A 104,538-nucleotide genomic window follows, 5' to 3' on the forward strand; every position below is an offset into this window, starting at 1 on the left:
CCCTCGCCGGGAATGGTCTCGATGGGCACAGGCGTGGGGGAGTTGGACACCACGTCCCAGTGCGACGGCGCAGTGACGGTGAACGTAAAGCTCGCCTTGAGGTCGGGCTGCTCGAACACGGCGAACATCCGGCGTGAGTCAGGGACCTCGAACTGCGTGTACAGGTAGACCTCGTTGTCCACCGGATCCACGAACCGGTGCAGTCCTTCGCCGGTGTTCATGTACGGAGCCTCGGCCACCACCAGCAGGTTGTTCTCCGCGGCGAGGTCCGGAAGCTGGATGCGGATGCCGTCGGACACCTCGGCGGGATCCAGCTCGATGCCGTTGAGCATAACGCTGTGGACCTTGTGGGTGACCGCATCGATAAAGGTGGAGGAGCCGGGGCGTGCGCTGAACGTCACGGCGGTGGTGGATCCGAAGACTTTGTCGCCCCGGGTCAGGTCCAGGCTGACGTCGTAGGACTCAACGGAGATGAGGTCGGCGCGTTCACGGGCTTCGGCGCGCGTCAGGTTCATACCTGGCAATGTGGGGCCTCCAGAAAGGGTTGCGGTTGCCGGCCGGCAACAGTGATCACCGGCACTGTGAAGTTATTCTTTCACTTCATTGCCCGTTGGCAAGTTAGGTGAATCACACGGTGCCGGCGCGGAGTAGCGTTGGGGTATGGGAAAGATCAGGGATTCGGTGGACGCCAAGGCGCTGCGGTTCGCGGTGGGGTTCCCTGTGCTGCTGGCCGCCGCATTCGTCGTGTGTGCACTGTTGCTCGGGCCGGACGTGCCGGACCCCATGGCAGTGCGCTGGTCCGAGGCCGGGCCGGCCGGTTTTGCGCCGTTCTCATCCTTTGTGACGTTCGGCGGCCTGATCATCGCGGCGGTGGGCTGGCTGGCCCTGGGGCAGGCGGTGCCTTTGAGTCGGCCCGCTGTGATGCGGCGCATTATGATGGGCGCCGGCCTGGGCATCAGCCTCTTTGTCACCACGGCACTGGCTGCTGTGCTGGTGGGGCAGGCGGGCATCGCCGACGTCCGCGAGGCACGGGTCGACATGTCGGTGCTCGCCCTCGGGAGCGGGGCCGCCTTGGCGCTCGGCGTCATCATCGGGTTTGTGTTCAAAGCCGACGAACAGTGGTCGGTGGACGATGACCGGGCCCTGCAGGAGGCACTGGAACGCGAACTCGACCCGGAACTGGCGACGGATTCCGTACGGCTGTGGGTTCATGCCCGCAGTTCGGTGTTCGTGATGCTCGGCGTCGCGTCGCTCTTCCCGGCGGCACTGGTCTCCATCGCCGTCCCCTGGCTGGGCGCCCTGCTGGTGGTGCTGGCGGTGCTGGCGGCGGCCTTCCTTTTCGCCCGGGTCATCGTCGACCGGAGCGGGCTGCGGGTCTTCGTCGCAGGATTCGTCCGCGTGATGGAGGTTCCGGCCGCGGCCATTGCCTCGGCTGCACCCGCGGACGTCCGTGCCGCGGACTACGGCGGATGGGGCTACCGGCACCACGGCGGAACCACAGCCATGCTGGTCAGCAGCGGCCCCGCCGTCGTCGTCAACCGTGCGGACGGCAAGAAGGTGGCCGTCAGCGGCGGCAGCACCGACTCCGCCGAACGGGTGGCCGCCGTCCTGTCCCGGGTGGCTGCCCGGGCCCGCGGGGAGAAGCGCCCGCCCCAGCCCTGACGTCCGCAGAGTGTTCATGGCGGGCACCCACCGCCTGCGTCCTAGTACGCTTGGAGCCGACCCCCGAAGCAGCCCGGAAGCCTACCGGTGCTAACGACTGAACGGACACTGCCGTGACCACCTCTTCCGACTTTCCGCGCGTCCACATCGCCACCGACCACGCCGGGATGGAGCTCAGCGCCCACCTGGTAGCCCACCTCACAGCGAAGGGCTACGACGTGGTGGACCACGGGCCCAAGGCTTACGACGCCTTGGACGACTACCCGTCCTTCTGCATCAACGCAGCGCTCGCTGTCGTGGCCGACCAGGCTGCAGGAGTGCACGCCCTGGGCATCGTGCTCGGCGGCTCCGGGAACGGCGAGCAGATCGCCGCCAACAAGGTCAAGGGCGTCCGTGCGGCGCTCGCCTGGAACCTGTCCACGGCAACACTTGCCCGCGAGCACAATGACGCCAACGTCGTTGCAGTCGGCGGCCGCCAGCACAGCGTGGACGAAGCAACGGAAATCATCGAGGCATTCCTGCAGGAACCGTTCAGCAACGATGAACGCCATGTCCGCCGCATCGGCAAGATCGCTGCCTACGAGAACACCGGCAAGGTTATCGCCTAGTGCCGGAGGGGCATTCGGTCCACCGGCTGGCCCGCCAGTTTTCGGACGTATTTTCCGGGCAGCGCCTCGCCGTCTCCAGTCCGCAGGGGCGGTTCACTGACGGCGCGGCGCTGCTGAACGACCGCACCCTGGTTGCCTCCGTGGCCCACGGCAAGCACCTGTTCCTGCATTTCGACCACGGGCTCGTCCTGCACGTGCACCTGGGCCTCTACGGCGCCTGGGACTTCGGCGGTGACGCCACGTTCCGCGGCGCTTCCAGCATCGGCGCGCCCCGGAAGGTGGGGGAGCGGGAAATGTTCGACGACGGCGCGGCAGCCGACGCTGCTTTTGAATCCGCTGGCGGCAGTTCCGGGTACGAGGGCCCTCCCGCGCCGGTCGGTGCCGTCCGTGTCCGGCTGGCCGGCGCGCACGGCTGGGCGGACCTCAGGGGCGCCACTACGTGCCACGCCATCACCGAGGCAGAAGCCGACGCCGTCCTGGCCCGGCTGGGTCCGGACCCGCTGCGGAACCTTGCCGGGGACAAGGAAGGCTTCGTCGCGGGCGTACGGGCACGCAGGACGCCCCTCGCTGCGCTGCTGATGGACCAGAAGGTGATCGCCGGCGTCGGGAACGTCTACCGGGCCGAACTCCTCTTCCGCCAGGGCCTTGATCCCTGGCTGCCCGGCCGCTCGCTGGACGCGGAGGCGGCGGGAGGACTGTGGGAGGATACAGTCGCAATGATGTCCGACGGCGTCCGCGACGGCAGGATCATCACCACGCCGCCGACCTACTGGACGGACCCCGCCGCCGGACTGCCGGCGCCGGACGAGTCGCATTTCGTGTACCGGCGGCACGGCCTCGAGTGCCGCAACTGCGGAACCGCGGTGGCGCTGACGGACCTTGCTGCGCGCAAGCTCTATTGGTGCCCCGTGTGCCAGCAGGGGACGTAATGCCCGGAAACCCGGGCAAAGGTGCCGGGCGAACAGGAAAGCCCCTCCGGAGAGGGGCTTTCCTGTTGTCCTGCTTGTGTCCTTGCGGGACTGTCCTGGAGGGGACGACGGGAATCGAACCCGCGTAATCAGTTTGGAAGACTGAGGCTTTACCATTAAGCTACGTCCCCGTGGGAATGCTTCCGGCCGCTGCTGGTGATCACTGCGGCTGATGCATTACTTCCGGTCGGCTGCTCGAGCCGGATATAACTAAACCTAATTCAGGGCCCCAGTGTCAAATGTGCATATCCGGCCGTTATCACCGTAGACTGTTCTGTGCACTTACGGGGTGTAGCTCAGCTTGGCTAGAGCGCCTGCTTTGGGAGCAGGAAGTCGCAGGTTCAAATCCTGTCACCCCGACTCTGCAGCTTGTCAGATCATTGCGTTTGCAGAAACCCATCCCACAAAAACCAGGAGTACTTAGACTGTGAAGAGCGCTGTCGAGAACCTCACCCCCACGCGGGTCAAGCTCAATGTTGAGGTCCCCTTTGAGGAATTGAAGCCCAGCATCGAAGAGGCATACAAGACTGTTGCTTCGCAGATCCAGGTACCTGGCTTCCGCAAGGGCAAGGTCCCCGCAAAGCTGATCGACCAGCGCGTTGGCCGCGGCTACGTGCTGGAGACGGCCATCAACGAAGGCCTCAACGGCTGGTACCAGGAGGCTGTCCAGGAGACTGGAATCCGCCCGCTGAGCCGTCCCGAGGTTGAAATCACCGAAGTTCCGGACCCCTCCGCGACCGACGGCGAACTCAAGTTCCACGCTGAAGTCGACATCCGTCCCGAGATCGAGCTGCCGGACTACGCCGGCATCAAGGTTGAGGTTGCCGCTGCCGAGTCCTCCGAAGCAGACGTTGACAAGGCACTCGACGAACTCCGCGGCCGCTTCGGCACGCTGAAGTCCGTGGAGCGTCCGGCCGCCGACGGCGACTTCCTGACGATCGACATCACCGCCTCGATCGACGGCGCCGAAGTTGACTCCGCCTCCGGCCTGTCCTACCAGGTTGGCGCCGGCACCATGCTCGAAGGCCTTGACGAAGCCGTCACCGGCCTCAGCGCCGACGAGGACGCCATTTTCGAAACCACCCTCGTAGGCGGCGACCACGCCGGCGAAGGTGCCCAGGTCAAGGTAGTGGTCAAGTCCGTCAAGGAGCGCGAGCTTCCCGAGGCTGACGACGACTTCGCCCAGCTGGCATCCGAGTTCGACACGCTGACCGAACTCCGTGCGGACCTCGCCAAGCAGGCTTCCGAAGCCAAGGTTGTCGAGCAGGGTGTCGAGGCACGCGACAAGGTCCTGGACAAGCTCGTTGAGCTCGTTGAGGTTCCCGTTCCCGCCTCGGTTGTCGAAGAGCAGCTGGAGCAGCACTTCAAGGCTGAGAACTCCCACGGTGAAGGCGAGCACGACACCGAGGAGCACCGCGCCGAGGTCAAGGCCAACACCGAGCGTGCCTTCCAGAACGAGATCATCCTTGACGCCATCGCGGACAAGGAAGAGGTCGGCGTCAGCCAGAACGAGCTGATCGACTACATCGTGACCACGGCCAGCCAGTACGGCATGGACCCGAACCAGTTCGCCCAGATCATCGATCAGTCCGGCCAGGTTCCCATGATGGTTTCCGAGGTCCGCCGCCGCAAGGCCCTGGCCGTGGTGCTGGGCCAGGCCGAGGTTACCGACTCCGAGGGCAACAAGGTTGACCTGAGCGACTTCGTCCGCCCCGGCGGCGAAGAAGCTCCTGCCGCTGAGGCTGAAGAGGCTCCCGCCGTTGACAGCGAAGCCGCCGCCGAGGAAGTCGCCCCCAGCGACGACCCCGCAGCAGTGAAGTTCTAACACACGTTGCACGGAAGCCCCCGGATCCCTGATCCGGGGGCTTCCCCCGTTTAACCCCGGAACGGCGGCTTAACTCCGGAACGCTGGCGGGGTTGCGGCAATCGTGCGCCGTCAGCGAACAGTGCGATCTGCGAGAACAAAACGGCCGCGAAACCGGTTAGTGTCCAAGTAGTGATTTTCAGTGACGTCGTACCGTGACGTCACCGTCGCCAGCGAGAGGTAAGTACATATGTCACAGCAAGCAGGGGCACCCCGGATGGCAACTGTCGATCCGGCAGCCCAGGACAACTACATCTATAACCGCCTGCTGAAAGAGCGCATCATCTGGCTTGGCTCCGAGGTTCGCGATGAGAACGCCAACGCGATCTGCTCGCAGTTGCTGCTGCTGTCAGCGGAGAACCCCGATAAGGACATCTACCTTTACATCAACTCGCCCGGCGGCTCTGTAACCGCCGGCATGGCCATCTACGACACCATGCAGTTCATCCCGAACGACGTCGTAACGGTCGCCACCGGTCTTGCGGCGTCGATGGGGCAGTTCCTGCTTTCCTCGGGCACCAAGGGCAAGCGCTACGCCACCCCGAACGCCCGCATCCTGATGCACCAGCCGTCCGGCGGCATCGGCGGCACGGCCTCGGACATCAAGATCCAGGCCGAGCTCATCCTGCACATGAAGAAGGTCATGGCGGAACTCACCGCCGACCAGACCGGGCAGACGGTCGATACCATCCTCAAGGACAACGACCGCGACAAGTGGTTTACGGCTCCCGAAGCCCTCGAGTACGGCTTCTTCGACAAGATCGCCGCACACGCGGGATCTGTAGCCGGCGGCGGCGGAACACAAAACGCCAGCGGCTCGGAATAGTAACCGGCACAAAGACAGAAATGATTCCAGGAGAAATGAACATGAACTACAATTTCGGATCGTCTGCCGGGAACCTGCCCACCAGCCGTTATGTGCTGCCGCAGTTCGAGGAGCGCACCCCCTACGGCTTCAAGCGCCAGGACCCGTACACCAAGCTCTTCGAGGACCGGATCATCTTCCTCGGTGTCCAGGTGGACGACGCCTCCGCTGACGACGTGATGGCACAGCTGCTGGTGCTTGAGTCCACCGACCCGGACCGCGACATCACGCTGTACATAAACTCCCCGGGCGGCTCCTTCACCGCCATGACGGCCATCTACGACACCATGCAGTACATCCGTCCCGAGATCCAGACTGTGTGCCTGGGCCAGGCGGCAAGTGCCGCAGCGGTCCTGCTCGCAGCCGGTACGCCGGGCAAACGGCTGGCACTGCCCAACGCACGCGTCCTGATCCACCAGCCGGCCTTGTCCGGTGGCCAGGGCGGCCAGGCGTCGGACCTCGAGATCCAGGCCGCGGAAGTCATGCGCATGCGCGCCTGGCTCGAAGACACCCTGGCGCACCACTCCGGCCGTACCTCGGAGCAGGTCAACAACGACATCGAGCGTGACAAGATCCTGACCGCGGCAGAAGCACAGTCCTACGGCCTGATCGACCAGGTCCTTGATTCCCGCAAGATCAAGCCGCAGGCGATCACCAGGTAGCAGCACGACACGCGGAGCCGGTGCGGTTCATGGAAAATGGACCGCACCGGCTTTCGTTTTCAACGCGTAAGGTTCCACCCCTCAGGCCGAATGTGACCTAGAGTGGAACATGTCACGGCCGGACCTTCCGGACCCACCGTGATTCCAGCAACCGGTGCAGTGCTGCGGTAGCAGCAGGATACTAAGGGGTTCACATATGGCTCGGATTGGCGAGAGCACGGATCTGCTGAAGTGCTCTTTCTGCGGAAAGAGCCAAAAGCAGGTGCGCAAGCTCATTGCCGGGCCCGGCGTCTATATCTGCGACGAGTGCATTGAGCTCTGCAACGAGATCATCGAGGAGGAGCTCGCGGAAGTAGCGGACCTCGGCAGTTTTGAACTGCCCAAGCCGCGTGAGATCTTCGACTTCCTGCAGGAATACGTCATCGGCCAGGAGCCTGCCAAGCGCTCCCTCGCCGTCGCCGTGTACAACCACTACAAGCGCATCCAGGCCGGCCACGCCCCCAAGAGCGGTAGCCTCGCCGAAGGCGTCCATCACGACGACGTCGAAATCGCCAAGTCGAACATCCTCCTGATCGGCCCCACCGGCTGCGGCAAGACCTACCTGGCACAGACGCTGGCACGGCGGCTCAACGTCCCGTTCGCCGTCGCGGATGCCACGGCACTGACCGAGGCCGGGTACGTTGGCGAGGACGTCGAAAACATTCTCCTGAAGCTCATCCAGGCCGCTGACTATGACGTCAAGAAGGCCGAACAGGGCATCATCTACATCGACGAGATTGACAAGATCTCCCGGAAGAGCGAAAACCCTTCCATCACCCGGGACGTCTCCGGTGAGGGCGTGCAGCAGGCGCTCCTGAAGATCCTGGAAGGCACGGTGGCCTCGGTTCCCCCGCAAGGCGGCCGCAAGCACCCGCACCAGGAGTTCATCCAGATCGACACCACCAACGTGCTGTTCATCGTCGCCGGAGCCTTCGCCGGCCTCGAGGACATCATTGGCTCCCGGTCCGGCCGCAAGGGCATCGGCTTCGGCGCCCCGCTCAACGAGGTCAAGAACAACTCCGACTCGTACGGCGAGGTCATGCCGGAGGACTTGCTGAAGTTCGGGCTTATCCCGGAATTCATCGGCAGGCTTCCCGTTATCACCACGGTCTCGAACCTGGACCGGCCCGCGTTGATCCAGATTCTGTCCACACCGAAGAACGCCCTAGTGAAGCAATACCAGAAGATGTTCCAGCTCGATGGCGTTGAGCTGTTGTTCGACGAGGCAGCGCTGGACATGATCGCCGACCAGGCACTGGAGCGGGGCACCGGCGCCCGCGGACTCCGCGCCATCATGGAGGAAGTGCTTCTGCCGGTGATGTTCGACCTCCCCAGCCGGGACGACATCGCCAGTGTAGTCATCACTGCCGACGTGGTGGCGAAGAAGGCCCAGCCCACCATGATCGCCCACGACGTAGTGGCGAAGCGTCGGAATAAATCCGCTTAGTTCTTCGCTCTTGGTAGATGTGCGCCTGATGCGCGCCATGCCCTGATGACTTTACGAGGAGATTTCCGTGCCTGAAACCACCGCGAGCAAAGCCGACTTCTGGTTCGACCCCCTGTGCCCCTTCGCCTGGATCACATCCCGCTGGGTGGGCGAAGTGGAGGAAGTCCGCGACATCGAGACCGAATGGCACGTGATGAGCCTTGCCGTCCTGAATGAGGGACGCGAGCTGGACCCGGGCTACCGCGAAGCGATGGACAAGGCCTGGGGGCCCGTCCGCGTCATCATCGCCGCCCGCGAGCAGCATGGCGACCACGTCATCAAGCCCCTGTATGACGCCATGGGCAGCCTGATCCACGACGCCGGCGAAAAGGACTTCGGCGTTGTGATCAGCAAAGCGCTGGCGGAGTGCGGGCTTCCCGCCGGGCTCGCAGCCGAGGCGTCCTCGGACGCCTTCGACACGCAGCTTCGCGCCAGCCACGAAGAGGGCATCTCCCTCGTGGGGCAGGACGTGGGAACCCCGGTGGTGGCCTTCAACGGCACGGCGTTCTTTGGTCCGGTGCTGACCCGCATTCCCCGGGGCGAGGAAGCCGGCCGCCTGTGGGACGCCGCGGTGACCCTGGCCGCATACCCGCACTTCTTCGAGATCAAGCGCAGCCGCACCGAGCGGCCTGAATTCAACTGACGGCATCGCCTGGACGGACGCTCGGGCCCGGGAGAATTACTGCCATGTAGTTCTTCCGGGCCTATTGCGGTTCGCCGTAGGTGGGACAACAATAGTTCTTACCCACTTCGAAAGAAGAGGGACACGGAAACCAAAGATTCAGTGACACGCATCTGACGCAGCCTTCGGCAAAGTCAGAAGCTGGCTACCAGTGACGAGGTAGGAAGACCTGAACTTCCGAGGATTCCGCCAGGTTGTCATAGACGTCACGAGACAATCGAAAGTCGAAGCCCCACCAACGGCAATACGCTGATGGGGCTTCCCCTTTGCCCAAAAACAGGCGGAGCTCCAAAGCCGGGGCGCAGCTAAAACAGAAGCCCCACCAGCAGGACGCTGATGGGGCTTCATGTTTGCCCGTACAGGTTTTGTCGGGCGGGCCGGGGGCTAGGCGCTTGGCGCTTCCTCCGGCTGGGCCAGCACAACATCGCTGACGGTGAGTTCGCCTTCGCCTGCCACGAGGGTCAGTTCGCGTGCGTTGGAGGCTGCCTTCAGGTCTGCAAGGCCGGCCTTCAGCTGCGTGGTGAGTGACTCCGTGGCGGTGATCGTGGCGGACAGGACCTCAGTGCGCTGCTTGACCTTCGCCTCGGACTTGGCCTTGCGGATGCCGCTCAGCGCGACCCCGACAGTTGCGAGCATGGTGGTGTCGCCGTCGGACACATCCAGGGGCGCCGGCCACTCGGCGCGGTGCACGGACCCGGTGCGCCACCAGCTCCAGACCTCTTCGGTGGCGAAGGGCAGGAAGGGTGCGAACAGCCTCAGCAAGGTATCCAGGGAGGTGGCCAGGGCCGCCAGCACGGACGCCTGCTCGGCTTCGCCGGCGGCACCGTAGGCGCGGTCCTTGATGAGCTCCACATAGTCGTCGGTGAACTGCCAGAAGAAGCTTTCGCTGATCTGGAGGGCACGGGCGTAGTCGTAGTTTTCGAATGCCTTGGTGGCCTGTGCCACGACATCCGAGAGCTGCGCCAGTACCGCGCGGTCCAAGGGGTTGGTCAGCACGGACAGATCCGTGGAAACCACCGAGTTTTCCGTGGCACCGAGGTTCAGGACGAACTTCGAGGCGTTGAGGAGCTTGATGGCCAGGCGGCGGCCGATCTTCATCTGGGCGATCTCGTAGGCGGTGTCCGCGCCGAGTTTGGCCGATGCCGCCCAGTAGCGGACCGCGTCCGAGCCGTACTCGTTGAGGACGTCGGTCGGGACGATCACGTTGCCCTTGGACTTGGACATCTTCTTGCGGTCCGGATCCAGGATCCAGCCCGAGATGGCCGCGTGCTTCCACGGTGCGGTGTCCTGCAGCGCGTCGGCGCGGACGGCGGAGGAGAAGAGCCACGTCCGGATGATGTCGTGCCCCTGCGGGCGCACGTCGAAGGGGTAGACCTTGGCAAAGAGTGCCTCGTCCGTGCTCCATCCGCCCACGATCTGCGGTGTCAGCGAGGACGTGGCCCAGGTGTCCAGGACGTCAGCGTCGCCGGTGAAACCGCCCGGCACATCGCGCTGGGCTTCTTCGTAGCCGGGGGCGGCGTCGGCGGCCGGGTCCACGGGGAGTTGCGCGTCGGACGGGACGATCGGCGCATCGTATTCGGGGTTGCCGTCGGCATCCAGGGGGTACCAGACCGGCACCGGCACGCCGAAGAAGCGCTGGCGGGACACGAGCCAGTCGCCGTTAAGCCCGGAGATCCAGTTCTCGTAGCGTGAGCGCATGAATGCCGGGTGGAATTCGATTTCTTTGCCCCGGCCGATCAGGCGTTCGCGGCGGTCCTCGTCGCGGCCGCCGTTGCGGATGTACCACTGGCGGGACGTCACCACTTCGAGGGGCTTGTCGCCCTTCTCGAAGAAGTTGACCGGGTGCATGATCTTCTTGGGCTCGCCGTCGAGGAGCCCGGCGGCGGACAGCTGCTCGACAACGGCTTCCTTGGCGCTGAAGACCGTCTTGCCGGCGATTGACTCGAAGGCCGAGAGGCCTTCGCCGGTGGTGATCCAGTCCGGGGTGTCACCGATGATCCGGCCGTCGCGGCCCACGATGGCGCGGGTGGGCAGCTGCAGTTCGCGCCACCAGGTGACGTCGGTGAGGTCGCCGAAGGTGCAGACCATGGCGATGCCCGAGCCCTTGTCCGCCTTGGCGAGATGGTGCGCCTTGACCTCCACCTCAACGCCGAACAGGGGGGAGGTGACCTTCTTGCCGAACAGCGGCTGGTACCGCTCGTCGTCGGGGTTCGCTACGAGGGCGGCACAGGCGGCCAGCAGCTCCGGGCGGGTCGTCTCGACGTAGATCTTGTCGCCGTCCTCGGTGAAGAACGGGTAGCGGTAGTATGCGCCGGCGACTTCGCGGTCCTCGAGTTCGGCCTGGGCCACGGCGGTGCGGAACGTGACATCCCACAGGGTGGGTGCCTCGGCCATGTACGCGTCGCCGGCGGCCAGGTTGGCCAGGAAGGCGCGCTGGGAGATGGCGCGGGACTTGTCGTCAATGGTGCGGTAGGTCAGGTCCCAGTCAACGGAGAGGCCCAGGGTCTGGAAGAGGTTCTCGAAGACCTTCTCGTCCTCGACGGCGAGCTCCTCGCACAGCTCGATGAAGTTCCGGCGCGAAACGACGTCGAAGTCGCGCTGGTTCTTGGCCGGCTCTGCCGGCGGGCGGTAGGCGGCGTCGTAGGAAATTGCCGGATCGCAGCGAACGCCGTAATAGTTCTGGACGCGGCGCTCGGTAGGCAGGCCGTTGTCGTCCCAGCCCATCGGGTAGAAGACGTTTTTGCCGGTCATGCGCTGGTAGCGCGCCAGGACGTCGGTCTGGGTGTAGGAGAACATGTGCCCCACGTGCAGGGACCCCGACGCCGTGGGCGGGGGAGTGTCGATCGAGTAGACCTGCTCCCTGGTGGTTTCCCGATTGAACTTGTAGGTCCCTTCGTCAAGCCAGCGCTGCGTCAGGGCAGCTTCCAACCCCTCAAGGGCGGGCTTGTCCGGAACATTGATAGGGGCAGTGGTGGGCGTGTCTGTACCCTGTTTGTCTTCAGCCATGGAGCAATTGTTTCATGATCTCTTCCATCGCCTGCGCGTCTCCCTGCACTAGCATCCCGGTATGGACTACGAAGACCGCCAGTTGGTGACCAAACGCATCTACGATGAACCGGCCGACGACGACGGTTTCCGTGTCCAGTATGAGGCCGAACTCGAAAACAACCCGGCCGTGGCCGCCCTGCAGGAACTGGCGGGGAAGCACCGCCGCATCACTCTGCTGTACGGCGCCAGGGACCCGGAGGTCAACCACGCCCGTGTGCTGCTGGAGTTCCTCCGGCGCTAGGGTGGTGCCATGACTGAGGAAAAGCGCACGAAGGCAGCAGTAGTTACGGGAGCAAGCACAGGAATCGGCGAAGCCACGGTCCGTGCGTTGACGGCTGAGGGGTGGAGGGTCTTTGCAGTCGCCCGCCGCGCGGACCGGCTCGCCGCACTGGCAGCGGAAACGGGAGCCACGGCCGTCCCTGCGGACATCACCGAAGACTCTGACGTGGAGCGGCTCCTGGCCGAAGTGACGCAGGCAGGCGGCATTGACACCCTCATCAACATCGCCGGCGGTGCGCGCGGAGCGGACAGGATCGCGGATGCCAAGACGGAAGACTGGGAGTGGATGTTCGGGGTGAACGTCCTGGGCACCATGAAACTGACGCGTGCCTTCCTGCCGATGCTGCGGGCCGGCGGCGAGGGAACAGTCCTGAACCTGACGTCGACGGCGGGACTGACCGCCTATGAGGGCGGCGGCGGTTACAACGCGGCCAAGTTCGCCCAGCACGCCATGAACGATGCGCTGCGGCTCGAAGAGGTGGAACACAACCTCCGGGTCATCGAGGTTGCCCCGGGGCTGGTGCACACCGAGGAGTTCGCACTCAACAGGCTGGGCGATCAGGAGGCTGCCGGCAAGGTTTACCAGGGCGTCGAGAAGCCGCTCACGGCCGCAGACGTCGCCGATGTGGTCCGCTACGCTGTCACGGCGCCGCACCACGTTAACCTGGACCAGATCGTGATCCGGCCCGTGGCGCAGGCCGCCACCCACAAGCTCATCCGCAAGCAGGCCTGAGCAAGCGGGCCCCGAGTTCTAACCGGCAGCCGGGACGCTCAGCGTCGCCACGACCGCTGCATGGTCCGTTCCGGGCACGCGATGGACTGCGTACCCGGAACCGGTGATGCCGGGGCTGGTAACGAGATGGTCAATGGCAATACCGGGCAGCCGGGGCCCTCCCATCGGCCAGGTGGGGACCAGGCGCATTCCGGCGGCCGTCCCAACATCCACCATTTTCCGACCACCGTGGCCGCCGTCGAGGAGCGCGCGGAACTCGGTGTGGTCGTACGTGGCGTTGAAGTCGCCGATGAGCAGCCGGTTGCCGGGCCGCGCGGCCAGGCGGGCCACGGCTGCGAGGTCGCTGCGCCACTGGCCAATGCGGACGTCCACCGGCGGCAGCGCATGGACGTTCGCTATTTCGAGGACCGCCGGCGCTCCCGTGCCTTCAACGGTGACCCTGATGATCGGCATCTGGAACGGCGTATCCGGCACGATGCCAACCGCTTCCATGCGGTGCGCCGAGTAGGTGGCGCTACCGGCGGCGTCGTCCGTTGGGTCGCTGATCCTGTTCGGCAGCAAAGCGGACAGCCCAGCGGCCGCGAGCCTGTCCTCAAGGGCCTGCGAATGTTCCTGGACGGTCAGCAGCGTAACGCCGTTCTCCCGGACCAGCCGCACAATTTCCGCCGCATCCGCCTGGCCATATTCCGAATTGATGTTCATGGCCGTCACCTGCACCGTCGGCGCACCGGTCTCGGGAATGCTCCGGCCGTGGTCCAGCGGGAACAGCCAAAAGAGCTGGATCGCCATCAGGACGGCAGTCACCCAGGCCAGCCACCGACGTCGGCCAAGAACGGCGAGGAGCAACCCGGCGCCGGCCGGGATCACCAGCCACGGTGTGAAGGACAACAGCTGGACGACGGGAGTAGGCCATTCCGCCGGAATGGCGCGGAAGACGGACAGGACCGCCACCGGCACCGAGGCCAGCACGGCGAGCAGCGGCCATGCGACGGACCGGCGGCGCTGTGGCCGGCTGGTTGCGGCGGAAACCGGTGTGGAGATGGTCATGCGCCCGAGTCTATGCATTCCAGATGCCCGCGTATGCCCCGGATCACCTCGTCGATACAGCAAATTGGGGTAATCTGAGGCAACTCTGGGTAGAATCGGGTATCAGCTTTGACCCGGCCATCACCGGTGAGCTTCCGGAAGAACCTTCGGGCCCTGCGGCGCAGGACCCGAAGCAGTAGAACCGGACGGGTAAGCCCGTCACAGCAGCAATGAGCGGCCGACGCCGGTGCTCTCCATTACGGGGGTCCGGCGACGGTAAGTGAGGTGGTACCGCGGTGCCGGTGCTGTTGAAAGACAGCGTACGGGCCGTCCTCGCATCCTGAATGATCCACTTGTTCACTAGCTCAACCCAGGATGTCGAGATGACCTATTACCCCAAGGCCTCAGCCGCACCGTCAGGCTCCGGTTCCATCGCCTCTGGCGTGTCTGCCTCCGTGAAGTTTCCGGAGATCGAAGAACGGATCCTCAAGTACTGGGACCAGGACGGCACCTTCCAGGCAAGCATCGACCAGCGCAGCGCAGACGCACCCGGTGGGGCTCCCGGCAGCAACGAATTCGTCTTCTACGACGGCCCTCCCTTCGCCAACGGCCTGCCGCACTACGGCCACCTGCTGACCGGTTACGCCAAGGACCTGGTGGGCCGCTACCAGACGCAGCGCGGCCGCCGCGTCGAGCGCCGCTTCGGCTGGGACACCCACGGCCTTCCCGCCGAGCTGGAGGCAATGAAGCAGCTGGGCATGACGGACAAAACCCAGATCGAGGCCATGGGCATCGACAAGTTCAACGACGCCTGCCGCGCGTCCGTGATGAAGTACGCGGACGAGTGGAAGAGCTACGTCACCCGCCAGGCCCGCTGGGTGGACTTCGACAACGACTACAAGACGCTCAACGTCGAATACATGGAGTCCGTGCTCTGGGCCTTCAAGCAGCTGCATGAAAAGGGCCTGACCTACAACGGCTATCGGGTCCTGCCGTACTGCTGGAAGGACGAAACGCCGCTGTCCAACCACGAACTTCGCATGGACGACGACGTCTACAAGAACCGCCAGGACCAGACCGTCACCGTCACGTTCCCCATCACGGCAGGGGAGTCGGAACTGTCCAGGCAGCTCGCCGGCGTGCAGGCGCTCGCCTGGACCACCACGCCATGGACGCTGCCCACCAACCTGGCGCTCGCCGTCGGGCCCGCCATCACCTATACCGTGCTGCCGGCCGGTCCCAACGGCATCAAGGCGGCGTCCCCCGAGGCCCCCGTCTCGGGGAGCTTCCTGCTCGCCGCCGACCTGCTGGGCGCCTACGCCAAGGACCTGGGCTACGGCGACGGCACCGCAGGCGTTGAGGCCGCCGAGGCCGCGGTCACCGCCACGTACACCGGCGCCCAGCTCGCCGGCCTGCAGTACCAGCCGCTCTGGACCGACTTCAGCGACACCGAGAAGTTCGGCACGGAGAACGCCTGGCGCTTCCTCGTGGCCGATTACGTCACCACCACCGACGGCACCGGCATCGTCCACCAGGCGCCCGCCTACGGTGAAGACGACCAGAAGGTCTGTGAAGAGGCCGGTATCCCCGTGGTCCTCTCCGTGGACGAGGGCGCCAAGTTCCTGCCGCTGTTCTCGCACGGCGACCTGCACGACATCGTCGGACTGCAGGTGTTCGAGGCCAACAAGCCCATCACGCAGGTGTTGCGCGCCCAGGGCCGCCTGGTCCGGCAGGCCAGCTACGAGCACAGCTACCCGCACTGCTGGCGCTGCCGCAATCCGCTGATCTACCGCGCAGTGTCCTCCTGGTACGTGGAAGTCACCAAGTTCAAGGACCGCATGTCCGAGCTGAACCAGGAGATCAACTGGATCCCCGGCAACGTCAAGGACGGCCAGTTCGGCAAGTGGCTGGCCAACGCCCGCGACTGGTCCATCAGCCGCAATCGCTACTGGGGCAGCCCCATCCCGGTGTGGCAGTCCAGCGACCCCGAATTCCCGCGCACCGACGTCTACGGTTCGCTCGCCGAGATCGAGGCTGACTTCGGCCGGCTCCCGCTGAACAAAGCCGGGCAGGTTGACCTGCACCGGCCGTTCATCGACGAACTGACCCGCCCGAACCCCGACGACCCGCGCACCCCCGAAGAGGGCCAGTCCGTGATGCGCCGCGTCGAGGATGTACTGGACGTGTGGTTCGACTCCGGCTCCATGCCCTACGGCCAGGTCCACTACCCGTTCCAGAACGAGGAGTGGTTCGACACCCACAACCCGGCAGATTTTATCGTCGAGTACATCGGGCAGACCCGCGGCTGGTTCTACATGCTGCACATCCTGTCCACGGCGCTGTTCGACCGGCCGGCCTTCCGCAACGTCATCAGCCACGGCATCGTGCTCGGTTCGGACGGGCAGAAGATGTCCAAGAGCCTGCGCAACTACCCGGACGTCTCCGAGGTCCTGGACCGCGACGGCTCCGACGCCATGCGCTGGTTCCTGATGTCCAGCCCCATCCTGCGCGGCGGCAACCTTGTGGTCACCGAGCAGGGAATCCGCGACGGCGTCCGCCAGGTCATCCTGCCGCTGTGGAACGTGTACAGCTTCTTCACGCTGTACACGAACGCCGCGAACGCTGCTGCAGGACAAGCGAAGGGCTACGACGCGAAGCTGCGCTACGACGGCTACGCGGACACGCTGGACCAGTACCTCATGGCCAACACCGGGGACCTGGTCCGCAACATGACCGCCCAGCTGGACGGCTACGACATCTCCGGCGCCTGCGACGAACTGCGCAGCTACCTGGACATGCTCACCAACTGGTACGTGCGCCGCAGCCGCCAGCGCTTCTTCGACGAGAGCGTCGACGCCTTCGACGCGCTCTACACCGCGCTGGAGACCGTTTCCCGGGTGGCGGCGTCCCTGCTGCCGCTGGTCTCCGAAGAGATCTGGCGCGGCCTCACCGGCGGGCGCTCCGTCCACCTGGCCGACTGGCCGGACGCCGGGCTCTTCCCGGCCAACCCGGGACTCGTCGAGGCGATGGACCGGGTCCAGCAGATCTGTTCCACCGGATCCTCGCTCCGCAAGGCTGCAAACCTCCGGGTCCGCCTGCCGCTGCAGGAGCTCACCGTCGTGGCACCCGGCGCGGATGCGCTGGGAGGCTTTGCCGCCGTCGTCGCCGATGAACTGAACCTGCGTTCCGTCCGACTGCTGGACGCCGACAGCGCCTCCCCGGAGGAGTTCGGCATCGAGCAGAAGCTCGTCGTCAATGCACGGGCCGCCGGGCCGCGCCTGGGCAAGAACGTCCAGCAGGCCATTAAGGGCTCCAAGTCCGGTGACTGGTCCGTGGACGACGCCGGAGTGGTCACCGCGGGCGGACTCGTCCTCGAGCCGCAGGAATACACGCTGGAAACGGTCGTGGCGGAGGCCGCCGAGGGAGCCGGTTCGCGTGCCGCTGCGGTGCTGCCTGGCGGCGGCTTCGTGGTCCTCAACACCGAGGTCACGCCGGAACTCGAAGCCGAAGGCCTGGCCCGGGACATGGTCCGTGCCATCCAGCAGGCCCGCAAGGATGCCGGACTCAACGTGAGCGACCGCATCCGCACCACCGTGACCGCCGCGCAGAACGTCATCGACGCGCTGGAGGCCAATGCCGGACTCATCAGGACCGAAACCCTGACTGTGGACCTTGGAACCGTTGCGGCAGACTCCGCAGAACCGCAGATCAGCGTTGAAAAAGTAGAGGCCTAAGCAATGACAGACGAATTTTCCGTAGAGAGCGTCTACGCCGAACTGCTGGGCCGCGCGCCCGAAAACAAGATGGAACCCCGCCTTGCGCCGCTGTTCCGGGCCATGGATGTACTGGGGGAGCCCAACAAGGCGTTCCCGATCATCCACGTCACCGGCACCAACGGCAAGACATCCACGGCCCGCATGATCGAGGCCGGGCTCCGGGCCCACGGACTGAGCACCGGGCGGTACACGAGCCCGCACCTGTCCAAGGTGACCGAGCGGATCAGCATCGACGGTGCACCGGTATCGGATGTGACCTTCGTCCGGATCTGGGACGAGATCCGGCCGTACCTGCAGATCGTGGACGGCGAGCTCGAGGCCGAGGGTCAGCCCCGGCTGACGTACTTCGAGTGCCTCACCATCCTGGCCTTCGCCGTTTTTGCCGACCAGCCGGTCAACGTGGCTGTTATGGAGGTGGGCCTGGGCGGCATTACCGATGCCACGAACGTCGGTGACGGCCAGGTGGCAGTGGTGACTCCCATCTCGCTGGACCACACGGACCTGCTCGGCGACACCACCGAAGACATTGCCCGCGAAAAGGCGGGCATCATCAAGCCGGGAGGCTTCCTGGTCAGCGCCGCGCAGCCCGTCGGCGCCGCCCAGGTGCTGCTGGAAAAGGCCCGGGAGGTCCAAGCCCCGTACCGCTTCGAAGGCGTGGAGTTCGGCGTCGAGTCGCGGACCGTTGCCGTCGGCGGCCAGATGGTCACCATCCAGGGCCTGGCCGGACGGTACGAGGAACTGCTCGTTCCGCTGCACGGAGCGCACCAGGCGGAGAACGCCGCCGTCGCCATTGCCGCGCTTGAGGCGTTCTTCGGCGGCGAAAAGGCCCTTGACGCCGAAATCCTCCAGGAGGCGTTTGCTTCGGTCACCTCTCCGGGCCGCCTGGAAGTCCTCCGCACTGCGCCGACCATCATCGTGGATGCCGCCCACAACCCCGAGGGCATCCGGGTTTCGGCCGAAACCATCCACGAAGCCTTCAGCTTCACCAAACTGGTGCTGGTTGTGGGCGTCCTGAAGGAGAAGGACGCCGAGGAGATCCTCCGCCAGCTCAAGGAGTCCCTGGGCGACCTCTCCGCGGAATACTGCTTCACCCAGTCCAACTCGCCCCGGGCAGTAACGGCCGAGGACCTGGCGGAACTGGCGCTGGACCTGGGCTTCGGCGAAGACAACATCCATGTGGCCGAAAAGCTCGACGACGCCCTGGAATGGGCCGTGGAGCACGCCGAAGCCAACGAGGACCTCGCCGGCGGCGTCCTGGTGACGGGTTCCATCACGCTCGTGGCGGAAGCCCGGATCCTGCTCGGAAAGGCGGACGCCTGACAATGGCTCGACTCACAAAGGCGCAGCGCGAGTGGCGGCCGGGCATGCCCAAGAAGCGGCGCTCCACCAAGGTCATGTTCGCCTCCACGGTCCTGGTGCTCGAGGGGTTCGTTGCGTTCTTCGCCACACTGGCGGTCTTCGGCCTGCGGCGCGACGAGTTCCCGCCGGCAGTGATTCTCTCGGTGGGCATCGTGCTGAGCCTGGTGCTCGTGCTCACCTGTGCCGTGCTGTCCAAGCCGTGGGGTGTGGCCCTGGGGTGGATTCTGCAGCTGGTCCTGATCTTCACCGGATTCCTTGAGCCCATGATGTTCGTCGTGGGTATCCTGTTTGCCGTGGCCTGGTGGTACGGCATCCGGACCGGCATCCGGATCGACCGCGAGGCCGCGCAGCGCGAACGTGAGCAGGCCGAGTGGGACGCCGCCCACCCCGACGGCGAAACCAACTAGACTATTTTCAAACCCCACCAACCACATTGGAGCAGCTGTGAGCATTGAGCGCACCCTCGTCCTGATCAAGCCCGACGGCGTGACCCGCAACCTGACCGGAGCCATCCTCGGCCGGATTGAAGCCAAGGGCTACAGCCTGGCCGAGCTCAAGAAGGTCGACGCCAGCCGCGAACTGCTGGAGCAGCACTACGAGGAGCACGTAGGCAAGCCGTTCTACGAGCCGCTGGTTGAGTTCATGCTCAGTGGGCCCGTTGTCGCGGCGATCTTCGAAGGCCACCGCGTCATCGAGGGTTTCCGTTCCCTCGCAGGCACCACGGACCCGACGACGGCGGCGCCCGGCACCATCCGCGGCGACTTCGGCCGCGACTGGGGCCTGAAGGTCCAGCAGAACCTCGTCCACGGTTCGGATTCGGTGGAGTCCGCCGAACGCGAGATCAAGATCTGGTTCCAGGACTAACAGCCACCAGCGCGAACGGACACTTGAGCCACCTGTCTTAGGCGCGAACGTACAGTTGAGGCCCCCTTTCCGAAGAAACGGGGGCCTCAACTGTACGTTCGCGCTTTTTCTTTGGCTTAGTAGCCGGAGGTTCCGATGAACACCTGGATGAAGGCGAAGAAGATGGTGGCGATGACGGCCACGTAAAGCAGGGCCGTGACGATCCAGCCGGCGTCGCCCACGATCTTGGCGGGTCCGGCGGGAACCTTGATCACCCCGTGCATGATGTTCCGGACCGTGACCCACACAAAGAGCGGGATCATCGCGGCCCAGACCACCATGCAGAACGGGCAGAGGATGTGGATGGAATACAGGGCCTGCGACCACAGCCACACCACGAAGGCAAAGCCGAGCGTCACACCGGCCTGGAAGCCAAGCCAGTACCAGCGGGCAAACTTTGCGCCGGAAAGAACAGCCATGCCCGTGGTGATAATGACGGCGAACGCCACGATGCCAATGAACATGTTGGGGAAACCGAAGACGGAACTCTGCCAGGTCTGCATGACAGCGCCGCACGAGACCCAGGGATTGATGTCGCAGGCCGTTACATGGTTCGGATCCTTGAGGACCTCGAGCTTTTCCAGGACGAGGGCGCCCGACGCGAGCCAGCCGACGATGCCGGTGATCACCAGGAGCCATCCGAAGCGCTTGTCCCTGGTCATGGGAGGCAGGCTTTCCTGGGCCGCTGCACGCTCGCGGAGGCCACCGTCCAGCCTGTTGTCCTGCGTGGAATTGGAGATGCTGGGCATGGGATGTTGCGTCCTTTTTCTCGAGGGCTCCTCGCCCTGATTGTAACGCCGGAGGCTGGAAGGGACGCACAGACTGCAGCCGGGCCGCGCCCTGATTGTAAGTTGCCCGGCACTGCATCCGCCGCGATGGACTGAGCGTATGAGAGAATGAAGCTGGCTGGAATACGATCCACATTCGGATTCCGGTCCGGTGGCTCGTTTGTAAGACCGCCAATGATGAGCAGGGCACGGTCCGGATCCACGATAGATCCCGGCTTTCCCGCAATGCCATTGGACGGCACCTGGTTGTGGCTTGAGGAACAACGGGTTTCAGAACGACGTCGCCGGCCCTCCAGGGCTGCCGCACCCCACTGCCGGTGCGAACCTGAGGGTATCCAATTGACTTCTGTCAACGCCTGCGGGTTTTGACAAATATGTGCCCCAATGGGTGCCGGATGTGGCGGTACGTCAGGGGCAGGAGTGTCGCCACATATGGATAATGACCAGGTTCTAGCCGTTAATGAAGAAACCGCTGCCAGCGAAGAAGCAGTAGCTCCGGAAGCGCCGAAGAAGGCGACCCGGACAAGGCGCAAGGCCGCCCCCAAGGTGGAGGCCGTCGACGCCGTCGAATCGGAGTCAGTTCCGGCGGAGGCCCCGGCGTTGGACACCGCCGCAGAGGAGAAGCCCCCGGCGCGCCGCAGCCGTTCCCGCAGGAAAGTCGAGCCTGCCGAGCCGCTCCCGGTCTTCGCCGAGGACGCCGCAGCTGCTCCGGTAGACGCAGCTCCGGCTGATGCGGCACCCGTGGAAGACGTTCCGGTTGAAGCCGCCGTCGTTGAAAAGCCCGTCCGCCGCCGCGCCTCGCGCGCCAAGGCCCCCGCTAAAGCGGCCGCCGCCGAACCCGCTGCTGAGCCGGCCCCTGCCGAGGAACCTGCGCCGGTCGTCGAGCCTGCGCCGGTCGCGGAGACCGCACCCGCTGCTGGAACAGCAGCACCGGAGGAAGCAGCAGCTGCCGAGCCTGAAGAGCCCGCCACCGCGGAGGCCGGCCCGGTGGGCGCGCTCTTCCTTGAGCCCGGCTCGGTCACTTCCATGATTTTCCAGGCACCCGACCTGAGCACCGTGGTCCGCCCGGCCACGCCCCCCGCGGTCACCCCCGCTGCGGCCGAGGAAACTGACGAGGAAGAAACCGGCGACGACGGCGATGCTGACGCCGGCGGCGCCCGTCGCCGGCGCAGCCGCGGACGCCGCGGCCGCAGCCGCGTGACCGACCGCGAAGCAACCGGCGAGGCCGAAGACGCCGAGGGCGCCGCTGACGAGGACGCCGAGGAGGAGTCCACCCGGACCGCGGAGGACGGCGTGACATCCCGCCGCCGTCGCCGCCGCCGCCGCGGCGACCAGGATCTTGAGCTCACCGGAGGGGAAGGCGACGACCCGCCCAACACCGTGACCCGTGTCCGTGCCCCGCGCGCCGTCAGCGAGGCGCCGGTCAACAACCGCGTCACATCCGTCAAGGGCTCCACCCGGCTGGAGGCCAAGAAGCAGCGCCGCCGCGAATCCCGCGACACCGGCCGCCGCCGCACGGTCATCACCGAGGCCGAGTTCCTGGCCCGCCGCGAATCCGTGGACCGCCAGATGATCGTCCGCCAGCGCGACGACAGAATCCAGATCGGCGTCCTCGAAGACGGCGTCCTGGCAGAACACTTCGTGTCCAAGACCCAGCAGGACTCCCTGATCGGCAACGTCTACCTGGGCAAGGTCCAGAACGTGCTGCCGTCGATGGAAGCCGCCTTCGTGGACATCGGACGCGGCCGGAACGCCGTGCTGTACGCCGGTGAAGTCAACTGGGACGTGGTCAACCTCGAAGGCAAGCAGCGCCGGATCGAGAACGCGCTGAAGTCCGGCGACTCCGTGCTGGTCCAGGTCACCAAGGACCCGGTCGGCCACAAGGGCGCCCGCCTGACGAGCCAGATTTCGCTGCCCGGCCGCTACCTCGTATACGTTCCCGGCGGTTCCATGACCGGAATCTCCCGCAAGCTGCCCGACGTCGAACGCAACCGCCTCAAGCGGATCCTCAAGGACCGCCTGCCGGAAGATGCCGGCGTCATCGTCCGCACTGCGGCCGAGGGCGCGTCCGAGGAAGAGCTCACACACGACATCAACCGCCTGCGCGCCCAGTGGGAAGGGATCGAAGGCCAGGCAACGTCCACAAAGATCCTCGCTCCGGAACTGCTCTACGGCGAACCTGACCTGACCATCAAGGTGGTCCGTGACGTTTTCAACGAGGACTTCTCCAAGCTGATCGTCTCCGGCGAGGAAGCCTGGGACACTATCGAGGCCTATGTCACCTACGTGGCTCCGGACCTCGTGGGCCGGCTCGAGAAGTGGACCAAGGACACGGACATCTTCGCGGCCTGGCGGATCGACGAGCAGATCCACAAGGCACTCGACCGCAAGGTCTTCCTGCCGTCCGGCGGTTCCCTGGTCATCGACCGCACCGAAGCCATGACGGTGGTGGACGTCAACACCGGCAAGTTCACCGGCAGCGGCGGCAACCTCGAGGAAACCGTCACCAAGAACAACCTGGAAGCGGCCGAGGAAGTCGTCCGGCAGCTCCGGCTCCGCGACATCGGCGGCATCATCGTCATCGACTTCATCGACATGGTGCTCGAATCCAACCGCGACCTCGTGCTTCGCCGCATGGTGGAGTGCCTCGGCCGCGACCGGACCAAGCACCAGGTGGCCGAAGTGACCTCGCTGGGACTCGTGCAGATGACCCGCAAGCGGATGGGCACCGGGCTACTTGAAGTCTTCGGCGAGCAGTGTGAAGCCTGCGCCGGCCGCGGCATCGTCACCCACGACGAGCCCGTGGAACACCGCCGCGCCAACGTTGTGGCCGCCGAGCATCACATACCGCGGACGGAGAGCCAGCCGGCCCCGCGGACGGAGCGCAAGAGCCGCCGCCGCGGCAAGGGCGGTCAAGCTCCCGAGGCCGCTCCGCTGACGCCGGCCGCGGTACATCACGAGCCCACCGATGCCGAGCGCCACGCCAAGGCCGAAGCTACCCGCGCGGCGCTGGCCAACATCGCCGCCGCGGCGCACGCCGCCCACCTGCACGACGCCGAGACCGGCCATGCCCCCCCGGCGGCTGCCGCTGCCCAAGCGGCAGGGCAGGCACACGCTGCCCAGTCAACGCCGGCGCAGTCCGCTCCCGCGACGGCACGGCCGGCCAAGGTGTCCGACGCCGAGGCGGCTGCCGCAGGGCGGCCGGCTGCGGTCCTGACCTTCGGCGGCGAAAAGGTTGCGCTTCCGTTCGTTGAGCACGCAGGGGAATCGCCGGCCACCGGTGCGGCCCTGACCCTCGACCGCCTGGCCGAGGCGTTCGCGCACCTTGGCGAGCCTGCAGCGGCTGAGCGCCCGGCGGCACCGGCTGAGCAGCCGGTTCAGGCGGTCCAGGCCCCGGCAGCCCGGGTTCCGGCTACGCGGGCCCCGGCAGCCCAGGCTGCTGAAGCCGACTACACCGACCACACTGCGGTGCAGGGCCGGGCGCGCCGTCCGCGCCGCAACCGGAGTGCGAGCCGTGCCCAGGGCGCGGCGAACGAAACATCCGTGGAACACCACGAGAGCGCTCCGGTGGCCGCGGCAGGGCACACCCACGAGGCGAAGGCACCGGAACCGGCAAAGAAGGATGCGCAGGCAAAGGCTCCGGCCAGCGAACCGATCATCCTCGGCGTGGGAGTCCCGGCCTCCGAGCTCTGATCCACCAGCCGACTGACACCGCGGGTGCGGTCCGAACCGGGCGTAGTAATACGCCGGATTCGGGCCGTACCCGCGAGTCCGTTAAAGGAAAACAGCTAGGCTAGGGGACTGACACGGGGTGCCGCGCACAGGGCCGGCTGAGATCCACACCCGTTGAACCTGTCCGGCTAGCACCGGCGAAGGGATGTCTCCTTTGTCTTCATCATTCCTGCCCACCCCCGCCTCAACCACGGGGGCCGGGTCCACCCTGGACGCCGCCCTGCGCGCAACCCCGCGGGTGGTGGCCATCGCCGGATCGGATCCGTCCGGAGGGGCGGGGATCCAGGCGGACCTCAAGAGCATTGCCGCCAACGGCGGCTACGGCATGGCCGCCATTACCGCCCTGACGGCACAGAACACCCACGGCGTCCGGGCCGTCCACGTTCCCCCGGCGGACTTCCTGACCGCCCAGCTTGAGGCCATCAGCGACGACATCAGCATCGACGCCGTCAAGATCGGCATGCTGGGTGACTCCGCGGTGATTGCCGCCGTCCGCAGCTGGCTGGTAAAGGCCCGTCCCGCCGTCGTGGTCCTGGACCCTGTCATGGTGGCCACCAGCGGGGACCGTCTCCTGCAGGAGGCCGCCGAAGCGGAACTGCGTGAACTCCTGCCACTGGCCGACCTGATCACGCCGAACCTCGCAGAACTCGCGATGCTCCTCAACGAGCCCCTCGCGGGCGACTGGGAGGCCGCACTGGCCCAGGGCAAAAGGCTTGCCGCCCAGGCCGGCACCACCGTGCTGGTTAAAGGCGGACACCTCGACGGCGGGGAATGCCCCGACGCGCTCGTCAACACCGAAGGGCTGCTGGCCCAGGATGTTGTGGTGGTCGACGGCGGCCGGATCGCCACCCGGAACAGCCACGGGACCGGGTGCTCCCTGTCGTCGGCCATGGCCACCGTGCAGGCAAGCCTGGGGGACTGGGAGGCGTCCTTGCGGGCAGTGAAGCCGTGGCTGGAGGGGGCGCTCCGGGAGTCCGGAGTGCTGGACGTGGGAACGGGCAACGGCCCGGTCCACCACTTCCACCATCTGGCGCCCAGGGGCCAGGACGTGCCGGCGGAGGGCCAGTTCGCTGCAGTACTCCGGCAGGACGCAGGACCGGACCTCGACGCCATCTACGGGCTGGACTTCATCCGCGCACTGGCCGACGGTTCCCTCACGGAACGCCACTTTGCCTATTACCTTGCCCAGGACGCCATCTACCTGAACGGCTACTCCAGGGTGCTGTCCCGTGCTGCCGCGATCGCCCCCACCGAGGCCGAGCAACTGTTCTGGGCACGGTCGGCACAGCAATGCCTGGAAGTCGAGTCCGAACTGCACCGGACGTGGCTGAGCACCCGGACTGTGGACTCCGGACTGGGGCCGGTGACCAAGTCCTACGTGGACCACCTGCTGGCCTCGTCTGTTTCCGGCAGCTACGGAGTGCTCGTGGCAGCGGTACTCCCGTGCTTCTGGCTGTATGCCGAAGTGGGGGCCACGCTGCACGGGCAGTTCCTGGCCGCCGGATCGCCGTCCGGCCACCCGTATGCCGACTGGCTGCGGACGTACGCGGACGAGGAGTTCGCCGCCGCCACCCGGCAGGCGGTGCGGATCACCGACGACGCCGCCCGGGCCGCCTCGGAAACGGAACGGCAGGCCATGCGGCTGGCTTTCCGGCAGTCCTGCCGGTACGAGGTGGAGTTCTTCGACGCGCCGCGCCTGCACGCTGAACCGGAAAGCCTTCCAAAGCCGGTAGGATAGTGGGGCACGGTTCCGGAAGTCGTTGCAGTGGCAGGCCGTAATACACGGAGTGTCGCCTATCACGTACTACCACCGGAGCCAGCCTCATTTGCGGCCGAAGGCAAAATTAGCGTATTCTAGATCTTCGGTGCTTACGCCAACACTTGGGTTATGACCCCGGATCAGACTGTTTGGAATTACAAACGGAATTGTTCGTGGGATAACTCATGGGTTCCCCCGGGGAATCCACCGGCGTTGAGGCACAGCGTGAGCCAGGCCAAACAATTGGACCCAGGTTCCGCACGCAAATCTAGTAATAAACGTCGAGAGAAGTGAGTTCCCCAGTGGTGTACGCGATTGTCCGCGCAGGCGGCCGCCAAGAGAAGGTTTCCGTTGGAGACTTCGTTACCCTGAACCGCGTCCCCGGTGGAGCCGGCAGCACCATTGAGTTGCCCGCACTGCTCCTGGTAGACGGTGACAAAGTCACGTCTGCCGCTGCGGACCTGGCCAAGGTAACGGTTACGGCTGAGATCCTTCAGGACCTTCGTGGTCCGAAGATCGTCATCCAGAAGTTCAAGAACAAGACCGGGTACAAGAAGCGCCAGGGTCACCGTCAGGAACTGACCAAGGTCAAGATCACCGGTATCAAGTAACCTTCCGTTACTTTTCAGGTTTTCAGCAGATTCCCCAGAATTTTTAAGGCAGGCATTTCAAATGGCACATAAAAAAGGCGCGAGTTCCACTCGCAACGGTCGTGACTCCAACGCCCAGTACCTCGGCGTCAAGCGCTTCGGCGGCCAGGTAGTTTCCGCGGGCGAGATCATCGTCCGCCAGCGTGGCACCCACTTCCACCCGGGTGCAGGCGTTGGCCGTGGCGGCGACGACACCCTGTTCGCACTGACGCCCGGCGCTGTCGAATTCGGCACCCGCCGCGGACGTCGAGTAGTGAACATCGTTGCTGCTGCAGCTGCAGAGTAACAACAAGATCTGAACCGGTGGAGCGGGCCATGATGGCCCGCTCCACTGTTCTTTTAACCGCATTACAATCAATTTGGGCGTCTAAGACGGTCAGGTTATGCACAGAGGAGATTCACGTGGCGAGCTTTGTAGACCGGGTAGTACTGCACGTATCCGGCGGTACCGGCGGTCACGGCTGTGTCTCCGTCCACCGCGAAAAGTTCAAGCCCCTGGGCGGTCCCGACGGCGGTAACGGCGGCGACGGCGGCGACGTCATCCTGCGCGTTGACGCCCAGACCACCACACTGCTGGACTACCACCACGCACCCCACCGCCACGCCACCAACGGCGGTCCCGGCATGGGCGACTGGCGCGGCGGCAAAAACGGCGAAACGCTGATCCTTCCCGTTCCGGAAGGAACCGTAGTCAAGACCAAGGACGGCCGTGTGCTGGCCGACCTCGTCGGCGAAGGCACCGAGTTCATCGCGGCCGCCGGCGGCCCGGGCGGTTTGGGCAACGCCGCGCTTTCCTCGCAGAAGCGCCGCGCCCCGGGCTTCGCCCTGCTCGGCATCGAAGGCGAATCCAGCGACATCGTCCTGGAACTGAAGTCCATTGCGGACATCGCGCTCGTGGGCTTCCCGTCCGCGGGCAAATCGAGCCTCATCGCCGCCATGTCCGCGGCACGCCCCAAAATTGCCGACTACCCCTTCACTACCCTGATCCCCAACCTGGGCGTGGTGCAGGCCGGGGACATCCGCTTCACCATCGCCGACGTCCCCGGACTTATCGAAGGGGCCAGCGAAGGCAAGGGCCTGGGCCACCACTTCCTGCGACACGTAGAACGCTGCGCAGCTTTGGTCCACGTTTTGGACTGCGGTACGTTGGAATCCGAGCGCGATCCGCTTTCAGACCTCGCCATCATCGAAGCCGAACTCGAGAAATACGCGGTTGACATGAGCTTCGCCGGCTCCGACGGCGAGGTTGTCCCGCTGAACCACCGTCCCCGGCTGGTGGCGCTGAACAAGGTCGACCTGCCTGACGGCAAGGACATGGCCGAGTTCGTCCGGCCCGAGCTTGAATCCCGCGGCTACCGTGTGTTCGAGATTTCCGCGACGAGCCACGAGGGCCTGCGGCAACTGGGCTTCGCCATGGCAGAGATCGTCAAGGCCGCCCGGGACGCCGTGGCTGCCACGCCGCCCAAGGTGCACGCACCCGTACTGCGCCCCAGGGCAGTCAACGAATCCGGCTTCAAGATCCGCCGCGAAGAGAAGAACCTCGAACCGCTGTTCCGCGTGTTGGGCGACAAGCCCGTGCGCTGGGTCAAGCAGACCGACTTCACCAACGAGGAAGCCATTGGCTACCTCGCCGACCGCCTGGCCAAACTGGGCGTCGAAAACGAGCTGTTCAAGCAGGGCGCCGTCCCCGGCGACACCGTAGTGATCGGTGAAGACGACGGCGTGGTGTTCGACTGGGAGCCAACCATGATGGCCGGCGCCGAGCTGCTCGCCTCTCCGCGTGGCACCGACGTCCGCTTTGCCGACATCGGCGACCGCCCCACCCGCGGGCAAAAGCGCGACGAACAGCAGGAGCGCCGCGACGCCAAGGCTGCGGCCCGGGCTGAACTTGAAGCCGAGCGCAAAGCCGGCATCTGGACTGAATCAGTCAGCGGGCGCCGCGCCGCACGGCCGCTTAAGGAAAGCGGACTGACCACCGAGAATGAGGAGTGAACCCCCACACGTGACCGATAATTCCGCAATTGTCATCGAGGAACCCAGGACCGACGACCGTAGCGTGCTCGCGAGGGCCCGCCGCATCGTAGTCAAGGTCGGATCATCGTCGCTCACCAGCATCAAGGGTGGGATCTCAGAAGAGGCGCTGATCGAGCTGTCGGATGCGCTGGCCGCGAAGAGCAACGCAGGCACGGAGATCATCCTTGTTTCCTCCGGCGCCATCTCTGCCGGCCTGGCACCGCTGGGCCTCGTGAAGCGCCCGCGGGACCTTGCCACCCAGCAGGCGGCCGCAAGCGTCGGGCAGGGGCTGCTGATGGCCCGCTACACGCATGCCTTCGCAGCGCACGGCGTGACGGTGAGCCAGGTGCTGCTGACCGCGGATGACCTCATGCGGCGCAGCCACCATATGAACGCCTTCCGCGCCCTGAACCGGCTCCTGAACCTGGGCGTTGTGCCCGTGGTCAACGAGAACGACACGGTGGCCACGCACAAGATCCGCTTTGGCGACAATGACCGGCTCTCCGCCCTGGTGGCGCACCTGGTCCGCGCGGATGCCCTGCTGCTGCTCTCCGACGTCGACTCCCTGTATGACGGCCCGCCGTCGAAGGGAGCCAAGCGGATTCCGCAGGTCGATGGCCCGCAGGACCTTGAAGGCGTCAACATCGGCAAGCCCGGCAAGGCCGGAGTCGGAACCGGCGGAATGCAGACAAAGGTCGAGGCCGCGACCATGGCCGCCGATTCGGGAATCCCCGCCCTGGTCACTTCCACCGCCAATGCCGCGGCCGCCCTAAGGGGCGACGACGTCGGAACCTGGTTCACCGTCAACAGCGGACGCAAGTCGGTGCGCATGATGTGGCTCGCCCACCTTGCCCATGTGCAGGGCCGGCTGATCCTCGACGACGGTGCTGTCACGGCCGTACAGGACAATCACACCTCGCTGCTGCCTGCTGGTATTACGGCCGTTGAAGGGACCTTTGAATCCGGCGACGCCGTGGAAATGCTCTCACCCGACGGTACCGTTATCGCCCGGGGCCTGGTCAACTACTCCTCCGACGAACTGCCGCAAATGCTGGGCCGTTCCACAGTGGAGCTGGGGGAGTCCCTGGGCCGGGGCTTCGACCGTGAAGTTGTTCACGTTGATGACCTGGTTCTGGTCTAACGGGCTGACTCCCTTAGACTTGAATGATGACTGAGGCACTGATTCACCAAGCCGCTGAGAAATCCAACGACTCCACGGAGGTATCTCCCACGCCGGAAAATGCCCAGCTGTCGCCGGCTGACGTCGAGGCTGCCGTACATTCCATCGCCGACCGGTCCCGCCACGCTGCCCGCAGCATGGCGCGCGCAAACCGTGCCTGGAAGGACAAGGGCCTCCGCGCCATCGGCAAGGCCCTGCTCGACAGCAGGGCCCAAATCCTCGCCGCCAACGCCAAGGATGTAGAGGCCGGCCGTGCCAACGGAACCACCGCCGCGCTGCTTGACCGCCTGACCCTGAGTGACACGCGGATCGAGGCCCTGTCCGCCGCACTGGAGAACCTTGCCGGCCTGCCGGACCCGGTCGGAAACGTGGTCCGCGGCCAGACGCTGCCCAACGGCCTGCGCCTGCGCCAGGTCAACGTTCCCATGGGCGTGGTTGCCGCCATTTACGAGGCACGTCCCAACGTGACAGTGGACATCGCCGGGCTGGCGCTGAAGAGCGGCAACGCGGTGATCCTGCGGGGCGGCACCGCCGCGGCAGCCACCAACGAGGCTCTCATCAGGGTCCTCCGCGACGCACTCGCTTCGGTTGGCCTGCCGGCAGACGCCGTCCAGACCGTTGACCAGTTCGGCCGTGAAGGCGCCAACGTCCTGATGCGGGCACGCGGCCGGGTGGACGTCCTGATTCCCCGCGGCGGCAGGGACCTGATCCAGACTGTCGTCAACAACTCGTCCGTACCGGTCATCGAGACCGGCGAGGGCAACGTCCATATCTTCATAGACGAATCTGCCAGTGAAGAAATGGCGGTGGACATCCTCCTCAACGCCAAGACCCAGCGGCCCAGCGTCTGCAACACGGTGGAGACCCTCCTGGTGCACTCCAGGTCTACCGTGCTTCCCGCCGTCGCCGCAGCACTTCGGAAGGCCGGAGTGACCCTGCATGCCGACGCCCGCGTACGCGCCGCGTTGCCCGCGTCCGTGGAAACCGTTCCCGCCACCGATGAGGACTGGGCCACCGAGTACATGGACCTGGACCTTGCCGTTGCCATGGTGGACAACCTCGACGAGGCAGTGAAGCACATCCGCAGCTGGTCGACCGGCCACACTGAGGCCATCATCACCAACGACCTGGCAAACGCGGAACGTTTCATTTCCGAAATCGACTCAGCGGCGGTCATCGTCAACGCCTCCACCAGGTTCACGGACGGCGGCGAACTGGGGCTGGGCGCCGAGGTGGGCATTTCCACCCAGAAGCTCCACGCGCGCGGCCCCATGGGGCTGACCGAACTGACTACCACCAAGTGGATAGTCCAGGGCGAGGGCCAGATCCGCAGCTAGCAACGCTGTAACATGGAACAGAAGTCCGGAACGGCGGGAAGTACCGCCGTCGTCATTGTGTGAACTCTTTAGGGGAGAAAATGCTGCTGCAGCAGGTTGGCGCGTCCGTCGCCGAACATGAAGAACTGGCTCCGCTGTGGGCCGAACCGTGGGTCTTCGGTGTATCGATCTTTACGATCATGCTCATCCTGATGTTCGTGACGCTGTCCTACAGCAACCTGGGTAACCGGCACGAAGCCGTCGAGGAGCACTCGGACCCGCACCGCCAGCACCCGAACAAGCACGATCACGGCCAAGGCCACTAACATCACTACCGTCCTGAAGCGGCGCGGCGCCAAGCGCCGCCTGCGTTTGGGTGTGATGGGTGGCACATTTGATCCCATTCATCACGGCCACCTTGTCGCGGCCAGCGAAGTTGCGGCGAAGTTCGGCCTCGACGAGGTGGTATTTGTCCCCACCGGCCAGCCGTGGCAAAAAACGCACAAGCAGGTCAGCGAGCCCGAGCACCGTTATCTCATGACGGTGATCGCCACAGCCTCCAATCCGCGTTTTACGGTCAGCCGTGTGGATGTGGACCGTCCCGGTCCGACGTACACCATCGACACCCTGAGGGACCTGCGGACACAACGGCCGGATGCGGACCTTTTCTTCATCACCGGCGCGGATGCCATGGCGCAGATCCTGTCCTGGAAGAACATCGACGAACTGTGGTCGCTGGCGCATTTTGTCGGTGTGACCCGTCCGGGGCACGTCCTTGACGGGATGGGCCGGAAGGACGTCAGCCTGTTGGAAGTGCCCGCCATGGCGATCTCTTCCACGGATTGCAGGGCCCGGGTCGCGGCAGGCAACCCTGTCTGGTACCTCGTGCCCGACGGGGTGGTCCAGTATATTGCGAAATACGGCCTGTACGCCGGGCAGCCCGACCCGGACAGCAGTGCTGCACTTACCGAGTTACACGAACCAGCCAGTACCGAGTGAGTTTTAGATGAGCCAGGAACAGCCTCCCCTCCGCAGCCGTCGTGAATTGCGACAGGCCAGAGATGAGCGCGCGGAATCACGCCAGGATGCGGGGCCTTCGGCTCCCCGTCCGGTTCCCCCTGCCTCAAAAGTGCCCGGCAACGTGACACCGGCTCCTGCTCGTGGCGATGCCCCGAACAAACCCGGTCCGGCGACGCCCCCCGCGCCGCTGACGCAGTCCGCACCAGGGGCACGGCCCGGCGAAAACGGTTCGGATGCCGGAACCGGCCGAATCCGGCGCGTGGCACCCGGCCCGGTGGATTCGGTCCGGCCTTCGACCGGATCCGAGCGGTCGTCACAGAGCAGGGCACGCGACCGTGCAGCCCTGCGCACCATCAAGGAACTGGCAGAGAAGGAAGAACGGCTGTCCGGCGGCGGTCCGCCCACGCGCCGCCAGCTTCGCCTCCAGCAGCTTCAAGCCGAGGCGGCACCGGCCACGGCTGCCAACCCCATCGTTCCGCCTGCCCGCACGGCCGCCCAGCGGACCGTTCAGCCGGCCCGGCCGGCGCAGGCATCGCCGCAAGCCGAAACCCCTCAGGCCGGACAGCAACAGTCCGGTCCGCCGCAGGTCAACGCGCCGCAGGTCAACGCGCCGCAGGCCAACGCGCCGCTGGCCAAAGCTTCACAGGCCAACCCGGACAGCCGGCTTCCTGATGGAATGACCGTTGAGCAGGCTCTCGCGGCACGTTCCCTCCTCGCCGAACAGGCCAGGAACCAGATCGCCAAGATGGAGCACATCGCGGCGAACGATCCTGAAGCGGTGGACCCGGATATCCTCGCCGAACAGATCGCCTTGGCCGAGCGCGCCGCCGTCCTGAACAAACGGGCCATGGCCAAGCAGAAGCTGGCCGAGCAGGCCAGCCAGCCCGCGCATCCGAAGACCGAGCCGTCAGCTGTCAGCAACCTTGCGATGGTGACGCCCCTGGAGTTCGAGAAGGTCCCGGGGATTGACCGGCCGGTGATGAAAAAGCCCGCCACCTCTTATGTGCCGGTAGTCACCAACCCCGGCCCCAGGTTGCAGCCGCCAAGTACCAAGGGATCACGCAAATCCGGACCGTCGAGGCAGCGGAATGCCAGGCCGGTAGCGGGCCGGGCCGGCGTGCTTGCGCGCGCCGAGGCGGCAGCGCAGGCAGCCACTGATCCTGCGGCAACGCAGATTGCAGCATCGGCGTCCGGCGAGCCCTGGGCCGCCGAATCCGGCGAGAATTTCGTGGACAGGCCACGTGTGCCCGCCAACGCTGCCTACGGCCTTGAGCCCCTGGACGCCGTCACTGCCGGCCTGGGCAGGGCGCACCGTGTCCGTCTGCTGCAGTTGGGCGTCCTCGCTTTGGGGATTGTTGCGCTGATTGCCGGCGTCACCATGATCATCAGCGGCCTGGCGCCCTGATCCAAACGTCCCGGCGCGTCGCCAACGCTGCTGTTCTCCCGTCATCCGGGGTAGACACCACTGGCGTCGGAACATACATAGCTTTAAACCACTACAAGGAGTCCCGTGACTGCAACCCAAACATCCATCGCCACAGCCCGCGTAGCAGCGCGCGCTGCTGCGGACAAGATAGCCCAGGACATAGTTGCCCTGGACGTAAGCGAGCGGCTTGCCCTTGCCGACGTTTTCCTGATCGCCTCGGCGCCCAGTGAGCGCCAGGTCAACGCCATCGTTGACGGGATCGAAGAGGAACTGGGCAAGCAGGACCTGCGTCCTGTTCGCCGCGAGGGCCGCTCCGGCGGGCGCTGGGTCCTGCTGGACTACTCCGACGTCGTCATCCACGTCCAGCATGAGGAAGACCGCGTTTTCTACGCCCTTGAGCGCCTGTGGAAGGATTGCCCCGTCGTGGACCTCCAGCTCGGCGACGACACGTCGGCCAAGGCTGCTGTCTCCTCAGACAGCGAATAAGCGGAACCCGCCGCCCGAATATGCCCGATTTGGAATTTTCGGAACGGCTGTTCTAAGATATTTGAGTTGCTTCGGAGAGATCCGGACGAAGAGCCGGGCCCGGCAGTGAAAGCTGAAGGTGCCGGAGCAATGAAAATTCGGGGCTGTGGCGCAGCTGGTAGCGCACCTGCATGGCATGCAGGGGGTCAGGGGTTCGAGTCCCCTCAGCTCCACCGAAGGGTCCGCCGGAATCGAAAGATTCCGGCGGACTTTTTTTGTTTTCACTAGCCACTCGTGCCGGTACGGATGGTGAGCCGGGGTGCCGCTCACCAAACGCCTCCGCCGAATTGGCGTCTTACACGATTGTGGTTTAAGATAATCAAGTTGCTTACGGAGATCGATCCGAAAGTAACAAGAGTTTGGGGCTGTGGCGCAGCTGGTAGCGCACCTGCATGGCATGCAGGGGGTCAGGGGTTCGAGTCCCCTCAGCTCCACCCGATTCACACAGCAGAAGCCGCCCGATCGGGCGGCTTCTGCTGTTTAAGCAGCCCGGCCTTTGGCCGGAGCACGCTCGACTAAAATGGGACCGTGAACGACACCCTTCCCCCTTGCCCTGCATGCTCCAGCGAGTACACATATGAAATGGGCGCGCTGCTGGTCTGCCCCGAGTGCGCCCACGAGTGGTCCGCCGTGGCCGCGGAACATGAAGCTCTTGCGGAAGCGGTGATCAAGGACGCGGTAGGCAATGTGCTCGCCGACGGTGACACGGTGACCGTGATCAAAGACCTCAAGATCAAGGGAAGCTCCACCGTTATCAAAGTGGGGACGAAAGTGCGCGGCATCCGGCTGATGGACGGCGTCGGAGACCACGACATCGACTGCAAAGTGGATGGCGTCGGACCAATGCAGCTCAAGTCCAGTGTGGTCAAGAAGGTCTAGGGCGGGGATCGGAAATCACTGACGCCCGGGCAACGGAACTGCGGACCGCGGATGTAGTGGTGATCGGTGCCGGCCAGGCCGGCCTATCAGCTGCCTATCACTTGCAGCGGCGTGGCTTTCTGCCGGCTCCCGCCCCGGAGGAAGCGCCCCGTTCGTATGTTGTGCTGGACGCCGAAGCCGGGCCAGGCGGAGCATGGCGCCACCGCTGGCAGAGCCTGCGGATGGCCACCGTGAACGGGATCAGCGACCTGCCAGGCATTCCCAAGCCGGAGGTTGACCCGGCCGAACCCAGTTCAGGCTTTCTCTCACGCTATTTCGGGGACTACGAGGACGGACTCGGCCTGAATATCGTGCGGCCGGTGAAAGTCCGCTCCGTATCCCGCGAGGACAACCACTCTTCGGGGCGGCTAAGGATCGAAACTTCGGCCGGAAGTTGGTCGGCGCGCGCGGTCATCAACGCCACCGGCACCTGGACGAGGCCGTTTTGGCCCATCTACCCCGGGCAGTCCACGTTCCGGGGCAGGCAGCTGCACGTGGCCGACTACGTGGCTGCCGAGGAGTTCCGCGGGCAGCACGTGATTGTGGTGGGCGGCGGTATTTCCGCCGTCGGCCTGCTTGACGAAATATCCCAGGTGACTTCCACAAGCTGGTTCACCCGCCGGGAGCCGGTATGGCGCGACGCCGAATTTGACCAGAAAGCGGGCCATGACGCCGTCGCCCTCGTTGAAGAGCGTGTACGGCAGGGACTGCCTCCACAGAGTGTGGTTTCCGTAACCGGACTGATCTGGACCCCCTCCCTGCGGGCCGCCGAAGCGCGGGGCGCCCTGGACCGGCGCCCGATGTTTACGGAAATCGAACCCCGTGGAGTCCGGCTGGCTGACGGGGGCTTCCTGGCGGCGGATGTCATTCTTTGGGCCACCGGATTCCGGGCCGAGCTGGAACACTTGGCCCCGCTGCACCTCCGCGGCTCCGGCGGCGGAATCGCCATGAACGGAACCCAGGTGGCAGCAGAGGAACGCGTTCACCTTGTCGGCTACGGGCCGTCGTCGTCCACCATCGGCGCCAACCGCGCCGGCCGGGCGGCTGTGGCCGGCATCCTGGGGATGCTTGGCAGCCGCGACGGGGGAGGGGTGCCGCCGGCCGCGGACGGGGCCGTTTCACGGTAGGTTTACTGGGTAGCTTTTCGCCCGGTGAATCTTCCCCGTGAGCGGATCGACGACGGACAGAGAAGGCGGCAGCTTGCACGTGGCGGAAAACAGCTTGGACTCAGTCCTCTCGGGCCTGCGCCGGTTCCCCGATGTTGAAGCCCCGAACCTGCAGGCCTGGGACGCAACCGACAGGCTCCTGCTCGAAACAGCGTCGGAACTGCTGACCCCGGACAGTCGCGTAGCGGTGGTCGGAGACCGCTACGGAGCCCTCACCTTGGGGGCGCTGGCCACCTGCGGCGTCAGGAACGTCCGGGTCCACCAGGACCTCATCACGGGGGAGCGGGCCCTGCGGAATAATGCCGCGGCCCTCAACATCGACGCCGGGGTTGACCAGCGACCGCTCGATGCGGCCCTGTTCGACGGTGCCGACGTCGTGTTGCTGCAGCTGCCCAAAACGCTCGCGGAGCTGGAGGAAGTGGCCGACGCCGTAGCCCGCTACGCGGCACCACACACGGTCCTGCTGGCGGGCGGCCGGATCAAGCACATGAGCCTGGGCATGAACACCGTCCTGCTACGCCACTTCAACGACGTCCAGCCGCAGCTGGCCCGGCAGAAATCAAGGGTCCTCATCGCCCGGGACCCCAGGCCTGTGACCGGTCCGCCGCCGTTTCCGGTCGCTGACCCCAACAGCGAGCTGGGCCTCACGGTCTGCGCGCGCGGTGCGGTGTTCGCCGGCACCAAGCTCGATATCGGGACACGGTTCCTGCTGAGGTTCCTGCCCGACATGCCGTCGGCTGAGAGCGTGGTGGATTTGGGGTGCGGGACCGGCATATTGGCCGCCATGTATGCCAGAAGCCATCCGGGCTCCAAAGTCACTGCCACAGACCAGTCGGCGGCCGCCGTCGACTCTGCCCGGGCAACTTCGGAGGCCAACGGACTGGAGGGCCGGATCACTGTCCTCCAGGACGACGCCATGGATTCGCTGCCGGACGGAAGTGCCGGGCTCATTCTGTTGAATCCGCCCTTTCACCTGGGCGCCAGCGTCCATGCCGGAGCGGGGATCAAGATGTTCCGTGCCGCCGGAAGGGTACTGGCACCGGGCGGGGAACTCTGGACCGTGTATAACAGCCACCTGCAGTATTTGCCGGCCCTGGAACGGTTCGTCGGCCCCACCCGCGTCGCGGGCCGGAACGCCAAGTTCACGGTTGCGGTCAGCACCGCGCGCATCCCGCTCCCATAACGCTGCCGGTGCGCGGATGCGGGTCGGCAGAAGGTCGGCCACAGCGCGGAAACCGCGGTGCCGGAAGTCAGCGTGTGAGCGTACCGCCACGACCGCAGGTAACGTACGATTCAAGCATCAGTAGTGCATAACCGAAGAAGTTTAGGGGAATCCGTGACTGAGATCCGCACGCCATCGCCGAGGCGCGGAACAAATTTGCCCCGCATGGGGGACTTCAATCTCACGGTGATTCTGGACGCCATCCGGCGGTCCTCCGGCGGCCTCAGCCGGGTGGAACTCGCCCAGATCGTTGGCCTATCCCCCCAGACGATTTCCAATATCTCCCGGCGCCTGCTCGACCAGAACCTGATCGTCGAAGCCGGCAAGGAAGGGAGCGGGCCCGGCAAGCCGCGCACCATCCTCAGGCTGAACCCTGCGGGAATGTACGCCGTTGGCGTGCACCTCGATCCTGCCGTCACCACCTTCGTGGTGCTCGACCTTGTGGGGGCCGTTGTCAGGCACTCACGGATCAATACCCCCGGCGCCAGCGACCCCGACGGGATCATCGCCACCATTGCCGCCGAGATCAAGGACCTTGTGGCCGCCTCCGGTGTCGATAGGGACAAGATTGCCGGTCTCGGCGTCGCAGCTCCGGGCCCTATCAACCTGGAAGAGGGCACGGTTGTGGATCCGCCGCTGTTGCTCGGCTGGGACCGCGTGCCGTTGCGCGACGCCCTGGCGGAGGCCACCGGCCTGTCCACCCTGGTGGACAAGGACGTCACCAGCGCCGCGGTCGCCGAAACCTGGGCGGGCGGTCCCAGCGGCTCGGGCAGTTTCGTTTTTATGTACATGGGCACAGGCATCGGTTGTGGCATCGTCCTGAACGACGAAGTGGTGCGCGGCACCTCGGGGAATGCCGGCGAAATAGGGCACATCATTGTGGACCCGGACGGCGCGCCCTGCGACTGCGGACTGAGGGGATGCGTGAAGTCGTCGTGCATTCCGCAGGTCCTGGTGGCGCAGGCTGAAGCGGCCGGCGTCCTGGAAGTTGAGCGACACCCCTCCGGTGCCCCGGCGGTCCAGGAGAGCTTCGCGAAACTGTGTGAGGCAGCCGACGCCGGCAACAGCAAGGCCGGGGAAATTATTGACCAGTCCGCCGTCCTCGTGGCCCGTGCCGTCGCCGTCGTCACCAACACCCTTGACGTCGAACGGGTGGTGTTCGGAGGCCCGTTCTGGACTCTTCTCTCGCAGAGGTACCTGGACCGCATTCCGCAGCTGCTGGCGGAGAACAGCGCGGCCCGCCAGATCCATGGGGTCGAAGTTGTCGGCACGGGCGTGGGAGAGGACGTAGGTGCCGTCGGCGCGGCCTGCCTGGTGCTTGAGCATACGCTGGCCCCGCGGGCACAGCGGCTTCTGCTGGAAGGCTGAGGCTGGCCCGAGTTGCGGTGTCAGTGGACAGCACTAACCTGAAATTGCATATCGGCTAAAGGCTGGGGCCAGCTGGAGGTTATTGGGGGCTGCAGCCGCTCGAAGATTGGAGCGTCATGCACCGCCCTGCCAAAATAGATCCTGCCAAAAAAGGCCCCGCCAAAGCGGGTGCTGCCAAATTAGTGGTCGCGCTGTTGTCAGCGGGCGCCCTGCTGGCAACGGCGGCGTGTTCCGCGCAACAGCCGGCCGCCGAAAACCGGACCCTGAAAATCGTCTACCAAAAAACCGATTCGTTTTCCGCCCTCGACACCTTGTTCAAGGACGCCAAGAAGGACTTCGAAGCGGCCAACCAGGGGACCACCGTTGAGCTGCAGCCCATCGAGGCCAATGACGACGACTACGGCACCAAGCTTGCGCTGGCCCTGAGGTCGGCAGAGACCGCCCCGGACGTCTTTTACGAGGACACGTTCAAAGTGAGGTCCGACGTCGACGCCGGATACCTCCTGAAACTGGACAGCTACCTCGAGAAGTGGGACGACTGGAAGACCTTCAACGAAGCCGCCAAAGCTGCCGGCACCGGAGACGACGGCGGTATCTACGCCGTGCCCCTCGGAACCGACACCCGGGCCATCTGGTACAACAAGAAGGTCCTGCAGAAGGCCGGCATTGCCGTTCCATGGCAGCCGCGGTCCTGGGACGACATCCTCGATGCTGCACGCAAAATGAAGGCTGCGGACCCGGAAGTCGTCCCGTTCAACATGTACGCCGGCAAAGCAACCGGTGAAGGCACTGTGATGCAGAGCTTCTACGAGCTGCTCTACGGTACGGACGCCGAACTGTACGACCAGCAGGAGAAGAAATGGGTGGTCGGCTCGCAGGGATTCACGGATTCGCTGGCGTTCCTGAAAACCCTCTACGACGAGAAACTGGCTGTCGCGCCGGCCGAGGCGCTTGATGCCAACGTCTGGAAGAAGGTCTTCGGTGAATGGCTGCCGCAGGGCAAGATGGGGGCCACGGTGGAAGGGTCCTACACGCCGTCGTTCTGGCAGAAGGGCGGCAGCTACGAGTGGGCCGGCTACACGGAGGACATGGGCGTTGCCAGGTTCCCCACGCAGCGGGGCCAGGAGCCGGGCGGCGTCAGCATGTCCGGCGGCTGGACCCTGGCCGTCGGGGCGGACTCCAAGAATCCGGACCTGGCGTTCAAGTTCCTCACCGAGGCCATGAACAAGAAGAACTCGCTGTCGTTCACCGTGGCCAGTTCCCAGATCGCGGTCCGCACGGACGTGGCCTCCGAACCCGACTACCTGGCGGCCAATCCGTTCGTGAAGGACGTGTCCGAACTGGTCTCCGTCACCCACTACCGGCCCGCCACCGCCGACTATCCGCGGATCTCGGCCGCGGTGCAGGTAGCAACCGAAGCCGTGATCACCGGCACCCTCTCGCCGCAGGAGGCGGCCGAGCAGTACGACAAGACAGTCAGGGACCAGGTGGGTGAAGCCAAGGTCCTGCAGAAGTAGCGCATGCCTGCACGAAAATCCGTCCGGCGGCACCTCCGGCTGCTGCCGGTTGTGCCATCCGTCCTGCTGATCCTCCTTTTCCTGGCGGCGCCCGTCCTGTGGTCCTTCCACGCGTCCTTCACCAACGCGGCCCTGACCGGGCGCAATGCCAGGAATCCGGCCTGGACCGGCCTCGAGAATTACACGCGCCTGCTCAGCGACGCCGCGTTCCCGGCCTCGGTGGTCCTGACGATGGTTTTCGTCGTGGCGTCTGCGATTGTGGGCCAGAACCTGCTGGGGCTCCTCATTGCCGGGCTGATGACGCGTGCCCGGAAAACCGTGTCCGCCGTGGTGGGAACGGCCGTGGTGGCGGCCTGGGTGCTTCCGGAGATTGTTGCGGCCTTCGCCGCCTACGCCTATTTCAGCAGGGACGGGACCCTGAACCAGCTGCTGGGCGGTGCGGGCCTGGCCGGTGCCGACTGGCTGTATGCCTTCCCCATGGTGGCCGTGGTGCTGGCCAACATCTGGCGGGGCACCGCGTTCTCCATGCTGGTGTACCGGGCGGCCCTCGCCGACGTGCCCCGGGACATCTCGGAGGCCGCCCTGATGGACGGGGCGGCAGGCTGGCAGCGCCTGGTGTTCATCACGCTGCCGCTGATCAGGTCCAGCATCGCCACCAACCTGATGCTCGTCACGCTGCAGACCCTGGCCGTCTTCACCCTGATCTGGGTGATGACGGCCGGCGGACCGTCCAACGCCAGCACCACCCTGCCGGTCCTGGCCTACCAGGAAGCGTTCAAGTTCGGCGACATCGGCTACGGCACCGCCATCGCCTCGGTGCTCATTGTCCTTGGCCTGGTGTTCGGGATCGCCTACGTCCGGATGCTCAAGGGGGACAGGCGATGACGACGGCGGAACGGGCCGCCCGGCGGGCAACGCGCGGCGGCGTGCCCTCGCCGGGGCAGCGCTCCGCCCGCACGCCTGCAGACGCTGCCCTGCTGCTGATCGGTGCCTGCTTCGTGCTGCCGTTGCTGTGGCTGGTTTTCGCCTCGCTGGACACCAAAGCCGGGTACGAGACACAGCTGCCGGCCAGTGCGTCGCTCACCAACTTTGCGGCCGTGCTCACTCCGGAGCTTCTGATCAGGCCCCTCTGGAACAGCCTGCTGCTCTCCGGCGGGACGGCAACGGTTACCCTGGTGGCGGCCGTGCTGGCGGCGTACCCGCTTTCCCGGTTCGAGTCCAGGTTCAACCGGCCGTTCCTGTATTCAATCCTGTGCGGCACCTGCCTGCCGGTGACGGCCATCATGGTGCCGGTCTATGGCCTGTTCGTCCAGCTGCGGCTGCTGGATTCCATGCCGGCCACGGTTTTCTTCATGGCGGCAACCGCCCTGCCCATGGCCATCTGGATGACCAAGAATTTCATGGATACGGTGCCTGTTTCGCTGGAGGAAGCCGCCTGGGTGGACGGCGCGTCCGGGCTCACGGCGCTGCGCACAGTGGTGCTGCCGCTCATGCGCCAGGGCCTGGGGGTGGTGTTCATCTTTGTTTTCATCCAGACCTGGGGCAACTTCTTTGTGCCCTTCGTGCTGCTGCTGTCCCCGTCGAAGCAACCCGCGTCCGTTTCGATCTTCAGCTTCTTCGGACAGCACGGCGCGATCGCCTACGGCCAGCTGGCCGCATTTTCCATCCTCTATTCGGTACCCGTCCTGGTCCTCTACGTACTGGTGGCTCGCGGGGCCAGCGGATCGTTTGCGCTGTCCGGGGCGATGAAGGGCTGAGCCTGCCCGTCAGTCGATGTCTTCGATCACGGTCCCGTACGGTACCGTGTCGTCCAGATGAGCCTGGTGGCCGTGGGGGAGGTTGAGGACCCGGACGCCGTGCGACTTTTCCGCTGCGGATTGCATGAGGATCGGCCGGACGGTGTTGATGAAACTCTCGCTCTTGCCGGCGAGATACTCCTGGTAACTGGCTGGAAGCTGGATCATCCCATCAGGATAGTACCGCCGGGCCCGCATGGGGAGGGCTCCCCATTGTGGAAACTGGATGCCACGGCTTGGATAGTATGGCCGGTGGCGGGCGATTGCGACCGCCGGCAACCTGGCAGCAGCAGCCGCCGGTCATGAACAGCAACCAGGGGGACTCTTCAGTGCTTCAGACTACGGCCGCCGTCCGGATCGAAGCGGCGGAACTGGCCCGGGCACAGCAGGTCATGGCCAACATCTCGCGCAGCTTTGACGCGAAGGTCGTGGGGCAGGCCAGGCTCCGTGAATCACTGCTGGTGGGGCTCATGACGGGCGGCCATATCCTGCTGGAAAGCGTCCCCGGGCTGGCGAAGACCACCGCCGCGCAGACCGTGGCGGACGCCGTCAGCGCAGAGTTCCGCAGGATCCAATGCACCCCGGACCTGTTGCCCAGCGACATCGTCGGCACGCAGATCTACGACGCGGCCAAGGGGACATTCGTCACCCAGCTGGGTCCGGTCCATGCCAACATCGTGCTCCTGGACGAGATCAACCGCTCCAGCGCCAAAACGCAGAGCGCCATGCTCGAAGCGATGCAGGAGCGGCAGACGTCCATCGGGGGAGTTGTGCACCGCCTGCCGACGCCGTTCCTGGTGCTGGCCACCCAGAACCCCATCGAGCAGGAGGGAACCTACCTGCTTCCCGAGGCCCAGATGGACCGCTTTATGCTCAAAGACGTCCTGGACTACCCCACACCGGCCGAAGAGGCCGAAATTATCCGCAGGATCGATTCCGGCGTCTTCACCGACGAACAGCGCCCTGCCGCCGCCGCGTCGCTTGACGCGGTCTCGGAAGTGCAGGAACTGGTCAAACGCGTCTACATCGACCCGGCGATTGTCAGGTACATCGTGGGGCTCGTGTTCGTCACCCGCAACGCCGCCCAGTACATCGACGCCCGCCTGGCTGGTTTCATCGAATTCGGTGCCAGCCCCCGCGCCAGTATTGCCTTCAGCCAGGCCGCCCGCGCAGTCGCCCTCCTGAACGGGCGCGACCACGTGATCCCCGAGGACGTGAAGTCACTGGCCCACCGCGTGCTCCGGCACAGGATCATCCTTGGCTTCGAGGCGGTGGCGGAGCAGGTTCCCGTCGAGACCGTCATCGATGCCATCGTGGCGTCCGTCCAGACCCCCTGAGCGCGCCCCTATGTCCAGCCTCCTGACCCGGGTGAAATCGAAGATGTCGATTTTCGCCCACCGCAAGGCCCGGGGAATGCTCGACGGCGAATACGGTTCCGTCTTCAAAGGCCGCAGCCTGGACTTTGACGACCTCCGGGCCTACATCCCCGGAGACGAAGTCCGCGACATCGACTGGAAAGCGTCAGCCCGGCACGGCTCCCCGCTCATCAAGCGTTATGTTGCCGTGCGGCGGCAGACCCTGCTGCTGGTCACGGATACCGGCCGCAACATGGCCGCCTCCGCGCTCGGCGGCGAGGAGAAGAAGGACATTGCCGTGATGGCCCTGGGCGTGGTGGGCTACCTTGCCCAGCGCCACGGCGACGTCGTGGGCCTGGTCTGCGGTGACGCTGAGGGCTCCCGGTCCTTGCCCGCAAAGGCCGGCGAAGCCCACCTCGAAAGGCTACTGCGCGCCGTCGACGGCGACACGGGGCTGGCATCGCCCCGCAGCAGCATCGGCGAACAGCTGTCCTATGTGGCACGCAACTACGGGCAGCGCATGCTGCTCTTTGTTGTGGCCGACGAAATGGTTCCCGATGCCGCCATGGAGCGGCTGCTTCGCCGGCTCCGGGCCCAACACGAGGTCCTTTGGCTGACGGTGCGGGACGCGCAGCTGGCCGCAGCCGGCCCGGGCAGGTTACAGGCCGGCGGGATACAGGCGGCCGCCACCCAACCCGCCGACCGCTACGACGTGGCGGACTCCCGCCTCCTCCCCGGCAGGCTGGCGGCCGGGGAGGCTGTCATCCGTGCGTACACGGCGGCGCAGGAACGGCGCGATGCGGCCCGGGAAGCCGTGCTGCGCCGGCTGGGCATTGCCCACGTCCACGCGGGCAGCAGCCATGATGTGATGCCAGCCGTGTTCACCTTGCTGGAACGGCACCGCCGTGGAAAATGATTCCGGTTTCTATGCCCCGCTGATGTACAGCGCGTGGTTGACGTGGGCCGGCCTGGGCCTGCTGTTCCTCGTAGCAGCCTGGGTTGCCTTCGTCGTCCTGAGCACCCGGCAACGGTCGGGTACGGTGCCCGCCCCACCCTCCGGGCCGCCGTCGGATCCGTCCGGCCTCAAGCGCGACTACCTGCGCCGCATCGATGCCGTGGCCGTTGACGCGGCAGCCGGCCGGGTGTCCGCGCGCGCCTCCCACCAGGAGCTGAGCCTGCTCATCCGGAGCTTTGTCCGCGACATTGCCGGGATCGACGCTCCGCGGATGACCCTGGCGGAACTCAACCGGCAGGGCATTCCGGCAGCCGCGGTGGCCATCGGCAGCCTTTATCCGGCGGAATTCGGCCCAGAGCCCCGGGATACTCAACCCCGCGACTCTGAACCCCGCGACTCTGTCGCGGCAGCGGCGGAAACGGCCCGGGAGGTTGTCCGGACATGGAACTGATTTTCTGGTGGATGATCCCGGCGGCCCTCATCATTGCCGTGGGGACGTACTGGATGGCCCGGAAACGGGACCGCAGCCACGGTTCCCTCCGGCTGCCCGTGGCCCACAGCCACCGGCTCACAGAACTGCCGGAGTACCAGGCCGCTTTGCGGCGCCACCGACGCTGGCTCACTGTTGCCGCAGTCGCCGGGGGAGTGCTGATGGCAGCGGCAGTGGTTTCAGCGGCACGGCCGGCCGAGCGAAGCACGGTCAGCCCCGAGCAGCGCAACCGCGACATCATCCTGTGCCTGGACGCGTCGGGATCCATGAGCAGCGCCGACGCGGCAGTGGTGGAAGTCTTCGCCCGGCTGGCACAGGGATTCGACGGCGAACGGCTGGGCCTGACCGTCTTCGACAGCAGCGCGGTGCAGGTGTTCCCACTGACTGATGACTATGACTTCGTGCAGGAACAGCTTCAGGTTGCCAAGGAAGCGTTCGACGGGGCACCCGGAAGCGCCGGTTTCCTGGACGGCACCTGGAACGGCGCGGGGTCCTCGCTGATCGGTGACGGGCTGGCTTCGTGCGTGCAGGGCTTCCCGGCGGCCGATGAGGGTGGGCAGGCCGGAGCCGGCGGGGCACAGGAACGGTCGCGTTCGGTCATCCTGGCCACCGACAACTTCGTCTCGGGTGATCCCATCTTCACCCTCGAGGAAGCGGCGGCGCTGGCCAAGAAGAAGGACGTCCGCATGTACGCCCTCAACCCCGGAGACTTTGACTATGGGACGGACCCGGCCCAGCCCGGCGCCCAGTTGCGGACGGCAGCGGAAGGGACGGGCGGGGCGTACTACCCGCTGGACAGCCCGGAAGCGGTCCAGGACATCATCCGCAAGGTCCAGGCGACGGAGGCCACCGCGTTCAAGGGCGCCCCGCAGGCCGCCGTGGCGGACCGCGCCGAGATCCCGCTGGGAATCGCCTTGGTGTCCGGCCTGGTGCTGGCCGGCGCGTCCTGGAGGCTGAGGCCATGACCTTTCAGCCAATCTGGCCCTGGTGGGTCATGGTTCCGGTGATTCTCGCCGCCGTCGTTGTCCTGGCATGGACGGCCGTCCGAAGCCGGCCCGGCCGCGCGGGACTCCGCGGTGCGTTGCTGCCGGCGGGACTCGTGGTTCTGCTTTTGTTGGCCGCCCTCCGGCCCGGTGTACCCGGCGGGAGTGTCCGGGCTGCCGCAACCGACTTAAATGTCTTTTTTGTCGTGGACACCACCAGCAGCATCGCAGCCGAGGACTACGGAAACGGCAGCCCCAGGCTCGACGGCGTCCGGAAGGACATCATGGCCATAGCCGGTGAGCTCGCCGGAGCCAGGTTCTCCATGATCACGTTCGACTCCCGGGCCGTCGTCCGGATGCCGCTCACCACGGACGCCTCCGCCCTCGACACCCTGACCGGTGTCCTGGAGCCCCAGGTCACCGTATATTCCACGGGCAGCAGCGTGACGGTTGCCCGGACTCTGCTCAACGAACGGCTGCAGGCAGCACGGGACAGCCACCCTGAGCGGGCCCGGATCGTGTACTACCTTGGCGACGGCGAGCAGACCAGCGGCAAGGCACCGGAGCCGATGCGCGTGGATGCCTCGCTGGTGAACGGCGGCGCGGTACTCGGTTACGGTACCGCGGAGGGCGGCCGGATGAAGGAGAAGGCCAACTATTCATCGACCGCGGGCACCGACTACATCCAGGACCGCAGCGGCGGAAGCTCCGGGGACGCCGTCTCCCGAATCGACGAGGACATGCTGAGGGGGATCGCAGCGCAGCTCGGTGTGCCGTACGTGCACCGCGCGGCAGGGGATGCAGTGGCCCCGATGATGCAGGCGGCCAGGCCCGGGGCACTGAAGGAAACGTCGGAGTCCCTCGAGGGCCGGGTGGAACTCTACTGGGCGCCGGCGCTGGCCGCGTTCGTCCTTGCCCTGTGGGAGAGCCTTAGGGTGCTTCGCCAGCTGAGGCAGCTCAGGCCGGCGGAAAAGGAGGTCCGCCCATGAACAGCGATCAGTTCCCGCCAACCACACCAATTCCACGAACGCCAGATCAGGGAAGACACATCCGGCGCCGCCTGCTGCTTGCATCCGCTGTGCCCGTGCTGCTTGCCGCGGCGCTCGCCGTCAAGCTGCTGAGCGTCGGCTACCTGGGCGGCCAGGCTGCGGGGGCATTCGGCAGCGGCGACCAGGCTTCCGTTGCTTCGGCGGCCTCCGGGCTGGGAATCGCGAATTTCGTGGAACGGCACAAGGCGCCCTTTGCCGCCGGCGATGCCCTGGTGCTGAGCGGGGACTATGCCGGCGCCCGCACCCTTTTCGAGGCATCGCTCGCCGACGCCACACCGGCCGACGAGTGCAAGGTGCGCGTCAACCTGGTCCTCAGCATCGAACGGCTGGCGGACCGTACCGCGAAGGCAGCCGGGCCGGCCGATGCCGGCGCGGAAGCCGCGAAACTTTATGACGACGGCCTGGCCGTGGTCAAGGCAGCCCCGCCCGGGTGCTTTAGCCCGGAAGGAAGCCAGGGCAACGCCAACGGTGCTGACGGGGAAGGCGACCGCCTGCGGGAAGCCGAAGAGCGGCTGCAGGCCAAAGCGGACAAGCTCGGAAGCCCGGCGGCGAAACCCGGGGACGGTGCCGATGAGCAGCCGCAACCCGACCCCGAGCCGCAGCAGAGCCAGCTGGACAAGCTCGGGGAGTCCGCCAAGTCCGCGCAGCGGGAGCGGAACGACGGCAGGCAAAGGGACGAATACCTGAACGGCGCCGACTCCGACACCGGTGCCGAAAAACCCTGGTAGCAGGGAACGCGGCGGGCCCGGAGCCGTGGGCAGTCCGCCGGTGGATTCCGGGCGCCGGTCGATTCGGGGCTTTTGAGCGAACAATGTTCTGTGCCGTGACGCAACAGGGCGTAAAGGTGCGTCTTAATTCGGCGGCCAGCTTGAACGCTCCGGAGGCGGGCCTTAGAGTCATATACAAGTTACCGACGTAACGTGTCAGCGATCCTCCGCATTGGATGCGCCGCCCAGCGGCCGCCAGGAGGGTGTGGGTGCCCCCATGTGGGCCTGACATTTGCTCACGGAGAACTTCTTATCAGGCGTAACAGTCGCGGCTGCGCCCTGCCGAAGTTCATCCCGTGTTCCCCAAACTCAAATTCATTGACGGTTCGGCAATTCCGAGGTCCCATGGACTGAGGCGCAGCTGCCGCCAATGGCTCAAAGCCAAGGACGCAAATGTCTCCACCTAGCCTTATTGACACACACCCGAATCTCTCCGACACTGCTCCGGTGGCGCTCTCCTATGAGCTGTTCCCGCCGCGTTCCCCGGCTGCCGCCGAGTCGCTCTGGACCACCATCCGCGAGCTGGAATCCACGGATCCGGACTATGTATCCGTGACCTACGGCGCCAGCGGCTCCAACCGGGACACCGCCGTCGAACTCATCAACCGGCTCCTGCTGGAGACGACGCTCCGCCCGCTGGCACACCTGACCTGCGTGGGCAACACGCCCCAGGAGCTGTCCGAAATCATCGGTGAACTGCTCGACGTCGGCGTCCGGGGCATCCTGGCGCTTCGCGGTGACCAGCCCAAGGACGGCGGGACCCCGGTCGTCGGCTCCCTGCGCTACGCCCAGGACCTCATCGAACTGATCCGCCGCGTGGAGCAGCGCCGTTCGGCCCTGCTGTGCGCCGGCAAAGTGGCGGTTGGCGTGGCGGCGTACCCCACCCGGCATCCGGAATCACCCACTGAGGCCCACGACGTCGAGGTGCTGCTGGCCAAGCAGCGCTCCGGTGCCGACTTCGCCATCACCCAGGTGTTTTTCCAGACCGAGCAGTACGCCGACCTCATCACGAGGGCACGCCGGGCGGGGGTCACGATTCCCATCATCCCGGGCGTCATGCCACTGACCAGCGTGCGCCGGCTGACCCGTCTGGGTGAGCTCACCGGCGTCGAACCCGCGCCGGAACTGATGGCACGGCTGGCCGCCGCGGACAGCGACGCCGAACGCCGGCTGATCGGCGTCCGCGCCACGGTGGACCTGGCCAACGCCGCCCTTGACGCCGGAGCACCGGGAATCCACCTGTACACCTTCAACGAACATGCGTGCGCGCTGGAAGTCCTGGACAAACTGGCACTGCCGCGGCCCGCCCGTCCGGCGAGCAGGCTCAGTGCCATTGCCCGCCGCCACCAGGAAATGGCGAGCTGAGCGCCACCCCCGCCCGACCCCTAAGCACCACGCAGGTAGCACCAAGCAGGCAGCACCTGCAGCACCGAACACCCCTGATTTTCACCAACACATCCAAGGAATTTCACATGACTGAGCAGAACACCCCGGCCGTGGCCACTCCGTTCCCGTCCGCCTCGATCCTGGGCTACCCGCGCATCGGCCGCCGCCGCGAACTGAAGAAGGCCGTCGAAGCCTACTGGGCCGGCAAGATCGACGCCGCCGCCCTTGACGCCGCCGCCAAGGAAATCCAGCTGGGCACCGCCAAGCGCCTGCAGGGCCTGGGCCTCACCGAAGCCGCAGCCGTACCCGGCACCTTCTCCTTCTACGACCAGGTGCTCGACGCCGCCGCCCACCTCGGCGCCGTGCCGGCCCGTTTCGGCAACCTCCTCAACGCTGAGGGACAGCTGGACATCGACGGCTACTTCACCCTGGCCCGCGGCAACAAGGACCAGCAGCCGCTGGAAATGACCAAGTGGTTCGACACCAACTACCACTACCTGGTGCCGGAAATCGGCCCGGAAACCAAGTTCACGCTGGCGTCCAACCGCATCGTTGAAGAATTCGAATACGCCCTCGCCAACGGTGTGGAGACCCGCCCGTACATCGTCGGCCCGGTCACCTTCCTGCTCCTGAGCAAGGCTTCCGACGACGCCCCGGCCGGCTTCAGCCCGCTGTCCCGCCTCGAGGACGTCCTGCCGGTCTACACCGCGCTGCTGGAAAAGCTCGCCGCCGCCGGTGCCAGCTGGGTCCAGCTGGACGAGCCCGCCCTGGTGGTTGACCAGGACACCTCCGCCGAAGAGATCCAGGCCGCAGTGGCACGCTCCTACGAGGTACTGTCCTCGGCAGCGCAGCGCCCGCAGCTGTTCGTTTCCACCCCGTACGGCGCACTGAACGGCCAGCTCGGCACCCTTGCGGCCACCAACATCGACGCCCTGCACATCGACGTCTTCAAAGGCGCCGTCCCCTCCGCTGCGGCACTCGCCGCACTGGGCAGCAAGACCCTGGTTGCCGGCGTCGTGGACGGCCACAACATCTGGCGCAACGACCTGCAGGCCTCGACGGACAAGATCGCCGAACTGAAGAAGTCCGTGGCCAAGCTGGCCATCAGCACTTCCACCTCCACCCAGCACGTCCCGCACGACGTCGCGGAAGAGGCGCAGCTGTCCGAGCAGCTCCGCAGCTGGCTGGCCTTCGCCGACCAGAAGGCCGTTGAGGTTGTCACCCTCGCCGGCCTGCTCACCGACGCTGCCGCCGTACAGCCGGCCATCGATGAAGCCACCCGCATCATCGCCAACCGGGCCGCAGCCGAGGGCGTCCAGCGCGCCGACGTGCGTGCCCGCACCGCGGCCCTGACCCCGGCCGACTTCAACCGCTCCGATTACTCGGTCCGCGAAGCCGCCCAGGAAGAGGCCCTGCACCTGCCGCCGCTGCCCACCACCACCATCGGCTCCTTCCCGCAGACCTCCGAAATCCGTTCGGCCCGTGCCCGCAACAACAAGGGCGACCTCACCAACGAGCAGTACGAGCAGCTTATGAAGGACGAGATCAAGCGCGTTGTGGAGCTGCAGGAAGAGCTCGGCTACGACGTCCTGGTGCACGGCGAGCCCGAGCGCAACGACATGGTCCAGTACTTCGCCGAGAACCTCGAAGGCTTCGACGTCACGGTCCACGGGTGGGTCCAGTCCTACGGCTCACGCTGCACCCGCCCGTCCATCCTCTGGGGCGACGTCACCCGCAGCGCCCCCATCACGGTGGCCTGGGCCGAATACGCCCAGTCGCTGACCAGCAAGCCGATGAAGGGCATGCTCACCGGTCCGGTCACCATCCTGGCCTGGTCCTTCGTCCGCGACGACCAGCCGCTGGGCGAGACCGCCAACCAGGTGGGCCTGGCCCTCCGCGACGAAATCGCCGACCTCGAAGCCGCCGGCATCAAGGTCATCCAGGTGGACGAGCCCGCCCTGCGCGAACTCCTTCCCCTGCGCAAGGCCGACCAGGCCTCCTACCTGGACTGGTCCGTGAACTCGTTCCGCCTGGCCACCGCCGGTGCTGCCGACGCCACCCAGATCCACACCCACCTGTGCTACTCCGAGTTCGGCGCCATCATCGACGCCATCGACGGTCTGGACGCGGACGTCACCTCCATCGAGGCCGCACGTTCACGCATGGAGGTTGTCCACGACCTCGAGTCCCACGGCTTCGGCCGCGGCGTTGGCCCGGGCGTCTACGACATCCACTCGCCGCGCGTCCCGGGTGAGCAGGAAGTCACCGAGCTGCTCAGCACCGCTGTGAAGCACGTTCCGTCCCGCCAGCTCTGGGTCAACCCGGACTGCGGCCTGAAGACCCGCGGCTACGCCGAGACCGAAGAGTCCCTGCGTAACCTCGTCGCGGCCACCAAGACGGTCCGCGCCGAACTGCTCGAAGCAGCCAAGTAACAGCACCGCACAAAAGTACGACGGCGGCCGGTCACCTCAGGTGACCGGCCGCCGTCGGGCTTTAACAAACGATTGCTGAGAAAACGCCGTTTTCAGCGGTCATAAGGGCCGTTACGGAGCAGTCGATTCAGGACTCCCAGACGATTTCGTCGTCCACCACGCCGTCCTCGTCGGCGGACGCCACCAGCACCTCGTCGGTGAAGTGCTCGCCCAGAGTGAAGTCCAGGACGAAATAGCGTTCGGGCTGGCCGGGGTAGATTCCCACGTGGCCAAGCTTCAGGGCCTTCAGGAACACGGCATTCGTCAGCTGGCTCCTGTCCTCCACGCCGAATACCTTCTTGAGGTGCTCGTCCTTGATGGCATTGCAGTGGAAGTGGCGGTACTCCTGGGGGCTGGTGCCCTCCTGGTCCAGCTCCTCGGCAATCATGTCCCGCACCTGGTCCACGAGCTCTGGCAGGTACCGCAACCTGTAGTCCACCTTGTGCATTGCCGCCTCGTCGAAGTGGTCATGCGCGTTGATGTTCAGGTCCAGTTCAACCGGCCGGCCCGCCAGTTCATGTTTGGCGGCGATGTTATGGTCCCGGCCGTGGTTGAGCTCGATCTCTCCAAAGTGGCGGCTGAGTACCTTGTTCATATCTTCAACATAGTCCTCTCGGGCAGTCCATTCCAGCATCGGGGATTTTTTATCTGGGACGGGACCCGGGCCGGTCCCCGCGCAGGTACATTGATCGGATGCACACTGCTGCCGCCGCCGTCGCCCGATCCCGCGAGCTTTTCGACAGCGGGGCGACCCGTCCGCTGGCTTGGCGCCTCGAACAGCTGGGCAATCTGCGCAGGATGCTGACCGAGCGCGGTGGGGATTTTGCCGGCGCCCTGCTCAGCGACCTGGGCAAGCACCGGAGCGAATCGCAGCTGACCGAAATTGGATTCGTCACCGCCGAGGCGGCCCACCTGGAACGGCACCTGGCGGCGTGGCTGCGGCCCCGCCGGGTCGGCGTGCCGCTCGCCGTGCGGCCGGCCAGGGCCTGGACCGAGCTGACTCCGCTCGGGGTGGTGCTGGTGATCGGACCCTGGAACTATCCGGTGCAGCTGGCCCTCGCACCGCTCGCCGGAGCCATTGCCGCCGGCAACACCGTGGTCCTGAAGCCGAGCGAGCATGCCCCGGCCACGTCGGACGCCCTGGCCCGGTGGGTGCCCGAGTACCTGGGCGGCGCCGCAGCGGTGGTGACCGGCGGCATCCCTGAAACCACGGCCCTGCTGGCGGAACGTTTCGACCACATTTTCTTCACGGGCGGGCAAAACGCCGCCCGCGTGGTCATGCGGGCTGCGGCCGAACACCTGACGCCGGTGACCCTGGAACTGGGAGGCCGGTGCCCGGCCTACGTCGACGGCACTGCTGACCTGGCGACCACGGCCAGGCGCATCGCCTGGGGCCGGTTCGTGAACGCAGGGCAGACGTGTGTGGCGCCCGACTATGTGCTGGCCACTCCCGGGGTGCTGGACGCCCTCGAGCCGCAGCTGGTCCGGGCCATCACCGCAATGTTCGGAACGGACCCGTCGGCCAGCTCCTCTTATGGCCGGATCATCGACGACCGGCACTTCGCACGGCTCGCGGAGCTGGCTGACGGAAGTACGGTGGTCCACGGCGGCCAGCGGGACCGGGGCGGCCGGTACTTTGCGCCGACCCTGCTGCGGCCCGAACCCGGCGATGCTGTCCTGGGCGAGGAAATCTTCGGCCCGCTGCTGCCGTTGGTTCCCGTCACCGGAAGGGACGAGGCCATACGCATGATCAACGCCGGTCCCAAGCCGCTCGCGGTGTACGTCTTCAGCCCCGATGACAAGGTCCGCGGGTCCTTCGCGGAGAATACGTCGTCCGGTGCCCTTGCCTACGGGGCGCCGGCGGCGCACGCCGCGGTCCCGGGGCTCCCGTTCGGCGGGGTCGGCGGCAGCGGCATGGGCGCATACCACGGTGAGCATTCCGTGCGGACGTTCTCGCACGAGCGGGCCAGCCTGGACAAACCGATGTGGCCCGACACCATCGGGCTGGCCTATCCACCGTACGGCACGGCAAAGGACCGGCTGGTTACCGCCCTGCTGTCCTCTGCCGGCCGCTCCCGGCGCCGCTAATCCTTTCGGCTGGCACCCAGGCCGTGCAGGGTATCGGCCAGGAGTTCGACGAAGAGCTGGACCCTGGCCGTCTGCTTGTCATTGATCAGCAGGGCAAAGACGTTCCTGGCCAGCCTGATCTCCGGAACGTCAAGGACCACCACTCCGGCGGGCCGGTGCCGCAGGGCAAGTTCAGGGACGAGCGCGGCGCCAAGGCCCGCGGCGGTCATTTCGAGGCTCGCGTGGAAGTCATCACTGTAGGCGACGACCCGGGGGTGCAGGTTGCAGCTGGCGAACAGCCGTTCAATCACCGTCGCGTCGCTGGTGCCCGGGTGGTGGACAATCCAGGGCATGTCGGACAGATGGTCCGCCGCCACCTTGGCGTCGGTGCGGAAACCCCAGGCCGCGGGAAGCACCACGCGGAAGTCGTCGTCGCCGATCCACTGCCGGTTCAGCGTATGCGGCCACGCCAGGCCGGACTGGCCCACCTGGTAGACCAGGGCTACATCGAGTTCGCCGCCGGTGCGCAGCCCCTGGATGGTTTGCGCGGGCTCGGCCACGGAAACCCGGAGGTCGATGCCGAGCTTCTTCCATGCCGGGTTCCGCAGGATCAGCGGCAGGACGTAGGTGGCGAGGCTGGGGAAGATGCCCAGCCTGAGTTCCTGGCTGGTGGCGTCGTGGGTCCTGGCGGCAGCCGCCATGAGGGCCTCGATGTCCGTCAGGACCTTGGCGGCATGCCGGGTCATCACCAGGGCGGCTTCTGTGGGGTGAATGCTTCTGGCCGAGCGCTGGAAGAGATCCACGCCGGTGTCCCGCTCCAGGGCGGACATCTGCTGGGAGACGGCGGAGGCCGTGTAGCCGAGCCGGTTGGCTGCGGCCGCGAATGAACCCAGCCGGGTGACCTCCACCAGCGTCCGCAAATGAACAGGGTTAATCAATGGTTGCCCTTCGCCTTCGGAAATCCCGCTTCATTGTGGCATACCGGCCCGCGGCCCCGGAATGTCGCCGTCCGGGGGGGGGGGGCTGCATCCGTGGCTGAGAACCGCGTCAAAGCACCCGGCTGGAATTAATAGTCATCCGGGCACCTGTCGGTGACGAATTGCCCATAAGACGATCCATCATCGGGATGATTCAGGCCAAGCCCACAGGAGCAGATCAGTGTCGCATGCAGCAACGATTCCGGACGGCCGGCGGGTAGCCGTGATTGGCAGCGGCGTGGCGGGACTGACCGCAGCCTATGTCCTGAACCAGCGGGACGACGTGACCCTTTTCGAGGCGGAGTCCCGGCTGGGCGGACATGCCCATACCCACGAGGTGATGCAGGCGGACGGACCGGCCCTCGGCGTGGACACCGGCTTCATCGTGCACAATGAACGCACGTACCCCACGCTGCTGCGGCTCTTCGCGGAGCTGGGGGTCGAGACGCAGGACTCCGAGATGAGCATGTCCGTCCGCTGTGACGGGTGCGGGCTTGAATACGCCGGGGCCCGTGCCAAAGGGCGCGGCATCATCCCCGGGCCCTCCACCCTGCTGCGCGGACGGTACCTGCTGATGCTGCTGGAGGTGACGCGGTTCCACCGCCGTGCCCGCGCCCTGCTGGCCGGGGAACAATCAGCCGCCGCGGATGCCGGCCAGGACGGCATGACATTGGCAGACTTCCTGGCCCGGGAGAAGTTCAGCCGCTACTTCGTTTCGCACTTCATGACCCCCGTGGTCAGCGCCGTGTGGTCGTGCGATCCTGCCACCGCACTGGCCTACCCGGCACGCTATCTCTTCACCTTCCTGGCCCACCACGGCCTCCTGGGTGTCACGGGCTCGCCGCAATGGCGGACCGTGACCGGCGGATCCCGTACCTACGTGGACAAGGTGGCCGCCATCTTGCCGGACGTCCGGCTCGCCAGCCCGGTCACCTCCGTGCGCCGCCACGCGGAGGGGATCGAACTCACCACCCCGCAGGGCAGGGAAAGCTTCGACGCCGTCGTGATCGCCACGCATCCCGGGCAGGCGCTGCGCTTGCTCACCGACGCGTCGCCGGCGGAGAAGGACGCCCTGGGCAACATGCCCTACTCGGTCAACCAGACGGTCTTCCACCGCGACGAGGCCGTCCTGCCGTCCAGCAGCAATGCCAGGGCCTCCTGGAACTACCGGCTGCCGTCCTGTGACGCGCGGCCGGACAAGGTCCTGGTCAGCTACGACATGACGCGCCTGCAGCGGCTCGCACCTGCCGACGGCGGCCGCTACATCGTGAGCCTGGGGGAGTCCGAACTCATCTCCGACGACGCGGTCCTGGACAGGATGGTCTACGAACATCCGCAGTACACGCCCGATTCCCTGCGGGCCCAGCAGCGGATCCTGGCGCTGGGGGACGGGCGCCTGGCCTTCGCCGGCGCCTACCACGGCTGGGGTTTCCATGAGGACGGCGCACTGTCCGGCGTCAAAGCTGCCGCCCGGCTTGGCCGGAATTGGGAGCAGCAGTCCGCACTGTCCGGTCCCGGCTTGCCCCATTCCTCCCTGCAGGGCGCTGCCGCGGAAGGGGCCCGATGAATACCCAGGCAGCCATCTACCGCACGTCCATCGCCCATGTGCGCCGCACACCGCTGCACAACGCGTTCACGTACCGCAGCTATAGCTGGTACGTCGACGTCGACCGGCTCCCGTCCGTGCCCTGGCCGCTCAGGCCACTCGTGGATTTCCGCGTCGCGGACCACCTGGGAGACCCGGACGGCTCGCTCCGCGGCAACGTGGAACGGTTCCTGCGGACCCGGGGGATAGAGCCCGACGGCGGCAGGATCACCATGCTGGCCAGCGCCAGGGTGTTCGGCCACGTCTTCAACCCCCTCAGCCTGTTCTGGTGCCATGACGCCGCCGGGGACCTGCGCTGCGTCGTCGCCGAAGTGCACAACACCTACGGTGAGCGGCACTGCTACCTGCTCGAAACAGACGCCGCCGGCCGGGCCAGCGTTCCCAAGGCGTTTTACGTTTCCCCGTTCAACGACGTCGAAGGCCAGTACCGGATGAAGCTGCCGGTACCGGGGGAGCGGCTCGCAGTATCCATCGTGCTGGAGCGCGAAGGACACAAGCCTTTTGTGGCCACCGTTGACGGCGAACGCCATGAGGCCTCCGTCCCGAACATCCTCGCCGCCGCGCTCGCCGTTCCCCTGGCGCCGCTGCGCGTAGCCGCGCAGATCCGGTGGCAGGGCATCAAGCTCTGGGCGCGCCGGCTGCCCCTCATCAGACGACCGCACCACCCCTCACAGGAGGCAGTTCAGTGACAATGACCGAAACGACCGGATCCGCCGCGGGACAGCCTGCGAACCAGGGTTCCACCCCGGCCCGGACCGGCCTCGCCCCCGACCGCGCAGCTCCTTACACCGTCCCGCAGCCGCCCGCGGTGATCGACGCCGACGTGTGGCCCAGCATCGCCACGGTACCCACGAGCCTCAAGGCGCTGGTGGCCGGCCGCGCCGCCGATGCCATCTTCAAGGCCGCCGTACGGAGGCTTCCCCTCGAAGTCCGCTACCCGGACGGGAGAGTCCTTGGCAGGGCAGCCGTCCCGGGCCGGAGCTACCCGGTGATGACCATGAACCGTCCGGAAGCCTTTGCTGCCCGGCTCGGCGACGGCGGGCTGATCGGCCTGGGGGAGTCCTACATGGCAGGAGACTGGGACGCCGATGACCTCACTGCGGTAATGGAAGTCTTCGCCGCCCGCGTCGGGACGCTCGTGCCTGAACCGTTGCAGAAACTGCGGGCACTTTACCTCCCGCGCCAGCCGCGCAGGGAACGCAACACCGAGCAGAACACCCGCTCGAACATCTCGCGGCACTATGACCTCTCCAACGAGCTGTTTGCCTCGTTCCTGGACAGCACCATGACGTACTCCAGCGCACTCTTTCCGGAGAGCGGCGACGCCCTGCGGACCGTTGCCTGGGACGGTTTCGCCGCCGCCCAGCAGGCGAAGATCGACCGGCTGCTGGACAAAGCCGGCGTCGGGCAGGGGACACGGGTCCTGGAAATCGGCACCGGCTGGGGAGAACTCGCCCTCCGGGCGGCTGCACGCGGAGCCACCGTCTACTCCGTCACGCTGTCCAGCGAACAGCAGGAGCTGGCCCGCCAGCGCGTGGCGGAGGCCGGCTACGCGGACTCCGTCTCCATCGAGCTCAAGGACTACCGGGCGGTGGAAGGCGAGTACGACGCCGTCGTGTCTGTCGAAATGATCGAGGCCGTCGGCTACGAGTACTGGGCCACGTACTTCCAGACGATCGAGCGCGTCCTTGCTCCGGGCGGCAAGGTGGCCATCCAGGCCATCACCATCGCCCACGACCGCCTGATCGCCACCCGGACCAGCTACACCTGGGTGCACAAGTACATCTTCCCCGGCGGCGTCATCCCGTCCGTCCGGGCGATCGAGGAAATCACCGAGAAGCAGACCGGGCTCCGGGTCCGCGAACGCCTGGCCATGGGCGAGCACTACGCACAGACCCTGCGCCTCTGGGAGGAACGGTTCATGTCCCGCGCCGGCGAGGTGGCGGCCATGGGGTTCGACGCGATTTTCCAGCGGATGTGGCTGTTCTACCTGTGCTACTCCAGGGCCGGCTTCGAGACGGGCTACCTTGACGTCCAGCAGATTGTCCTGGACCACGCAGCATCCAAGCGCGCGGCCGGCGGTCCCGGCTCCCATCCGCGCATGTAGTTCCGTTCATCACATCGGGGGTCCTGACCAAGCGTTCAGGACCCCATTTGTGTGCCCCGCGACACGCGTCCGGCACCGCCGCGACACGCCGTCCACCACGCGACACGCAGGGGATTAAATGTGGCTAAGTACTCCACAGGGTGTGGATTTCGTCCTTGAAAACAGCAGAAACACGGACATTTTTCACCCCATGGCCTGTGGATTAACGGTGCATTAAATGACATACTTGTAATACATCATCTTGGGGTTCGTCCGAGGCGCTTGCACTACATGTAGTATCGACATACAGATTGACCGGGGCATCTGCGTCAGACATCAACATGCATATAGGCTGCCTGGGCAGCCGCCGGCGAGACCAGTATTCGGACATGGATTCCAGTTCGGGCAGGGCTCGCGGATTACGAAGAGCAATGACTTCAACAAAGGGGACAGGGACCATGACTGTAACGGTTTACACAAAGCCGGCGTGTGTTCAGTGCAACGCGACCTACCGTGCGCTGGACAAGAAGGGCATCACCTACCAGAGCGTCGACATCTCGCAGGACGCGGATGCACTCGAGCGCCTGAAGGCCCTGGGCTACATGCAGGCTCCCGTTGTGGTTACCGAGCAGGACCACTGGTCCGGATTCCGTCCGGACAAGATCGAGGAACTGGCGCTGGCTGCCGCATCCTCCGTCGCGTAGGGGCAAATTTCCCACCAACAACACAGGCGAGGTGACTCCCGTGGCAGCACTGGCATTGGCCGATGCTCCCCTTGGGGCTCAGGCCGTCAACACGACCCAAAGCCAACTCATCTATTTTTCCTCGGCATCCGAGAACACCCGGCGCTTCGTTGAGAAGCTCGGCCGGGATGTAGCCCGGATTCCCCTGTATCAGCGTGAAGCTGAGCTCGTCGCCACCGAGCCCTTCGTCCTGGTGGTTCCCACCTACGGGGGAACCGGCGGCGAAGGCTCCGTGCCGAAACAGGTGATCCGGTTCCTCAACAACCCGCAGAACAGAAAACTGATCCGCGGGGTGATCGGCGCAGGAAACACAAATTTTGGGGACAACTTCTGCATGGCCGGCGACATCATCGCCTTCAAATGCCAGATACCGCACCTCTACCGCTTCGAACTCATGGGGACGCCTGACGACGTCCGCCTGGTAAATCAAGGATTGGACAAGTTTTGGACACTACTGTCGCAGACACAGAAGTAACCATGCCTGAGGGTCAGGGCTCCCGCGCGGGAGCCGCCGTCGAGAAGACCGCAGAGAAGCCCGCGCTGCCTGCCGCCTACAAGGGCCTGGGCTACCACGAGCTGAATGCCATGCTGAACCTGTACGGGCCGAACGGCGAGATCCAGTTCGAGGCGGACCGCGAGGCTGCCCACCAGTACTTCCTGCAGCACGTCAACAACAACACCGTGTTCTTCCACGACCTGGAAGAGAAGCTCGACTACCTCGTGAAGAACCAGTACTACGAGCGGGAGACGCTCGACCAGTACACGATGAACTTCATCCGCGAGCTCTACAAGCGCGCGTACAAGAAGAAGTTCCGCTTCGAGACCTTCCTCGGCGCCTTCAAGTTCTACACGTCCTACACGCTGAAGACGTTCGACGGCAATCGCTTCCTGGAGCGCTACGAGGACCGCGTCTGCATGGTGGCCCTGCACCTGGCCCGCGGCGACGAGCAGCTCGCCCTGCAGATGGTGGACGAGATCATCGAGGGCCGCTTCCAGCCGGCCACGCCCACGTTCCTGAACGCCGGCAAGCGCCAGCGCGGCGAGCTGGTCTCCTGCTTCCTGCTCCGCATCGAAGACAACATGGAGTCGATCGGCCGCTCCATCAACTCCGCCCTGCAGCTGTCCAAGCGCGGCGGCGGCGTGGCGTTCGCGCTGACCAACATCCGCGAAGTCGGCGCCCCGATCAAGCAGATCGAAAACCAGTCCTCCGGCGTCATCCCCGTGATGAAGCTCCTCGAGGACAGCTTCTCCTACGCCAACCAGCTCGGTGCCCGCCAGGGTGCCGGCGCCGTGTACCTGCACGCCCACCACCCGGACATCTACCGGTTCCTGGACACCAAGCGGGAAAACGCGGACGAGAAGATCCGCATCAAGACCCTCTCGCTCGGCGTCGTGATCCCGGACATCACCTTCGAGCTGGCCAAGCGCGACGAGGACATGTACCTGTTCTCCCCGTACGACGTCGAACGCGTCTACGGCATGCCGTTCTCCGACGTCTCGGTCACCGAGAAGTACTACGAGATGGTGGACGACTCCCGGATCAAGAAGACCAAGATCAAGGCCCGCGAGTTCTTCCAGACCCTCGCCGAGATCCAGTTCGAATCCGGCTACCCGTACATCATGTTCGAGGACACCGTGAACCGGGAAAACCCGATCGACGGCAAGATCATCATGTCCAACCTGTGCTCGGAGATCCTCCAGGTCTCCCAGCCCACCACGTACCACGATGACCTGTCCTACGACCAGACCGGCAAGGACATCTCCTGCAACCTGGGCTCGCTGAACATCGCGAAGACCATGGACTCGCCGGACTTCGGCCTGACCATCGAGACGGCCATCCGGTCCCTCTCGGCTGTGTCGGACATGTCCAACATCACCTCGGTGCCGTCGATTGCCCGCGGCAATGACCAGAGCCACGCCATCGGGCTGGGCCAGATGAACCTGCACGGTTACCTGGCTCGCGAGCGGGTCCACTACGGTTCCGAAGAGGGCCTGGACTTCACCAACATCTACTTCTACTCGGTCGTGTACCACGCGGTCCGCGCCTCCAACCTGCTGTCCATCCAGACCGGGCAGACCTTCGGCGGCTTCGAGAAGTCCAAGTACGCTTCGGGCGAGTTCTTCGACAAGTACACGGAGCAGGAGTGGGTGCCGCAGACCGAGAAGGTTGCGGAGCTGTTCAAGAACATCCACATCCCCACGCAGGATGACTGGCGCGAGCTGAAGGCTTCCGTCATGGAGCACGGCATCTACAACCAGAACCTGCAGGCAGTCCCGCCGACGGGCTCGATCTCCTACATCAACAACTCCACCTCCTCGATCCACCCGGTGGCGTCCAAGATCGAGATCCGCAAGGAAGGCAAGCTGGGCCGCGTGTACTACCCGGCGCCCTACCTGACGAACGACAACCTGGAGTACTACCAGGACGCGTACGAGCTGGGCTACGAGAAGGTCATCGACACCTACGCCGCTGCCACCCAGCACGTGGACCAGGGCCTGTCCCTGACTCTGTTCTTCAAGGACACCGCCACCACGCGCGATATCAACAAGGCCCAGATCTACGCCTGGAAAAAGGGCATCAAGACCATCTACTACATCCGTCTCCGCCAGCTCGCGCTGGAAGGGACAGAGGTGGACAACTGCGTCAGCTGCATGCTGTAGCAACCGCCACCGGTTGAGTACGACGGCGGGCGCCCGCCCGCCGTCGTACGCTCAAGTTAACGAAGAACCCAACTTTTTAGGGGATGACATGACCGAAAAGGTCAAGCTGCTCAGCCACGTTGAAGCCATCAACTGGAACCGCATCCAGGATGAGAAGGACGTGGATGTCTGGAACCGCCTGGTCAACAACTTCTGGCTGCCGGAGAAGATCCCGCTGTCCAACGACGTCCAGTCCTGGGCGACGCTGACGCCGGACGAGCAGCAGCTCACCATGCGCGTGTTCACCGGCCTGACCCTGCTGGACACCATCCAGGGCACCGTCGGCGCCGTTTCGTTGATTCCGGACGCGATCACCCCGCACGAAGAAGCTGTGTACACGAACATCGCCTTCATGGAGTCCGTGCACGCCAAGAGCTATTCCTCCATCTTCTCCACGCTGGCCTCCACCAAGGAGATCGACGAGGCGTTCCGCTGGTCCACTGAGAACGCGAACCTTCAGAAGAAGGCCCAGATCGTCATGGACTACTACCAGGGCGACGATCCCCTGAAGCGCAAGGTGGCCTCGACGCTGCTGGAGAGCTTCCTGTTCTACTCTGGCTTCTACCTGCCCATGTACTGGTCCTCACGGGCCAAGCTGACGAACACGGCCGACCTGATCCGCCTGATCATCCGCGACGAGGCCGTGCACGGCTACTACATCGGCTACAAGTTCCAGAAGGGTCTGGAGAAGGTCTCCGAGGAGAAGCGCCAGGAGATCAAGGACTACACCTTCGAGCTGCTCTTCGAGCTGTACGAAAACGAAGTCCAGTACACGCACGACCTCTACGACTCCGTCGGCCTGGCCGAGGACGTCAAGAAGTTCCTGCACTACAACGCCAACAAGGCGCTGATGAACCTGGGCTACGAGGCCATGTTCCCGGCTTCCGTCACCGACGTGAACCCGGCCATCCTGTCGGCCCTGTCCCCGAACGCGGACGAGAACCACGACTTCTTCTCGGGCTCGGGTTCGTCTTATGTCATTGGCAAGGCTGTCAATACTGAGGACGACGACTGGGACTTCTAGTCCTCCCTCCTCCTTCTTACGGCCAGGACCCTATGCGTGCGCATGGGGGTCCTGCGTGTGGGATGAAAAACTAGATGGCCTTTTGACAAAATTGGTGGCACCGCGACAAGCAACTTGGCGCGGTGCCACTTTTTTTCCCGTTCTGGAGGCCATACATAGGCAGGACTTGCGCCCTGATGACGTCAGGGCCGGACTAGTCCTGCACTGCTCGGCCGGCGATGGCGAGGGAGATGTGTCGGGGGAGGCGCTGGGCCATTCCGGCAAGCATGCGATTCCCCCAGCCGGAGACGACGCTTACGGGTGTTGAGCGGCGGTCGAGGGCGCGAAGGGCAGTGTCGATGACCTGGCTGGCGCTCTGCAGCCGGCCGACTGCTGCGGCCTGGCTTCCGAGTACGTCGAAGAACTCGGTGCGGGTAGCCCCCGGGCAGAGTGCGAGCACCCGAAGGCCCGAGTCCTTTGTCTCGTGTGCCAGCGCTTCCGTGAAGCTCAGGACAAAGGCCTTGGTTGATCCGTAAACCGCCATCCCAGGCACCGGCTGAAATGCTGCAGTGCTGGCCACGTTGATGAGTGCGCCCCTTCCCGTGGAGAGCATCTCCGGGAGGAATGCCCGCGTGGTGTCCACGAGCGAAGCCACGTTGAGGGAGATCTCAGAGGCGATGATCGCGGGGTCTTCCTCCACCAACGGGCCGCGCGTGCCGAAGCCCGCGTTGTTGATCAGGGTGTCGATGCGGATACCGCGGCTGGTGAGCTCGTCATGGACCTCCGTTCCGGCTCCCGGGCGGCTCAGGTCCTTCGACAGCGTTGTTACGGAAACGCCGTGGGCGTCGCGGAGCTTCCGGGCGAGATCCTCAAGCCTGTCGGTGCGCCGTGCAACCAGGACAAGATTGGCCCCGCGCGCCGCAAACCGCGTGGCGAACTCGGAACCGAGCCCGGAGCTCGCTCCAGTGATGAGTGCCGTCGTTCCGGTGAAGGTCATGGTCATGTCGAATCCGATCTATGTCATGGCTGCTTATGTAGCCAATGCCAACATAGTAGGCAGTGACACCATTGTTGTCAATGACTACATCTTGGTTATACTGAAGCATGATCGATCAGCCCTACCATCACGGCAACCTCCGCGAGGCGTTGCTCGCACGTGCAACGGAAATCATCGAGGAAGCAGGCGTCGAGGGACTTTCCCTGCGGCAACTCGCACGTGACCTGGGTGTTAGCCACGCGGCGCCCGGAAAGCACTTCCGTGACAAACAGGCGCTTCTCGATGGTCTAGCCCTCGACGGTTTCCGTGAAATGAACGCCCGGATAAAGGGAGCCTCGGAAGCGGCCGGAGGCCACCATTCACGCTTTGTCCTGATCGCAAGAGCCTACGTGGACTTCGCAGTCACCCACCCGGTCCAGCTGGCCGTGATGCACTCCACCAAGCACCACCCTGATGCCAGCGAAGAACTTCGCAACATCGGCGAAGACGGCATGCGGATCGCCAGAGCACTCATCGCAGAAGCCCAGGACGCCGGAGATTTGGCCTCAGGCGACGCCGAGAGGCTTGCGCTCGTCTGCTTCGTGAGCCTCCATGGAGCCGCGCTGCTAGCGGCCGGAAACCTCCTCGACGGAGCATCCGTGGACGACCTGACCCTTGCGACAACCGACCTGCTGTGGGCGGGAATGGTCGCAGGCATGCCCGCGCCCCACGGCAGCTTGCCCGATCGCGCCTGAGTTGCCCCCACGCGAGCCTCCTATTCAGGCGTCTCTCTTGACAGGCCTACGATCAGGGGACTCTTATCGATTACGTACATGAAATATGAGAGGGGTGGTGGCTATTGCCTGCCATCCAAACTACCCCGGGAACCAGGCCCGCCTCCGGACGGGAGCCGCCACAAGCTCTATCTCGAAACCGTCGGAGTTGGCCAGGTATGCCGCATAGTGGTCCCGACCACCTGCGTGCGGGTATTTGTCGGCAAACAACTGGCTCCAACCGTGGTGTGAACTCTCCCGCGCTAACGTGTCCACACGCTGCCGGTTTCCGGCCTTGAACGCCAAGTGATTCAGCCCGGCCGAGGTGCGCTGGTGCTCGCGGCGGCTCAGGTCCGGGGATTCTTCCACGACGATGTAAAGACCGCCCCGTCGCCAACTGATTCCGTTCGTCCAGGTTTGATAGGTCTCGTACGCCAGGCTGGAAAGAATCCAGCCCCATTCATCCCTGGCTCTTTCGAAGTCGGGCACCCACAGTTCGATATGGTGCATGGCACCTTCGGAATCATCGTCCACTTCGCGAGTCTCTCACACACGCCATGGCTATGTGGCCGCGTCGCCCGATGGTCGATGGAGCATGCCTTATCTGGGCGGGTCGCGCAACACCGCGGATTACGTCAGGTCGTCGAGTGCTCCCGCACGCGCGTGAGCCATTCGGCAACAAGGGCTTGGACGAGGCCGGGTTGCTCGTGCATCAGAGCGTGGCCGGCGCGATCAAGTACGGCAAAGGTGGCGCGCGGGTAGTGCTCGATCAACTCCCCAGGGCCGGTGTACCCTGCCGTGGAATCCTGCCGCCCGGCAAGGACCAGCACTGGATGAGGATAGGCTTTCGCGGCTTCCGGCCGATTCCGCAGCTCCCAGTTCGAAAAGATTCGCATCAGGCCCAACTCGTCAACGAGCGAGCCCGAGGGAGCCACACACTCCTGGAACCGGCGCAGCGTTTCAGCCGTCTGAACCACGAAGTAGCTGCGGTACGTAGCCTCGAGATCCGGGTCCAAATCGCCGGTCAGATCAGCCGACGAAACAAGGACCTCGTGCGTGGGTACGTCACGTGTATGCGCGCCAACCGGGCAGATTAGCGCCAGCCCGACGGCCTGATCAGGTCTCAGATTGGCAATTGCCCGGGCTAAGTAGCCACCGTAAGAGTGGCCAATGACAAGAAACGGTTCATCACCAACGATGCTGTCGATAAGGCCAAGCAGGAGATCAAGTACGTCATCGTTGCCCGTGATCGTCTCGGGCGCCGGGGTGCGGCCCATCCCGGGCAGGTCCGGATACAGGCGCCGAAAGCCTGGAAAGTTGGAGAATATCGGTTCAAGGGCGCCGGCGATTTCGCGGTGATCCACGCCAGCCCCGTGCAGAGCGAGAACCGGCGTACCGCTGCCGTACTCGGCGTAATGCACAGGCACTTCGCTGACCGTGACTTCCATCCAGACAGTGTAGAGCGCATGCGACGGCGGAGGTGCGGCACCCGAGCGCCTATCTTTCCTCCGGCCGGGAATAGGACGAGCCCGAGGCGGTCCGTTCCAATAGTCCGAAGTCGATCATGTAGCGGCGCAGCATCACGACGTCATCGGTATAGCTGAGGAGCCGTTCATTGACCCGTTTTTCCGTCAGACGTTCGCCCGGCTCAACGGCTTCGCTGACAATCCACGCCAGGAGCTCCCGCCGTTCCGCCATGTTGGCCGGATACCTCTCGATCCGGCCCAGGCGCATGAAGCGAGCCAATCCGGTCTGCGCCTGTCGCCGGGGTTGTTGCGTGAGAAGGTCCCGGAAGATCGCCTCCGGCGCCGCCAGTTCGCTGGCAGCATTCCGTTCGACGAGCCCGGACTCAAGCAGGGCGGCGATGGCCCGGTTTCGCCGTTGGTCATTCAGCCCGGATATCTCCTCGGGGAGCTTGGCGCCGAGCACTATGTGGGCGTAGGCGGTCCGCGTGTCGTGGTTGGCGAGGGCCGCCATCACCCGCCGCCAGTGCGGCCCGCTCATCCTCGTCCCTCCAGTCACAGCCTCTCCTCCCTCTGCGTCCTAGCTGGTCACCGTCTGTGCTCTGCAGTCCGGCTCAGCCCGCCTGCCAGCTGACAGGGAGCTCCGTGAGTCCATAGACGATGGTGCTGTCCATCCGCTCCAGCTGCGACCCTGCGGTGAGTGTCAGTCCGGGCATGCGGGACAGCACAGCCTGCAGGGCGATCATGGCCTCCAGTCTGGCTAGCGGGGCTCCGAGACAGAAGTGGATGCCCTGGCCGAAGGCGAGATGCCGGGAAGGCCCGCGGTCGATATCGAACTGGTCAGGCCGCTCGAAGTGCCGCTCATCGCGGTTTGCTGAGCCGATCCACGCCACCAGCGGGACGCCGGCCGGCACCTGGACGCCGCCCAACGTGGTGTCAGCAGCCGTCACCCGGTACATGGACTGGACCGGGGAACGATAGCGCAGCACTTCTTCTATTGCCTGCGGTAGCAGCGACGGCTCGGCGCGGAGCCGTTCGATTGTTCCTGGCACTTCGGCGAAACACAGGACAGCATTGCCTATCAGGTTGGTGGTCGTCTCATTCCCGGCTACGAGCAGCAGGCTGCAGAAGCCCAGCAGTTCGGCCACGCTCAGTTTCTGCCCGTCAATCTCGGCGGAGAGCAGGCTGCTGATCAGGTCATTCCCGGGCCGGCTTCGGCGCTGTTCTATCAGGTCCAGGAAGTACCCGGTCATCTCAACGTTGGTGGCGTGGTGGTCGGCATTCTCTGCACCCGTCCGCGTTTGGCTGACGATGACATCAGACCACTGCTTGAAACGGTCACGGTCAGCGGCGGGAACGCCCATGAGTTCTGCTATCACGATCACTGGCAGCGGGTACGCCAACCCCGCGATAAGGTCCGCTGTTCCAGTGGAAGCGATCCCGTCCAGCAATTCGTCCGTTAGTTGTGAGATGCGGGGAGCAAGGGCATCCACTGCCTTCGGCGTGAATGCCTGGTTCACCAGGGAGCGCAGCTGCCGGTGCCGGGGCGGATCGGTGGTGACTAGACTCGCGGCGAACAGCTGGCCTGTCTCCGACGGTTCGTCACCGCCCATCCTCGAGGAGAACCTGGCATGTTCGGAAAGCACGCGCTGCACGTCGTCATACCGGAAGGCATGCCAACTCCCGGATTGCTCGTCATGGAAGACAGGAGAGGTCTCCCTCATCCTCCGGTAATGGGGGAACGGGTCAAGGGATCGCGCTCTATCCGATAAGAAGTCCATGGCTGGCCTCTCTGCTCAGCCCGGCGATCTTTCGGCCCTGGCCGAAGTGTCGGGGCGGTTGGGCCGGAGGCCCGTCAGAACCTGAGCTTATCCAAGAAGGTCCGGCACGTCAGTAGGTAAGAGGTGAGCCGTCGGCTCACGGTGTCAGCGGACCACGCAGGACGCGAAGGGCAAGGGAAGCGTCACCACCAATGACGGCAGTGTCTTCGAGGTTTGACCGGCCCCAGAGGCCGAGGTACATGTCGGGCAGTTGCGCGGTGATGGATGCCGCAGCGGGTCCCGGACCCACCGTCCAGCTACCGGCCCCGGGCACGTGGAATGACACGGCCTTCTCCTCCTGCTGCATCCGCCCGAGCCGCAGCTGCCGCGGGGTGAACATGGCCAGGACCTCGTCGACGCCGTCGAGCATGAAGTCCGCTCCAAGGTCCGGCGCCTCCCGGCCGGAAGCCTGGCTGGCATCGATGAGGTGGATGGCGTGTTCGTGCGCCTGACGGCGAAGCCAGAAACCGGCCGCGCGCGGCGGCGGTCCGAAGTTCCAGCACGGTGCCTCCGGGTCAAGTGCCGCCATTGTCTCGAGGAACGGTCCCGTGCCATCGAGAAACCACGAGGAGGCACCCACGGCCGGGGGCGCCGGCTCCTCGACGTATTTGCCGCCCAGAACCACGGCGGCCGCCCAGCGTTCAATGGAGCCGAGATGCCCGAACAGCTGATCGAGTGACCACAAAGGGCACGCCGGTACGGAACGGGACAGCACGTCGTCGGACTGGCGGGCGAGCGAGGTTAGGGTGTCAAGGGAGCTGGCCAGCGCGGCAAGATAGCGTTCGGGCGACATGGGATGAGCCTAACGCGCAGCTTCGCTCCCAGCCCGGATCGGACTACGAACGGGAACGGGCTGCCTCTGAGTCGCGGTCAATCCTCACGTCAAAGTCCAGGCCGATGCCGTTGCCCGCGAGGCGGCGGAGGAGGTATGCGCGGAGTGCATCGTTGGTGGCAGTGTGCGCGCTGTGGATGGCTTCCCCGCTGAGGAGGGCAAACGAGTCGCCGACGTGGAAGACCGTCAGGAAGCAGTCCTCCAGCTGGTCCGTCCGCAGGTTGCGGACGATTTCCCGGAAGCTGCCCTCTGAGCCGCTCCTGGGCATGGTTGTCACCGAAAAGGTCACTGTGCTTGGCATTCTCGCTGGTCCTCTGTAGCCTCCGGCCGGGGACCTCCCCCCGGCCTCTATGACAGGCTAGCCGCTGGAGACTGGAGGCAGAACCCTTACCGGCAAGTAAGTTGCAGATTTCATGAATTTGGCAATTGGTGGGGTCGCAGGGGCTCGGCAATCCGGCGCTGCGGATCTCTAGGCCGTGCGCGATTCGATGAATTCCCTCAGCTCCAACGGGTCCAGCAGGAGCCCGTGGCTGGTTGCCCAATGGACGTTGAGGCCTCCAACCTCGTCGTGAATGGAGACGCGGGCAAGGTTTACTCCCGGCGTGGACCAGGCATAGGCATCGCGCACCGCATCGTAGAGAGCGCGCTGCTTCCACCGGGACGAGCCCTTGTCGCTAAACACTCCCGGCGCGTCGGAGCCGCCGAACATGGCGTCCGATGACGGGCTGGCCCACCTGCCGCCGGACTTCCCGTCCTTCAGGCACATTCCTTCCATGTTCCCGCTGTAGCTGCGGTACTGCTGCGCCCAGGGGAGTTCAGATGACCACGTAGTTGAAGGGTCAACGGCCGGTAGCGGTTGAAGTGCAGGGCCTCGTCGAACTCGACGAACAACCCGTCCGAACACGCAAAGTCCCACACCCCGGCCGTGAACTCGGCGTCGTCCCTGACACCGCCCAGTGCGCGGTAGACGTCGACGATGGAGGCCCGCATTTCGTCGGAAAGCTGCTTGGTGGTCGCCGCCACCACGCCGTGCTCGCGTGGTGTGTCCAGAACGTTGTACCCGGCTGCCGCTAACGAGGCCTTGAACGCGCTGGCCCGCTTCCCGTGCTTTCCCATGGTCGAATCCTAGCGAGCCGGGGCGGGGAACCATCAGTCCCGCACATTCTCATCCTGTATTCGCCAAAGGCAGATGTTGCTATCGTCGGTAGTGGATTGCCGGCCTGCGGTATTGCTGGCAAGCCTCTTCCGGCTACAGGACGAAGGTTCATCATGAAGCGCACACGTCTTTCCGCTATCGGCCTCATTGCAGCGGCAGCACTCGCCCTGGCCGGCTGCGGGTCCGGCTCTACAACTCCGACCGGTTCGGCCCCGGCGGGAGGCGCGGACACGTCGCTGAGCGACGTCAAGAGCGCAGGCGAGCTCAAGGTCGGCACGGAAGGCACCTATAAGCCCTTCTCGTTCCATGCCGACGGAAGCGGCGACCTGACCGGCTATGACGTCGAGATCATCACGGCCGTCGCCGGGAAGCTCGGCGTTAAACCGTCCTTCCAGGAAACACAGTTCGACGCGATCTTCGCCGGCCTTGAGGCTAAGAGGTTCGACGTCGTCGCCAACCAGGTCTCGGTCACCGACGAACGCAAGGCGAAATACGAGTTTTCGGAGCCGTACACGGTGAGCACCGGCGTCATTGTCACCAAGGCAGATGACAGCAGCGTCAGTTCCTTCGACAGCCTCAAGGGCAAGACCACCGCTCAGTCCCTGACCAGCAACTGGTACAAGCTGGCGCAGGAGAGCGGCGCCAACGTGGAAGCCGTGGAGGGATGGGCGCAGGCGGTAACACTGCTGAAGCAGGGGCGCGTTGACGCCACCATCAACGACAAACTGACCTACCTGGACTATCAAAAGACCGCGAAGGACGGTGAGATCAAAATCGCCGCCGAAACCACGGACAAGTCGCTCAGCGCTTTCGCATTCCGCAAGGGATCAACGAGCCTGGCCGAAGCAGTGAACACCGCCCTCGGTGAACTGCAGACCGACGGGACGCTTGCCAAGATTTCGCAGAAATACTTCGACGCTGACGTCACGAAGTAGCGGCATGGAGGCCGACGGAGAACGCAGCGTCAGAGCATGACTATCAACTGGGACCTCGTGTGGAGCTCACTCGGGCCAATCCTGATGGGCGCCGTCACGGGCACGATTCCGCTGGCCCTGGCGTCGTTCGGCCTGGGACTGCTGCTGGCCCTGCTCATCGCCCTGATGCGGCTGAGCAGGAACCCCGTGTTCGCTGCCATTGCGCGGATCTACATCTCGGTCATCCGCGGCACACCACTCCTGGTCCAGTTGTTCGTCATTTTCTACGGGCTGCCTTCAATCGGCGTCACCATCAGCCCCTGGCCCAGCGCCATCATCGCCTTCTCCCTGAACGTGGGCGGATACGCAGCGGAGGTGATCCGGGCGGCCATCCTTTCCGTTCCCAAGGGGCAGTGGGAGGCCGGGCACACGATCGGAATGTCCCGCCGTCAGTCGCTGGTGCGGATCATCCTGCCGCAGGCCGCCCGGGTGTCGGTCCCGCCCCTTTCCAACACCTTCATCAGCCTGGTCAAGGACACGTCACTGGCATCCCTGATCCTCGTCACCGAGCTGTTCCGCCAGGCACAGCAGGTGGCGGCCTTCAGCCAGGAGTTCATGCTGCTGTATCTGGAGGCAGCCGTCATCTACTGGGTGGTCTGCCTGGTCCTTGCCGGCGGCCAATCCGTCCTGGAGAAGAGATTGGACCGCTATGTCGCCCACTGAATCCACGCACGCTGAGCCAAAGAGCCAGGACTCGGCGCTGCTGGCCGTCAGGGAACTGCGGAAGGCCTTCGGCACTCATGAAGTGCTGAAATCCGTCGACATCGACGTCCGCCGCGGCGAAGTGGTCGCCCTGATCGGGCCGTCGGGGTCCGGGAAAACGACGGTCCTGCGGTGCCTCAACGGACTGGAAATACCCGACGACGGCGTTGTGGACTTTGTCGGGCAGCTCGCCGTCGACTTTTCCGCACCGGTGTCCAAGAAGCAGCTGGCCGCCTTACGGGACCGCAGCGCCATGGTGTTCCAGCACTACAACCTCTTCCCGCACAAAACCGTCCTGGAGAACATCATCGAGGGGCCCGTGCAGGTGCAAAAACGCCCCAAAGCCGAGGCGATCGCTGCGGCCAGGGAGCTTCTGGCCCGGGTCGGGCTGGAAGGCAAGGAAAAGAGCTACCCGTTCGAGCTCTCCGGCGGGCAGCAGCAGCGCGTGGGCATCGTGCGTGCACTGGCCCTGCGCCCGCAGCTCCTGCTTTTTGACGAGCCCACGTCGGCCCTGGATCCGGAGCTGGTGGGGGACGTCCTGACGGTCATCAAGGAGCTGGCCGATGAGGGCTGGACCATGGTGGTGGTCACCCACGAGCTGGCGTTCGCCCGCCAGGTCGCAGACGAAGTCATCTTCATGGACGGTGGCGTCGTCGTCGAACGCGGGCACCCTGACACGGTCCTGCGTGACCCGCGGGAGGAACGCACGCGGCAGTTCGTGGACCGGCTGCTGAACCCCTTCTAGCGCCGTAGCACCGGACCCCTTGCCCCGTGATGGACGGGCGGAGGAGGATATTTGGTAACCGGTAGGAGGCGCTCCATGACCCAGCTTGGCAGGTTCGAGAAGTACCTGATCGAGGAATTCTTCGACGATTACCGTGCCGGTGCCATGAGCCAATACACGTTTACGCGCCGGGTGGCGTTCATTACCGGCAGCATGGCCGCCGCCGCGGGCGCCATGGCCCTGGTTGGCTGCACCCCGCAGGAACTTCCACGAAGCACCGACCCGATGCCCACCCCGTCCTCGCCTTCGCCGGGCGGCGGCACCGCTTCCGCCGGCACCGTGCCCGGCGCCAAGAGCCCGCTCTCCGTTCCCGAAGGAGCGGCCGGTCTGGTGACCGCGACGGTGCGGTTCCCCTCCGGCGGCACCGACATCAGCGCCTACCTTGCCCGGCCGGAGGGCGACGAAGCGGGACCGGCCGTGCTGGTCTGCCATGAGAACCGCGGCCTGACCCCGCATATCCAGGACGTGGCGCGCCGCTTCGCCAAGGCTGGTTACGCGGCCCTGGCCCCCGACCTGCTGAGCAGGGAGGGCGGAACGGCGAGCCTGGACCGGGACGCCGTCCCCGGAGCGCTGACGCAGGCCGGTGCATCCCGGCACGTGGCTGACTTCTCGGCGGCGTTCGATTACCTGAACGCGCAGCCCTTCGTCGATTCCGGGCGGATTGCCATGACGGGCTACTGCTTCGGCGGAGGCATCACGTGGCAGGCGGCGACGGAGCTGACCGGACTGAAGGCGACGTCGGCGTTCTACGGACCCGCCCCCGACCTGGACAAGCTCTCCGCGATCAAGCCGGCGGTCCTCGGGGTCTACGCCGAACTTGACGACCGGATCACCGGCGCGTTGCCTGCCTTCCGTGACGCCCTGGCGGTCACAGACGTCCGCCATGAGCTCAAGGTGTATCCCGGCGTCGACCATGCGTTCCACAACGACACCGGCGAACGCTACAACGAGGCGCAGGCCACCGCTGCCTGGAACGACACCCTTGCCTGGTTCGGCAAGTATGTCTAACCGTGCGCTCGCAGGCGGAATCAGGATCCGCAGCGGCATCTCGCTGAAGCTGCTTCCCTCGGCGCTTGTGTCGCTCTCCGGCTTCGTCTTGTTCGTTCTGGAACAAAGGATTGCCGGGTATGGCCTTTTGGCGTTGGGGCTTGTACTGGCAGGATTCATCGACAGGGCGCTCCTGCGCGATCTGGCCCTGATCACGGCAGGGCTCGTGGCTATCAGCCTTGTTCCGATCACCACTGATATCAGCACCGGGCACATGGTCGTTATGGGTACGGCGATGATCCTCGCCGTGGGAATCCCGTACTTTGCTTCGCGGTTCGCCTTCAAGGACCATGCCGTCAGGTTTCCCGTGATGACCGGGCACCCCTGGACGCTCACCGAGAAGTGGTACCTGGCCGCCGTCGTTGCCATGGGCTACGCGCTGCTGCCGGCGTACATGGTCAATACCGGGGTCTACACCAACTGGCCCGCGGTCTCGGACCCGGAAGGGATCTTCCGCCTCTTCCTGGGCACGAATGTGCTGGGGATCTGGGACGAGCTGTTCTTTATCTGCACCGTCTTTGTGCTTCTGCGCCGGCACCTGCCCCTGGCGCAGGCAAACGTCCTGCAGGCTGTCCTGTTCACGTCCTTTCTGTGGGAACTGGGCTTCCATGCCTGGGCGCCGGTCTTCATCTTTCCGTTCGCCCTGCTCCAGGCGCTCATTTTCACGAAGACAAAGTCACTGTCCTACATCGTGGCCGTCCACCTGCTCTTCGACTTCGTCCTGTTCCTGGTCCTGCTTCATGCCCACAACCGCGCCTGGATCGACATCTTCATCTACTGACGACGGCGGGACGGCGCCGGCCAACAGGCCATTCCGCTGCCGCTTGGGCAGGGGGATCCTGTCCAGATCCTCTGCCGCGACGACGGCGGCCCGCCCAGCGCGGGCAGCGGCCTGTCCGGCCAGGACGCGAACATCGGTGTACCGCGACGAAAAATGGGTGAGGACCAGTGTCCCGGCTCCGGCGGTGGACGCCAGCGCGCCTGCCTGCCCGGCGGTGAGGTGCAGGTACTGGGCGGCCAGCCCGGCGTCGTCATTGCTGAACGTTGATTCCGCCACCAGGAGGTCCACCCCGTCGGCGAGCTCTTCGGCGCCGTCGCACTCGGCTGTATCCATGACGAAGGCGAAGCTCTGGCCGGGACGCGGAACGCTCACGTCCTCCAGCCGGAGCCCGTCCACGTTCCCTTGCTGCTGGAGCCGTGCGATGTCCGGCCCGGAGATCCCTGCCCTGGCGAGTTGATCCGGCAGGATGGTGCGTCCGTCCGGCTCTACCAGCCGATAGCCGAATGTGTCGATGCGGTGCCGCAGCGGCCGCACCTCCAGGCCCGGTGCCACGGGCCCCGGCCCCGAGTGCGGGTGCAGCCGCAGGTCCAGGCCCGGGGAGGCCAGGGACACGAGCGCGCGGACCACCTCCTCGCCCGCGGCTGGGTAATGCAGGTGCACCGGGTGCGTCACTCCGTCGAGGACCATGCGCGACAGGATGCCCGGAAGCCCGAAGCAGTGGTCCCCGTGAACGTGCGTGAGGCAGATCCGCGTGAGCTGGCTGGCCGAGACGCCGGCGTGGATCATCTGCCGCTGGGTGCCTTCGCCCGGATCGAACAGCAAGCCCTCGCCGTCCCACCGCAGCAGGTAGCCGTTGTGGTTGCGGGTCCGCGTGGGAACCTGCGAGGCAGTACCGAGGACGACCAGTTCACGCATGGGACTGAGTGTCTCACGCTCCCGCGCGGGGCGCTCGCCGGGTATGCGACAGAATGGTCGGGTGACTGACGCCTGTGACTTCGTGGATGCCTCGCTGCAGCGTGAAAGCTCCTGGCTCCGGGCGGAAGAGGCCCAGGCCCGGCTGGGCGACGGGCTTGAGTACTACGGCGCGTCCGTGGGTGCGGTGCGGGGAACCATCCGCGACATGCTGCGCCGCCACCGTGACCTGGTTCACGATGACATCACGGCCCTCAGCACTGAGCTGTGGTCGGTCCCCGTCTTCGAGCGCCGCCAGGCGGCGGTTGTGCTGCTGCAATCCCGGGTGGCTCTGCTGAACAACTCCGATCTCACCCGGATTGAGGGTTTTGTACGGGAGGCGCAGTTGGGTGAGCTGGTGGACCCGCTGGCCGCCGACGTCGTCCGTCCCCTGATAGCCGGGCTGGAAGGACAGGCGAGAGAGCGGGCGGACGTTGTGCTGGACCGGTGGGCGCGTGATCCGGACCCCTGGCTGCGGCGCGCAGCCGGGCTCTCGCGGGCGGACGGTCCTCAGCCGCCGGCCCGCCGCTCCACCACCGCGTAGGCCTTTTCTTCCAGGAACTCCCAGTCGGTGACCACCATGAACCCGAGGGCGCTGACGCGGTCGTTGAGGACCAGGATGTCGAAGCCGCCGTCCCGGGGCTCGGCGTCCCACGTCGCAACATGGAGTTCCTTGCCCTCAAGGACCAGGAGCTCCATGTTGACGTCGAAGTCCTCCTGCGGCTGATCGCTCAGCTGGCAGATGGCCACACAATAGTTTCTCATTTACGGATTCTGCGCCATGACTGCTGTTACGCCGGGAAGGCGGTGTTGTAGCGGTAGAGGAAGGCAGCCACCTGGTCCCGGTTGACCGGCAATCCTGGCCGGAAGGTCCTTGTGCCGTCGGGTTCCGCCCAGCCGTTGGAGATTCCGTTTGACGCCAGCCATGCGATCTCTGCGTAGAAGGCGTTTTGCTGGGAGATGTCGACAAAGGGAGGTGCTGTGGGTGTGTAGGCAGGGCTGCCGGCGAAACGGTACACAAATGCGGCGACCTGGTCCCGGTTGACAGCCACTGTCGGGCGGAAAGTCCTGGTTCCGTTGGCTTCAGCCCAGCCGTTGGTGATTCCCCGGGACGCGAGCCACAGGATCTCCTTGTAGAACGGGGTCTCCGGCGTGACATCCGCAAAGGGGGAACCCGTCGGCGTATAGGCCGGGCTCCCGGCCATCCGATAGAAGAACGCGGCCATCATGTCCCTGCTGGCGGCCACGCCGGGACGGAATGTACGGGTACCGTCACTTTCGTACCAACCGCCGGCAATTCCCTGGTTCGCCATCCAGCTGACCTCTGTGTGGAGTGCCGAGCTCGGCGGGACGTCAACGAACGAGATAGACGGCGTCGGCGACGGAGAGGGCGAGGGAGACGGGGACGGTGAGGGAGACGGCGACGTTGGGGGAGCGGAGGACTGGCCCAATGCCTGCGCCACGGTCCGGACCGACGTCGTCCCGTTAGCCGTCCGCGCGGCCAGCCACGTGACGAAGGATTCGAACAGTGCGGGCGTGATGGAAAGTGACGGGTCCGTACCCACAGCGATTTCGTGGAAGGTCAGCTGCACCCAGCCGCCGGTGGTCTCTGCGTCGGTGACCCGTGCCTGCAGATCCGCGAGGGTCCACGAGCTGGCCACCTGGTCCGGAGCCTTGACGACCATGGGATTGCCCGGCGGCAGCGACTCCGCGACGGGGCAGGTGGCACAGCTGGCCGGCGAGCGCAGGTCACCCAGGCCCCGTGAACTGGCGAAGCCGCAGTCGCGGACTGCCGACTGGGCGGTCGCATTCTCTGCGGCGAAGGGATACGCGAAGTTTCTGACAGTGAAACCCCAGCCTTCAAGCGTCGTCTTGCTGTTGCAGACTTCGGCGCGGGCGGCCGCGGCGCTGAGGGTGGTCAGGTCCGGATGGGTCACGCTGTGGCCGCCGATCTCGTTGCCGTCGGCAGCCAGGGTGTTCAGGTTCGCCTGGGTGAGAAAGCCGGAGGAACCGATGAAGGAGGTGGTGATGTAGAAGGTGCCCACCAGCCCGTGCGCCTTGAGCACCTGGGCGGCTGCGAGCTGGCTGCCGTTGCCGTCGTCAAACGTGAGGCTGATGATCGTTGGCTCGGCAGCCTTCGATGAGCTGGCTATGCCAACTACGGTGCTCACCGTGAGCAGCAAAACACCTACGATCGCAGTCCACCGACGACCGTGCCGGTCCTTGGCGGAAGTGTCCTCCGGAGGGTCCGCCAAGTGCCGTGCTTGACTGCGGACGGGGTGGGTCATCCAGCGCATGATTCCTCCAAGCGTGTGAGTCCCCCCGCAAGAACATGCACGTAGACTACGCCTCGCGGCGTGAAGGCAAAACACTCCATTTGACAAACGGCGAAACCAAGTATAAGAAGGCCCGCTACTCGCATCTGAGCTGCCGCGGCGCTCGCCGTGCCGTTACTGAATCCGGGCCAGCACTCGGGCCTGGACTAGAAGCCCGGTGGCAAACATCACCGCCAGCCCCAGGATGATTCCGGCGCTGGTGAGCGCCGTGAACGTCTTCCCGGTGCGGTCCTTGAGCATGGGCAGCAGCTTGACGGCCACCTGGGAAACGGCCCCACGCCCGCACCCAGCAGGATGCTGGCCGTTCGACGCCGACGCCTGCAGGGCTTTTTTCGGAATACCGATCTCGGTCTATCCAAGACTCCAACAATATTGTTCGATACGCCTAACATTTGCCCGTGGCTTGCTACCATGGATGGCATGCCGGTCTCCGATTTGTCCCCAGCCGCCCAAGACTACCTGAAGCTGATCTGGTCAGCCACGGAGTGGTCTCCCACACCCGTAACCGTCGGTGTTATGGCCGAACGGCTGGGGGTCAGGCCGTCCACCGTCTCAGATGGCATCAAGAAGCTGGCACGCCAGGGACTGGTTGCCCATGCCCCGTACGGAAGCATCGAGCTGACCGACGCCGGCCGGGAGCACGCCGTCGCCATGGTCCGCCGGCATCGGCTCCTGGAGACGTTCCTGGTGGACGTACTGGGCTACGGCTGGGACGAAGTCCACGATGAGGCCGAAGTCCTGGAACACGCGGTGTCGGACAAACTGATTGGACGCCTGGACCGAAAACTTGGTCATCCCACCCGGGACCCGCACGGTGATCCCATACCCACCCCGGACGGAAAGCCACACCTCCCGGAGGGAACGCAGCTCTCCGCCGCGGCCGCCGGCGGCACAGTGGCCATCACCCGGATCTCAGACGCGGATCCGCAGATGCTGCGCTACTTCACCCAGCTTGGGCTCGCCCCGGACACCAGGCTCACCGTCAGGGAGCACCGGCCCTATGCGGACGTGACCACGATCCGGCTGCATGGACCCGACCGGGACATCGACCTCGGAGCGTCGGCCTCGGATGCCATCTGGGTGGTGGCTGTCTAGACCGGGGCCGCCGGCTGTTCAGGGACCGGCTGTTCAGGGCGGCGAGATGGACAGCTGTGCTGTGGCCTCGCCCTGCGCGAACCTGATGCGCAGCAGGGCGCCGCGGGTGTCCGCCGGTACCGTGAAGCGGACGTCGCCCGACTTGCTCGCATCGCCCGCCACGAGATCGTTCAGGCCGGAATCGGGCGAATGGTTGATGCCGCCCGCGTTCAGCCTGAACGTTGAGTCCCAGAAGTTCACGTCATACCGACCGTGGTTGGTGCAACGGACAGTGAACGTCAGCGCCACCTTCCCGGCGACGTCGGGGCGCACCCGCGCATCGAGAATTTCATATTCGACGTCGGCGGACCTGTACTTTCGCTCGGCCGGCACGGCCACCGTCCACCCCGCACTCTCACCGGCGCCGGTCATGGTTCCGCTTGGTTGGGGCTGGACGCCGGGCTGTGAAGCGCCGGCTGCGGGGGAGCTGCCCGCCGTGGCGGCGGGACGGCCGCCGTCGAACACCCCGAGTTGCCCCAGCCCCAGCAGCAGCCCCGTCACCGCGGTGATCACCGCAGCGGCGGCCGTCAGCAGACCGGGCAGCGTGGCCCACCAGCTGGTGGGCTTTTCATCCGCCATAGCCGTTCCCCCTCGGTCCCGAGCCAAGGTCAAAGATCAGTGATATCCCCATACTCCTGCCATGCGGCCCCGAGCGCCAGATGCCGGCCCTGTTGCAGGCGCCCCGACACTCGTACTCTGGTTCTTGGAGGTGATTGCCATGAAGGCAGCCCAGGGAGACCGGATCACGATCCGGGGCAAGACGGTCGAATCGTCGGACCGGCACGGCCAGATTGTTGAGGTCCACGGCGCTGACGGAGCGCCGCCGTATGTGGTGCGTTTCGACGACGGCCATGAAACCACTGTCATTCCCGGCGGTGATTTCATCGTTGACAGGATCCAGCCGCCGCACTGACACGGTCCGGCAGCAGTCAAAAGCTGGACGAACTCCCTGACCCGGAGAAGCTACCGCCGCTGCTGCCGTACCCCGTTGTGCTGCCGTCTCCGCCACGGGCGCTGCCGACGCTGCTCACACCTGTGTTGAAGCCGGTGTTGAACGTGGGAACCGAGAAGAAGTAGTAGGACGGATAGACCGTGCCGAGGATGCTGGGCTCGTAGGCGCGGCCGTACTTGGCTTTGCTTCCGGCCTGCGCGCTTTCCATTTCGTTGCGCATGAGGTCGGCTTCGCGCTCGTTTTTGGCGAAGCCGGCGATAACCGTGTCGGCGTGGTCCTTCAGCAGTTCGGACAGGTGAGTCCGCGCGTCCCGCAGCCGGTCCAGTGCTGTTTCCGGAGGGATTGAGCCGTCGGCGAGTTCGGCCGACCACCGTTCGATCTCCCGGTGGCTCTGGTCGCGGAAGGACCGGAGCGCTGCGGCCGTCGCGGAATCGCCCTCGGCGTGCCGTTTGCCGAGCATCTGTTCCAGGGCAGCCAGGTCACTGCGGAAGGGCGCCAGCTGCCGGTCCCACGCGGATGCCCACGCGGACCCCCGGTTCAGGAGCGCGTTGGTGTCCGAAATGACGTCGTCCAGCGCGTCGAGCTCAGCGGCGGCGTCGGCAAAGCTTTGAATCAGCTTAAGGTTTGGCCGCCGGCTCATGGCGCGCGGAGTCAACTCGTGCGCCCGGTTGGATAGCGCGGTGGCAGCGTTGTACTTGTTCAGGAACGTGCGGTGCTTCTCCAGCACGGTGCTGCCGTACCGCGAAGACTCCGGTATGGTCTCGGCATTGAGCTCGGTGACCTGCAGATCCATGCTGACGTTGGCGTAGCTCGCATCACCGCGGGCCAGCTCCTTGCGGCTGTCCGCCCGGGTCCGCCAGCGCACAATCAGCCACGTTGCGGCGCCGAGTACGGCGGCGGTACCGGCGCTCCAGGCCGTGGCGAGGAAGGCGATGGAACGGTACCACGGCTGGTTGATCAGCTCGGCGCCGTGCCGGATGCCCGCGATGGTGCCGTCGGTCCACTGGGCGTCACGGAGCAGATCCTTGGATGCGTCCTGGATGTCCTCGCGCTGTTCAACGGAAACCTTGCGGTCCTCGCCCATATACGTGCCCACATGCCGCCCCACCGGGTCCAGGGCGAAGATGAAGAGGCCGTCCGCCCATTTCTGGCCGTCCCCGCTGATCCACTCCGGTTGTTCAGCACGGGCAAAGCGAAGCACCTCCTCGTTGAGGTTGTCCTCCGCCGAACCCCTGTACGTGAAAATGGCAACCCTGGTGGGTTCGTAGAAGTCCAACGACTCCACCGCCGGAACCAGCCGGTTGCGGTCCAGCACTCCGGCGCCGTCTTCCACCACGATCTCCGCCGGCGGCTCCGCACGGGCGGCAGCCGTCCCGCACAGCGGGCCGAGAAGTACCAGCAACCCGGCAGCTAATGCCCTTCGAATGTTTCCTTTTCCCATGAAGCAACGATTGTCTCCGGCGGCGCTGATGGCAACCCCCGCCGGGAGGACCGAAGGCACCGTAGCTAGAGGGTGGGGAGTGGGCCATACTGACCACATGGACGCAGCGGCGGGAAAACCGAACAGGATCCTCGTGATTATCGTGGCGATTATTGCCGTCCTGGTGGTGGCGGCCCTTGCAGTGGTTTTCTCGCGGGGAGAGCCGGCCCTGCTGGACGAGTCAACGCCGCAGGGCGTGGTGCAGCGTTACTCGGCCGCCGTCATCGGTGGGGACGAGACCGCTGCCATGGCGTACCTCACGGAGGCCGCCCGGACCCAGTGCGTCGATTTCCAACGGGCTTCCACGGACAACCTGCGGGTCACGCTGGTTTCCACCACGGAGCGGGCCGCGTCCGCGGACGTGCGCGTACTGATAGTGGTGTCGAACGGGAGCGGCCCCTTCGGCAATTCGGAGTACCAGGCCGAGGACGTTTTCGACCTCGTCAAAACGAACAGCAAGTGGCTGATCGATTCCTCACCTTGGCAACTCAGGGTCTGCGCGAACCGGGCGGTGAAGCCGTGAGCGCCGCCCGGACGGTGCCGGCGCCGGCGGCCGGGTCCGCCCAGCCCACTGTCCGCCGCCTCATCGTCTATACGCTGCTGTTCGCCTTGGTGGTGGTGGCCGCAATAGGCCTTAGCGGCCTGATGGGACGGCTGCTGGGTGCCGGCACCGTGGTCGTTGGGGGTGACGTGGCGGGCCTGGCCCGTTCGCTCGCATTCACCCTGATCGGCGGTCCCATGGCAGGCGCCCTGTGGTGGTTCGTCTGGCGCCGGCTCGAGGACCCGATGGAGCGGCAGTCCGTGGGCTGGGGGCTGTACCTGACCATCATGTACGCCGTCGCACTCATCACGGCTGCAACATGGCTGCTCGGTGCCCTGGCCTCTGTCGCCGGAGGCGAATGGCAGGGGTGGCAGCTGTCACTGTCCAACGGGCTGGTCTGGGCAGGGGTGTTGGCGTGGCACCGCTGGATGCTGCGCCACCCGCGCAAGAGTCCCCTGCTGATGCCGGACGTGCCCACCGTGCTAGGGGCATTCTTCGGGCTCGTCATCGGCGTGGGCGGCACCGTCACGGCGATGGCAACGCTTCTGGATACTGCCATCCGTGGCTTCACCGTGTCAGCCTCAGTCGGGGAACCGTGGTGGCGGTCCGTGCTGCAGTCGCTTGTCTGGGCCGCCGGAGGCGGGGCCATCTGGTGGTGGCACTGGATCCACGAAGCCGGACGCCGGCTGAAGACAGGTTTTGCCGATGTCGGGCTGGTGGTGGTCGGTATCCTCGGGGCGATCATCCTGGCGCTTGGGGGCATCGGCACTGTCCTGTTTGTCCTCCTCCGGCTCGCCTTTGACCGCACGGACCCCGTAAGCGAACTCCTGGAACCGCTGGGCGCAGCCATGGCGGCGGGCGCCGTCGGCTCCCTGGTCTGGGCCTACCACCGAGCCGTCTCGCTGGGACGTGCCGCCGCCACCCTGCAGGCAGCGAAGCTGGTGACCTCCGGGGTTGCCCTGGCCGCAGCCGCCACCGGAATCGGCGTTGTGGTCAATTCCGTACTCAGTATCGCGGCCACTCCGCTTGCCGGCAGCGGCACACGGGCCCTGCTGCTGGGTGGCATCAGCGCCCTGGCGGTCGGCGGTCCGCTGTGGTGGCTTACCTGGAAGCCCGGTGTGCCGCCGGAACCGACCGAGCTTGGGCGCCGGGGACGGCGGGTGTACCTCATCGCAGTATTTGGCCTGAGCGCGGTGGTCGCCGTCATCACCCTCCTGGTAATCGGATACCGCGTCTTCGAATTCGTGCTCGGCGAGGTCTCGGGCGGAAGCCTGGTGGACCGGACCCGCGCACCGCTTGGCCTGCTCGTGGCAACAGGGCTTGCCGCCGGATACCACTTCGGGGTGTGGCGGCACGACCGTGCCCTCACGGCCGCTGCCGCGCCCGCGCGGAAGCGGACCGTCGGGAAGGTGATCCTGGTGACCGCCGGCGACCCGGAACCGCTGGCCCGCGTTGCGGCCGACGTCACCGGCGCGAGTGTCACCGTCTGGATAAAGGCCGACGCCGGGTCCTCCGATGCAACTGAGGGAGCAGCGGACGAGCTGCCCGACCGGCTGGCCCGTGCACTGGACGGCGTCGCCGCGGACCGCGTTTTGGTGGTCACGGGCCCCGGATCCCGCGTCGAGGTCATCCCGCTGGCTCCGGCGTGAGCTAGGCGAGCCCGGACGTCCGTTTGTAGTTGCGCACCGCGTTGTTGACCGTGGGGAAGAAATGGTCGGGGCCGAACCTGCTGCTCACTCCGAACCTGAGCAGGCGGCCCCTTCACCGGGCCCTTCAACTCCGCGAAGACCAGGCTGATGCCTTGGCCGGCGAGTTCGTCGTCAAGCTCCACGAGATCGTCCAACGCGGTGGTGTCCAGGTCCGTAATGGCCTCGGAAGCCACAATCACGCATTTCACCGGTCCGGGGGCATTGGCCACGAGGCTGCGGATGTGCTCAGCAAACACCTCGCCATTGGCGAAAAAGAGCGGTGCGTCAAAGCGAGCGATCACCAGTCCCGGGACGCGCTGGCCCTCCGGATGCCTGCTGATGTCGTGGTAGCCCCGGACGTCCTCCAGGCTGGCCAGCTCGGTCCGGTAGGGATCCCACGCCCGCCGGGTGAACGCGATCAGGGACAGCGCGATGGCGATGACGATGCCCTGCAGTACGCCCACGAAAGCGACGCCGAGGAACGTGGCCACAAGGAGCACCGTTTCCATCCGGCTCATCCGGACCAGCCGGAACAGGGTCTTGACGTCCACCAGCGAGGAGACCGCCACCATGACGACGCCGGCAAGCGTGGCGGTGGGGAGGAAGGCAGTAACGCCCGGGGTTACCAGCATGAACACGATCACCAGGGCCGCGGCCACGATGCCGCTGAACGGGGTGCGGGCACCGGCGTCGAGCGCTATGGGAGTCCGGGACGAGCTGCCGCAGACGGGGAAGCCGCCCAGCAGGCCGCTGGCCACGTTGGCAATCCCCAGTGCTCCCATTTCCTGGTTGCCGCTGGTGTGGATGCCACGGCGGCCTGCGAGGCTTTTGGATAAGGCTGAGGTATCGGCGAAGGCGATGAGCGCGATGCCGGCCGCCGGACCAACGAGTCCTGCAACATCATCCAGGGTGATGCCGCCCAGGGCGGGCGCGGGAAGCCCCTGGGGGAGGGCTCCGACCATGGGCATGGCATCCTTGAGGCCGAAGGCGGCGGCGGCCGCGATGGACGCTGCCACTGCCAGCAGCACGCCCGGCACCTTCCCGGGCAGGAACCGGCCGGCCACGATGATGATCACTGTGGCCGCTCCGAACAGCAGCGCCACAGGATTCACGGCTCCTTGGAGCACTGCCTCCGCCGTACCCGCGGCGGTTGCCTGCAACGAGCCGCCTGAAACCTGGATTCCAAGAAGCCGGGGCAATTGGCTGACCATGACCGCGAGCGCTATGCCGTTGAGGTATCCCACCCGGATCGGCTTCGACAGCAACCCGGTGACGAATCCCAGCCGGAAAAGCCGGCCGGCGATGAGGAACCCTCCGATCAGGATGGCCAGCAGCCCGGCCAGCGCCACGGCATGGTCCGGTTCCCGTCCGGCCAGCGGAAGCACCGCGGCGGCGATCATGGGCGCCAGCGACGAATCAGGTCCCACGATGAGGACGCGGGAAGGGCCGAAGACGGCATAGAACAGCATGGGAATCACCGAGGCGTACAGTCCCGTGACTGCCGGCAGACCGGCGGCCTCCGCGTAGGCCATGCCGGCGGGAATCAGTGCGGCACTGAGCGCCGCGCCGGCCGCAAGATCGGACCTGAGCCACGACCGCTGATAGGTCCGGGCCAGCTCGATGCCCGGTACGGCTTTCAGGATCCAATCGCGGCGCAAATGGTGCCTCCCGGGCTGGTGGTCGGCGTCAGGGCTAGGGCGTTCCCTGGATCGGTCCCGAATCCTGGCCATATTCGGCGGATACCAGGATGGGAAGGTGGTCCGACGCGCCGCGCGGCAGGGTCTCCACGTTCTCGATGTCCAGCCCGAGGGAGGTGGCAAAGTCGAAATGCCCCTTGAAGACCTTGTACCTCGTATAGGTCCGCCGGTCACTGAGCGAGAGTTCGTAGCCGGAATTCTTCATGTGTTCCGTGAGGTTCTTCGTGAAGAAGGGGTAGTTGAAGTCACCCACCATAAGAGTCATCAGTCCGCTGCCCATGCCGAGGAGCTCCGCGTGCGCCGCCTTGATCTGTTTCCGGCGCAACGAATTGGAAGCCGTCAGGGGCGCCGCGTGGAAGGAAGCGATCACCAGCTCATGGTCCGTCTCGTTGTCCACGACCCTCGTGCCGATCAGCCGCTCATGCGCCGGTGCCAGAACCCGGTCGTGCAGTGATTTCTTCAGGGCGAAAGTGTTGGTTTCGAAGGCCGTGAAGCGGTCCATCCGGTAGTAGATGGCAAGTCCCAGCCTGTTGCCCTTGGTCGAATCGGCCAGGTGCAGGGGCCCCAGCGTGTCCGGTAAATCCGTGGTGTCGCACTCCTGCAGGCACAAGGCATCTATCCCGAAGTTGCGGGCCAGATCGAGCAGTTCGCCGCGCGCCGCGTGCTTTCGAAGGTTGTAGCTGATGACCCGTATCAGGGGAATACCTCTTCCGCGCGTAGTTAGGAGAACCAGTTCCTGAGTCTACCCAGTTGAGGGTGCCGCGCACAGGAAGACGGCACCGGAAGACGGCACACGGGAACGGCGGGGGACGCGGCCAAGCCGTCGTCCCCCGCCGTTATCCTGCGGCGGGCCGTTATCCTGTGGCGGGCCGGTTAGCGGCCGCCGGGACCGCGGGCCGCCGTGTATTCGCCGGCGGTGACGGTGCCCTGTTCCTGTGCGCCGTCAAGAGTTCCGTCTCCGACGCCGGAGGTGACCTGGGCCGTCCCGCCGGTGTACACCGTGTATTCCTCACCGGCTGTGATGGCTGCCGAGGAGAAGACCAGCGAGGCTGCCTGCTTGGCCGTCACGAAGGTCGCCACCACTGCACCGCTGGAATCCGCCAGCTGGATGGTGGTGCCGGCCGGAAGGGCGGAGCCGAAGGTCAGCTGGACGCCGGACTGCGATGAGGACGTTCCGGGCGTCACCGCCATGCCGGAGCTCCCCGCGGCCGCGACGGTTCCGCCGTTCACCACGAGTTCGCCGTTGACGTCCAGCGCACCGTTGCCGTCGTTGGTGGGCCCGTTGACCACCACCGTGCCGCCGGTGATGGTGGCGTTGCCGTTGGAGTCCAGGCCGTCGCCCTGCGAATTGATGGTCAGCGAGCCGCCGGTGATTTCCACGGTGTAGTCGCCCGCGGCCATCTCACCGCCGCCCATTCCGCCCTGCGAATCGGTGCTGCCAGTGCTGCCGCCGGACGCGTTGACGCCGTCGTCGTTGGAGGTGACGGTGGCCGTGCCGTCGGAGATCATGATGTGCTGGGCTTCCAGGCCTTCTTCGGACTCTTCCACCGTGGCGGTGCCGGCGGCAACGGTGAGCGTGTTGAATGCCTTGATGCCGTCGTCACCGGCGCTTACGTTCAGGGTGCCGCCGTTGATGAGCACCCAGCCGCGGCCTTCATCTTCCTCGTTGTCCGACTTGAATCCGTCGTCGCCGGCCGTGACCTGGTAGGCGCCGTCAAGGAGCACGGCGTAGTCCTTGCCCACGATTCCGTCATCCGCGGCATCCACCTTCACGGTTCCGGCGGCCAGCACCAGGCCGTCCTTGGAGGAGATGCCGTCGCTGTAGTTCCCGTCCACGGTCAGCGAGCCGGTGCCGGCGATGGTGAGGTCGGCCTGCGAGTAAAGGGCCGCGTTCGGGGCGTCCTCCGCCGTGTCCGAATAGGTGGCAGCGTCGCTCAGGGTGTTGGACGTGCCGTCCTCAAGGAACACGATGGCTTCGTTGGCGCTCTGCACCACAAACGGGGAGCCGGTGGAGCTGTTTATATCGGCGCCGTCGAGGATGATGCGCACCACGTCTTCCTCGCCTGCGGCGACCACTACCTGCCCGTCCGACAGCGATCCGCTCAGGCGGTACGTGCCGGCCGTGCTGATGGTGGCGGTGTCACCGTCGACCTTCACAGCGTCCGACGACGTGCCGGAGGCCACAGTGCTGGCGCCGTCCGCCAGGGTCACGGCTACTTCGGACGCCGCGTCCCAGGTGAGGTCGTCGGCGTCGTAGTGGGTGTCCGCCGCGAGGGTGTCGAGGGAGACGGCCTCGGCGGTTCCGGACGACGCTGCCGTGCCCGAGGTTGTGGTGCCGGTGATGGAGGTGCCGGTGGACGCCGTGCCGGCGGCGGAGCAGCCTGCCAGTCCCGCGGCGAGGGCGAGGGCGGTGACGGACAGGGCGGTGCGGAAGCGTCTCATGGTGTGTTCCTTCTGTGAAGTATTCGGGGGAGCAGCAGGGTCAGGCGGCGGGGCGGAGAGCCAGGTTCCGGCGCAACGTCCGGTTCCAGCGGTTGGCCGGCAGGTCAGGGCAGAGCGCCGCCATGCCGGTGGCGAACTTGGAGATCCGGGAGGGCCGCACGCCGTGTGCCCAGAGGTGCCGGTCCAGCGGGCCGGCCGTCGATCCGGACTTGGTCTCGAGGATCACGGCGCCGTCCAGTACCCAGGCCTGCTGGCCGGGGCGCTGCCAGGTCACGTCCGTGTCGATGGTGGCCCGGCTGCCGGATTCGGGCAGGTACAGGGTGGTGCGGAAGTAGCGGGTTTCGAGCACGGGCCCCAAAGGTCCGGAGGGCACGTCGCCCACTGCGGCGGCGAGGGTTTCGTGGACGTAGTCCAGGCCTTCGGCCGTCAGCCGGGCGCGGTCGCTGAGGTCGTAGGGGATGCGTTCCTTGACCGTGGCCTCGCGGGCGCCTTTCGTCTTGACTTCCAGGAAGCTGATGGCGCTGTCCACATAGGTCCTGGTGCGGACCTTGTAGCGGCGACGGCGGCCGTGGGCTGCCAGTAGGTAGCTGTCCAGCTGCGCGGTGTCGAAGTATACCGAGTCGTAGGCGAAGCAGCGGGAGCCGTCCATCTCCAGCACCCGGACCTCGGCGTCGAACGTGGCCAGGAGCTGCTGTGCCAGCGTCTCGGGGACCACGTACTTGCGGTCCACCCGGGTCTGCAGTGCGGCTTCGGCGTTTAGTTCGTCCAGCCCGACCGGCGGCAGCAGGCGCAGGGTGCCCAGGATGCCGGCTTGCGCCGGGGCGCTCATGCCGCACCTGCCGAGGCATGGACGGGGTTGGCCGCGCGGCCGGAAGGCACAGCCGCCGCGGGGTCCGCGGGGAACTCCACCGAGGGCCGGTCCGCCGCGGGGCCCGCCGCGTGGCGGGCAGCCGCCGTCGGGAAGGGGGCGAGGACTGCCGGTTCCATTACGGGGGTCCCGGCCGATGGGATTTGCAGGGCGGCAGGGCCTGCGGGGAACGCTGCCGGAACGTAGGCGTAGCGCACATCGACGACCGTCTTGTCGTTGACGAGGTCCAGCTCCTGCACGGTGGCCGAGTGGACCTTGCCGTGGACCACCTCTTCGAGCCGGGCGTAGAGTTCCTCATCCACGGCGATGGCACGGTCCAGGATCACTGTCTGGTGGCGGTAGGCCGGCAGGACCCGTGAGTGGTCGCCCACGAACATCACCAGCAGGATCATGGTCATCAGCGCCAGCGGCAGCCACACAGGGTCGATGCCAAGGCCGGCGATCAGGCCAAGGGCCAGGGCCGAGAAGTAGTACGCAACCTCGTGCTGGGCAAGTTCGGTGGAGCGGAGCCGGATGATGGACAACACTCCGAAGAGGCCGAGTCCCAGGCCGACGCCGGCGGCCGATCCGGAGAGTGCGGCGGCAACGGCCATGACACCGACATTCATGCCGAGGTAGGACACCACCAGGTCGCGGCGCCGGTGCCGGCGCAGATAGAGGGCGAAGGTCAGGATGCTGATGGCGGCCAGGTCGGCGGCGATAAGGATGAGCGGTGTCATGGAATTCTCCGGAATCTGATTGGTGGATTGGTCGTTACAATCCACGGCCAAACTGTGCAGGTGCTGTGATGGAACCTAGGCCGGAATATGAGTGTCGGCTGAGCGTTCCTTGCGGGTTTCCTCCGCGGGTTTGACGGCGCCCTTGGCGAAGAGAAACCGCTGCTGGACCGCGTAGCTGATGGCCAGCAGGGCGACTTCAGCGAGGATCTTGGCGGCCAGCGGGGGCAGGGACACCGCGTCAAGGGCTGCGATGAGCGCGAAGTTGGCGGCAAGCAGCACCAGTACAAGGCTGAAATAGCGGACGCCGGTTTGCGCTGCAGGCTTCTCCCGGCCGTGCCGGAACACCACCCTGCGGTTGACGGCGAAGTTGACGGCGGAACTCACGGCCCGGGCGCCGACCACTGCAAGCAGCAGCGAGTCGGTGGCCGCGTTGAGGATCAGGAACATCACGGTGTCCACCAGGAACGCCGTGAACGAGGACGCCAGGAATTTCAGCAGTGGCGCATAGATCCGGGCGGAGTCCGCCAGCGGCCGGAAATGCGACCCGGCATTGTGATCCAGGTACACCGTGGCGATGTCCACGCTCCTGATCGCGTAGCCTGTCTGCCCGGCCTCGAGCAGGAGATTCAACTCGTACTCGTAGCGCTCGCCGGGGACGGACCGGAGCCAGGGGAGCATGGCGGCGGGGTAGCCGCGGAGGCCGGTCTGCGTGTCGGCAATGCGCTCGCCGGTGGCCAGGGTGAACAGCAGCCTGGTGGCGTTGTTGCCGAACCTGCTGCGGGCGGGGACGTTCCCGGTGAAGCTTCGGGTGCCCAGCACCATGGCCGTTGGGCCGTCCTGTACCGGGTCACTCGATACCGCGGCCGCCACGCGAAGGATGTCCACGATGGTGTGCTGGCCGTCGCTGTCGGCGCAGACCACGTTCCGGCCGGGCAGGTGGTCCGCAATGAAGCCGAAACCGGTCTTGAGGGCAAAGCCCTTTCCCCGGTTGCGGGAGTAGCCGATGACGTGGCACCCAAGCGCTCTGACGCCGTCGAACACCTCGCGGTAGGCGGGGCCGCTGCCGTCATCGACCACCACCACGGTGGCCCACGGTTCGGTCTCCCGGATGGAGCGGATCAGGGCGGGAAGATGCTGGTCCGGCTCATAGGCCGGGATCAGGATGATCATTGCCGGCCCCTACTGCGCAATGTAGAGGATGTCGGAGGTGTCGCGTTCCTTGTTGTCGCCCAGCGGGTTGTTGACCAGCTCCCCGTTGAAATACATGGTGGAGGATCCGCCGCCGTCAATGTTGTACGCCGTGGTGGCGCCGAGGTCCTTCATGATCTGCGCCAGCCCGGTCATGGTCACGCCAGAGCTGTAGCCGGGGCTGCGGCCGTCCACCACCACGAACACCAGGTGGTTCTCGTCAACGATGCCGACGGCGGTGCGGGGCTGCTCGCCCTGGATGGAGTGGTTGCCGAAGTTGGTGTCCACCTCCACGTCCTCGATGCCGTCGGCGATCTCGCCGTCGTTCAGCAGGGACGGGCCGAAGGAGAGGGTGTTCCAGACGCCGTCCGCCAGCAGCTGCTCTGCAGTGGTGGCGGTTTCGTCGTAGACCTTGACGGTGCCGTCGCGGTAGAAGGCCAGGCCCTGCCGGGCGCCCTCGTCGCGGAACACCACGCCGTTGCGGATCACGATGCCGGTGTCGCGGAAGCCGTAATAGTCGCCGTTGATGGCGAACACCGCGTTGTTGTCTTCGGCGATCGCGGAGGTGGTCTCGGTGATGTTCCCGCCGAAGCTGTTGTTGGCAAACGCGGACTGCACTGTAGTGGCGTCATCCAGCACGACGTCGGCAACGTAGTACGTGACGGTGCTGTCGCCGCTGCCGGTGGTCACCGTGGAGATATTGATGTCGGTGCTGTCCGAGGCGTAGGAAGTGTCCGTGGTGACGGCGGCGGTGCTGCCTGATTCGCTGGTGGACTCAGTGGCGGTGCCCGCCGTGGTCCCGGTCTGGCTTGCCTGGTAGGCGGAGACGTCCGAGATTTCCACGTGCTGTACCACAAAGCGGTCCAGCGCCCACGCAGTGGCCCCGCCGGCTGACAGGGTGAGGGCAACGGCCCCGGCGACGACGGCGCGGCGCACGCGGCCGCCTTTGCGGTGTTGGTTCTTGAGAGGAGTCATGCATTATTTCTAGGCTCCGGACTTATACCGGCCATGAGGTCAGGATAAGAGGAAGCTGTGAGACCCGCGGCAGTGCGATTGGGGCTGCATCCGGGGGTTAGCTGCAAGCGATAGTGTGTTCTGGGATCATCACCAGCCATGCGAAAGGGTCGACGTTGACTGCAGCACTTCCGGAACTTGCCGAGGGCGACTTCTACTACGAGTCACTGGGCGGCGGGCGTTTCCGTTCGACCATTCACGCCCAGGGTGCCTGGAACGAGCACGAACAGCACATGGCGCCGGCATCAGGGCTCATGGCGGATTGCCTGGAGCGGCACAACCCTCGGGACGATGTCCGGATGGCGCGCCTGAGCTACGAGATCCTGGGACTGATCCCGGGCGGCGAATTCGAGGTGGTCACCACCACGCTCCGGCCCGGACGCACCATCGAACTGCTGCAGGCCGAACTCGTTGCGGACGGCCGCGTGGCGATCCGCGCCACGGCCTGGCGGATGATTACGTCCGACACGGCGGACGTCGCAGCAATCGAAGACGCCCGAATTCCCGGGCCGCACGAGTGCTCACCGTACGATGGTGCCAGCGTCTGGCCGGGAGGCTACATCCGATCCCTGGAAATGCGCGTTGCGGACGGGCACCGTCCGGGCTCCGGGAAGGTGTGGCTTCGCACCGGACACCCGCTCACAAATACCGCGGACAGCGGGGACGTGGCACGGCTGATGGGGCTGGTGGATACCGCGAACGGAATAGCGGCCCGCGTCCCCCCGGGAAGGGACAGCTTCGCCTTCCCCAACCTGGACCTGCAGATCCATATGTACCGGAAACCCGTCGGCGACTGGCTCGGCCTGGACAACGCGGTCTCCTTCGGCGCAGACGGCATCGGGCTGACGTCCACGGTGCTCCACGACCTCAGCGGACCCTTTGGCCGGGCCGAACAGATCCTGACCATCCGCAGGACCTAGCTCCACGGAATGTGGTTCTGCGGCGCTCAGTTCCCGTGGAAGACGAGCCAGCCGGCCAGCGTGGCCAGGGCCGTCAATGCTGCGCCCCAGAGGATGTCCACGACAATGAGCTGCAGCGGCCAGGTCTTCAGCGTCGTGGCATTGGTGAGGTCGTACGTGGCGTAGGCGAACGCGCCCAGCGCGGCGCCGTAGCCCACCGCGCTGAGCCAGTTGCCGCCGTCGAGCGCGGGACGCAGGGCGAAAAACACAATGCCGGCAATGTAGATCACGTAGAACACCACCGCGTACCCTAGATTGGGCCGGTCGGCCAGCAGTTCACCAATCTGTCCGCGGTAAAACGGGTTCATCGTCTTGAGCCAGATGGCATCGATGACGGCGAACGCGGCGGCGACGACCAGGAATTGCAGAATGACCATAAGGGAGCTTAGCAAGATGCAGCACGCGGCCGGCGCACCAGCCACGCTGACCATCGTCCGGCAGGAAGAGTCGCTGGGGGCGGCCCGGGACCTGGAATTCGGCATTGAACTGCTGGGGATGGCCAAGACCGGCAGGACCGGCCCGACCCTGCGGTTGTACCGTCCGGCGCCCACAGTGGCCTTCGGCCAGCGGGACGCGCACCTCCCCGGCTTTGAGGCGGCGGCCAGGGCCTGCCGGGAGCTCGGTTTTGAGCCCTTGGTCCGGAAGGCCGGCGGCCGGGCGGCGGCCTACCACGAGGGAACACTGATCGTCGATCACGTGGAACCGCATGCCGACGCCATCGCCGGCGCCAAAGGGCGTTTCGCCTTCTTCGGGGAGATGCTGGCGGATGCCCTCCGCAGTGCAGGAGTCCACGCCGCCGTTGGTGAAATCCCGGGCGAGTACTGCCCGGGGGAGTTCAGCGTCCACGGCCAGGACCCGGCTGATCCGCAGCACAGGGTCAAACTGATCGGCACAGCCCAGCGCGTTGTGTCCGGCGGGTGGCTGTTCAGCTCGGTCATCGTGGTGGAAAACTCCGGGCCGATCCGCCGTGTCCTGGAAGCCAGCTATTCCGCCCTTGGACTGGAGTGGGATCCGGCCACTGCCGGCGCCGCCGACGACCTCGTCCCGGGACTCGACGTTGCGGCAGTCGAGGCGGCGGTTATTGACACGTACGCCGGGTACGCGCGGCTGGAGTATGCGGACTTCGCCAGCCTGCGCAGCTGACTGCATGTGCGTTGACGGACAGGCAAAAGGCCGGGCACCCAGGTGCCCGGCCTTGCTTTTTGAACAACTTTACGCCGGACGGGGCCTAGGCCGCGAGCCGGCTCTTTACTTCGGCCGCCGACGGGTTGGTGGCGGCGGTGCCGTCCGGGAAAAGGACGGTGGGAACGGTGCGGTTGCCTCCGTTGAGCTGCTCCACGAGATCGGCGGTACCTTCAACTTCTTCGATGTTGATCTCGGTGTAACCGATGCCCTGAGCGTCCAGCTGCTTCTTCAGCCGGTTGCAGTAACCGCACCAGGTGGTCGAAAACATGGTGATGGTGCCGGATTCGGGAGTGAAATCCACGGAGTTCTCCTCAAGCTCGTTGCTGCTCGTCGTTATCAAAGCAGATGTCCTTACCCTCAACCGTAACCCGTTGGCCGGTATTCCCGCGGCGGCAGCCCCCACCATGCCCCACGATGACGGCCGGTGACGCCGGGTGACACCGACTGCGGGCGGTGGCATGCTGGTGCCATGTGTGGACGCTACGTGATGGCCAGGGCGGTCGGGGACCTGCTGGCAGAGTTTGACGCTGAACTGGAAGAGGAGCTTGTGGTTCCGCCGTCGTGGAATGTGGCACCTACCGCTGATGTGCCCATCCTGCTTGAGCGGCTGGTGGACGGCAGCCCGGTCCGGCAGCTGCACGTGGCCCGCTGGGGACTCGTGCCCTCCTGGGCCAAGGATCCTTCCATCGGCTCGAAAATGATCAATGCGCGGAGCGAGAGCGTCCTGGAGAAACCGGCCTTCCGCAAGGCAACGAGGTCAAGACGCTGCGCAGTGCCGGCGGACGGCTATTACGAATGGAAGGGCGAGGGGCGCAGCAAGCAGCCCTATTACGTGCACCCGAAGGACGGCCTGACGCTGGTGTTCGCCGGGCTGTATGAGTGGTGGAAGGATCCGTCCAAGCCCGAGGGCGACCCGCACCGCTGGATGTTGTCCACTTCCATCATGACCACCGACTCGCCGCCCGAGGGCTATGCCGGCGGGATGCTCGCCGAGCTTACTGCCCTGCACGACAGGGTGCCGCTGCCCATGGACCGCACCACCATGCAGGCCTGGCTGGACCCCCAGGCGGATGACGCCGCCGGTCTGGTGGATCTGGTGAGGGCAGGGGCGCACGACGTAGCCGAAGGCTGGACGATCGATGCCGTTGGCACCGCCGTCGGGAACGTCAGGAATGATTCACCGGAACTCATCCAGCCGGTGGGAGGCCTGTTCTAGCCGGGTGACTTCTTGGGCGCGCCTCTATTTGGGCGGGCCTCAGACCGTGACTGTGCCGCCGGCGTCAACCGACCACGTGGGATTGAAGGCGATTTCCCAGCGGAAGCCGTCCGGATCCGCAAAGTACCCGGTGTAGCCGCCCCACGGCTGGGTTTTCGGCCGGCCCACGACCGTTGCCCCCGCGGCCTCGGCTTCTGCCATGACCCGGTCAACGTCCGCCGCGCTGCCAACGTTGTGGCTCAGGGTGATGCAGGGGATCCCGGTGGGGCTGTCCACGGAGGCCTCGGCCTGCATCTGGCCTGCATTCCAGAGGGAAAGAATGAGGCCGTGGTTTGCCTGGATGAACACCACGTCGCCGGGGACTTCCCGGTGCACCGGCCAACCCAGGCCGTTGACGTAGAACCTGCGTGCGGCGTCAACACTACGGACGCCAAGTGAAATGAAGTCGACTCGAGGCTGCATTCTTAGATACTGTCATGCACATGCCCACAAATCACGGACACGACAAAGACGCCCAGGCCGACAGGGAGCAGCTCGCCGCTGTCCGCGTGGCCGTCGATGAAGTTGATGAGCAGATCGTCACCCTGATTGCGCGCCGTGAACGCCTGATCCGGATTTCCGGCACCCTCAAGGGCGATGACGCAGAGGTCCGCGCCCCCGGCCGGGTGGAGAAGGTCATCGAGCATGTCCGTGCCGCCGCGCAGAAGAAGGACATCGATCCGGACATCGTGGAGAAGACCTACCGTGCCATGATCACGGCCTTCACTGAACTTGAGATGAAAGTGCACAACGCCAGCAGCTAGCGGCGTTGTGCGCGGGCGCTATCCCGGGCTGACGTCCGGGCGAATCTAGAGGGATTCCTCCACGGGCACGTTGGCTTGGAAGTCCCTGCCGTCGGCTTCGCTGAAAGCGGTCATGAGGTGACCCTTCTCCAGCCCCAGGACGGTACTCATGGGAAAGTTCCCGGTAATGGTGCTGCCTGAATGTTCCACGCCGCTGAGGTCAAAATTCTCCTCGGTGCCGTCATGGCTGAAGCAATAGAAGGACACGGCTTCGCCGTTCATGAACTCGATTCCCATTCGTCGCTGATGGGAATGATCCGGCGTAGCCGCCACAAGGCCCACCACGTAGGCGCCCGCCCCGGGGATATTCCCGTCTATAGCAAAAGTCGCCACCAAGGTGGAGTCCTTGGCGGCGATGGATACATGCTTCAGGAGTGCGTTATGGGAGCTCATGGCTCCATCCTTCCCCTTGCGCTGCCGTCCGTCCACCCCTGATCTAGGTTTTGTCACCGCCCCGGCGTAGACTTGATTTATTCGAAGATATATTCGAACAACTTATTTCAAGACTCTTCCTGCCACCCGAAACGGTCACCTGTTGCGGGGCGGGCAGGGTGTTTCCGGGAGGCGCCCATGGGCATGTTCAGCGAGGGTGTCGATGTCGTCTGCACGCCTGCCGGCCAGCCCCTGGAACTCACCTGGGCCGGAAGGCAATACACGGTCTGCGCCGAACCAGTGCGCTGGTATGAACGGCGCCAGTGGTGGGCAGAGGAAACCCGGGCGCCCCTTGGTACCGGCCCGGGTCTGGTGGATCACGAGATCTGGCGCGTCCAGGTCCGGCTTTCCGATGCCAAGGCCGCCCCTGGCCCGGAAAGCAGCCTCACCCTTGACCTGACACGGAGTATCAGCAGCGGACGCTGGAGGCTGCTGCGGATCCACGATGCCCTCCGGCCGCAATCAGCATGAGCTTCACCCATCTCCACGTGTCCACCGCTTTCAGCGCGCACTACGGCGTCTCCTGGCCCGATGAGCTGGCGCAGTCGGCCGCCGCAGACGGCGCCACGGCGTTGGCCTGCACCGACAGGGACGGACTGTACGGCACCGTCAAACACCTCAAAGCCTGCATGGCGGCGGGACTGGATCCCGTCGTCGGGGTTGACCTTGCGGTCTTCGACGACGACGGCGACCTCCGCACCCAGCTCGCGGGCCGCGTCGTCGTGCTCGCCCACGGAAACAACAAGGGTGCAGGCTACCGCGCCCTCTGCCGGCTGATTTCGGATGCCCATGCCCGCACCTCCGGCAAGGCCGGGGGAGCAGTACCCGTTGCGGTGACCCGCGCCGAACTCGCTTCCAGGACCCTGCATCCGGAAACACTGGAGCCGGTACTGACCGTCCTGATCGGGCCGGATTCCGACGTCGGGAGGGCAATGGGCGGCCGCCGGTACCTCCGTCCCCGCACCCTTTTCAAGCAGTGGCTGGACAGTATGCCCAAGGGCACAATGGCCGCGGAAGTGGTGTCACACCTCAGCGCCCCCGGTGAGCCGCTGAGCACCGCCCACGCCGTGCGCATGCTCAAGCTCGCTGCCGAGCACGGCGTACCCGCTGTGCTGACCAACGCCGTGCGGTACTGCGCGGAGGACGGGGCGGCGACGGCGGATGTCCTGGATTCAGCCCGCACCCTGAAGTCGCTGCCCGAGCTGACCGCGGAGCCGCTGCTGCAGCCGAACGGCCAGGGCTGGCTGAAATCGGCGGCCCAAATGCTCCAGCTCGGCAAGGAGATCATTCATTCGGCGGGCTACGGGGCCACCGACCTGACCAGGCTGCTCGGCCAAACCGAGGCGCTCGCGGACCGCTGCCGGATGGATCCGGTCACGGACATGGGATGGAAACAGCCCGTTGTTCCGGAGGCAGCTGTGATCGGCATCGACGGCGACCCGCTGGTTGAGCTGACCCAACGCTGCGAGGCGGGAATCGGCCGGCGGTTCCCAGGGATATCGGGTCGGGATGAAGTGCAAATGCGGGCACGGCTGGACCACGAACTGACGATCATCGCCAACCTTGGCTTTGCCTCATACTTCCTGACGGTCGCAGAGGTATCCCGAATGATCCTGGATATGGGGGTCAGGGCTGCCGCCAGGGGATCCGGCGCCTCCAGCCTGGTCAACTACCTGATCGACATCAGCCAGGTGAACCCCCTGCAGCACGATCTCATCTTCGAGCGGTTCCTCTCCCGTGACAGAGCCACCCTTCCGGACATCGACATCGACGTCGAAAGTGCCGAGCGGCACAACGTCTACCGCAGGATCTTTGACCGCTTCGGGGCGGAACGGGTCACCCTCATGAGTATGCAGAACGGGTACCGCGCTCGCGGTGCCGTGCGGGACGCCGGGCTGGCGCTGGGCATGGACGACGGCGACATCGGCGAAATCGCAAAGCAGCTGTGGCGCTTCTCGGCCAGGAATTTCCGTGAAGCCCTGGTGGAGAAGCCGGAGCTGAAGGAATTCGCGGGCCGTGTGGAGCAGCGCGATTTCGCCGAAAACCAGCAGCTGGACCTGCTCGTGGACCTGACCGAGAGGCTCGACCGCCTGCCAAGGCACATCTCCATGCATCCCTGTGGCGTGATCCTTGGCGACGCCACCCTGCTGGACCGGACACCCGTCCAGCCCAGCGGACTGGGCCTGCCCATGAGCCAGTTCGACAAACACGACATGGATCCGATGGGCATGCTCAAGCTGGACGTCCTCGGCGTCCGGATGCAGAGCGCCATGGCCTTCGCCGTCAGGGAGGTCATCCGGCTGCACCCCTCCAAGGCCGAGGTGGTGGCTGCAGGCGCCCATCCGGTGGGGCCTGAGGGTGCGGGGCCGGACTACATCGCCGCTGACGGGCACATCGACCTCAACGCCGTGCCCCTGGACGACGAACCAACCTATGAACTGATCCGCAGCACCCACACCCTGGGCTGTTTCCAGATCGAATCCCCCGGGCAGCGGGAACTGATCGGCAAAATGGCGCCGAGGGAGTTCAACGACCTCATCATCGACATTTCCCTGTTCCGGCCCGGACCCATGAAATCGGACATGGTTCGCCCCTTCCTGGAGCACCGCCACGGTTTTGCGCCTGAGGTCTATCCGCATCCGGACCTCAAGCCCGTGCTTCAGGAAACCCACGGAGTGACGGTCTTCCACGAGCAGATCCTGAAGACCTTCGATGTCATGACAAAGTGCGGGCTGGCCCGGGCTGATGAATTCCGCCGAGCCCTGGGGAACGAGCTCCTTGAACCCAAGGTGGAGGAATTCTTCCGCAAGGAAGCCCGGGCAGGGGGCTACACCCCCGAGGTGGTGGACAAGGTCTGGGGAACCCTGAAGGCCTTTGGCAGCTTTGGCTTCTGCAAGGCACACGGGGCAGCCTTCGCCGTGCCTACCTATCAGTCGGCCTGGCTGAAGGCCCACCACCCGGAGGCTTTCCTGGCCGGGTTGTGGGAACACGATCCGGGCATGTACCCCAAGAGGCTCCTTGTGGCCGAAGCCCGGCGGCTGGGGATCCCCATCCTGCCCCTCGACATCAACAGGAGCCAGGCGGAATACCGCGTGGAACGGGTGGAATCCGGTCCGGACCGCGGGAAGCTCGGCATCCGGCTGAGCTTGAACGGCATCTACGGACTTTCCGGTACTGAACTCAAAAGGATCGTGGCAGGGCAGCCCTATGACTCGCTGGCCGATCTCCGTGCCCGCTCCCGGCTGAGTAAGCCAAGCATCAAACGTCTTGCCCAGCTGGGAGCATTCGACTCACTGCATCGGGAGTCCGGGGGAGCAGCCAACAGGGCTGACCTCGTCCAACACCTGCAGTCCCTCCAGAACCGCCCTTCCAAGAAAGGCGTTGAGGTCATGGACGGCCAGCTTTCCCTGCCCCTGGGTGATGTTGAACTCAGGAACCTGAAAGCTGAACTTCCCGCACCCACCATGGTGGAGAACGTCAGGGCTGAACTTGACCTGATGGCGGTGGATGTCAGTGAACACCTGATGTCCAGCCACCGGCCCCTGCTGGACCGGCTGGGCGTCACCACGGCGGATAAGCTCCTGGGGCTCCGGAACGGCACTGAGGTGCTGGTCGCCGGTGTCCGGATCGCCACCCAGACCCCGCCTATGCGGGGAGGCCGCCGCGTGGTGTTCATCAGTATCGATGACGGCACCGGCTGCGTGGACTCAGTGTTTTTCCACGAAGCCCAGGAGCTGGCCGGCCCGTTGCTGTTCGGCACCCGGCTGCTCCTTATCCGGGGCAACACCCGCCGGACCGGACCCCGCGGAATTAGCATCAGTGCCACCATGGCCTGGGACCTCAGCCGCACCGAGACGCTGCCGTTCCCGGAAAAACAATCCACTGACCAGAGGGAACAGGACCTGCAGTTACAGGGGCCGCTGGATGGAATCAGCCGCAACCTGGCCATCACCGGACTGGGCAGCTGACCTGCACCCCGGGACAGTGAGCCTCACGGGCCGCTTTGGTCGCCCTATCTCCCAACCGATAGCATGGACGAGGCTGGCTGTGGTCCCCGTACGCCACAAGCTACGAAGCCTTAACTTTGAATAGGAGACACCCGTGTCAGATGCCCAGAAGATCACCCTCATCGTCGACGGCGAAGAGACCAAGGTGACTACCGGGACCACCGGCGCGGAACTCTTCTTTGAGCGCCGCGACGTCGTTGTTGCCCGTGTGAATGGCGAACTGAAAGACCTGGACCAGCCGCTCCCCGACGGAGCGGACATCGAAGGTGTCACCATCGATTCCCCGGACGGCCTCAATGTCCTCCGGCACTCGACTGCGCACGTCATGGCCCAGGCCGTGCAGCAGCTGCGCCCGGACGCCAAGCTGGGCATCGGCCCCTACATCACTGACGGCTTCTATTTCGACTTCGACGTCGCTGAGCCGTTCACCCCGGAAGACCTGAAGGCCCTGGAAAAGATGATGCTCAAGATCATCAACCAGAACCAGAAGTTCGTCCGCCGCGTGGTGTCCGAGGACGAGGCGCGCGAAGCGATGAAGGACGAGCCCTACAAGCTCGAACTGCTGGGCAGGAAGAACGACGCCGCCGACGCCGGCGAAGGGGTCAACGTCGAGGTCGGTGCCGGAGACATCACCATCTACGACAATGTGGACCGCAAGAGCGGCGACACCGTCTGGTGCGACCTGTGCCGCGGCCCGCACCTGCCCAACACCAAGCTCATCTCCAATGCCTTCGCCCTGACCCGGTCCTCGGCCGCCTACTGGCTGGGCAACCAGAACAACCAGCAGCTGCAGCGCATCTACGGCACTGCCTGGCCCACCAAGGACGCCCTCAAGGCCTACCAGGAGCGCATCGCCGAGGCCGAGCGCCGCGACCACCGCAAGCTGGGCGCCGAGCTGGACCTGTTCTCCTTCCCGGACGAGCTGGGTTCCGGCCTGCCGGTGTTCCACCCCAAGGGCGGCATCATCCGCAAGGCCATGGAGGACTACTCCCGCCAGCGCCACGTGGACGCCGGCTACGAGTTCGTCTACACCCCGCACATCACCAAGGGGCACCTCTACGAAGTCTCGGGCCACCTGGACTGGTACAAGGAGGGCATGTTCCCGGCGATGCACATCGACGCGGAACTGAACGAGGACGGCACCGTGCGCAAGCCCGGCCAGGACTACTACCTGAAGCCGATGAACTGCCCCATGCACAACCTGATCTTCCGCTCGCGGGGACGCTCCTACCGCGAACTGCCCCTGCGGCTGTTCGAATTCGGTTCGGTGTACCGGTACGAAAAGTCCGGCGTGGTGCACGGCCTGACCCGCGTGCGAGGCATGACACAGGACGACGCCCACATCTACTGCACCCGCGAGCAGATGAAGGACGAGCTCACCACCACGCTGAACTTCGTGCTGGGCCTGCTCAAGGACTACGGCCTGGATGACTTCTACCTGGAGCTCTCGACCAAGAACGAAGACAAGTTCGTGGGCGACGACGCCACTTGGGAGGAAGCCACCCGGACCCTCGCCGAAGTGGCCGAAGCCTCCGGCCTGGAGCTCATTCCGGATCCGGGCGGAGCCGCGTTCTACGGTCCCAAGATCTCGGTCCAGGCAAAGGACGCACTCGGCCGCACCTGGCAGATGTCCACCATCCAGCTGGACTTCAACCTGCCTGAGCGCTTCGAACTCGAATTCCAGGCCGCCGACGGCACCCGTCAGCGCCCGGTGATGATCCACCGCGCCCTGTTCGGTTCCGTGGAGCGTTTCATGGGTGTGCTGACCGAGCACTACGCCGGCGCCTTCCCGGCGTGGCTGGCACCCGTGCAGGTGGTGGGCATCCCGGTCGCCGAAGCGTTCAACGACTACATGTTCGACGTCGTCGGCCAGCTCAAGGCGGCCGGCATCCGGGCCGAGGTGGACATCTCCTCGGACCGTTTCCCGAAGAAGATCCGCACTGCCAGCAAGGACAAGATCCCGTTCGTCCTGATCGCCGGCGGCGAGGATGCCGAGGCCGGAGCTGTGTCGTTCCGGTTCCGCGACGGCAGCCAGGACAACGGTGTGCCGGTGGCCGAGGCAGTCCAGAGGATTGTCGAAGCCGTCCGCAACCGGACCAGCTAGCGGAAGCGGAAAGGCAAACGACGTGCAGGAAACCACAGGCGCTGGCGGAGGATATCCGGGCGACGGCGAGGCGACCGATGATTTCGGCCTGGCCGGAGTTCCGGACGCTTTCCAGCGCCTGTGGACTCCGCACCGCATGGCCTACATCAAGGGCGGGCAGCACCAGTTCAAGAATGAGGAAGACTGCCCTTTCTGCGTGGCCCCTGCACGCAGCGACGAGGACTCCCTGATCGTGTATCGCGGCCGAACGGCGTATGTGGTACTGAACCTGTTTCCCTACAACCCCGGCCACCTGCTGATCTGCCCGTACCGCCACGTGCCGGACTACACGGACCTGAAAGTGGAGGAAACGGCGGAGTTCGCGGCCCTGACGCAGACGTCCATGCGGGTCCTGCGGAAAGTGGCCAATCCCGGCGGCTTCAACCTCGGGATGAACCAGGGCGTTGTCGGCGGCGCCGGAATTGCCGGCCACCTGCACCAGCACGTGGTTCCGCGCTGGGGCGGGGACGGAAACTTCTTCCCCATCATCGCCCAGACGAAAGCCATCACCCAGACGCTCGGCGAGGTCCGCCAGCAGGTCGCCGAGGCCTGGCCCGAGGACGAACGTGCTTAACCGGCACGCCCGGGGGTTCTTCACCGCGCTGTTCTCCCCGCTTGCCCGCTGGCTCCTGAAAATCGGAGTCTCCCCGGATGCCATCACCATCGTGGGAACGGCCGGCGTGGTGGTGGGCGCCCTGGTGTTCTACCCTTTGGGCCAGCTGTGGTGGGGGACCCTTTTCATCACGGCCTTTATCTTCTCGGACGTCCTGGACGGCATCATGGCCCGTCTGCAGGAACGCGGCGGCCGGTGGGGCAACTTCCTGGACTCCACCCTGGACAGGGTTGCCGACGGCGCCCTGTTTGCGGGCCTTGCCATCTGGTACTTCACCGGAGGCGCGGACCGCGCCATAGCCATCGCCGCCGTCGTGTGCCTGGTGCTTGGCATGGTGGTTTCCTACGCGCGGGCCAAGGCCGAGGCCCTCGGGTTCCAGGCCAACGTGGGCATCGCCGAGCGCGCCGAACGGCTGGTATCGGTGCTGGTGGTGACGGGTTTCACCGGGATTGGGCTCCCCAGCGTGGTTCTGCTGGCGACGCTGATCCTGCTCGCTGCCGCAAGCCTGGTCACCGTTGTCCAGCGTATCGCCACCGTGTACCGGCAGTCGCTGGAAGAGCCGAACGGCACGGCCTCGCAGCAGCCTGCCTGATCGGTCCGGCAGGCTCCGGCGGCCGTCCGGCAGCGCCCATGGAGAGAGGCGGGACTGCCGGGGTAACCCGAATTCAGCAGCGTCGTAGCGTGGGACTAGTATTAGGAGTACCTGGTCATTGGATCCGGTAATCCGGTGTGCGCGCGGCGTGGCTTTTCCCGTCTGTGCCGACGCCTGCGCCGGGACCGAGAGACCGGATCTACGTAACATCTAGCTACCCATAGGGGTTTTTGTGTCTACACCTGATGTAAGCAGCGAAGCCGGCTCGTCCGCCAACAGCGTCACGGGCAGCAACCGCGTCAAGCGCGGCATGGCAGAGATGCTCAAGGGCGGCGTCATCATGGACGTCGTCAACGTCGAACAGGCCCGCATCGCCGAAGACGCCGGTGCCGTGGCCGTCATGGCGCTGGAACGTGTTCCGGCCGATATCCGGGCCCAGGGCGGCGTGTCGCGCATGTCCGATCCGGACATGATCGACAAGATCATCGAAGCCGTGTCCGTGCCGGTCATGGCCAAGGCCCGGATCGGCCACTTCGTCGAAGCCCAGGTCCTGCAGTCCCTCGGCGTGGACTACATCGACGAGTCCGAGGTCCTGACCCCGGCCGACTACGTCAACCACATCGACAAGTGGAACTTCAAGGTTCCCTTCGTCTGTGGCGCCACCAACCTCGGTGAGGCGCTGCGCCGCATCAACGAGGGTGCGGCCATGATCCGGTCCAAGGGCGAGGCCGGCACCGGCGATGTCTCCAACGCCACTGGCCACATGCGCCAGATCCGTGCGGAGATCAAGAAGCTCGCCGGCATGGCCGAGGACGAGCTGTACGTCGCGGCCAAGGAACTGCAGGCCCCGTACGAACTGGTCAAGGAAGTTGCTGCCGCCGGCAAGCTCCCCGTGGTGCTGTTCACCGCGGGCGGCATCGCCACCCCGGCCGACGCCGCGATGATGATGCAGCTTGGTGCTGACGGCGTGTTCGTCGGCTCGGGCATCTTCAAGTCCGGCAACCCGGCCCAGCGTGCCGCCGCCGTCGTGAAGGCCACCACCTTCTTCGATGACCCCGACGTGATCGCCAAGGCCTCCCGCGGCCTGGGCGAAGCCATGGTGGGCATCAACGTCGACGAGATCCCGCAGCCGCACCGCCTCGCCGAGCGCGGCTGGTAACAGCTCCAAAAGTAGTACGACGGCGGCGGGGGCGGAAGGGGGGGGGTACGCCCCCCCCCGACATAATAAAAAAAAAAA

Annotated in this window: 101 protein-coding genes, 4 tRNA genes, 1 pseudogene and 1 riboswitch (1 of these 107 running past the window's edge); of the genes and pseudogenes, 72 read left to right on the plus strand and 34 right to left on the minus strand. The window is 65.6% G+C overall.

The window, feature by feature from the left end; genetic code table 11:
* Positions 1-515, minus strand: partial view of an aminopeptidase N gene (gene pepN / locus AB0N24_RS17895; RefSeq protein ID WP_364127069.1) — the beginning only. The gene continues 2,038 nt to the left of window position 1, outside the view; the window shows 515 of its 2,553 coding nt (coding positions 1-515); its start codon is at positions 513-515; the stop codon falls past the left edge of the window.
* A 145-nt stretch (positions 516-660) separates the two neighbouring features.
* On the opposite strand from pepN, the gene AB0N24_RS17900 reads away from it, so the two are divergent.
* The 3 genes from AB0N24_RS17900 (at position 661) to AB0N24_RS17910 (ending at position 3,199) form a co-directional block, all read left to right on the plus strand.
* Complete coding sequence (locus AB0N24_RS17900; protein WP_364127072.1) at positions 661-1,662, plus strand: hypothetical protein; 1,002 nt, start codon at positions 661-663, stop codon at positions 1,660-1,662.
* 113 nt (positions 1,663-1,775) lie between these two features.
* The gene (locus AB0N24_RS17905) at positions 1,776-2,270 is read left to right on the plus strand and encodes a ribose-5-phosphate isomerase (protein ID WP_364127074.1); all 495 of its coding nucleotides are present in this window, start codon (positions 1,776-1,778) and stop codon (positions 2,268-2,270) included.
* Positions 2,270-3,199 (plus strand): DNA-formamidopyrimidine glycosylase family protein, encoded by a 930-nt coding sequence (locus AB0N24_RS17910; RefSeq protein ID WP_364127076.1) that lies wholly within the window; start codon positions 2,270-2,272, stop codon positions 3,197-3,199. Before AB0N24_RS17905 ends, AB0N24_RS17910 begins: the two co-directional genes overlap by 1 nt.
* 96 nt (positions 3,200-3,295) lie before the next feature.
* Here AB0N24_RS17910 and AB0N24_RS17915 read toward each other — a convergent pair.
* Positions 3,296-3,369 (minus strand) — tRNA-Gly (locus AB0N24_RS17915).
* A 154-nt stretch (positions 3,370-3,523) separates the two neighbouring features.
* Here AB0N24_RS17915 and AB0N24_RS17920 point away from each other — a divergent pair.
* The 6 genes from AB0N24_RS17920 (at position 3,524) to AB0N24_RS17945 (ending at position 8,797) form a co-directional block, all read left to right on the plus strand.
* Positions 3,524-3,598, plus strand: a tRNA-Pro gene (locus AB0N24_RS17920).
* A gap of 67 nt (positions 3,599-3,665) precedes the next feature.
* Positions 3,666-5,063 (plus strand): trigger factor, encoded by a 1,398-nt coding sequence (gene tig / locus AB0N24_RS17925; protein WP_364127078.1) that lies wholly within the window; start codon positions 3,666-3,668, stop codon positions 5,061-5,063.
* A 256-nt stretch (positions 5,064-5,319) separates the two neighbouring features.
* Positions 5,320-5,928: an ATP-dependent Clp protease proteolytic subunit gene (locus AB0N24_RS17930; RefSeq protein WP_364127284.1), complete on the plus strand. Its 609-nt coding sequence runs from the start codon at positions 5,320-5,322 to the stop codon at positions 5,926-5,928.
* A 41-nt stretch (positions 5,929-5,969) separates the two neighbouring features.
* The gene (locus AB0N24_RS17935; RefSeq protein ID WP_364127081.1) at positions 5,970-6,629 is read left to right on the plus strand and encodes an ATP-dependent Clp protease proteolytic subunit; all 660 of its coding nucleotides are present in this window, start codon (positions 5,970-5,972) and stop codon (positions 6,627-6,629) included.
* A gap of 196 nt (positions 6,630-6,825) precedes the next feature.
* Entirely contained in the window at positions 6,826-8,115 is a 1,290-nt protein-coding gene (gene clpX, locus AB0N24_RS17940) for an ATP-dependent Clp protease ATP-binding subunit ClpX (RefSeq protein ID WP_104173120.1), read from the plus strand.
* Positions 8,116-8,182: 67 nt separating this feature from the next.
* A complete protein-coding gene (locus tag AB0N24_RS17945; RefSeq protein ID WP_364127084.1) occupies positions 8,183-8,797 on the plus strand; it encodes a disulfide bond formation protein DsbA in 615 nt (204 codons plus the stop codon).
* A gap of 423 nt (positions 8,798-9,220) precedes the next feature.
* Here AB0N24_RS17945 and valS read toward each other — a convergent pair whose 3' ends face one another.
* A complete protein-coding gene (valS, locus tag AB0N24_RS17950) occupies positions 9,221-11,842 on the minus strand; it encodes a valine--tRNA ligase (RefSeq protein WP_364127087.1) in 2,622 nt (873 codons plus the stop codon).
* Between the two features lie 61 nt (positions 11,843-11,903).
* Here valS and AB0N24_RS17955 point away from each other — a divergent pair, with 61 nt between their 5' ends.
* Together AB0N24_RS17955 and AB0N24_RS17960 are read left to right on the plus strand one after the other, a co-directional pair.
* Complete coding sequence (locus tag AB0N24_RS17955) at positions 11,904-12,125, plus strand: DUF488 domain-containing protein (protein WP_364127090.1); 222 nt, start codon at positions 11,904-11,906, stop codon at positions 12,123-12,125.
* A 9-nt stretch (positions 12,126-12,134) separates the two neighbouring features.
* Positions 12,135-12,896, plus strand: a complete 762-nt coding sequence (locus AB0N24_RS17960; RefSeq protein ID WP_364127093.1) for an SDR family oxidoreductase — start codon at positions 12,135-12,137, stop codon at positions 12,894-12,896.
* Positions 12,897-12,914: 18 nt separating this feature from the next.
* On the opposite strand, the gene AB0N24_RS17965 is transcribed toward AB0N24_RS17960, so the two are convergent.
* Positions 12,915-13,943: an endonuclease/exonuclease/phosphatase family protein gene (locus tag AB0N24_RS17965; protein WP_364127096.1), complete on the minus strand. Its 1,029-nt coding sequence runs from the start codon at positions 13,941-13,943 to the stop codon at positions 12,915-12,917.
* A 362-nt stretch (positions 13,944-14,305) separates the two neighbouring features.
* Between AB0N24_RS17965 and ileS the strand changes: the two genes are divergently transcribed.
* From ileS to ndk, 4 genes are read left to right on the plus strand one after another with little or no spacing between them, the layout of a single operon-like run.
* Entirely contained in the window at positions 14,306-17,656 is a 3,351-nt protein-coding gene (gene ileS, locus AB0N24_RS17970) for an isoleucine--tRNA ligase (protein ID WP_364127098.1), read from the plus strand.
* Between the two features lie 3 nt (positions 17,657-17,659).
* Entirely contained in the window at positions 17,660-19,018 is a 1,359-nt protein-coding gene (locus AB0N24_RS17975) for a folylpolyglutamate synthase/dihydrofolate synthase family protein (RefSeq protein ID WP_364127101.1), read from the plus strand.
* Between the two features lie 2 nt (positions 19,019-19,020).
* Positions 19,021-19,464 carry a DUF4233 domain-containing protein gene (locus AB0N24_RS17980; RefSeq protein ID WP_104173112.1) on the plus strand — a complete coding sequence of 148 codons (444 nt, stop codon included), beginning with the start codon at positions 19,021-19,023 and terminating at the stop codon, positions 19,462-19,464.
* Positions 19,465-19,501: 37 nt separating this feature from the next.
* Positions 19,502-19,921: a nucleoside-diphosphate kinase gene (gene ndk, locus AB0N24_RS17985; protein ID WP_104173111.1), complete on the plus strand. Its 420-nt coding sequence runs from the start codon at positions 19,502-19,504 to the stop codon at positions 19,919-19,921.
* Positions 19,922-20,037: 116 nt separating this feature from the next.
* Here the strand turns inward: ndk and AB0N24_RS17990 are convergent, their stop codons facing one another.
* Entirely contained in the window at positions 20,038-20,709 is a 672-nt protein-coding gene (locus tag AB0N24_RS17990) for a vitamin K epoxide reductase family protein (RefSeq protein ID WP_364127105.1), read from the minus strand.
* A 471-nt stretch (positions 20,710-21,180) separates the two neighbouring features.
* Between AB0N24_RS17990 and AB0N24_RS17995 the strand changes: the two genes are divergently transcribed.
* From AB0N24_RS17995 to AB0N24_RS18090, 20 genes are all read left to right on the plus strand, one after another.
* A complete protein-coding gene (locus AB0N24_RS17995; protein ID WP_364127108.1) occupies positions 21,181-24,441 on the plus strand; it encodes an Rne/Rng family ribonuclease in 3,261 nt (1,086 codons plus the stop codon).
* 104 nt (positions 24,442-24,545) lie between these two features.
* Positions 24,546-24,643, plus strand: a riboswitch (TPP riboswitch).
* The gene (gene thiD / locus AB0N24_RS18000) at positions 24,626-26,218 is read left to right on the plus strand and encodes a bifunctional hydroxymethylpyrimidine kinase/phosphomethylpyrimidine kinase (RefSeq protein ID WP_364127111.1); all 1,593 of its coding nucleotides are present in this window, start codon (positions 24,626-24,628) and stop codon (positions 26,216-26,218) included. Its footprint overlaps the riboswitch before it by 18 nt.
* 323 nt (positions 26,219-26,541) lie before the next feature.
* Entirely contained in the window at positions 26,542-26,850 is a 309-nt protein-coding gene (rplU, locus tag AB0N24_RS18005) for a 50S ribosomal protein L21 (protein ID WP_011692233.1), read from the plus strand.
* 61 nt (positions 26,851-26,911) lie between these two features.
* Positions 26,912-27,175: a 50S ribosomal protein L27 gene (gene rpmA / locus AB0N24_RS18010; RefSeq protein WP_009372867.1), complete on the plus strand. Its 264-nt coding sequence runs from the start codon at positions 26,912-26,914 to the stop codon at positions 27,173-27,175.
* Between the two features lie 116 nt (positions 27,176-27,291).
* Positions 27,292-28,881: a GTPase ObgE gene (gene obgE / locus AB0N24_RS18015; RefSeq protein WP_364127113.1), complete on the plus strand. Its 1,590-nt coding sequence runs from the start codon at positions 27,292-27,294 to the stop codon at positions 28,879-28,881.
* Positions 28,871-30,043: a glutamate 5-kinase gene (gene proB / locus AB0N24_RS18020; RefSeq protein WP_364127115.1), complete on the plus strand. Its 1,173-nt coding sequence runs from the start codon at positions 28,871-28,873 to the stop codon at positions 30,041-30,043. Before obgE ends, proB begins: the two co-directional genes overlap by 11 nt.
* 26 nt (positions 30,044-30,069) lie before the next feature.
* Positions 30,070-31,419, plus strand: a complete 1,350-nt coding sequence (locus AB0N24_RS18025; RefSeq protein WP_364127117.1) for a glutamate-5-semialdehyde dehydrogenase — start codon at positions 30,070-30,072, stop codon at positions 31,417-31,419.
* 80 nt (positions 31,420-31,499) lie between these two features.
* Positions 31,500-31,724 (plus strand): hypothetical protein, encoded by a 225-nt coding sequence (locus AB0N24_RS18030; protein WP_214955410.1) that lies wholly within the window; start codon positions 31,500-31,502, stop codon positions 31,722-31,724.
* Positions 31,725-31,764: 40 nt separating this feature from the next.
* Positions 31,765-32,397 (plus strand): nicotinate-nucleotide adenylyltransferase, encoded by a 633-nt coding sequence (nadD, locus tag AB0N24_RS18035; protein WP_258073858.1) that lies wholly within the window; start codon positions 31,765-31,767, stop codon positions 32,395-32,397.
* A gap of 280 nt (positions 32,398-32,677) precedes the next feature.
* Positions 32,678-33,823 carry a hypothetical protein gene (locus AB0N24_RS18040; RefSeq protein WP_364127120.1) on the plus strand — a complete coding sequence of 382 codons (1,146 nt, stop codon included), beginning with the start codon at positions 32,678-32,680 and terminating at the stop codon, positions 33,821-33,823.
* Positions 33,824-33,928: 105 nt separating this feature from the next.
* Positions 33,929-34,330, plus strand: coding sequence for a ribosome silencing factor (rsfS, locus tag AB0N24_RS18045; protein WP_104173103.1), 402 nt, complete (start codon positions 33,929-33,931; stop codon positions 34,328-34,330).
* A 139-nt stretch (positions 34,331-34,469) separates the two neighbouring features.
* Positions 34,470-34,542 (plus strand) — tRNA-Ala (locus AB0N24_RS18050).
* Between the two features lie 188 nt (positions 34,543-34,730).
* Positions 34,731-34,803 (plus strand) — tRNA-Ala (locus AB0N24_RS18055).
* Positions 34,804-34,897: 94 nt separating this feature from the next.
* Positions 34,898-35,248 carry a zinc ribbon domain-containing protein YjdM gene (locus tag AB0N24_RS18060; RefSeq protein WP_364127123.1) on the plus strand — a complete coding sequence of 117 codons (351 nt, stop codon included), beginning with the start codon at positions 34,898-34,900 and terminating at the stop codon, positions 35,246-35,248.
* A 56-nt stretch (positions 35,249-35,304) separates the two neighbouring features.
* Positions 35,305-36,414 carry an NAD(P)-binding domain-containing protein gene (locus AB0N24_RS18065; RefSeq protein WP_364127126.1) on the plus strand — a complete coding sequence of 370 codons (1,110 nt, stop codon included), beginning with the start codon at positions 35,305-35,307 and terminating at the stop codon, positions 36,412-36,414.
* Between the two features lie 79 nt (positions 36,415-36,493).
* The gene (locus AB0N24_RS18070) at positions 36,494-37,636 is read left to right on the plus strand and encodes a methyltransferase (RefSeq protein ID WP_364127129.1); all 1,143 of its coding nucleotides are present in this window, start codon (positions 36,494-36,496) and stop codon (positions 37,634-37,636) included.
* Between the two features lie 204 nt (positions 37,637-37,840).
* Positions 37,841-39,043, plus strand: coding sequence for an ROK family transcriptional regulator (locus AB0N24_RS18075; RefSeq protein ID WP_364127132.1), 1,203 nt, complete (start codon positions 37,841-37,843; stop codon positions 39,041-39,043).
* A gap of 116 nt (positions 39,044-39,159) precedes the next feature.
* Complete coding sequence (locus AB0N24_RS18080; protein ID WP_364127135.1) at positions 39,160-40,560, plus strand: extracellular solute-binding protein; 1,401 nt, start codon at positions 39,160-39,162, stop codon at positions 40,558-40,560.
* A 3-nt stretch (positions 40,561-40,563) separates the two neighbouring features.
* Entirely contained in the window at positions 40,564-41,445 is an 882-nt protein-coding gene (locus AB0N24_RS18085; protein WP_364127138.1) for a sugar ABC transporter permease, read from the plus strand.
* A complete protein-coding gene (locus AB0N24_RS18090; protein WP_364127141.1) occupies positions 41,442-42,317 on the plus strand; it encodes a carbohydrate ABC transporter permease in 876 nt (291 codons plus the stop codon). The genes AB0N24_RS18085 and AB0N24_RS18090 overlap by 4 nt, the downstream gene beginning before the upstream one ends.
* Positions 42,318-42,326: 9 nt before the next feature.
* Here AB0N24_RS18090 and AB0N24_RS18095 read toward each other — a convergent pair whose 3' ends face one another.
* The gene (locus tag AB0N24_RS18095; RefSeq protein ID WP_104173096.1) at positions 42,327-42,524 is read right to left on the minus strand and encodes a hypothetical protein; all 198 of its coding nucleotides are present in this window, start codon (positions 42,522-42,524) and stop codon (positions 42,327-42,329) included.
* Positions 42,525-42,685: 161 nt separating this feature from the next.
* Here AB0N24_RS18095 and AB0N24_RS18100 point away from each other — a divergent pair, with 161 nt between their 5' ends.
* The 8 genes from AB0N24_RS18100 (at position 42,686) to metE (ending at position 51,773) form a co-directional block, all read left to right on the plus strand.
* Positions 42,686-43,693 carry an AAA family ATPase gene (locus AB0N24_RS18100; protein ID WP_364127286.1) on the plus strand — a complete coding sequence of 336 codons (1,008 nt, stop codon included), beginning with the start codon at positions 42,686-42,688 and terminating at the stop codon, positions 43,691-43,693.
* 10 nt (positions 43,694-43,703) lie between these two features.
* Complete coding sequence (locus tag AB0N24_RS18105) at positions 43,704-44,627, plus strand: DUF58 domain-containing protein (RefSeq protein ID WP_364127144.1); 924 nt, start codon at positions 43,704-43,706, stop codon at positions 44,625-44,627.
* Entirely contained in the window at positions 44,617-45,117 is a 501-nt protein-coding gene (locus AB0N24_RS18110) for a hypothetical protein (RefSeq protein ID WP_364127146.1), read from the plus strand. Before AB0N24_RS18105 ends, AB0N24_RS18110 begins: the two co-directional genes overlap by 11 nt.
* Positions 45,108-46,121 carry a VWA domain-containing protein gene (locus tag AB0N24_RS18115; protein ID WP_364127148.1) on the plus strand — a complete coding sequence of 338 codons (1,014 nt, stop codon included), beginning with the start codon at positions 45,108-45,110 and terminating at the stop codon, positions 46,119-46,121. The genes AB0N24_RS18110 and AB0N24_RS18115 overlap by 10 nt, the downstream gene beginning before the upstream one ends.
* Positions 46,118-47,128 carry a vWA domain-containing protein gene (locus tag AB0N24_RS18120; RefSeq protein WP_364127151.1) on the plus strand — a complete coding sequence of 337 codons (1,011 nt, stop codon included), beginning with the start codon at positions 46,118-46,120 and terminating at the stop codon, positions 47,126-47,128. The genes AB0N24_RS18115 and AB0N24_RS18120 overlap by 4 nt, the downstream gene beginning before the upstream one ends.
* On the plus strand, positions 47,125-47,916 hold the full coding sequence (locus AB0N24_RS18125; protein WP_364127153.1) for a hypothetical protein: 792 nt from the start codon (positions 47,125-47,127) through the stop codon (positions 47,914-47,916). The genes AB0N24_RS18120 and AB0N24_RS18125 overlap by 4 nt, the downstream gene beginning before the upstream one ends.
* Before the next feature lie 432 nt (positions 47,917-48,348).
* A complete protein-coding gene (locus AB0N24_RS18130) occupies positions 48,349-49,320 on the plus strand; it encodes a methylenetetrahydrofolate reductase (protein WP_364127156.1) in 972 nt (323 codons plus the stop codon).
* A 107-nt stretch (positions 49,321-49,427) separates the two neighbouring features.
* Positions 49,428-51,773, plus strand: coding sequence for a 5-methyltetrahydropteroyltriglutamate--homocysteine S-methyltransferase (gene metE, locus AB0N24_RS18135; RefSeq protein ID WP_364127158.1), 2,346 nt, complete (start codon positions 49,428-49,430; stop codon positions 51,771-51,773).
* A 127-nt stretch (positions 51,774-51,900) separates the two neighbouring features.
* Here the strand turns inward: metE and AB0N24_RS18140 are convergent, their stop codons facing one another.
* Entirely contained in the window at positions 51,901-52,407 is a 507-nt protein-coding gene (locus AB0N24_RS18140; protein ID WP_104173088.1) for a DUF2004 domain-containing protein, read from the minus strand.
* A gap of 98 nt (positions 52,408-52,505) precedes the next feature.
* On the opposite strand from AB0N24_RS18140, the gene AB0N24_RS18145 reads away from it, so the two are divergent.
* A complete protein-coding gene (locus AB0N24_RS18145) occupies positions 52,506-53,900 on the plus strand; it encodes an aldehyde dehydrogenase family protein (protein ID WP_364127161.1) in 1,395 nt (464 codons plus the stop codon).
* Here AB0N24_RS18145 and AB0N24_RS18150 read toward each other — a convergent pair.
* Complete coding sequence (locus tag AB0N24_RS18150) at positions 53,897-54,817, minus strand: LysR family transcriptional regulator (protein ID WP_364127163.1); 921 nt, start codon at positions 54,815-54,817, stop codon at positions 53,897-53,899. The genes AB0N24_RS18145 and AB0N24_RS18150 overlap by 4 nt on opposite strands.
* Positions 54,818-55,037: 220 nt before the next feature.
* On the opposite strand from AB0N24_RS18150, the gene AB0N24_RS18155 reads away from it, so the two are divergent.
* The 7 genes from AB0N24_RS18155 to nrdF all read left to right on the plus strand — a co-directional run bounded on the left by AB0N24_RS18155 (position 55,038) and on the right by nrdF (position 63,015).
* Positions 55,038-56,423 carry an FAD-dependent oxidoreductase gene (locus tag AB0N24_RS18155; RefSeq protein WP_364127165.1) on the plus strand — a complete coding sequence of 462 codons (1,386 nt, stop codon included), beginning with the start codon at positions 55,038-55,040 and terminating at the stop codon, positions 56,421-56,423.
* The gene (locus AB0N24_RS18160) at positions 56,420-57,151 is read left to right on the plus strand and encodes a DUF1365 domain-containing protein (protein WP_364127167.1); all 732 of its coding nucleotides are present in this window, start codon (positions 56,420-56,422) and stop codon (positions 57,149-57,151) included. The genes AB0N24_RS18155 and AB0N24_RS18160 overlap by 4 nt, the downstream gene beginning before the upstream one ends.
* Positions 57,152-57,153: 2 nt before the next feature.
* Positions 57,154-58,569: a class I SAM-dependent methyltransferase gene (locus tag AB0N24_RS18165; protein ID WP_364127170.1), complete on the plus strand. Its 1,416-nt coding sequence runs from the start codon at positions 57,154-57,156 to the stop codon at positions 58,567-58,569.
* A 437-nt stretch (positions 58,570-59,006) separates the two neighbouring features.
* Positions 59,007-59,252 (plus strand): glutaredoxin-like protein NrdH, encoded by a 246-nt coding sequence (nrdH, locus tag AB0N24_RS18170; protein ID WP_104173085.1) that lies wholly within the window; start codon positions 59,007-59,009, stop codon positions 59,250-59,252.
* A gap of 40 nt (positions 59,253-59,292) precedes the next feature.
* Entirely contained in the window at positions 59,293-59,766 is a 474-nt protein-coding gene (gene nrdI / locus AB0N24_RS18175; RefSeq protein WP_181038801.1) for a class Ib ribonucleoside-diphosphate reductase assembly flavoprotein NrdI, read from the plus strand.
* Positions 59,767-59,831: 65 nt separating this feature from the next.
* On the plus strand, positions 59,832-61,952 hold the full coding sequence (gene nrdE / locus AB0N24_RS18180) for a class 1b ribonucleoside-diphosphate reductase subunit alpha (protein WP_104173193.1): 2,121 nt from the start codon (positions 59,832-59,834) through the stop codon (positions 61,950-61,952).
* An 88-nt stretch (positions 61,953-62,040) separates the two neighbouring features.
* Positions 62,041-63,015: a class 1b ribonucleoside-diphosphate reductase subunit beta gene (gene nrdF, locus AB0N24_RS18185; RefSeq protein WP_104173084.1), complete on the plus strand. Its 975-nt coding sequence runs from the start codon at positions 62,041-62,043 to the stop codon at positions 63,013-63,015.
* A 193-nt stretch (positions 63,016-63,208) separates the two neighbouring features.
* Here nrdF and AB0N24_RS18190 read toward each other — a convergent pair whose 3' ends face one another.
* Entirely contained in the window at positions 63,209-63,997 is a 789-nt protein-coding gene (locus tag AB0N24_RS18190) for an SDR family oxidoreductase (protein WP_364127174.1), read from the minus strand.
* 101 nt (positions 63,998-64,098) lie between these two features.
* Here AB0N24_RS18190 and AB0N24_RS18195 point away from each other — a divergent pair, with 101 nt between their 5' ends.
* Positions 64,099-64,725, plus strand: coding sequence for a WHG domain-containing protein (locus tag AB0N24_RS18195; RefSeq protein WP_364127176.1), 627 nt, complete (start codon positions 64,099-64,101; stop codon positions 64,723-64,725).
* A 120-nt stretch (positions 64,726-64,845) separates the two neighbouring features.
* Here AB0N24_RS18195 and AB0N24_RS18200 read toward each other — a convergent pair whose 3' ends face one another.
* The 8 genes from AB0N24_RS18200 to AB0N24_RS18235 form a co-directional block, all read right to left on the minus strand.
* Positions 64,846-65,277, minus strand: coding sequence for a VOC family protein (locus tag AB0N24_RS18200; protein WP_364127178.1), 432 nt, complete (start codon positions 65,275-65,277; stop codon positions 64,846-64,848).
* Positions 65,278-65,378: 101 nt separating this feature from the next.
* The gene (locus AB0N24_RS18205) at positions 65,379-66,191 is read right to left on the minus strand and encodes an alpha/beta hydrolase (RefSeq protein ID WP_364127180.1); all 813 of its coding nucleotides are present in this window, start codon (positions 66,189-66,191) and stop codon (positions 65,379-65,381) included.
* A gap of 49 nt (positions 66,192-66,240) precedes the next feature.
* Positions 66,241-66,765, minus strand: a complete 525-nt coding sequence (locus AB0N24_RS18210) for a DUF2087 domain-containing protein (RefSeq protein ID WP_364127182.1) — start codon at positions 66,763-66,765, stop codon at positions 66,241-66,243.
* Between the two features lie 55 nt (positions 66,766-66,820).
* A complete protein-coding gene (locus tag AB0N24_RS18215) occupies positions 66,821-67,930 on the minus strand; it encodes a cytochrome P450 (protein WP_364127185.1) in 1,110 nt (369 codons plus the stop codon).
* Positions 67,931-68,123: 193 nt separating this feature from the next.
* The gene (locus AB0N24_RS18220; protein ID WP_364127188.1) at positions 68,124-68,819 is read right to left on the minus strand and encodes a maleylpyruvate isomerase family mycothiol-dependent enzyme; all 696 of its coding nucleotides are present in this window, start codon (positions 68,817-68,819) and stop codon (positions 68,124-68,126) included.
* 43 nt (positions 68,820-68,862) lie between these two features.
* Positions 68,863-69,159 (minus strand): hypothetical protein, encoded by a 297-nt coding sequence (locus AB0N24_RS18225; RefSeq protein ID WP_364127190.1) that lies wholly within the window; start codon positions 69,157-69,159, stop codon positions 68,863-68,865.
* Positions 69,160-69,327: 168 nt separating this feature from the next.
* Positions 69,328-69,633, minus strand: coding sequence for a hypothetical protein (locus tag AB0N24_RS18230; RefSeq protein ID WP_364127192.1), 306 nt, complete (start codon positions 69,631-69,633; stop codon positions 69,328-69,330).
* On the minus strand, positions 69,615-69,974 hold the full coding sequence (locus AB0N24_RS18235) for a hypothetical protein (RefSeq protein WP_364127195.1): 360 nt from the start codon (positions 69,972-69,974) through the stop codon (positions 69,615-69,617). The genes AB0N24_RS18230 and AB0N24_RS18235 overlap by 19 nt, the downstream gene beginning before the upstream one ends.
* Positions 69,975-70,127: 153 nt before the next feature.
* On the opposite strand from AB0N24_RS18235, the gene AB0N24_RS18240 reads away from it, so the two are divergent.
* The 5 genes from AB0N24_RS18240 (at position 70,128) to AB0N24_RS18260 (ending at position 74,302) form a co-directional block, all read left to right on the plus strand.
* Positions 70,128-70,949, plus strand: coding sequence for an amino acid ABC transporter substrate-binding protein (locus AB0N24_RS18240; RefSeq protein WP_364127198.1), 822 nt, complete (start codon positions 70,128-70,130; stop codon positions 70,947-70,949).
* A gap of 36 nt (positions 70,950-70,985) precedes the next feature.
* On the plus strand, positions 70,986-71,651 hold the full coding sequence (locus tag AB0N24_RS18245) for an amino acid ABC transporter permease (protein WP_181038799.1): 666 nt from the start codon (positions 70,986-70,988) through the stop codon (positions 71,649-71,651).
* Positions 71,638-72,435, plus strand: a complete 798-nt coding sequence (locus AB0N24_RS18250) for an amino acid ABC transporter ATP-binding protein (protein WP_364127200.1) — start codon at positions 71,638-71,640, stop codon at positions 72,433-72,435. The genes AB0N24_RS18245 and AB0N24_RS18250 overlap by 14 nt, the downstream gene beginning before the upstream one ends.
* 75 nt (positions 72,436-72,510) lie before the next feature.
* Positions 72,511-73,482: a dienelactone hydrolase family protein gene (locus tag AB0N24_RS18255; protein WP_364127203.1), complete on the plus strand. Its 972-nt coding sequence runs from the start codon at positions 72,511-72,513 to the stop codon at positions 73,480-73,482.
* Entirely contained in the window at positions 73,475-74,302 is an 828-nt protein-coding gene (locus tag AB0N24_RS18260; RefSeq protein WP_364127205.1) for a CPBP family glutamic-type intramembrane protease, read from the plus strand. The genes AB0N24_RS18255 and AB0N24_RS18260 overlap by 8 nt, the downstream gene beginning before the upstream one ends.
* On the opposite strand, the gene AB0N24_RS18265 is transcribed toward AB0N24_RS18260, so the two are convergent.
* Positions 74,198-75,217 (minus strand): ribonuclease Z, encoded by a 1,020-nt coding sequence (locus tag AB0N24_RS18265; RefSeq protein ID WP_364127208.1) that lies wholly within the window; start codon positions 75,215-75,217, stop codon positions 74,198-74,200. The genes AB0N24_RS18260 and AB0N24_RS18265 overlap by 105 nt on opposite strands.
* Positions 75,218-75,278: 61 nt before the next feature.
* Here AB0N24_RS18265 and AB0N24_RS18270 point away from each other — a divergent pair, with 61 nt between their 5' ends.
* Complete coding sequence (locus tag AB0N24_RS18270; RefSeq protein WP_364127210.1) at positions 75,279-75,797, plus strand: DNA alkylation repair protein; 519 nt, start codon at positions 75,279-75,281, stop codon at positions 75,795-75,797.
* On the opposite strand, the gene AB0N24_RS18275 is transcribed toward AB0N24_RS18270, so the two are convergent.
* From AB0N24_RS18275 to AB0N24_RS18285, 3 genes are all read right to left on the minus strand, one after another.
* The gene (locus tag AB0N24_RS18275) at positions 75,764-76,018 is read right to left on the minus strand and encodes a hypothetical protein (protein WP_364127213.1); all 255 of its coding nucleotides are present in this window, start codon (positions 76,016-76,018) and stop codon (positions 75,764-75,766) included. The genes AB0N24_RS18270 and AB0N24_RS18275 overlap by 34 nt on opposite strands.
* 26 nt (positions 76,019-76,044) lie before the next feature.
* The gene (locus AB0N24_RS18280) at positions 76,045-77,424 is read right to left on the minus strand and encodes a polysaccharide deacetylase family protein (RefSeq protein ID WP_364127216.1); all 1,380 of its coding nucleotides are present in this window, start codon (positions 77,422-77,424) and stop codon (positions 76,045-76,047) included.
* 279 nt (positions 77,425-77,703) lie between these two features.
* Positions 77,704-77,850 (minus strand): hypothetical protein, encoded by a 147-nt coding sequence (locus tag AB0N24_RS18285; RefSeq protein WP_364127219.1) that lies wholly within the window; start codon positions 77,848-77,850, stop codon positions 77,704-77,706.
* Between the two features lie 159 nt (positions 77,851-78,009).
* Between AB0N24_RS18285 and AB0N24_RS18290 the strand changes: the two genes are divergently transcribed.
* On the plus strand, positions 78,010-78,684 hold the full coding sequence (locus AB0N24_RS18290; protein WP_364127222.1) for a metal-dependent transcriptional regulator: 675 nt from the start codon (positions 78,010-78,012) through the stop codon (positions 78,682-78,684).
* 33 nt (positions 78,685-78,717) lie between these two features.
* Here the strand turns inward: AB0N24_RS18290 and AB0N24_RS18295 are convergent, their stop codons facing one another.
* Entirely contained in the window at positions 78,718-79,302 is a 585-nt protein-coding gene (locus AB0N24_RS18295) for a hypothetical protein (protein WP_364127225.1), read from the minus strand.
* A 139-nt stretch (positions 79,303-79,441) separates the two neighbouring features.
* Between AB0N24_RS18295 and AB0N24_RS18300 the strand changes: the two genes are divergently transcribed.
* The gene (locus tag AB0N24_RS18300; protein WP_104173061.1) at positions 79,442-79,636 is read left to right on the plus strand and encodes a DUF1918 domain-containing protein; all 195 of its coding nucleotides are present in this window, start codon (positions 79,442-79,444) and stop codon (positions 79,634-79,636) included.
* Between the two features lie 16 nt (positions 79,637-79,652).
* Here the strand turns inward: AB0N24_RS18300 and AB0N24_RS18305 are convergent, their stop codons facing one another.
* The gene (locus tag AB0N24_RS18305; protein WP_364127229.1) at positions 79,653-81,116 is read right to left on the minus strand and encodes a DUF5129 domain-containing protein; all 1,464 of its coding nucleotides are present in this window, start codon (positions 81,114-81,116) and stop codon (positions 79,653-79,655) included.
* Between the two features lie 97 nt (positions 81,117-81,213).
* Between AB0N24_RS18305 and AB0N24_RS18310 the strand changes: the two genes are divergently transcribed.
* Positions 81,214-81,678 (plus strand): hypothetical protein, encoded by a 465-nt coding sequence (locus AB0N24_RS18310; protein ID WP_364127231.1) that lies wholly within the window; start codon positions 81,214-81,216, stop codon positions 81,676-81,678.
* Complete coding sequence (locus AB0N24_RS18315) at positions 81,636-83,345, plus strand: DUF5671 domain-containing protein (protein ID WP_364127234.1); 1,710 nt, start codon at positions 81,636-81,638, stop codon at positions 83,343-83,345. Before AB0N24_RS18310 ends, AB0N24_RS18315 begins: the two co-directional genes overlap by 43 nt.
* A 170-nt stretch (positions 83,346-83,515) precedes the next feature.
* Here AB0N24_RS18315 and AB0N24_RS18320 read toward each other — a convergent pair.
* The 7 genes and pseudogenes from AB0N24_RS18320 to AB0N24_RS18350 all read right to left on the minus strand — a co-directional run.
* Positions 83,516-85,114 (minus strand): annotated as a pseudogene (locus AB0N24_RS18320) (SulP family inorganic anion transporter); the annotation flags it as partial.
* Positions 85,077-85,775, minus strand: a complete 699-nt coding sequence (locus tag AB0N24_RS18325) for an endonuclease/exonuclease/phosphatase family protein (protein ID WP_364127288.1) — start codon at positions 85,773-85,775, stop codon at positions 85,077-85,079. The gene AB0N24_RS18325 and the pseudogene AB0N24_RS18320, both read right to left, overlap by 38 nt.
* A 179-nt stretch (positions 85,776-85,954) precedes the next feature.
* A complete protein-coding gene (locus tag AB0N24_RS18330) occupies positions 85,955-87,523 on the minus strand; it encodes a carbohydrate-binding domain-containing protein (RefSeq protein WP_364127237.1) in 1,569 nt (522 codons plus the stop codon).
* A 40-nt stretch (positions 87,524-87,563) separates the two neighbouring features.
* Positions 87,564-88,352 carry a polyphosphate polymerase domain-containing protein gene (locus tag AB0N24_RS18335; RefSeq protein WP_364127239.1) on the minus strand — a complete coding sequence of 263 codons (789 nt, stop codon included), beginning with the start codon at positions 88,350-88,352 and terminating at the stop codon, positions 87,564-87,566.
* Entirely contained in the window at positions 88,349-89,110 is a 762-nt protein-coding gene (locus tag AB0N24_RS18340) for a DUF4956 domain-containing protein (RefSeq protein WP_364127241.1), read from the minus strand. Before AB0N24_RS18340 ends, AB0N24_RS18335 begins: the two co-directional genes overlap by 4 nt.
* A 75-nt stretch (positions 89,111-89,185) precedes the next feature.
* Positions 89,186-90,280: a bifunctional glycosyltransferase family 2/GtrA family protein gene (locus tag AB0N24_RS18345; protein ID WP_364127244.1), complete on the minus strand. Its 1,095-nt coding sequence runs from the start codon at positions 90,278-90,280 to the stop codon at positions 89,186-89,188.
* A gap of 9 nt (positions 90,281-90,289) precedes the next feature.
* Positions 90,290-91,273: a phosphodiester glycosidase family protein gene (locus AB0N24_RS18350; RefSeq protein ID WP_364127246.1), complete on the minus strand. Its 984-nt coding sequence runs from the start codon at positions 91,271-91,273 to the stop codon at positions 90,290-90,292.
* Between the two features lie 155 nt (positions 91,274-91,428).
* Here AB0N24_RS18350 and AB0N24_RS18355 point away from each other — a divergent pair, with 155 nt between their 5' ends.
* On the plus strand, positions 91,429-92,232 hold the full coding sequence (locus tag AB0N24_RS18355; protein ID WP_364127249.1) for a thioesterase family protein: 804 nt from the start codon (positions 91,429-91,431) through the stop codon (positions 92,230-92,232).
* A 26-nt stretch (positions 92,233-92,258) separates the two neighbouring features.
* On the opposite strand, the gene AB0N24_RS18360 is transcribed toward AB0N24_RS18355, so the two are convergent.
* Positions 92,259-92,648 (minus strand): DUF2177 family protein, encoded by a 390-nt coding sequence (locus AB0N24_RS18360; protein ID WP_364127252.1) that lies wholly within the window; start codon positions 92,646-92,648, stop codon positions 92,259-92,261.
* Between AB0N24_RS18360 and AB0N24_RS18365 the strand changes: the two genes are divergently transcribed.
* Positions 92,641-93,414 carry a lipoate--protein ligase family protein gene (locus AB0N24_RS18365; RefSeq protein ID WP_364127255.1) on the plus strand — a complete coding sequence of 258 codons (774 nt, stop codon included), beginning with the start codon at positions 92,641-92,643 and terminating at the stop codon, positions 93,412-93,414. The genes AB0N24_RS18360 and AB0N24_RS18365 overlap by 8 nt on opposite strands.
* An 85-nt stretch (positions 93,415-93,499) precedes the next feature.
* Here the strand turns inward: AB0N24_RS18365 and AB0N24_RS18370 are convergent, their stop codons facing one another.
* A complete protein-coding gene (locus AB0N24_RS18370; RefSeq protein ID WP_011692168.1) occupies positions 93,500-93,757 on the minus strand; it encodes a mycoredoxin in 258 nt (85 codons plus the stop codon).
* A 168-nt stretch (positions 93,758-93,925) separates the two neighbouring features.
* Here AB0N24_RS18370 and AB0N24_RS18375 point away from each other — a divergent pair, with 168 nt between their 5' ends.
* Positions 93,926-94,672 carry an SOS response-associated peptidase gene (locus AB0N24_RS18375; RefSeq protein ID WP_364127258.1) on the plus strand — a complete coding sequence of 249 codons (747 nt, stop codon included), beginning with the start codon at positions 93,926-93,928 and terminating at the stop codon, positions 94,670-94,672.
* A gap of 39 nt (positions 94,673-94,711) precedes the next feature.
* Here AB0N24_RS18375 and AB0N24_RS18380 read toward each other — a convergent pair whose 3' ends face one another.
* A complete protein-coding gene (locus AB0N24_RS18380; RefSeq protein WP_364127260.1) occupies positions 94,712-95,134 on the minus strand; it encodes a VOC family protein in 423 nt (140 codons plus the stop codon).
* A gap of 14 nt (positions 95,135-95,148) precedes the next feature.
* On the opposite strand from AB0N24_RS18380, the gene AB0N24_RS18385 reads away from it, so the two are divergent.
* Entirely contained in the window at positions 95,149-95,475 is a 327-nt protein-coding gene (locus AB0N24_RS18385) for a chorismate mutase (RefSeq protein ID WP_137322959.1), read from the plus strand.
* Between the two features lie 45 nt (positions 95,476-95,520).
* Here AB0N24_RS18385 and AB0N24_RS18390 read toward each other — a convergent pair whose 3' ends face one another.
* The gene (locus tag AB0N24_RS18390) at positions 95,521-95,907 is read right to left on the minus strand and encodes a hypothetical protein (RefSeq protein ID WP_364127262.1); all 387 of its coding nucleotides are present in this window, start codon (positions 95,905-95,907) and stop codon (positions 95,521-95,523) included.
* Positions 95,908-96,084: 177 nt separating this feature from the next.
* Here AB0N24_RS18390 and AB0N24_RS18395 point away from each other — a divergent pair, with 177 nt between their 5' ends.
* The 6 genes from AB0N24_RS18395 to pdxS all read left to right on the plus strand — a co-directional run bounded on the left by AB0N24_RS18395 (position 96,085) and on the right by pdxS (position 104,460).
* Positions 96,085-96,417, plus strand: a complete 333-nt coding sequence (locus AB0N24_RS18395; protein ID WP_364127265.1) for a DUF6504 family protein — start codon at positions 96,085-96,087, stop codon at positions 96,415-96,417.
* On the plus strand, positions 96,414-99,914 hold the full coding sequence (gene dnaE / locus AB0N24_RS18400; RefSeq protein WP_364127267.1) for a DNA polymerase III subunit alpha: 3,501 nt from the start codon (positions 96,414-96,416) through the stop codon (positions 99,912-99,914). The genes AB0N24_RS18395 and dnaE overlap by 4 nt, the downstream gene beginning before the upstream one ends.
* Before the next feature lie 133 nt (positions 99,915-100,047).
* Positions 100,048-102,057 carry a threonine--tRNA ligase gene (gene thrS, locus AB0N24_RS18405; protein ID WP_364127270.1) on the plus strand — a complete coding sequence of 670 codons (2,010 nt, stop codon included), beginning with the start codon at positions 100,048-100,050 and terminating at the stop codon, positions 102,055-102,057.
* A 22-nt stretch (positions 102,058-102,079) separates the two neighbouring features.
* Entirely contained in the window at positions 102,080-102,670 is a 591-nt protein-coding gene (locus tag AB0N24_RS18410) for an HIT domain-containing protein (protein ID WP_364127273.1), read from the plus strand.
* A complete protein-coding gene (gene pgsA, locus AB0N24_RS18415) occupies positions 102,663-103,301 on the plus strand; it encodes a phosphatidylinositol phosphate synthase (RefSeq protein WP_214955321.1) in 639 nt (212 codons plus the stop codon). The genes AB0N24_RS18410 and pgsA overlap by 8 nt, the downstream gene beginning before the upstream one ends.
* A 232-nt stretch (positions 103,302-103,533) precedes the next feature.
* Complete coding sequence (gene pdxS, locus AB0N24_RS18420; protein ID WP_364127276.1) at positions 103,534-104,460, plus strand: pyridoxal 5'-phosphate synthase lyase subunit PdxS; 927 nt, start codon at positions 103,534-103,536, stop codon at positions 104,458-104,460.
* The last annotated feature ends 78 nt before the right edge of the window (positions 104,461-104,538 follow it).

The sequence above is a fragment of the Arthrobacter sp. NPDC093128 genome (assembly GCF_040683875.1).
Taxonomy (GTDB): Bacteria; Actinomycetota; Actinomycetes; order Actinomycetales; family Micrococcaceae; genus Arthrobacter.

What these genes read in the sequence shown, in the direction of transcription:
- nrdH (WP_104173085.1), top strand. Translation starts at nt 59,007, where the DNA reads ATGACTGTAACGGTTTACACAAAGCCGGCGTGTGTTCAGTGCAACGCG.
- AB0N24_RS18195 (WP_364127176.1), top strand. Translation starts at nt 64,099, where the DNA reads ATGATCGATCAGCCCTACCATCACGGCAACCTCCGCGAGGCGTTGCTC.
- AB0N24_RS18250 (WP_364127200.1), top strand. Translation starts at nt 71,638, where the DNA reads ATGTCGCCCACTGAATCCACGCACGCTGAGCCAAAGAGCCAGGACTCG.
- AB0N24_RS18085 (WP_364127138.1), top strand. Translation starts at nt 40,564, where the DNA reads ATGCCTGCACGAAAATCCGTCCGGCGGCACCTCCGGCTGCTGCCGGTT.
- AB0N24_RS18305 (WP_364127229.1), bottom strand. Translation starts at nt 81,116, where the DNA reads ATGGGAAAAGGAAACATTCGAAGGGCATTAGCTGCCGGGTTGCTGGTA.
- AB0N24_RS18165 (WP_364127170.1), top strand. Translation starts at nt 57,154, where the DNA reads ATGACCGAAACGACCGGATCCGCCGCGGGACAGCCTGCGAACCAGGGT.
- AB0N24_RS18225 (WP_364127190.1), bottom strand. Translation starts at nt 69,159, where the DNA reads ATGCCAAGCACAGTGACCTTTTCGGTGACAACCATGCCCAGGAGCGGC.
- AB0N24_RS18090 (WP_364127141.1), top strand. Translation starts at nt 41,442, where the DNA reads ATGACGACGGCGGAACGGGCCGCCCGGCGGGCAACGCGCGGCGGCGTG.
- AB0N24_RS17990 (WP_364127105.1), bottom strand. Translation starts at nt 20,709, where the DNA reads ATGCCCAGCATCTCCAATTCCACGCAGGACAACAGGCTGGACGGTGGC.
- AB0N24_RS18115 (WP_364127148.1), top strand. Translation starts at nt 45,108, where the DNA reads ATGGAACTGATTTTCTGGTGGATGATCCCGGCGGCCCTCATCATTGCC.
- AB0N24_RS18075 (WP_364127132.1), top strand. Translation starts at nt 37,841, where the DNA reads ATGGGGGACTTCAATCTCACGGTGATTCTGGACGCCATCCGGCGGTCC.
- AB0N24_RS18140 (WP_104173088.1), bottom strand. Translation starts at nt 52,407, where the DNA reads ATGAACAAGGTACTCAGCCGCCACTTTGGAGAGATCGAGCTCAACCAC.
- AB0N24_RS18095 (WP_104173096.1), bottom strand. Translation starts at nt 42,524, where the DNA reads ATGATCCAGCTTCCAGCCAGTTACCAGGAGTATCTCGCCGGCAAGAGC.
- AB0N24_RS17995 (WP_364127108.1), top strand. Translation starts at nt 21,181, where the DNA reads ATGGATAATGACCAGGTTCTAGCCGTTAATGAAGAAACCGCTGCCAGC.
- AB0N24_RS18245 (WP_181038799.1), top strand. Translation starts at nt 70,986, where the DNA reads ATGACTATCAACTGGGACCTCGTGTGGAGCTCACTCGGGCCAATCCTG.
- AB0N24_RS18335 (WP_364127239.1), bottom strand. Translation starts at nt 88,352, where the DNA reads ATGAGCGCCCCGGCGCAAGCCGGCATCCTGGGCACCCTGCGCCTGCTG.
- AB0N24_RS18120 (WP_364127151.1), top strand. Translation starts at nt 46,118, where the DNA reads ATGACCTTTCAGCCAATCTGGCCCTGGTGGGTCATGGTTCCGGTGATT.
- AB0N24_RS17955 (WP_364127090.1), top strand. Translation starts at nt 11,904, where the DNA reads ATGGACTACGAAGACCGCCAGTTGGTGACCAAACGCATCTACGATGAA.
- AB0N24_RS18290 (WP_364127222.1), top strand. Translation starts at nt 78,010, where the DNA reads ATGCCGGTCTCCGATTTGTCCCCAGCCGCCCAAGACTACCTGAAGCTG.
- AB0N24_RS18160 (WP_364127167.1), top strand. Translation starts at nt 56,420, where the DNA reads ATGAATACCCAGGCAGCCATCTACCGCACGTCCATCGCCCATGTGCGC.
- AB0N24_RS17900 (WP_364127072.1), top strand. Translation starts at nt 661, where the DNA reads ATGGGAAAGATCAGGGATTCGGTGGACGCCAAGGCGCTGCGGTTCGCG.
- AB0N24_RS18365 (WP_364127255.1), top strand. Translation starts at nt 92,641, where the DNA reads ATGACCATAAGGGAGCTTAGCAAGATGCAGCACGCGGCCGGCGCACCA.
- AB0N24_RS18300 (WP_104173061.1), top strand. Translation starts at nt 79,442, where the DNA reads ATGAAGGCAGCCCAGGGAGACCGGATCACGATCCGGGGCAAGACGGTC.
- AB0N24_RS18205 (WP_364127180.1), bottom strand. Translation starts at nt 66,191, where the DNA reads ATGGAAGTCACGGTCAGCGAAGTGCCTGTGCATTACGCCGAGTACGGC.
- AB0N24_RS18260 (WP_364127205.1), top strand. Translation starts at nt 73,475, where the DNA reads ATGTCTAACCGTGCGCTCGCAGGCGGAATCAGGATCCGCAGCGGCATC.
- AB0N24_RS17980 (WP_104173112.1), top strand. Translation starts at nt 19,021, where the DNA reads ATGGCTCGACTCACAAAGGCGCAGCGCGAGTGGCGGCCGGGCATGCCC.
- AB0N24_RS18350 (WP_364127246.1), bottom strand. Translation starts at nt 91,273, where the DNA reads ATGACTCCTCTCAAGAACCAACACCGCAAAGGCGGCCGCGTGCGCCGC.
- metE (WP_364127158.1), top strand. Translation starts at nt 49,428, where the DNA reads ATGACTGAGCAGAACACCCCGGCCGTGGCCACTCCGTTCCCGTCCGCC.
- proB (WP_364127115.1), top strand. Translation starts at nt 28,871, where the DNA reads ATGAGGAGTGAACCCCCACACGTGACCGATAATTCCGCAATTGTCATC.
- AB0N24_RS18360 (WP_364127252.1), bottom strand. Translation starts at nt 92,648, where the DNA reads ATGGTCATTCTGCAATTCCTGGTCGTCGCCGCCGCGTTCGCCGTCATC.
- AB0N24_RS18030 (WP_214955410.1), top strand. Translation starts at nt 31,500, where the DNA reads ATGCTGCTGCAGCAGGTTGGCGCGTCCGTCGCCGAACATGAAGAACTG.
- AB0N24_RS18080 (WP_364127135.1), top strand. Translation starts at nt 39,160, where the DNA reads ATGCACCGCCCTGCCAAAATAGATCCTGCCAAAAAAGGCCCCGCCAAA.
- AB0N24_RS18390 (WP_364127262.1), bottom strand. Translation starts at nt 95,907, where the DNA reads ATGAGCTCCCATAACGCACTCCTGAAGCATGTATCCATCGCCGCCAAG.
- AB0N24_RS18310 (WP_364127231.1), top strand. Translation starts at nt 81,214, where the DNA reads ATGGACGCAGCGGCGGGAAAACCGAACAGGATCCTCGTGATTATCGTG.
- AB0N24_RS18125 (WP_364127153.1), top strand. Translation starts at nt 47,125, where the DNA reads ATGAACAGCGATCAGTTCCCGCCAACCACACCAATTCCACGAACGCCA.
- AB0N24_RS18190 (WP_364127174.1), bottom strand. Translation starts at nt 63,997, where the DNA reads ATGACCATGACCTTCACCGGAACGACGGCACTCATCACTGGAGCGAGC.
- AB0N24_RS18330 (WP_364127237.1), bottom strand. Translation starts at nt 87,523, where the DNA reads ATGAGACGCTTCCGCACCGCCCTGTCCGTCACCGCCCTCGCCCTCGCC.
- nrdF (WP_104173084.1), top strand. Translation starts at nt 62,041, where the DNA reads ATGACCGAAAAGGTCAAGCTGCTCAGCCACGTTGAAGCCATCAACTGG.
- AB0N24_RS18235 (WP_364127195.1), bottom strand. Translation starts at nt 69,974, where the DNA reads ATGGGAAAGCACGGGAAGCGGGCCAGCGCGTTCAAGGCCTCGTTAGCG.
- AB0N24_RS18255 (WP_364127203.1), top strand. Translation starts at nt 72,511, where the DNA reads ATGACCCAGCTTGGCAGGTTCGAGAAGTACCTGATCGAGGAATTCTTC.
- AB0N24_RS18025 (WP_364127117.1), top strand. Translation starts at nt 30,070, where the DNA reads ATGACTGAGGCACTGATTCACCAAGCCGCTGAGAAATCCAACGACTCC.
- dnaE (WP_364127267.1), top strand. Translation starts at nt 96,414, where the DNA reads ATGAGCTTCACCCATCTCCACGTGTCCACCGCTTTCAGCGCGCACTAC.
- AB0N24_RS17935 (WP_364127081.1), top strand. Translation starts at nt 5,970, where the DNA reads ATGAACTACAATTTCGGATCGTCTGCCGGGAACCTGCCCACCAGCCGT.
- AB0N24_RS18380 (WP_364127260.1), bottom strand. Translation starts at nt 95,134, where the DNA reads ATGCAGCCTCGAGTCGACTTCATTTCACTTGGCGTCCGTAGTGTTGAC.
- AB0N24_RS18345 (WP_364127244.1), bottom strand. Translation starts at nt 90,280, where the DNA reads ATGATCATCCTGATCCCGGCCTATGAGCCGGACCAGCATCTTCCCGCC.
- clpX (WP_104173120.1), top strand. Translation starts at nt 6,826, where the DNA reads ATGGCTCGGATTGGCGAGAGCACGGATCTGCTGAAGTGCTCTTTCTGC.
- AB0N24_RS18220 (WP_364127188.1), bottom strand. Translation starts at nt 68,819, where the DNA reads ATGTCGCCCGAACGCTATCTTGCCGCGCTGGCCAGCTCCCTTGACACC.
- AB0N24_RS18395 (WP_364127265.1), top strand. Translation starts at nt 96,085, where the DNA reads ATGGGCATGTTCAGCGAGGGTGTCGATGTCGTCTGCACGCCTGCCGGC.
- valS (WP_364127087.1), bottom strand. Translation starts at nt 11,842, where the DNA reads ATGGCTGAAGACAAACAGGGTACAGACACGCCCACCACTGCCCCTATC.
- ileS (WP_364127098.1), top strand. Translation starts at nt 14,306, where the DNA reads ATGACCTATTACCCCAAGGCCTCAGCCGCACCGTCAGGCTCCGGTTCC.
- thiD (WP_364127111.1), top strand. Translation starts at nt 24,626, where the DNA reads ATGTCTCCTTTGTCTTCATCATTCCTGCCCACCCCCGCCTCAACCACG.
- AB0N24_RS18295 (WP_364127225.1), bottom strand. Translation starts at nt 79,302, where the DNA reads ATGGCGGATGAAAAGCCCACCAGCTGGTGGGCCACGCTGCCCGGTCTG.
- AB0N24_RS18275 (WP_364127213.1), bottom strand. Translation starts at nt 76,018, where the DNA reads ATGAGAAACTATTGTGTGGCCATCTGCCAGCTGAGCGATCAGCCGCAG.
- AB0N24_RS18145 (WP_364127161.1), top strand. Translation starts at nt 52,506, where the DNA reads ATGCACACTGCTGCCGCCGCCGTCGCCCGATCCCGCGAGCTTTTCGAC.
- AB0N24_RS18385 (WP_137322959.1), top strand. Translation starts at nt 95,149, where the DNA reads ATGCACATGCCCACAAATCACGGACACGACAAAGACGCCCAGGCCGAC.
- rpmA (WP_009372867.1), top strand. Translation starts at nt 26,912, where the DNA reads ATGGCACATAAAAAAGGCGCGAGTTCCACTCGCAACGGTCGTGACTCC.
- AB0N24_RS18265 (WP_364127208.1), bottom strand. Translation starts at nt 75,217, where the DNA reads ATGCGTGAACTGGTCGTCCTCGGTACTGCCTCGCAGGTTCCCACGCGG.
- AB0N24_RS18105 (WP_364127144.1), top strand. Translation starts at nt 43,704, where the DNA reads ATGTCCAGCCTCCTGACCCGGGTGAAATCGAAGATGTCGATTTTCGCC.
- AB0N24_RS18230 (WP_364127192.1), bottom strand. Translation starts at nt 69,633, where the DNA reads ATGGAAGGAATGTGCCTGAAGGACGGGAAGTCCGGCGGCAGGTGGGCC.
- AB0N24_RS17930 (WP_364127284.1), top strand. Translation starts at nt 5,320, where the DNA reads ATGGCAACTGTCGATCCGGCAGCCCAGGACAACTACATCTATAACCGC.
- AB0N24_RS18375 (WP_364127258.1), top strand. Translation starts at nt 93,926, where the DNA reads ATGTGTGGACGCTACGTGATGGCCAGGGCGGTCGGGGACCTGCTGGCA.
- AB0N24_RS18240 (WP_364127198.1), top strand. Translation starts at nt 70,128, where the DNA reads ATGAAGCGCACACGTCTTTCCGCTATCGGCCTCATTGCAGCGGCAGCA.
- AB0N24_RS17965 (WP_364127096.1), bottom strand. Translation starts at nt 13,943, where the DNA reads ATGACCATCTCCACACCGGTTTCCGCCGCAACCAGCCGGCCACAGCGC.
- AB0N24_RS18340 (WP_364127241.1), bottom strand. Translation starts at nt 89,110, where the DNA reads ATGACACCGCTCATCCTTATCGCCGCCGACCTGGCCGCCATCAGCATC.
- AB0N24_RS18215 (WP_364127185.1), bottom strand. Translation starts at nt 67,930, where the DNA reads ATGAGGGAGACCTCTCCTGTCTTCCATGACGAGCAATCCGGGAGTTGG.
- AB0N24_RS18130 (WP_364127156.1), top strand. Translation starts at nt 48,349, where the DNA reads ATGTCTCCACCTAGCCTTATTGACACACACCCGAATCTCTCCGACACT.
- AB0N24_RS17975 (WP_364127101.1), top strand. Translation starts at nt 17,660, where the DNA reads ATGACAGACGAATTTTCCGTAGAGAGCGTCTACGCCGAACTGCTGGGC.
- AB0N24_RS17960 (WP_364127093.1), top strand. Translation starts at nt 12,135, where the DNA reads ATGACTGAGGAAAAGCGCACGAAGGCAGCAGTAGTTACGGGAGCAAGC.